Origin of the sequence: Paenibacillus hamazuiensis (assembly GCF_023276405.1) — a bacterium.
GTDB lineage: Bacteria > Bacillota > Bacilli > Paenibacillales > NBRC-103111 > Paenibacillus_AF > Paenibacillus_AF hamazuiensis.
This window is the reverse complement of the sequence record NZ_JALRMO010000001.1, coordinates 2,074,403-2,189,745: the sequence shown is the minus strand read 5'-3', so window position 1 is coordinate 2,189,745 and position 115,343 is coordinate 2,074,403. Positions and strand designations below refer to the sequence as shown.

The 115,343-nt window shown below is 53.8% G+C and carries 113 protein-coding genes, 2 pseudogenes and 1 CRISPR repeat array (1 of these 116 cut by a window edge); of the genes and pseudogenes, 20 read left to right on the top strand and 95 right to left on the bottom strand.

The window, feature by feature from the left end:
- From MYS68_RS09615 to MYS68_RS09595, 5 genes are all read right to left on the bottom strand, one after another.
- A protein-coding gene (locus tag MYS68_RS09615; protein ID WP_248925629.1) for a TIGR00266 family protein crosses the window boundary here: on the bottom strand, nt 1-102 show its beginning. The gene continues 687 nt to the left of window position 1, outside the view; 102 of the gene's 789 nt are visible here — the first part of the coding sequence; its start codon is at nt 100-102; its stop codon lies off the left edge, out of view.
- Nucleotides 103-126: 24 nt separating this feature from the next.
- Nucleotides 127-1,308 (bottom strand): formate-dependent phosphoribosylglycinamide formyltransferase, encoded by a 1,182-nt coding sequence (purT, locus tag MYS68_RS09610; RefSeq protein WP_248925628.1) that lies wholly within the window; start codon nt 1,306-1,308, stop codon nt 127-129.
- Between the two features lie 414 nt (nt 1,309-1,722).
- Entirely contained in the window at nt 1,723-2,424 is a 702-nt protein-coding gene (locus tag MYS68_RS09605; RefSeq protein ID WP_248925627.1) for a pirin family protein, read from the bottom strand.
- Between the two features lie 30 nt (nt 2,425-2,454).
- Nucleotides 2,455-2,841 (bottom strand): DoxX family protein, encoded by a 387-nt coding sequence (locus MYS68_RS09600; RefSeq protein ID WP_248930862.1) that lies wholly within the window; start codon nt 2,839-2,841, stop codon nt 2,455-2,457.
- A gap of 432 nt (nt 2,842-3,273) precedes the next feature.
- Complete coding sequence (locus tag MYS68_RS09595) at nt 3,274-3,447, bottom strand: aspartyl-phosphate phosphatase Spo0E family protein (protein ID WP_248925626.1); 174 nt, start codon at nt 3,445-3,447, stop codon at nt 3,274-3,276.
- 234 nt (nt 3,448-3,681) lie between these two features.
- On the opposite strand from MYS68_RS09595, the gene MYS68_RS09590 reads away from it, so the two are divergent.
- Nucleotides 3,682-4,371, top strand: a complete 690-nt coding sequence (locus MYS68_RS09590) for a response regulator transcription factor (protein ID WP_248925625.1) — start codon at nt 3,682-3,684, stop codon at nt 4,369-4,371.
- A 79-nt stretch (nt 4,372-4,450) separates the two neighbouring features.
- Here the strand turns inward: MYS68_RS09590 and MYS68_RS09585 are convergent, their stop codons facing one another.
- From MYS68_RS09585 to MYS68_RS09550, 8 genes are all read right to left on the bottom strand, one after another.
- Nucleotides 4,451-4,786: a hypothetical protein gene (locus tag MYS68_RS09585; protein ID WP_248925624.1), complete on the bottom strand. Its 336-nt coding sequence runs from the start codon at nt 4,784-4,786 to the stop codon at nt 4,451-4,453.
- Between the two features lie 83 nt (nt 4,787-4,869).
- Nucleotides 4,870-5,526, bottom strand: coding sequence for a YhcN/YlaJ family sporulation lipoprotein (locus MYS68_RS09580; protein ID WP_248930861.1), 657 nt, complete (start codon nt 5,524-5,526; stop codon nt 4,870-4,872).
- 307 nt (nt 5,527-5,833) lie between these two features.
- The gene (locus tag MYS68_RS09575; protein WP_248925623.1) at nt 5,834-6,310 is read right to left on the bottom strand and encodes a hypothetical protein; all 477 of its coding nucleotides are present in this window, start codon (nt 6,308-6,310) and stop codon (nt 5,834-5,836) included.
- Between the two features lie 55 nt (nt 6,311-6,365).
- Nucleotides 6,366-7,001, bottom strand: a complete 636-nt coding sequence (locus MYS68_RS09570; RefSeq protein WP_248925622.1) for a trimeric intracellular cation channel family protein — start codon at nt 6,999-7,001, stop codon at nt 6,366-6,368.
- Between the two features lie 4 nt (nt 7,002-7,005).
- Nucleotides 7,006-8,082, bottom strand: coding sequence for a Gfo/Idh/MocA family protein (locus MYS68_RS09565; protein WP_248925621.1), 1,077 nt, complete (start codon nt 8,080-8,082; stop codon nt 7,006-7,008).
- Between the two features lie 94 nt (nt 8,083-8,176).
- Nucleotides 8,177-8,830 (bottom strand): response regulator transcription factor, encoded by a 654-nt coding sequence (locus tag MYS68_RS09560; RefSeq protein ID WP_248925620.1) that lies wholly within the window; start codon nt 8,828-8,830, stop codon nt 8,177-8,179.
- 52 nt (nt 8,831-8,882) lie between these two features.
- Complete coding sequence (locus tag MYS68_RS09555; RefSeq protein ID WP_248925619.1) at nt 8,883-10,247, bottom strand: sensor histidine kinase; 1,365 nt, start codon at nt 10,245-10,247, stop codon at nt 8,883-8,885.
- A gap of 52 nt (nt 10,248-10,299) precedes the next feature.
- Nucleotides 10,300-11,196: a LysR family transcriptional regulator gene (locus MYS68_RS09550; protein ID WP_248925618.1), complete on the bottom strand. Its 897-nt coding sequence runs from the start codon at nt 11,194-11,196 to the stop codon at nt 10,300-10,302.
- 107 nt (nt 11,197-11,303) lie between these two features.
- On the opposite strand from MYS68_RS09550, the gene aroC reads away from it, so the two are divergent.
- Nucleotides 11,304-12,467, top strand: a complete 1,164-nt coding sequence (aroC, locus tag MYS68_RS09545) for a chorismate synthase (protein WP_248925617.1) — start codon at nt 11,304-11,306, stop codon at nt 12,465-12,467.
- A gap of 55 nt (nt 12,468-12,522) precedes the next feature.
- Here aroC and kapB read toward each other — a convergent pair whose 3' ends face one another.
- The 3 genes from kapB to MYS68_RS09530 are packed head-to-tail and all read right to left on the bottom strand — an operon-like array spanning nt 12,523 to nt 13,786.
- Nucleotides 12,523-12,906, bottom strand: a complete 384-nt coding sequence (kapB, locus tag MYS68_RS09540) for a kinase-associated lipoprotein KapB (RefSeq protein ID WP_248925616.1) — start codon at nt 12,904-12,906, stop codon at nt 12,523-12,525.
- Nucleotides 12,899-13,237: a thioredoxin family protein gene (locus MYS68_RS09535; RefSeq protein ID WP_248925615.1), complete on the bottom strand. Its 339-nt coding sequence runs from the start codon at nt 13,235-13,237 to the stop codon at nt 12,899-12,901. The genes kapB and MYS68_RS09535 overlap by 8 nt, the downstream gene beginning before the upstream one ends.
- Nucleotides 13,238-13,249: 12 nt before the next feature.
- Nucleotides 13,250-13,786: a hypothetical protein gene (locus MYS68_RS09530; RefSeq protein WP_248925614.1), complete on the bottom strand. Its 537-nt coding sequence runs from the start codon at nt 13,784-13,786 to the stop codon at nt 13,250-13,252.
- Between the two features lie 115 nt (nt 13,787-13,901).
- Here MYS68_RS09530 and MYS68_RS09525 point away from each other — a divergent pair, with 115 nt between their 5' ends.
- Nucleotides 13,902-14,111: a hypothetical protein gene (locus MYS68_RS09525; protein ID WP_248925613.1), complete on the top strand. Its 210-nt coding sequence runs from the start codon at nt 13,902-13,904 to the stop codon at nt 14,109-14,111.
- A gap of 208 nt (nt 14,112-14,319) precedes the next feature.
- On the opposite strand, the gene MYS68_RS09520 is transcribed toward MYS68_RS09525, so the two are convergent.
- The 3 genes from MYS68_RS09520 to MYS68_RS09510 all read right to left on the bottom strand — a co-directional run bounded on the left by MYS68_RS09520 (nt 14,320) and on the right by MYS68_RS09510 (nt 19,057).
- Nucleotides 14,320-15,933 (bottom strand): ABC-F family ATP-binding cassette domain-containing protein, encoded by a 1,614-nt coding sequence (locus MYS68_RS09520; protein ID WP_248925612.1) that lies wholly within the window; start codon nt 15,931-15,933, stop codon nt 14,320-14,322.
- 94 nt (nt 15,934-16,027) lie between these two features.
- Nucleotides 16,028-17,992 carry an ABC-F family ATP-binding cassette domain-containing protein gene (locus tag MYS68_RS09515; RefSeq protein WP_248925611.1) on the bottom strand — a complete coding sequence of 655 codons (1,965 nt, stop codon included), beginning with the start codon at nt 17,990-17,992 and terminating at the stop codon, nt 16,028-16,030.
- Nucleotides 17,993-18,016: 24 nt separating this feature from the next.
- Nucleotides 18,017-19,057 carry a M42 family metallopeptidase gene (locus tag MYS68_RS09510; protein WP_248925610.1) on the bottom strand — a complete coding sequence of 347 codons (1,041 nt, stop codon included), beginning with the start codon at nt 19,055-19,057 and terminating at the stop codon, nt 18,017-18,019.
- A gap of 114 nt (nt 19,058-19,171) precedes the next feature.
- Between MYS68_RS09510 and MYS68_RS09505 the strand changes: the two genes are divergently transcribed.
- Both MYS68_RS09505 and MYS68_RS09500 read left to right on the top strand, forming a co-directional pair.
- A complete protein-coding gene (locus MYS68_RS09505) occupies nt 19,172-19,501 on the top strand; it encodes an ASCH domain-containing protein (RefSeq protein WP_248925609.1) in 330 nt (109 codons plus the stop codon).
- 118 nt (nt 19,502-19,619) lie between these two features.
- The gene (locus MYS68_RS09500; protein WP_248930860.1) at nt 19,620-20,063 is read left to right on the top strand and encodes a DUF2269 family protein; all 444 of its coding nucleotides are present in this window, start codon (nt 19,620-19,622) and stop codon (nt 20,061-20,063) included.
- A 12-nt stretch (nt 20,064-20,075) separates the two neighbouring features.
- Here the strand turns inward: MYS68_RS09500 and MYS68_RS09495 are convergent, their stop codons facing one another.
- The 28 genes from MYS68_RS09495 to MYS68_RS09360 all read right to left on the bottom strand — a co-directional run bounded on the left by MYS68_RS09495 (nt 20,076) and on the right by MYS68_RS09360 (nt 48,236).
- Nucleotides 20,076-21,635, bottom strand: a complete 1,560-nt coding sequence (locus tag MYS68_RS09495; protein ID WP_248925608.1) for an ABC-F family ATP-binding cassette domain-containing protein — start codon at nt 21,633-21,635, stop codon at nt 20,076-20,078.
- Nucleotides 21,636-21,769: 134 nt separating this feature from the next.
- Complete coding sequence (locus tag MYS68_RS09490; RefSeq protein ID WP_248925607.1) at nt 21,770-22,687, bottom strand: PP2C family protein-serine/threonine phosphatase; 918 nt, start codon at nt 22,685-22,687, stop codon at nt 21,770-21,772.
- Between the two features lie 132 nt (nt 22,688-22,819).
- A complete protein-coding gene (locus tag MYS68_RS09485) occupies nt 22,820-24,520 on the bottom strand; it encodes a DUF6382 domain-containing protein (RefSeq protein ID WP_248925606.1) in 1,701 nt (566 codons plus the stop codon).
- An 18-nt stretch (nt 24,521-24,538) separates the two neighbouring features.
- Nucleotides 24,539-25,048: a prepilin peptidase gene (locus tag MYS68_RS09480; protein WP_248925605.1), complete on the bottom strand. Its 510-nt coding sequence runs from the start codon at nt 25,046-25,048 to the stop codon at nt 24,539-24,541.
- 25 nt (nt 25,049-25,073) lie between these two features.
- Nucleotides 25,074-25,736: a TadE/TadG family type IV pilus assembly protein gene (locus MYS68_RS09475; RefSeq protein WP_248925604.1), complete on the bottom strand. Its 663-nt coding sequence runs from the start codon at nt 25,734-25,736 to the stop codon at nt 25,074-25,076.
- A 22-nt stretch (nt 25,737-25,758) separates the two neighbouring features.
- On the bottom strand, nt 25,759-28,071 hold the full coding sequence (locus MYS68_RS09470) for a hypothetical protein (protein ID WP_248925603.1): 2,313 nt from the start codon (nt 28,069-28,071) through the stop codon (nt 25,759-25,761).
- A 32-nt stretch (nt 28,072-28,103) separates the two neighbouring features.
- Nucleotides 28,104-29,090 (bottom strand): TadE family protein, encoded by a 987-nt coding sequence (locus MYS68_RS09465; RefSeq protein ID WP_248925602.1) that lies wholly within the window; start codon nt 29,088-29,090, stop codon nt 28,104-28,106.
- Nucleotides 29,091-29,115: 25 nt separating this feature from the next.
- Nucleotides 29,116-29,346 (bottom strand): Flp1 family type IVb pilin, encoded by a 231-nt coding sequence (locus tag MYS68_RS09460; RefSeq protein WP_248925601.1) that lies wholly within the window; start codon nt 29,344-29,346, stop codon nt 29,116-29,118.
- Nucleotides 29,347-29,396: 50 nt separating this feature from the next.
- Nucleotides 29,397-30,260, bottom strand: a complete 864-nt coding sequence (locus MYS68_RS09455) for a type II secretion system F family protein (RefSeq protein WP_248925600.1) — start codon at nt 30,258-30,260, stop codon at nt 29,397-29,399.
- 6 nt (nt 30,261-30,266) lie between these two features.
- Complete coding sequence (locus MYS68_RS09450; RefSeq protein WP_248925599.1) at nt 30,267-31,010, bottom strand: type II secretion system F family protein; 744 nt, start codon at nt 31,008-31,010, stop codon at nt 30,267-30,269.
- On the bottom strand, nt 30,973-32,265 hold the full coding sequence (locus tag MYS68_RS09445; protein WP_248925598.1) for a TadA family conjugal transfer-associated ATPase: 1,293 nt from the start codon (nt 32,263-32,265) through the stop codon (nt 30,973-30,975). The genes MYS68_RS09450 and MYS68_RS09445 overlap by 38 nt, the downstream gene beginning before the upstream one ends.
- Complete coding sequence (locus tag MYS68_RS09440; RefSeq protein WP_248925597.1) at nt 32,252-33,373, bottom strand: P-loop NTPase family protein; 1,122 nt, start codon at nt 33,371-33,373, stop codon at nt 32,252-32,254. The genes MYS68_RS09445 and MYS68_RS09440 overlap by 14 nt, the downstream gene beginning before the upstream one ends.
- Before the next feature lie 336 nt (nt 33,374-33,709).
- A complete protein-coding gene (locus tag MYS68_RS09435; RefSeq protein ID WP_248925596.1) occupies nt 33,710-34,180 on the bottom strand; it encodes a DinB family protein in 471 nt (156 codons plus the stop codon).
- A gap of 16 nt (nt 34,181-34,196) precedes the next feature.
- Nucleotides 34,197-34,832, bottom strand: coding sequence for a class I SAM-dependent methyltransferase (locus tag MYS68_RS09430; protein ID WP_248925595.1), 636 nt, complete (start codon nt 34,830-34,832; stop codon nt 34,197-34,199).
- Between the two features lie 10 nt (nt 34,833-34,842).
- A complete protein-coding gene (locus MYS68_RS09425; protein ID WP_338043558.1) occupies nt 34,843-35,928 on the bottom strand; it encodes an SAM-dependent methyltransferase in 1,086 nt (361 codons plus the stop codon).
- Nucleotides 35,925-36,689: an ABC transporter ATP-binding protein gene (locus tag MYS68_RS09420; protein WP_248925594.1), complete on the bottom strand. Its 765-nt coding sequence runs from the start codon at nt 36,687-36,689 to the stop codon at nt 35,925-35,927. The genes MYS68_RS09425 and MYS68_RS09420 overlap by 4 nt, the downstream gene beginning before the upstream one ends.
- A 5-nt stretch (nt 36,690-36,694) precedes the next feature.
- Nucleotides 36,695-37,072: a cyclic-phosphate processing receiver domain-containing protein gene (locus tag MYS68_RS09415; RefSeq protein WP_248925593.1), complete on the bottom strand. Its 378-nt coding sequence runs from the start codon at nt 37,070-37,072 to the stop codon at nt 36,695-36,697.
- A 35-nt stretch (nt 37,073-37,107) separates the two neighbouring features.
- The gene (locus MYS68_RS09410) at nt 37,108-37,959 is read right to left on the bottom strand and encodes a deoxyribonuclease IV (RefSeq protein ID WP_248925592.1); all 852 of its coding nucleotides are present in this window, start codon (nt 37,957-37,959) and stop codon (nt 37,108-37,110) included.
- 10 nt (nt 37,960-37,969) lie between these two features.
- Nucleotides 37,970-38,779 (bottom strand): Fpg/Nei family DNA glycosylase, encoded by an 810-nt coding sequence (locus tag MYS68_RS09405; RefSeq protein WP_248925591.1) that lies wholly within the window; start codon nt 38,777-38,779, stop codon nt 37,970-37,972.
- A 75-nt stretch (nt 38,780-38,854) separates the two neighbouring features.
- On the bottom strand, nt 38,855-40,222 hold the full coding sequence (locus MYS68_RS09400; RefSeq protein WP_248925590.1) for a ribonuclease H-like domain-containing protein: 1,368 nt from the start codon (nt 40,220-40,222) through the stop codon (nt 38,855-38,857).
- Nucleotides 40,219-42,504 carry a DEAD/DEAH box helicase gene (locus MYS68_RS09395; RefSeq protein WP_275983453.1) on the bottom strand — a complete coding sequence of 762 codons (2,286 nt, stop codon included), beginning with the start codon at nt 42,502-42,504 and terminating at the stop codon, nt 40,219-40,221. The genes MYS68_RS09400 and MYS68_RS09395 overlap by 4 nt, the downstream gene beginning before the upstream one ends.
- Before the next feature lie 347 nt (nt 42,505-42,851).
- On the bottom strand, nt 42,852-43,070 hold the full coding sequence (locus MYS68_RS09390) for a hypothetical protein (RefSeq protein ID WP_248925589.1): 219 nt from the start codon (nt 43,068-43,070) through the stop codon (nt 42,852-42,854).
- A gap of 90 nt (nt 43,071-43,160) precedes the next feature.
- Entirely contained in the window at nt 43,161-44,123 is a 963-nt protein-coding gene (locus tag MYS68_RS09385) for a metal-dependent hydrolase (RefSeq protein WP_248925588.1), read from the bottom strand.
- A gap of 29 nt (nt 44,124-44,152) precedes the next feature.
- Nucleotides 44,153-45,091 carry a lysophospholipid acyltransferase family protein gene (locus MYS68_RS09380; protein WP_248925587.1) on the bottom strand — a complete coding sequence of 313 codons (939 nt, stop codon included), beginning with the start codon at nt 45,089-45,091 and terminating at the stop codon, nt 44,153-44,155.
- Nucleotides 45,092-45,101: 10 nt separating this feature from the next.
- Entirely contained in the window at nt 45,102-45,869 is a 768-nt protein-coding gene (locus tag MYS68_RS09375; RefSeq protein ID WP_248925586.1) for a GNAT family N-acetyltransferase, read from the bottom strand.
- A 182-nt stretch (nt 45,870-46,051) separates the two neighbouring features.
- The gene (locus MYS68_RS09370; protein WP_248925585.1) at nt 46,052-46,744 is read right to left on the bottom strand and encodes an LrgB family protein; all 693 of its coding nucleotides are present in this window, start codon (nt 46,742-46,744) and stop codon (nt 46,052-46,054) included.
- A complete protein-coding gene (locus tag MYS68_RS09365; RefSeq protein ID WP_248925584.1) occupies nt 46,741-47,160 on the bottom strand; it encodes a CidA/LrgA family protein in 420 nt (139 codons plus the stop codon). The genes MYS68_RS09370 and MYS68_RS09365 overlap by 4 nt, the downstream gene beginning before the upstream one ends.
- A gap of 182 nt (nt 47,161-47,342) precedes the next feature.
- Nucleotides 47,343-48,236, bottom strand: a complete 894-nt coding sequence (locus tag MYS68_RS09360) for a DNA-3-methyladenine glycosylase family protein (protein ID WP_248925583.1) — start codon at nt 48,234-48,236, stop codon at nt 47,343-47,345.
- A gap of 80 nt (nt 48,237-48,316) precedes the next feature.
- Between MYS68_RS09360 and tlp the strand changes: the two genes are divergently transcribed.
- A complete protein-coding gene (gene tlp, locus MYS68_RS09355) occupies nt 48,317-48,541 on the top strand; it encodes a small acid-soluble spore protein Tlp (RefSeq protein ID WP_248925582.1) in 225 nt (74 codons plus the stop codon).
- A 93-nt stretch (nt 48,542-48,634) separates the two neighbouring features.
- Here the strand turns inward: tlp and rnz are convergent, their stop codons facing one another.
- Together rnz and metH are read right to left on the bottom strand one after the other, a co-directional pair.
- A complete protein-coding gene (gene rnz / locus MYS68_RS09350) occupies nt 48,635-49,576 on the bottom strand; it encodes a ribonuclease Z (RefSeq protein ID WP_248925581.1) in 942 nt (313 codons plus the stop codon).
- A gap of 229 nt (nt 49,577-49,805) precedes the next feature.
- Complete coding sequence (metH, locus tag MYS68_RS09345) at nt 49,806-53,246, bottom strand: methionine synthase (protein WP_248925580.1); 3,441 nt, start codon at nt 53,244-53,246, stop codon at nt 49,806-49,808.
- 181 nt (nt 53,247-53,427) lie between these two features.
- On the opposite strand from metH, the gene MYS68_RS09340 reads away from it, so the two are divergent.
- Entirely contained in the window at nt 53,428-53,970 is a 543-nt protein-coding gene (locus MYS68_RS09340; protein ID WP_248925579.1) for a 1,2-dihydroxy-3-keto-5-methylthiopentene dioxygenase, read from the top strand.
- 84 nt (nt 53,971-54,054) lie between these two features.
- On the opposite strand, the gene MYS68_RS09335 is transcribed toward MYS68_RS09340, so the two are convergent.
- The 5 genes from MYS68_RS09335 to MYS68_RS09315 all read right to left on the bottom strand — a co-directional run bounded on the left by MYS68_RS09335 (nt 54,055) and on the right by MYS68_RS09315 (nt 56,511).
- Entirely contained in the window at nt 54,055-54,849 is a 795-nt protein-coding gene (locus MYS68_RS09335) for an HAD family hydrolase (protein WP_248925578.1), read from the bottom strand.
- 34 nt (nt 54,850-54,883) lie between these two features.
- Complete coding sequence (locus tag MYS68_RS09330) at nt 54,884-55,396, bottom strand: hypothetical protein (protein WP_248925577.1); 513 nt, start codon at nt 55,394-55,396, stop codon at nt 54,884-54,886.
- A gap of 26 nt (nt 55,397-55,422) precedes the next feature.
- On the bottom strand, nt 55,423-55,608 hold the full coding sequence (locus MYS68_RS09325) for a DUF896 domain-containing protein (RefSeq protein ID WP_248925576.1): 186 nt from the start codon (nt 55,606-55,608) through the stop codon (nt 55,423-55,425).
- A gap of 130 nt (nt 55,609-55,738) precedes the next feature.
- Entirely contained in the window at nt 55,739-56,101 is a 363-nt protein-coding gene (locus tag MYS68_RS09320) for a hypothetical protein (protein ID WP_248925575.1), read from the bottom strand.
- A 68-nt stretch (nt 56,102-56,169) separates the two neighbouring features.
- A complete protein-coding gene (locus tag MYS68_RS09315) occupies nt 56,170-56,511 on the bottom strand; it encodes a LysM peptidoglycan-binding domain-containing protein (RefSeq protein ID WP_248925574.1) in 342 nt (113 codons plus the stop codon).
- A gap of 144 nt (nt 56,512-56,655) precedes the next feature.
- Here MYS68_RS09315 and lexA point away from each other — a divergent pair, with 144 nt between their 5' ends.
- On the top strand, nt 56,656-57,279 hold the full coding sequence (gene lexA, locus MYS68_RS09310) for a transcriptional repressor LexA (protein WP_248925573.1): 624 nt from the start codon (nt 56,656-56,658) through the stop codon (nt 57,277-57,279).
- 85 nt (nt 57,280-57,364) lie between these two features.
- On the opposite strand, the gene glnA is transcribed toward lexA, so the two are convergent.
- The 5 genes from glnA to spoVK form a co-directional block, all read right to left on the bottom strand.
- The gene (gene glnA / locus MYS68_RS09305) at nt 57,365-58,702 is read right to left on the bottom strand and encodes a type I glutamate--ammonia ligase (protein WP_248925572.1); all 1,338 of its coding nucleotides are present in this window, start codon (nt 58,700-58,702) and stop codon (nt 57,365-57,367) included.
- Between the two features lie 88 nt (nt 58,703-58,790).
- On the bottom strand, nt 58,791-59,201 hold the full coding sequence (locus MYS68_RS09300) for a MerR family transcriptional regulator (protein ID WP_248925571.1): 411 nt from the start codon (nt 59,199-59,201) through the stop codon (nt 58,791-58,793).
- 178 nt (nt 59,202-59,379) lie between these two features.
- Complete coding sequence (locus MYS68_RS09295) at nt 59,380-60,645, bottom strand: methionine gamma-lyase family protein (RefSeq protein WP_248925570.1); 1,266 nt, start codon at nt 60,643-60,645, stop codon at nt 59,380-59,382.
- The gene (gene hflX, locus MYS68_RS09290) at nt 60,635-61,957 is read right to left on the bottom strand and encodes a GTPase HflX (protein WP_248925569.1); all 1,323 of its coding nucleotides are present in this window, start codon (nt 61,955-61,957) and stop codon (nt 60,635-60,637) included. Before hflX ends, MYS68_RS09295 begins: the two co-directional genes overlap by 11 nt.
- Before the next feature lie 18 nt (nt 61,958-61,975).
- Nucleotides 61,976-62,932 carry a stage V sporulation protein K gene (gene spoVK, locus MYS68_RS09285; RefSeq protein WP_248925568.1) on the bottom strand — a complete coding sequence of 319 codons (957 nt, stop codon included), beginning with the start codon at nt 62,930-62,932 and terminating at the stop codon, nt 61,976-61,978.
- Nucleotides 62,933-63,296: 364 nt separating this feature from the next.
- Between spoVK and MYS68_RS09280 the strand changes: the two genes are divergently transcribed.
- The 6 genes from MYS68_RS09280 (at nt 63,297) to MYS68_RS09255 (ending at nt 68,268) form a co-directional block, all read left to right on the top strand.
- Nucleotides 63,297-63,749 carry a MarR family winged helix-turn-helix transcriptional regulator gene (locus MYS68_RS09280; RefSeq protein WP_248925567.1) on the top strand — a complete coding sequence of 151 codons (453 nt, stop codon included), beginning with the start codon at nt 63,297-63,299 and terminating at the stop codon, nt 63,747-63,749.
- A gap of 75 nt (nt 63,750-63,824) precedes the next feature.
- Entirely contained in the window at nt 63,825-64,802 is a 978-nt protein-coding gene (locus MYS68_RS09275) for an ABC transporter ATP-binding protein (protein WP_420852103.1), read from the top strand.
- Nucleotides 64,799-65,920 (top strand): ABC transporter permease, encoded by a 1,122-nt coding sequence (locus MYS68_RS09270; RefSeq protein WP_248925566.1) that lies wholly within the window; start codon nt 64,799-64,801, stop codon nt 65,918-65,920. The genes MYS68_RS09275 and MYS68_RS09270 overlap by 4 nt, the downstream gene beginning before the upstream one ends.
- Before the next feature lie 29 nt (nt 65,921-65,949).
- Nucleotides 65,950-66,387: a DUF6526 family protein gene (locus MYS68_RS09265; protein WP_248925565.1), complete on the top strand. Its 438-nt coding sequence runs from the start codon at nt 65,950-65,952 to the stop codon at nt 66,385-66,387.
- Between the two features lie 170 nt (nt 66,388-66,557).
- Nucleotides 66,558-67,340 (top strand): GNAT family N-acetyltransferase, encoded by a 783-nt coding sequence (locus MYS68_RS09260; protein WP_248925564.1) that lies wholly within the window; start codon nt 66,558-66,560, stop codon nt 67,338-67,340.
- Nucleotides 67,341-67,398: 58 nt separating this feature from the next.
- Complete coding sequence (locus tag MYS68_RS09255; protein ID WP_248925563.1) at nt 67,399-68,268, top strand: SDR family oxidoreductase; 870 nt, start codon at nt 67,399-67,401, stop codon at nt 68,266-68,268.
- Between the two features lie 102 nt (nt 68,269-68,370).
- Here MYS68_RS09255 and MYS68_RS09250 read toward each other — a convergent pair whose 3' ends face one another.
- The 18 genes from MYS68_RS09250 to MYS68_RS09165 all read right to left on the bottom strand — a co-directional run bounded on the left by MYS68_RS09250 (nt 68,371) and on the right by MYS68_RS09165 (nt 90,155).
- Nucleotides 68,371-68,955, bottom strand: coding sequence for a YdcF family protein (locus tag MYS68_RS09250; protein ID WP_248925562.1), 585 nt, complete (start codon nt 68,953-68,955; stop codon nt 68,371-68,373).
- 47 nt (nt 68,956-69,002) lie between these two features.
- A complete protein-coding gene (locus MYS68_RS09245; protein WP_248925561.1) occupies nt 69,003-69,410 on the bottom strand; it encodes a VOC family protein in 408 nt (135 codons plus the stop codon).
- Nucleotides 69,407-70,084, bottom strand: coding sequence for an alpha/beta hydrolase (locus tag MYS68_RS09240; protein WP_248925560.1), 678 nt, complete (start codon nt 70,082-70,084; stop codon nt 69,407-69,409). Before MYS68_RS09240 ends, MYS68_RS09245 begins: the two co-directional genes overlap by 4 nt.
- Nucleotides 70,084-71,025 (bottom strand): ADP-ribosylglycohydrolase family protein, encoded by a 942-nt coding sequence (locus MYS68_RS09235; protein WP_248925559.1) that lies wholly within the window; start codon nt 71,023-71,025, stop codon nt 70,084-70,086. Before MYS68_RS09235 ends, MYS68_RS09240 begins: the two co-directional genes overlap by 1 nt.
- Before the next feature lie 110 nt (nt 71,026-71,135).
- Entirely contained in the window at nt 71,136-71,870 is a 735-nt protein-coding gene (locus MYS68_RS09230; protein ID WP_248925558.1) for a peptidylprolyl isomerase, read from the bottom strand.
- 71 nt (nt 71,871-71,941) lie between these two features.
- On the bottom strand, nt 71,942-74,746 hold the full coding sequence (locus tag MYS68_RS09225) for a transglycosylase domain-containing protein (protein ID WP_248925557.1): 2,805 nt from the start codon (nt 74,744-74,746) through the stop codon (nt 71,942-71,944).
- Between the two features lie 141 nt (nt 74,747-74,887).
- Nucleotides 74,888-75,127 (bottom strand): RNA chaperone Hfq, encoded by a 240-nt coding sequence (gene hfq, locus MYS68_RS09220; RefSeq protein ID WP_248925556.1) that lies wholly within the window; start codon nt 75,125-75,127, stop codon nt 74,888-74,890.
- On the bottom strand, nt 75,124-76,086 hold the full coding sequence (gene miaA / locus MYS68_RS09215) for a tRNA (adenosine(37)-N6)-dimethylallyltransferase MiaA (RefSeq protein WP_420852211.1): 963 nt from the start codon (nt 76,084-76,086) through the stop codon (nt 75,124-75,126). The genes hfq and miaA overlap by 4 nt, the downstream gene beginning before the upstream one ends.
- A 20-nt stretch (nt 76,087-76,106) precedes the next feature.
- Nucleotides 76,107-76,880: a class I SAM-dependent methyltransferase gene (locus tag MYS68_RS09210; RefSeq protein WP_248925554.1), complete on the bottom strand. Its 774-nt coding sequence runs from the start codon at nt 76,878-76,880 to the stop codon at nt 76,107-76,109.
- Between the two features lie 4 nt (nt 76,881-76,884).
- A complete protein-coding gene (gene mutL / locus MYS68_RS09205; RefSeq protein WP_248925553.1) occupies nt 76,885-78,960 on the bottom strand; it encodes a DNA mismatch repair endonuclease MutL in 2,076 nt (691 codons plus the stop codon).
- A gap of 54 nt (nt 78,961-79,014) precedes the next feature.
- Nucleotides 79,015-80,463 (bottom strand): S41 family peptidase, encoded by a 1,449-nt coding sequence (locus MYS68_RS09200; RefSeq protein WP_248925552.1) that lies wholly within the window; start codon nt 80,461-80,463, stop codon nt 79,015-79,017.
- Nucleotides 80,464-80,521: 58 nt separating this feature from the next.
- Nucleotides 80,522-83,185, bottom strand: a complete 2,664-nt coding sequence (gene mutS / locus MYS68_RS09195; RefSeq protein WP_248925551.1) for a DNA mismatch repair protein MutS — start codon at nt 83,183-83,185, stop codon at nt 80,522-80,524.
- An 88-nt stretch (nt 83,186-83,273) separates the two neighbouring features.
- Nucleotides 83,274-84,731, bottom strand: coding sequence for a putative amidoligase domain-containing protein (locus MYS68_RS09190; protein WP_248925550.1), 1,458 nt, complete (start codon nt 84,729-84,731; stop codon nt 83,274-83,276).
- 233 nt (nt 84,732-84,964) lie between these two features.
- Nucleotides 84,965-85,534 (bottom strand): outer spore coat protein CotE, encoded by a 570-nt coding sequence (locus MYS68_RS09185; RefSeq protein WP_248925549.1) that lies wholly within the window; start codon nt 85,532-85,534, stop codon nt 84,965-84,967.
- 272 nt (nt 85,535-85,806) lie between these two features.
- Complete coding sequence (locus tag MYS68_RS09180; protein ID WP_248925548.1) at nt 85,807-86,628, bottom strand: ABC transporter permease; 822 nt, start codon at nt 86,626-86,628, stop codon at nt 85,807-85,809.
- Entirely contained in the window at nt 86,625-87,413 is a 789-nt protein-coding gene (locus tag MYS68_RS09175; RefSeq protein WP_248925547.1) for an ABC transporter ATP-binding protein, read from the bottom strand. The genes MYS68_RS09180 and MYS68_RS09175 overlap by 4 nt, the downstream gene beginning before the upstream one ends.
- A 39-nt stretch (nt 87,414-87,452) precedes the next feature.
- Nucleotides 87,453-88,460 (bottom strand): ABC transporter substrate-binding protein, encoded by a 1,008-nt coding sequence (locus MYS68_RS09170; protein WP_248925546.1) that lies wholly within the window; start codon nt 88,458-88,460, stop codon nt 87,453-87,455.
- Between the two features lie 180 nt (nt 88,461-88,640).
- The gene (locus MYS68_RS09165; RefSeq protein ID WP_248925545.1) at nt 88,641-90,155 is read right to left on the bottom strand and encodes a carboxypeptidase M32; all 1,515 of its coding nucleotides are present in this window, start codon (nt 90,153-90,155) and stop codon (nt 88,641-88,643) included.
- A gap of 111 nt (nt 90,156-90,266) precedes the next feature.
- Between MYS68_RS09165 and MYS68_RS09160 the strand changes: the two genes are divergently transcribed.
- Together MYS68_RS09160 and MYS68_RS09155 are read left to right on the top strand one after the other, a co-directional pair.
- Nucleotides 90,267-90,596: an iron-sulfur cluster biosynthesis family protein gene (locus tag MYS68_RS09160; protein WP_248925544.1), complete on the top strand. Its 330-nt coding sequence runs from the start codon at nt 90,267-90,269 to the stop codon at nt 90,594-90,596.
- Nucleotides 90,597-90,626: 30 nt separating this feature from the next.
- Complete coding sequence (locus MYS68_RS09155) at nt 90,627-91,193, top strand: beta-class carbonic anhydrase (RefSeq protein ID WP_248925543.1); 567 nt, start codon at nt 90,627-90,629, stop codon at nt 91,191-91,193.
- A 388-nt stretch (nt 91,194-91,581) separates the two neighbouring features.
- Here MYS68_RS09155 and MYS68_RS09150 read toward each other — a convergent pair whose 3' ends face one another.
- The 4 genes from MYS68_RS09150 to MYS68_RS09135 form a co-directional block, all read right to left on the bottom strand.
- On the bottom strand, nt 91,582-92,145 hold the full coding sequence (locus MYS68_RS09150) for a hypothetical protein (RefSeq protein ID WP_248925542.1): 564 nt from the start codon (nt 92,143-92,145) through the stop codon (nt 91,582-91,584).
- 142 nt (nt 92,146-92,287) lie between these two features.
- A complete protein-coding gene (locus MYS68_RS09145) occupies nt 92,288-93,721 on the bottom strand; it encodes a sensor histidine kinase (protein ID WP_248925541.1) in 1,434 nt (477 codons plus the stop codon).
- A complete protein-coding gene (locus MYS68_RS09140) occupies nt 93,714-94,448 on the bottom strand; it encodes a response regulator transcription factor (RefSeq protein WP_248925540.1) in 735 nt (244 codons plus the stop codon). Before MYS68_RS09140 ends, MYS68_RS09145 begins: the two co-directional genes overlap by 8 nt.
- Nucleotide 94,449: 1 nt before the next feature.
- Complete coding sequence (locus MYS68_RS09135; RefSeq protein WP_248925539.1) at nt 94,450-94,977, bottom strand: DUF309 domain-containing protein; 528 nt, start codon at nt 94,975-94,977, stop codon at nt 94,450-94,452.
- A gap of 140 nt (nt 94,978-95,117) precedes the next feature.
- Here MYS68_RS09135 and MYS68_RS09130 point away from each other — a divergent pair, with 140 nt between their 5' ends.
- The 3 genes from MYS68_RS09130 (at nt 95,118) to MYS68_RS09120 (ending at nt 97,965) form a co-directional block, all read left to right on the top strand.
- The gene (locus MYS68_RS09130; protein ID WP_248925538.1) at nt 95,118-95,558 is read left to right on the top strand and encodes a hypothetical protein; all 441 of its coding nucleotides are present in this window, start codon (nt 95,118-95,120) and stop codon (nt 95,556-95,558) included.
- A 32-nt stretch (nt 95,559-95,590) separates the two neighbouring features.
- The gene (locus tag MYS68_RS09125; RefSeq protein WP_248925537.1) at nt 95,591-95,866 is read left to right on the top strand and encodes a YxcD family protein; all 276 of its coding nucleotides are present in this window, start codon (nt 95,591-95,593) and stop codon (nt 95,864-95,866) included.
- A gap of 164 nt (nt 95,867-96,030) precedes the next feature.
- On the top strand, nt 96,031-97,965 hold the full coding sequence (locus MYS68_RS09120; protein WP_248925536.1) for a glycosyl hydrolase family 18 protein: 1,935 nt from the start codon (nt 96,031-96,033) through the stop codon (nt 97,963-97,965).
- A gap of 93 nt (nt 97,966-98,058) precedes the next feature.
- Here MYS68_RS09120 and MYS68_RS09115 read toward each other — a convergent pair.
- A pseudogene (locus MYS68_RS09115) lies at nt 98,059-100,140 on the bottom strand (thioredoxin domain-containing protein).
- A 223-nt stretch (nt 100,141-100,363) separates the two neighbouring features.
- On the opposite strand from MYS68_RS09115, the gene MYS68_RS09110 reads away from it, so the two are divergent.
- A complete protein-coding gene (locus MYS68_RS09110) occupies nt 100,364-101,035 on the top strand; it encodes a hypothetical protein (protein ID WP_248925535.1) in 672 nt (223 codons plus the stop codon).
- 654 nt (nt 101,036-101,689) lie between these two features.
- Here the strand turns inward: MYS68_RS09110 and MYS68_RS39060 are convergent.
- The 13 genes and pseudogenes from MYS68_RS39060 to MYS68_RS09055 all read right to left on the bottom strand — a co-directional run bounded on the left by MYS68_RS39060 (nt 101,690) and on the right by MYS68_RS09055 (nt 115,306).
- Nucleotides 101,690-101,926, bottom strand: coding sequence for a DUF5348 domain-containing protein (locus MYS68_RS39060; protein ID WP_420852210.1), 237 nt, complete (start codon nt 101,924-101,926; stop codon nt 101,690-101,692).
- 37 nt (nt 101,927-101,963) lie between these two features.
- A complete protein-coding gene (locus MYS68_RS09105) occupies nt 101,964-102,368 on the bottom strand; it encodes a hypothetical protein (RefSeq protein ID WP_248925534.1) in 405 nt (134 codons plus the stop codon).
- 16 nt (nt 102,369-102,384) lie between these two features.
- Nucleotides 102,385-102,876 (bottom strand): annotated as a pseudogene (locus MYS68_RS39055) (transposase family protein); the annotation flags it as partial.
- Nucleotides 102,877-102,997: 121 nt separating this feature from the next.
- Nucleotides 102,998-106,558: direct repeats of the CRISPR family, unit length 32 nt; unit sequence ATTTCAATCCACGCTCCTACACGAGGAGCGAC.
- Nucleotides 106,559-107,389: 831 nt separating this feature from the next.
- A complete protein-coding gene (locus MYS68_RS09100) occupies nt 107,390-107,665 on the bottom strand; it encodes a hypothetical protein (protein WP_248925533.1) in 276 nt (91 codons plus the stop codon).
- Between the two features lie 97 nt (nt 107,666-107,762).
- On the bottom strand, nt 107,763-108,311 hold the full coding sequence (locus tag MYS68_RS09095) for a DUF3231 family protein (protein ID WP_248925532.1): 549 nt from the start codon (nt 108,309-108,311) through the stop codon (nt 107,763-107,765).
- 91 nt (nt 108,312-108,402) lie between these two features.
- Nucleotides 108,403-108,708 (bottom strand): cyclic-phosphate processing receiver domain-containing protein, encoded by a 306-nt coding sequence (locus MYS68_RS09090; protein WP_248925531.1) that lies wholly within the window; start codon nt 108,706-108,708, stop codon nt 108,403-108,405.
- 133 nt (nt 108,709-108,841) lie between these two features.
- Complete coding sequence (locus MYS68_RS09085; protein ID WP_248925530.1) at nt 108,842-109,135, bottom strand: Dabb family protein; 294 nt, start codon at nt 109,133-109,135, stop codon at nt 108,842-108,844.
- A 188-nt stretch (nt 109,136-109,323) separates the two neighbouring features.
- On the bottom strand, nt 109,324-110,181 hold the full coding sequence (locus MYS68_RS09080) for an aminoglycoside 6-adenylyltransferase (protein WP_248925529.1): 858 nt from the start codon (nt 110,179-110,181) through the stop codon (nt 109,324-109,326).
- A 148-nt stretch (nt 110,182-110,329) separates the two neighbouring features.
- Nucleotides 110,330-110,893: a GNAT family N-acetyltransferase gene (locus tag MYS68_RS09075; protein WP_248925528.1), complete on the bottom strand. Its 564-nt coding sequence runs from the start codon at nt 110,891-110,893 to the stop codon at nt 110,330-110,332.
- 136 nt (nt 110,894-111,029) lie between these two features.
- Nucleotides 111,030-112,841: a hypothetical protein gene (locus MYS68_RS09070; RefSeq protein WP_248925527.1), complete on the bottom strand. Its 1,812-nt coding sequence runs from the start codon at nt 112,839-112,841 to the stop codon at nt 111,030-111,032.
- 81 nt (nt 112,842-112,922) lie between these two features.
- A complete protein-coding gene (locus MYS68_RS09065; protein WP_248925526.1) occupies nt 112,923-113,534 on the bottom strand; it encodes a DedA family protein in 612 nt (203 codons plus the stop codon).
- Nucleotides 113,535-113,711: 177 nt separating this feature from the next.
- On the bottom strand, nt 113,712-114,668 hold the full coding sequence (locus tag MYS68_RS09060) for an SDR family NAD(P)-dependent oxidoreductase (RefSeq protein WP_248925525.1): 957 nt from the start codon (nt 114,666-114,668) through the stop codon (nt 113,712-113,714).
- Between the two features lie 116 nt (nt 114,669-114,784).
- Complete coding sequence (locus MYS68_RS09055; RefSeq protein ID WP_248925524.1) at nt 114,785-115,306, bottom strand: TetR/AcrR family transcriptional regulator; 522 nt, start codon at nt 115,304-115,306, stop codon at nt 114,785-114,787.
- Nucleotides 115,307-115,343: the final 37 nt, after the last annotated feature.

Genomic DNA, 115,343 nt, shown 5'->3' with positions numbered 1-115,343 from the left:
GCTGCCCGCTTCCGCGACGACGCTTTCACCCGGATCGAGCTCGATTTCCACGTACTGCATCTCGGAACCCGAGATACGGTAACCAATTTCATGAGCATTCATCGTAAAACCCTCCCATGAGGCGAATTATCCGCCGTATTCGACGCGCAGCGCCTGAGCCGCCTGAGCCGCCCTCGCCCGCGCTTCCTCCACCGTGTCCGCCGTGTTCAGAGCGACCGCCATCCGTCGGCCTACTTTCGTTTCCGGTTTGCCGAAAATGCGCACCTGCGTATTCGGTATCGCGAGCGCTTCCTCCAGGCCGCCGATGCGGAAATCGCCGCTCTCCTCCCATGCCTTCAGCGTATGGCTGGCGCCCGGCGTAAGCAGTCTGATCGTCGGAATCGGAAAGCCGAGAATCGCGCGGACATGCAGGGCAAACTCCGACAAGTCCTGCGTCGCCATCGTCACCATCCCGGTATCGTGCGGCCGCGGCGATACTTCGCTGAAATACACCTTGTCCTTGGCGAGGAACAGTTCGACGCCGTATATACCGGCACCGCCAAGCGCTTCCGTGATGGTTCTGGCAATGTTCTCGGCTTCGACAATCTGCCCGGGCGACATCGCATGCGGCTGCCATGACTCGATGTAATCTCCATCCTTCTGCACATGGCCGATCGGCGCGCAAAAAGACGTGCCCGATACGGAACGGACCGTCAGCAATGTGATCTCCGATTCGAAGTGGATGAATTCCTCGACGATAACGCGGGATTTTTTGGCGCGGCCGCCTTCCATCGCGTAATTCCAGCACTTTTCCACGTCATCTGACGTTCGGCATACGCTTTGCCCTTTGCCGGAGGAGCTCATGATCGGCTTGATCACGCACGGGGTGCCGATGTTCGCCACCGCCACCTTCAGCTCTTCCAAGCTGTCCGCGAATTCATAACGCGCAGTCGGCAAACCGAGCGTCTCGGCCGCAAGACGGCGAATCCCTTCGCGGTCCATCGTCAACCGCGACGCCGTGGCCGTCGGGATGACGCGGAAGCCTTGCTGCTCAAGCTCAACCAGCACCGGCGTTGCTATCGCCTCGATTTCCGGCACGATAAGGTCGGGCTGCTCGGACTCGATCAGCTTGCGCAGCGCCTCTTCATCCAGCATGTTAATCACGTAGGAGCGATGCGCCACTTGCATGGCCGGCGCATTCGCGTAGCGGTCGACGGCAATCGTCTCGACACCGAGCCTCTGCGCTTCGATAATCACTTCCTTACCCAGCTCGCCGGAGCCGAGCAGCATCATCTTGCGGGATGTTGCCGATAAAGGAGATCCGTACATCAAAATATGATTCCTCACTTTTCAAAAAAATGGGCCGATAAATGGTGCGGTTAACCAATCCATATTTTATCTTTTATTCTCGGGGAGAGCAAGGTAATCCCCCGACCACCCCCTAAATCCCCCTTCAAGGGGGACCCCAGGCGCTCAGGCGCCCTGGACCCGCCCGCTAATAGGAATTGCTCGCTTCTAGTTCGCGTTTGTCCGGCATGGATTTTTTGCTTCCGCTAAAAAATCTTATGCCGGACACGCTGTACTTTTAGTCCGATGCCTAGAAAGCCACTGCGAGCCTCGTCCTCGCGTATGGCTGCCACAGGTTATGCTTATCGCAAAACCTGTGGCAGCCACGCTTAACTTTTATCGCGAAAAGGCACCAACTAGAAAGAGCCCCCTTTGCGGAGGCTCCATTTTTAAAAATTACGCCATATCGATCAGCATAAACTCCGTCGGCTCGTTCGCCGTTAAGATCAGCTCGGTTACATTTTGAATGCGGGCTGTATCGCCGTTGTCCAACCGTTCCCCGCCGCCGAGAGTCAACGAACCTTTGATGACGAATACGTACATTCTGCGCTGCTCGGCTTGCTTATGGGCGACCGATTGCCCGTTTTCGAGGCTGGAGAGATACACACTCAAGTCTTGATGAATCGATAGCGCCTCGCCCTGGGGTTCGCCGGAGATGACCGGAAGCAGTTTGCCTGCTTGCTGCTCCTTGGAAAACCTTTTCTGTTCCCAGGATGGCTCCAAATCTTTATGTTTCGGCAAAAACCAAAGCTGCAGCAAACGCAGCGGTTCCGTCTTCGAATGGTTGTACTCCGAATGATAAATACCTGTGCCGGCCGTCATGCGCTGCACTTCTCCCGCTTCGATGACCCCTGTGTTGCCGAGGCTATCCTTGTGCTCCAAGGTGCCGTCGATCACGTAGGTCATAATTTCCATATCGGCGTGGGGATGCATGCCGAATCCGGTACCCGGCTGAATCACGTCGTCGTTAAATACGCGAAGAGCGCCGAAGTTGCGGTTGGACGGATCGTAATAATCGGCAAACGAAAAGCTGAATTTCGACAAAAGCCAGCCGTGGTCGTTGGTGTGACGTTCGGTGGAACGAATAATCTGCATCATAGTAGTGTCCCCTTTTCACGATGATTGTAATTAAAACAGCACGTAAGCTCCGGGTCCGATCAATGCTACGCCAAGCGCGACGGCGATCAGAATCAAGTTGTACTCGAAGCCGTTTTGCGTAACCCAGTAGCCGTTTGCTCCATGCACCTTAATGATAGCGACCAGCATCGTGACGATGATCGCCGCGGCGCCGATCCAAGTGAACACGCCTGCCGCAAAAAACAGTCCGCCGACCAGTTCGGCAAGGCCTGCAAGCAGCGCCATCGTCACCCCGGGCTTCATGCCGATCGATTCCAACCAGCCGCCCGTTCCTTTGAGGCCGTAGCCTCCAAACCAGCCGAACAGCTTTTGCGCTCCGTGTCCGGCAAACGTAAGGCCTACCACTAACCGAATAATAAGCAAACCAAGATCGATCATTGCCATCTTCCTTTCCCTCACTCAAGTTATTTACTTACTTTATGTAAGTATATTACAACGGATAGCTTACTTTTGTCAAGTAACTATCTCGATTTATTTTACTCTCGCTTTTACTATATGAGGGAATAGGCAAAGCAGAACAAAAAACCGGTCCCTACTCGAAGCAGACCGGTTCCGAAATATAAGTAACGGGGTAAAAGAACAATTCGTGCCCGCAGTGGGGACAACTTTTTTTATGATCCAGCCCGTTCAAAAACATCGCAAAAGAAAACGAGGATTCGTGATTAATCGTCTGAACTATATCCTCGTGGACGACATAATCGCAAGTGGGCGTGCTGCAGCACGCCTTGACTTTGTAACAGCTGCGCATCGACGGAACAATCCTTTCCTGGTAGTCTTCGCTTATTTTTCCCGGAAACAGCTGTTTTAAGACTAACCCGCACGCTGGGCGCGATATTCCTTCATGGCCGATAATATAAGCTCGTCCAGCTCCATGCTTTTTTGCACGACCTTCGGGTGGGTCAAACGCAACCCGCATTCGCAGACGAGACGGCTCAATTCTTCGATTCTGGACGCGATTTCCGTTTGCCGCTGCTCCTTGTTCATGTTAACCTTCCTCCTCATGCATTCGTCATCATCGCCGACATGCCATTAGAGCTTGTTCTCCCGTTTGTTTTCAGGTAAATTAAATATAGATACCGGAAAAATATACTAGCTTAGTCCAATTATTTCCGATTTATTTTAAAAAAGATCAAGTTTGCCGGTTAAAAATCAATTAATTTTTTTCACACTTTCTTAACAGTCGCGGTATTTCCAGTTTTCAGAGAAAGGGGTGAAGAAATGAACAAGCTGCTGCTGATCGAGGACGACCAAAGCATCTCCGATATGATAGCGATATATTTATCCGAGGAAAATTATGAAGTGTGCCGAGCCTATGACGGCGCGCAGGGTCTGGAACTGTTCGCATCGTGCGAACCGGACTGCATCATTCTCGATATTATGCTGCCTGATACGAACGGCATTCAGCTGTGCAAAGAAATTCGCTCCGTCTCGAACGTGCCCATTATGATCATTTCCGCTAAAAACGAAGTGTCCGAACGCGTAAACGCTTTAACGATCGGCGCGGACGACTATTTGTGCAAGCCGTTCAGCATGCGCGAGCTCGCTGCCCGAACAGGAGCGCTGCTCAGAAGATCGGCGCTTACCATGAAACATCCGACGCCTACGGATTCGCCCGAAGTGAAACCGATTCACCTGGATATGGACAAGCGATGTATCTACTTGAATAACCATCCTGTGGACACAACTTACTCCGAATTTGAAATGATGCGAAACTTCTGGTTATATCCGGGCAAGGTGTTCTCCCGCGAGGAGCTGCTCAATAAAATCCGCGGCATCGATTCGTTCGTGACCGAACGTTCCGTGGATGTACATATCACCAACTTGCGTAAAAAAATCGAGGAAGATCCGAAGGAACCGAAGTTTATCAAAACCGTCTGGGGTGTCGGGTATAAATTCGAAATGCCCTGAAATGCCGCTTTCCCTTTAAAAAAAGCAAATAAACCCCTTATGCTGTGCTGCATAAGGGGTTTTTGCCGGAGGTAACCGATTAGTGCTGCTGATATTGACCGTACTGATTGTAGCCTTGCCCTGCTTGCTGAGCGTTAGCGGCTAGCGTATTCACCGTTTGCTCCAGCTGGCGGCATACCCCAGCGATATGCTGCAGCTGCTGCATAGCTACCTGGTGGCCTTGCAGAGCGGTTTGGATGATTTGCACCGCCTGACGCTCTCTTTGCGCCAACTGCTCAAGCATTTGCGAATTTTGTTGTTCCTGCTGCAGCATCATTTGGTACTGTTGGCTTGATTGCTGCGTTTGCTGCATCAATTGATTGACGGCTTGCGTGCATTGATTGATTTGCTGGGAAATTTGCTGATTCATGAACATGTTCGGTTATTCCTCCTGAATTTTGGGTAGATGCGGCTATCGCCGAACATTATTATGGCCTGGCTTACCCGGTTTCATGTACATTATTTTCGGCTGTTGGCGTCCTCAGGAAATACATGCTGGACGAGCGTGTTGAATTCATTCCGGTAAGCGAGCCAGCTCCCGTTCCGCTTTTCCTGCTCGCCGTAAAATTGCACCCGTCCGAGGAAATTCGGATTCGCGGTTACAAACGCCCTCTGGATTTGCGGCGGCGACAAATCGAGCGCCCTCTTCGCGATCGTCTGGTTCATGCTTTGCGGCAGGCCGCCGGTGTCCGACCAATTGATCTGCAGTCCGGCATCGCTTCCGAACAATCCGCGGCCTCCCTTATCGGTAATCGCGTAGTCGTAAACGGCGGGTGTCGCCGTGCCGTTGCTTCCTTTCAGCTTAACCGCGACGTAAGCGTTCGTGTCGGTAAGCACGACTTGCGCCGCTTCGACGCCTTCCATTTTGGACAGTTCCTGGGAGATAGCCGGTGCGAACCGAACCGATTCGTTGTAATGCCGGTTCGTTTGATCGATTTGATCCAGCCCTACTTCTTCGCTGTACAGCTTCATTTTGTCGGCATCCGGCCGGTTTTTGACGCCCAGCGACGCATCTTCGTTGTTGCGGCTGTCGCGGTCGAACTGCGCCCGGTCGCTGTTTGCGCTCATCCCGGCGCCCGTCCCCTCCCCTGCGCAGCCGGTCAAAACCGATGCCATTATTGCCAAAACAAACCCCCATCTTGCGAGTAATCGCAGCATACATTCATCCCTTTCCAATTTTAAAAAGATATACAACTTTACATAGTTAGGATGAATGTTCTGCATGAAAAAAATGCGTCCGGCGACGAACAAATCCCCAAACGTGAAGTGAACCTTTGCAGCCGATTCCGAGTACTTTTGGGGGAGCCCCCGGTTATCCACAAAAATGAGCCATGCCTAATTTCCTAAGCAAAAAAAAGCATGTGCTGCGGGAAAGAACGTCACTCCCGGGCACATGCCTTTTTTTCATATATGGGTACACATCTTACTCCGGGTCGCGCAGCCGATCCGCATCCTCCAGCAGCTTGCGCACCGCGTTCTCGTCCACGGCACCTTGCGTCTTGAATTTAAGAAGCATTTCCTTCAGCTGTTTCCCGACCTCGGCGCTTTCCCGCTCATCGTCCAAATATCCGGGATCGAACCAAACATAATCCCCTTCCGGGCCGTTCCGCAAAAAAGCGCGTTTCCAATGGTCCGGATACGTATAAGGCTGATCTGAAAACATGATACCGAGCACATCGTCGTTTTCCAGCGGAAGCAGTTGGTGAAATACTTCCTCCTGGCCTCCGGCCGCTATATCCCGGTGCAAGTAAGAATAATGCAAATAGTGATCGCCTGTATCGCGGTCCTTCGCGATTTCGTAAAGCTCCAATTCTCCGTCAGACAGCGTTTTGACCGTTTCCAGCCTTTCCTGCAGCTGATTTGAAGACACCTTTTTCATATGATGAAAAGATAAGTTCATGAGGATACCCGCTTTCTGCACGCACGTTACTGGATAATTGCCGACCGATTGGCCGTTACGGCATCCGTTCCAACGAGGAACGCAAGGACCGGCGGGGAAGCCGCCATTTGAAATACACCGACATCATGCGCAGTGCGACGACGCCGATGAAAAGGACGAGCAGCGGAATCGCGCCCTGAAGCCAGCCGAGGCCTATGGCGAGACCCGCTCCCATCGCCCAAACGGCATAAATTTCATCGCGCAGCACGAGCGGCTTGCGCCCGGCGAGCACATCGCGGATGATGCCGCCGCCGATGCCGGTCATGACCGCGGCAACGATGACGGCACTGACGGGATGATGCATATTGACCGCATACAGCGCGCCTTGAATGGAAAAGGCCGACAGCCCGACAGCATCGAACAGCGACTCCCACGTCTTCCAGCGGTTGATCCAGCTGACCGGCAAAAAAAACACTAGAGCGGTGGCGATCACCGCCGTTTTCAAATAAAGACCTTGCGACCACAGCGTTGTCACCGGTACGCCGATCAGCAGATTGCGCACGACACCGCCTCCGAACGCCGTCACCAGGCCAAGCACGAATACGCCCAATATATCGTATTCTTCTTCCATCGCAACGACCGCCCCGCTCACGGCAAAAGCGACCGTGCCGATGATGCTGAACAAATTCAGATTTAGCTGCAGCAGATCCATTGCGTTACAAGCTCCAATCCAGCTTCACTTCGCCGCCGGTTCGGGAAGACTCATAGATCGCTTCGAGAATAAGGCTGTTCGTATACCCGGAAAGCGCCGAAGTGAGCGGCTCTTTCCCTTCCTGCACGCATTCGATGAAATGACGCGCCATGCGGACTCGCGGCCCTTCGTCGCCCTCCGGCGTCACTAACTCGACGTCGGCGGTGCGATCGAACAGCTCGGTATGCAGCTTGCCCTTCGCTCCGCGCATCGAGGCGCCGCCTTCCGAGCCCATCAAATAAAGGAACGGGCTGGAGTCGAGCATTTCCGTGTGCGCCGCCCAGCTCACGTCAAGCGACAAGGTAGCGCCGTTATCGAGCTTGATCAGTGCCGTCGCCAAGTCTTCGACATCGTAGATGCCGTTCCAGTTCGGGAAACCCCAGGTGCCGATCCCTTTCTTTTTCGGGCCGAACTCGGCATATGTGGAGCCGAAGACCGATACCGGCTTCGCGTCGCCGATCAGATGCAGCGACAAATCGATCATATGCACGCCGATGTCGATCAGCGGCCCGCCGCCGGACTGCGCCATCTGCGTAAACCAGCTGCCCCAGCCGGGAATGCCTTTGCGGCGCAGCCAACCGGTTTTCACATTGTAGATGCGGCCGAGCGCTCCTTTGTCGATCTGCTGCTTCACCTGCAGGCTGAGCCATTCCCAGCGCATCTGGTGCGCGAGCATGAGCGTGTGGTTCGACTGGCGATGAACCTGCACGATCTCTTTGGCCGCCTGCGCATTTATAGCCATCGGCTTCTCCAGCAGCACATGCTTGCCGGCCTGAAGCGCCGCAATCGCGATCGGCGAGTGGAACTGGTTCGGTACTGCGATGATGACGGCATCGACGTTCGGGTCCTCCAAAAGCCGCTCGTACGAATTGTGAACGGCGGGAATGCCGTATTGCTGGGCCCGCTGCTCGGCCATCGGCAAATAAGTATCCGTGATCGCGGTGATGGCCGCCTCCGGGATTTGGTTTAACGTCTGAATATGCACGTTGGCAATGTTTCCGGCTCCGATCAGGCCGAAGCGGAGTTGTGCGCTGCTGCTCATTCTGTTTTCAAACCTCCGTGAACGTGTATAGTAAATTGCTTCGATCCTACTATATCATATCCGCAGCACCGTAACACCATTTCGCCGCCGCAGGCTACAATATGCCCATATCCTTCGCCTTTTGCGCCGCTTCCTTGCTGCTTTTGCCCCCCAGCTTGCGCAAAATGTTGCCGACATGCACCTTGACCGTTCGGATCGAAATGAAAAATTTGTCGGCGATCTGCGTCTGCGTATGCCCTTGTTCGATCATGCCGAGCACCTGAAGTTCGGTCGGCGTCAACAAATTTTTCAATTCCTTGATCCGCACCTCGTGTTCAAGCGTTTTCAGGCGGCGGAATTCCTGGCGCATTTTTTCCGCGACACTCGGATGAATGGCCGTCCGGTTCCGGTATGCATTGCGCACCGCTTCGGGAATTTCTTCGAAATTCGATTTCACCATGTAATCGACGGCGCCGACCTTAAACGCTTCGAAAATCAGTTCCTGCTCCTCCATCGACGAAAGCATGATCACCTTGGCCCCGGTGCACTGCACGATTTCCGCCGTCGCCCAGATACCTTCCGGGCTGTTCGACATCATCATGTCCATCAGAACGACATCCGCTTCGGTCCGTTCCATCAGCTCAACGGCGCCTTGCCCGGAATCGGCCGTGCCGACAATTTGAATATCCGGCTGTGCCGCCAGATACGAAGACAATCCTTTCAGCCAATCGGGATCGTCTTCGACGATCACTACCCTTATATTATCCATCGATTCCCCTCCGAAAATATGGTCGCCGTCTTCCGCCGCCTTCTGTGATCCATCAGATCAGCTTGCGTTTTTTGGAAAACTGAATGGACACAGTCGTACCTAGCCCAGGCTTACTGGCGATTTCCATGCTCCCCTTGTGCTTTTGAATCACATTATAGCAGTATGACAGGCCGAGGCCAAAGTTCAGCTTTTTCCCGGACTTCGTCGTATAAAACGGATCGAAGATGCGCTTCAGCTGCTTTTTGTCCATCCCGTGGCCCGTATCCTTGATTTCGAGCGCAATGCTGCGTTTTGTTTCGTACAAACGGACATGAAGCTTGCCGCCTTGAGGCATCGCTTCGGCCGCGTTTGTGAGCAGATTCGTCATCACCTCGCCGAGCTGTGCGCGATCTCCGACGAACGGCTTGTCGTAATTCAGCTCGGTCGTCACCTTGATGCCCGCCAGCTCCTGCCCGGTCGTTCGCAGCGTTTCCTCGATCAAAGCGTCGAGGCGCAGCTCTTCGAGCTGCAGACTGACCTCCTGGGTCTGATCTTGTATCCGGTAAATCATATCATATATGTGCTGCGACGCCGCCATGATCACATCGATGTCGGCGCTGAGCGAAGCATTGCCGGAAGCGGCCGCTTCGGCTTTAATTTTTTGCGTGAACAGCTTGATTTTGCCAACATCGTTTTTGATCGCGTGATTCAAAATCGCCGTTCCCGAAGTGATCGCCCGCAGCGTATAATCGAGCTTCTGGTTGCGGATCGAAATTTGCAGCCCCATAAAGCCGTATCTGAGGCTGGAGACCAGGATGACGGCAAGCGTGAACGCGATGACCCACGCGTTGTATCGCCAATACTCGTACACGCCGAAATACGCCGGCAAAATGTACAGCGTAAACATCGCGAACAGCAGGGTCGGCGCGGCCGCGAGCATCGTCAGCATGCGCGTTTTGCGCAGAAACGAATTGCGTTCGCGGAAAGCGGCGACGGCCAGCAGCGCCACTCCGGCCAAAATGTACGGTGTCGTCCAAAACGTAACGTAATCGTATGGGATCGGTTCCGTCCCTCGCGGCTGAAACGCGAAAGAAGCAGCCAGCGGCACGAGCAGCAGGACCGGTATGGCGCGCCGGAGTGTGCGGGACGGATTCCACGGGGAATAGACGATAGCAAACATCAAAAACGTATAAGGAAGTCCGTAGTAGCAAATGCGCGAGCAGGTCAGCTCGAGAATCCATAACGCCTGAGCGGCTTGATCGGTATACCACCCTCTCTGAACGAAATCAGGAACTATAGTCTCGGCAATGACCGCCGACAATCCTCCGGAGCCGCCGGTAAACGCAATGCTGCTGATCCAGCGGGTTGTCGGCCGCTTCGGGTCCGTGACGAGCAGCAGCAGGCCGACGGTCCACAAGCCGATCCAAACGAATAACATGGGTTTCCTCACCCCTATTTTTTCCGTGTGAGCATTCTTTTTGTATTTGACGTTACCGCGCGATTTCCTGCCCGCCGGACATAAGCCGGGCGAACTTTTGCGCCGCTTGCGAAAGCGGTGCGTTTCTCAGCGTCGCGATACCGACCTGCCGCGGAGGGATCGGCTCGATCAGCGGAATGTGCGCAATCGTCCCTGCCGCAAGTTCCGCTGCGACGAACGATTGCGGCACGAAGGCGATGCCGAAGCCGAGCTTCGCAAACTCGGCAAGCAGCTCGATATTGCCGAGTTCGATGGCCGGCTTGATCTCGGCGCCATAAGCGGCCGCTATGCGGCTCAGAAAGGTGCGCTGGCTGCTTGCGGCCGACAACAGCACAAGCGGCTGATCGAGCAGATCGTTGAGTGAAATCGGCTGCTCGGCAAAGTGGCGGTATGCACCTCCGGCGACAAAGATGTCTTGTATCGTCAAGGTCGGGAACGTCTCAAGCCGCTCGTCGTCCACCGGAAGATGAACGATCCCGATATCGATGTTCCCTTCATGCAGCATATTCGCGATATCCGCCGTTTTGCCATGGACAAGTCTCAGCCGGATTTGCGGATATTCGCGGTAGTATGCCTCCAGATAAGGCAGCAAATAGTGCTTGACGAGCGATCCGCTGACGCCGATTTTCAGCTCGCCGGCTTCCAGCTTTTTCAGATCGGCCATCTTTTTCTCGGCCGCGGCCAGCAAATGGTACGCCTGATGTACATACGCGTAAAGCTGCTCCCCTTCGCTCGTTAAGCTGACCCCCTTGGCACCGCGGTGAAGCAGCTGCATCCCGAGCTTTTGCTCCAGCTGCTTCACCGCATGGCTTACGCTCGGCTGCGTGATGAAAAGCTCCTGCGCCGCGCCGGAAATGCTTCCGGACCGCACGACATGATAAAACACGCGGTACAAATCTAGATTTTGCACAGAATATAGCCCCTGTCTATGGAGGATATAGAAAGTATATATTTTATTTATATCATGCGCCTGGCTTATAATCAATTCATCCAAAACGGAGAGGAAGATGAGTTTTGATGAGAATGTTAACCGCCGGAGAATCGCACGGACCGCAGCTGACGGCTATTATCGAGGGGATGCCGAGCCATATTGAACTGCTCGCGGAGCACATCGACCATGAGCTGCGCCGCAGGCAGACGGGCTACGGGCGCGGGCGCCGCATGCAGATCGAGCAGGACCGCGTGCAGCTTGCCGGCGGCGTCCGCCACGGCAGGACGACAGGCGCGCCGATCGCCCTCGTCGTCGAAAACAAAGACTGGGCGCATTGGCAGGGCGTTATGAGCGCAGAGCCTGTAGCGGATGCGGACGCCGGCAAACGCGCGCTTACCCGGCCGCGGCCGGGCCACGCCGATTTAAACGGCGGGCTGAAATATGATCAGCGCGATTTACGCAATATCCTCGAGCGCTCCAGCGCGCGTGAAACGACGCTGCGCGTCGCCTGCGGCGCCGTCGGCAAGCGGCTGCTCGCCGCGTTCGGCATCCGCGTTGCGGGCCATGTGCTGCGGATCGGCGAAGTCGCGGCGCGGCCGTGGGACGGCGGGCTGGACGAGCTCGTCCGTCTGGCGGAAGCTTCCCCCGTCCGCATGGCGGACCCGGAGACGTCGGAGCGCGCGATGCGCCACATCGACGAGGTGAAGGCGGCGGGAGATTCGGTCGGCGGGCTGATCGAAGTGATCGCCGAGGGGCTGCCTGCGGGTCTCGGCTCCCACGTGCAGTGGGACCGCAAATTGGACGGCCGAATTGCTCAGGCCGTCCAGTCGATTCAGGCGTTCAAAGCCGTCGAGTTCGGCGTCGGATTTGCAGCGGCGGCCCTCCGCGGCTCGCAGGTTCATGACGAAATCATGTACGACGGGGCGAGAGGGTTTTACCGCGCCAGCAACCGGGCCGGCGGCTTCGAGGGCGGCATGACGACCGGCGAGCCGGTCGTGGTGCGCGCCGTCATGAAGCCGATTCCGACGCTGTACAAACCGCTGGCGAGCGTCGATATCGCGACGAAACAGCCGTTCGCCGCACAAATTGAGCGCTCGGACAGCTGCGCGGTTCCGGCCGCAGCCGTCGTCATGGAAAATGCCGTTGCCTGGGAGCTCGCGTGCGCGTTCCTGGACAAATTCGGCGGCGATTCGTTCGTGGAAATCGAACGCAATTACCGGGGGTATTTGGAGCAAACGAAGCGGTTTTAAAACGGGGGCATGTCAAAGCCCGGCGGCAAACGGAATCGCGCCGCGCCCACCGCTTCTACAGCTTATATTCCTTCTGCAGCTGCTCCAGCTCCTGCAGGCAGCGGTTCGCCCACTCCGCGGTGCGTGCGAGCGTCTGCATCTCTCTCGCCAGCGCTGCGCGTAGCGAGTCGATATAGTCGGGCACTTCGCCGCGGTACGGGCGGATCGTCTGCAGAGGCATCAGCGCGATCTCCTTATAGGCCAGCGCCCGCCGCTGATGGAAAAACGGCACATCCGGGTCCATCGGATTGTGCAAATCCCCCTGCGTCGGATGTTTAACGACGGCCAGTATTTGTACGGCCGCTTTGGCCGGTGTCGGCGGTTCGACGATCTCTCCGATGTATTCGCCGGTTTTGTACGAAGCAAGCACCATACTTCCAACCTGCAGATGATCATTCATTCGGTAAAACTCCTTTCGAATCGGAATCGTTTAAGGTTAGCCAGGCAAGCAAGCCGTCCACCGACTGCATTCGGTATATGCGGCGGATCGGCTCGCCGCGCTCCACGCGTACGATGCAGGGAACGCTGGCTATTTTCCAGCGCAAAGCGAGCTCCGGAGCCAGATTGATGTTGCATTTTCGAATAGCGAGCTCCGGTTTCATTTGCAAAATGATGTCCAGCATCCGCTCCGTCACCTTGCATGTGCCGCAAAACGGCGTGTGCACGAACAGGAAGAAGCTGCCGGCCGACTGCAGTGAGTCGGACAGCTCCTTCGGACTGCATTCTTTCATAAAGGCCTCACCTCATCCCTGCTCCAGCTTCAGCCGCCCGTCCAACGTTTGCAGCGTAAGCACGACATGATCGACCAGGCTTTGGATATCTTCGGCTTGGCCTTCATCCAGCTTACGTCCGAAATGCATCGACGTCAGGAGCATGAAATCCGGATCCGCTTCATCCGGGCTGTAGCTTACCGTCATCTTCAGCTGAGGGCGGCCTCCCCATGTTTCGCGGATCAAATCCGCAATTTCCGGCGCCTCTCTCTGCGGTTCATTCACAGGCGTCCGGAACGTGATAAAGCAGTAGCAGCCGGGTTTGCCGCCTTCCTCCGGCCGCTCCAAAATTTCCGCCGCAAGATCCGCAAGTTCGGCCTGCAGCGTAATTCCCGCCGAAGCGGCGCCGTCCTCGCGCAAGCTGCATTCCATATGAAACGACCGGGACATCGTCGCCAGATCAAGCCGGTCGGACCGGCCGGTTACTGCGATTTGCCCGGCCAGGTCAAGATCGTACAGCGCCCCCTCCAGAACGACTTTCAGGTTGTCGTAGATGGTCGGATCGAACAAGGCATCAGCCCCTTTTTTCATATAATTGAACTTGGACGTTGCTTGTCATGCCGGTTGCTTGTACAATATAGCGTGTGTACAAGCAAGATTAACGTCCCAAGGAAGGTGTTTGTCAATGTCGGACGAACAAAATCAGCAACCCGCAGCGGCGGAACCGCGGAAAATCAGCCTCGCCGAGGCAATGAAGATGAAACTCGAGCAAAAGAAGCAGGCGCAGGCCAGCGACCCGTCCGGGAACAAGCTCAGAGGCGGCAACAGCGCCGTCATGAAAAGCCAAAACAACAAAAAGCCGAACAACCAACGGCGCAGAACCGGTGGCAGCTGAACTTCGCTGCCAGCAGCCGCCGGGCCAAGCGGCCATGCGGACAGTCAACCGATGCGACACCGCCCGGTTTGCTTCTGCAGCTTGCCGTCTCTGACTTTTCTCCAGCGGAGAAAGTTCGGTCACGGCCCCTATTTCAAAACAAGGATGAGCCTTGCGATGTGCAGGCTCATCCTTTTTATTTTTCCGGTAACCGCTGCCGGCTCGGTCCTTAAGCGTACAGCTGCTCCCGCTGTTTTTGAATATCGGCATTTTCCAGGTATTCGTCGTAGGTGATCACTTTATCGATGATGCCGTTTGGCGTAATTTCGATAATGCGGTTCGCAATCGTTTGAATAAACTGGTGGTCATGAGAAACGAACAGCATCGTGCCATCGAAATCGACAAGACCGTTGTTCAGCGCCGTAATCGACTCGAGATCGAGATGGTTCGTCGGCTCGTCGAGAATAAGCACGTTGGCTCCGCTCATCATCATTTTCGACAGCATGCAGCGCACCTTCTCGCCTCCGGACAAAACGCTCGCTTTCTTCAGCGCCTCCTCGCCGGAGAACAGCATGCGGCCGAGGAAGCCGCGCAGGTACGATTCGTCCTGCTCCTTCGAATATTGGCGCAGCCAGTCGACCAAATTAAGATCGGACTGGAAATACTCCGAGTTGTCCTTCGGGAAATACGCCTGCGTCGTCGTTACGCCCCAGCTGTATTCGCCGCTGTCCGGTTCGATTTCGCCCATCAGGATGCGGAACAGCGTCGTTTTGGCAAGTCCGTTCGGGCCGACAAGCGCGATTTTGTCGTCTTTATTCACGACAAAGCTGACGTTGTTCAGCACCAGTTCTCCATCGATGCTCTTGCTGATGCCGTTTACGGTAAGCAGCTGTTTGCCCGCTTCGCGTTCCGGCGTAAACTTGATGAACGGATACTTGCGGTTGGACGGCTTAATGTCTTCGAGAGTAAGCTTCTCCAGCGTCTTCTTCCGGGAGGTTGCCTGCTTCGACTTCGACGCATTCGCGCTAAAGCGGGCGATAAACGCCTCGAGCTCTTTCCTCTTCTCCTCCACTTTCTTGTTCTGCTCCCGCGCCAGCTTCAACGCCAGTTGGCTCGATTCGTACCAGAAATCGTAGTTGCCGACATACAGCTGGATTTTTCCGAAATCGATATCCGCAATATGCGTACATACCTGGTTCAGGAAGTGGCGGTCATGGGATACGACGATGACGGTGCCGTCGAACTTCGCGAGGAAGTTGATCAGCCAGTTGATCGATTCGATGTCCAGATGGTTGGTCGGCTCGTCAAGAAGCAAAATGTTCGGCGAGCCGAACAGAGCTTGCGCAAGCAGCACCCGAACCTTCTCGTTGCCGCCGAGCTCCTTCATTTTGACTTCGTGAAGCGAAGTCGGAATACCCAAACCGATCAGCAGCTCTGCCGCATCGGATTCCGCCTGCCAGCCGTCCAGCTCCTGGAATTCTCCTTCCAGCTCGGCCGCGCGCATGCCGTCTTCCTCGGAGAAATCGGGCTTGGCATACAGCGCGTTTTTTTCCTCCATGATCTGGAACAGCTTTTGGTGGCCCATAATGACGGTTTTCAGCACTTCCACTTCATCGTATTCGAAATGGTTCTGCTTCAGCACCGCCAGGCGCTCGCCCGGAGTGATGCTCACTTCGCCTTTGTTCGGCTCCATCTCGCCGGATAAAATTTTCAAAAACGTCGATTTCCCGGCCCCGTTCGCTCCGATCAAACCGTAGCAGTTGCCGGGGGTAAACTTGATGTTCACATCTTCGAACAATGCGCGTTTGCCATATCGTAAGGATACATTAGTCACAGTGATCATATTGGATAAACGACCTACTTTCTGCAAATTTCCTACACAAACCGATATTATATCATAAAATCAGGAAGTTTGCCCGAGCACCGCACATTCGCCGCTATTTGTTTTGTGCGATCTGCTCGACAAGCTCGGAAAGTTCCGCCCAGCGGTCCATCGCCAGCTCAAGCTGCTCGTTCAGCTTCTGCTCCTCGGCATACAGCTCCTGCACTTTGCCGTAGTCGCTGCCGGACCGTTCAATGTCGCTGCGAACCTGTGCCAGTCGCGCCTCAAGCGCAGCGATTTTGCCTTCGATTTCGTCCCAGTCTTTCTGGTCTTTAAAAGACAGCTTGCGCAGCGGCCGGTCGCTCTTACCCGCCGCAGCAGCCGGAGCGTCGCCGGCACCGCCTATGCCGGGTGCGCCTTCCTTGCCCCCCTTCCTGCCTGCGTCGCCGCTTCCGTGTTTTCCCTCGCCCTCTTCCGCCTGCTGCTCCAGCTGGCGGCGCTCCAAATATTCCGTATAGCTTCCTTCGTATTTCCGTATGCCCCCATCCTCAAATGCAAACAGCCTCTCCGCCGTCTTGTCGAGAAAATACCTGTCGTGCGATACGGTAATGACGGCGCCCGGAAACGTTTCGAGGTAATCCTCCAAAACGGTCAGCGTCTGAATGTCAAGATCGTTCGTCGGCTCGTCGAGCAGCAGCACGTTAGGTTCGCCCATCAACGTGCGCAGCAGGTAAAGTCTGCGGCGTTCGCCGCCGGAAAGCCGGGAAATCGGCGTCCACTGCTGATTCGGCGGGAACAAAAACCGTTCCAGCATTTGCGCCGCGGTAATTTTCTCGCCGTTTGCCGTGTGCACCACTTCCGCCGCTTCCTTGATGTATTCGATGACGCGCAGCGACTCGTTCATCTCCGCGTTTTCCTGCGTATAGTAGGCGATTTTGACCGTCTGCCCGACTTCGATTTTGCCGGAGTCGGGCGCAAGTCGCCCGGCCAGCACGTTCAGCAGCGTCGATTTGCCGCTGCCGTTCGGACCGATGATGCCGATGCGGTCGTCCGGCATGACGATATAGCTGAAATCGCGGATTAGCTCGCGCTCGCCGAACTGCTTGGATACATCTTCCAGCTCGATTACTTTTTTGCCGAGCCTGCTGGCGCCAAGCGCCATATCGAGCTTTTCCGCAGCTCGGTCCGGCGCCTGCTCCATCAGCTCGTGCGCGCGCTCCACGCGGGCTTTCTGTTTCGTCGTGCGCGCCTTCGCGCCGCGGCGAAGCCAGGCGAGCTCGCGGCGCAGCAGGTTTTGCCGCTTGTCCTCCATCGCGGCCTCCCGCTCCAGACGGTCCGCTTTCTTTTCCAGATACGCGGCGTAATTACCCTCATAGCTGTACAGCTTGCCGCGGTCGAGCTCGATGATCCGATTCGTCACCCGGTCAAGGAAGTAGCGGTCGTGAGTAACGAGCAGCAGCGCCCCTTTCCACTTGGCCAAAAACTGCTCGAGCCACTCCACGGTCTCATTGTCGATATGGTTCGTCGGCTCGTCGAGGACCAGCAGGTCCGCCGGCTGAATCAGCACCCGCGCCATCGCCACCCGCTTGCGCTGGCCGCCGGAGAGCAGGCCGACCGGCTTGTCGAACTCGCGGATGCCGAGCTTCGTCAATACCGTCTTCGCCGTCGTGTTTGCCTCCCATGCGCCTGCCGCATCCATCTGCTGCTGCGCCTGAAACAGGCGCCTTTGCCTGCGCTCGTCGGCGGGGTCCGCCTCCAGCTCCAGCAGCGCCGCTTCATATTCGCGCAGCGTCCGCATCAGCGGGCTATCGCCGTAAAACACCTGTTCGAGCACGGTTGACCCAGGCTCGAACTCGGGATTTTGCGGCAAATATTCGACGCGGAAATGATTGGCGTGAACCAGCTTGCCGGAGTCCAATGGCTCCAGCCCGGCCATAATTTTAAGTAGTGTCGATTTCCCGGTGCCGTTGACGCCGATGAGCCCTATGCGCTCTCTTTCATTGATGCCGAACGAGATGTTGTCGAATAAAACCTTTTCGCCGTAGCTTTTATTTAGCTGATCTACCGATAAAATTTGCATGTCGTACCGTCCTTTGCGAAAAAGTTACTCCTCCTGCATATAAGCCGCCAGCAATGCCGCCGTGTGCGTAATGGCCTGCACGTGGGTGCGCTCCATGCCGTGTGAAGCATGCACGCCGGGGCCGACGAGCGCCGCGCGAATGTTGCGCCCTCCGCGAAGAGCGGCCGAAGCGTCGGACCCGTATTGCGGGTAAATGTCGACCGCGAAGCTGAGCCCTTCCCTGCGGGCCAGCTCGATCAGCTTCGACGTCATCTGGTAATCGTACGGACCGGATGAGTCCTTGGCGCATATCGATACGTCCACTTCGGTGCAGCTGAGGTCGTCTCCGATGGCGCCCATATCGACCGCGATCAGCTCTGTAATATCGTCAGGCAAATAAGCGGCCCCGTGGCCGACCTCCTCAAAGGTCGTAATGAACAGTTTCACCGTGTACGCCGGAACGAGCGTCTCCCGGCGAATCAGCTCAAGCAGCCCGAATAAGGCGGCTACGCTCGCTTTATCGTCCAGATGCCGCGACTTGACGTAGCCGCTCGGCTTGATTTGCGTGCGAGGGTCGAACGAGATGAAATCGCCGACGCCGATGCCTAGCGCCAGCACATCTTCCTTCGTACGGACCGTCTCGTCCAGACGCACCTCCATCGCCGCTTCGTCCCGCTTCAGCTCGCGGGCGTCCGGAAACACGTGCACAGACGGCTTCGTCGTCAAAATCGTACCGTCGTAAAAACGTCCGTCGCGTGTATGCACGCGGCAGTATTCGTTTTCAACCGATCCCATCATGTAGCCGCCCACCGGTGTAAAACGAAGCCGCCCGTTGTCCTTGATCGACCGCACCATCGCGCCGAGTGTATCGACGTGGGCGGACATGCCGATCACTTTGTCGCTGCGTCTGCCGGGGATCGTAATGACGCCGCAGCCCTTGTTCGTATACGTCATCGCGTAGCCAAGTCGGGCTGCCTCTTGCTCCACCTTGCCCATAATCTCATGGCAAAAACCGCTGGGACTCGGCGTAAGCAGGAGCATTTCCAATATATCCAGCATATAGCGTTCGCTTAGTTTGCCGATCATGCGAAAACCCTCGCTTTTCGTTTGATTTTCACGGAAAAATACGGTAGTCTACACAAGGAACCATACATAACGCGAAGCTTTCGCTTCGCCCAGAATCAAGGAGGATTTACCGTCATGACAGAAGCTTTGCCGCCAAAAACATGTACGATCGACCGTCTCGTCACCAAAGAAGACGATATCGCCAAGGTGCTCAGCGGCGCCAAAACCGCTACCCGCCGCAACGGCCGCTACGCCGATCCCGGCGAAATTATGGAGCTGCAGGGCCGCAAATTCGAAGTGATTTCCGTTTATCCGCAGTCGCTTGGCGAGCTGACGGACGAAAATGTGAAATCCGAAGGCTTCGACAATCTGGACGCGTACAAAAACTACATTTTGTCCATGCATGCCGGCATGCCCTGGCTTCCGCACATGAAAGTGTGGGTTCACGAGTTTAAAGAGATTTAAGCTCTCTTCTACATTGTAGCATTTACGCCATAACCGTAAACAGTGTAGTCCCGACTAAGCGGGCTACACTGTTTTTGACCGTCTTCGCTCATATTATGGCAGACAAGGGGGAGCTTATCTGCTGCATTCGCTGCTTTTATATTTGCACATTTTAAGCGCCGTCGGCGCTATCGGGCCTTTTTTCATCCTGATTCCGCTGCTTGGAAAAATGAAATCCGCAGACGATACGGTTCTCCAGCTTCATCTCGATACGTTCAGATCGGCCGTCAGGCTGTCCAAGCATACCGGCCACGTGCTCGTCACCACCGGCGTACTGCTTGTGTGGATCGGCGGCTATTCGTGGAAAGCGCCGTGGATCGTCGCCACCCTCATCATCCTGGTCAGCTCGCTGTATTTCATCGCCAGAGCGTTTTCCCCGACGATTCGCGAGCTCAGGCAAACCGGAAACGTTCCGGAAACCCGCGCCCCCCTACTGCGGAGGCTCGCCCGGGCGCTGTATCTTTATCTGATCCTGCTGTTTATCATGATGTGGTTTATGGTCGCAAAGCCTACCTTCGGGTAGGCTTTTGCCCTTTTATGCGCGAACCTTCTTTTGCGACCACTCTTCCACGTTCCACACCTTGGTTACCCAGTCCTCGTAAAAATCAGGCTCGTGACAAACGAGCACGATCGTTCCTTTATACTCCTTCAGCGCCCGCTTCAGCTCATCCTTCGCCACAACGTCCAGATGGTTGGTCGGCTCGTCGAAGGCGATCCAGTTGCTTTCCCGCATAAGCAGCTTGCACAGGCGTACCTTTGCCTGCTCTCCCCCGCTCAGCATGCTGATCGGACGCGTAATGTGCTCGTTTTTGAGCCCGCAGCGCGCAAGCGCCGCACGAACCTCGTGCTGGTTCATGCTGGAAAATTCGTTCCAGACGTCGTCGATCGGCGTCATGTTCGGCGCTTTGACCTCCTGCTCGAAGTAAGCCGGGAACAGGAAGTCCCCTTGATACGTTTTGCCGCTGTACGGCTGAATTTTGCCGAGCATCGTCTTAAGCAGCGTCGATTTGCCGACGCCGTTGCAGCCGACGATGGCGATTTTGTCGCCGCGTTCGATCGTGATGTTCATCTTCGGCAGCAAAGGCGAATTGTACCCGATCTCCAGATCCTGCCCTTCAAACACGACCTTGCCGCTCGCGCGGGCTTCCTTGAAAATAAAGGTCGGTTTCGGCGCCGTTTCCGGACGGTCGATCCGCTCGATTTTTTCCAGCTGCTTCTGACGGCTCTTGGCACGACCCGCAGTGGAGTATCTCGCTTTGTTCCGCTGGATGAAATCTTCCGTTTTCTTGATATATTCCTGCTGCTTCTCGTAAGCATCGATATGCTGCTGTTTGTTGATGTCCGCCATCGTCAAAAACTTCTCGTAGTTGGCCGTATAACGGGTCAGCTTGGAGAACTCCAGATGGTAAATCACATTCACCACTTTATTCATAAATTCCGTATCGTGGGAAATCAGGATGAACGCATACGGATATTCCTGCAAATAGCCCGTCAGCCATTCGATGTGCTCGACATCCAAATAGTTCGTCGGCTCGTCCAGCAGCAGAACGGTCGGCTGCTCCAGCAGCAGCTTGGCCAGCAGCACCTTGGTCCGCTGTCCGCCGCTGAGCGCCGAAACGTCCCGATCAAGACCGATCGCATCCAGCCCGAGCCCGTTGGCCATTTCCTCGACTTTTACATCGAGCATGTAGAACCCGCTGTTCTCAAGCTGGTCCTGAATTTCTCCCATCTGCTCGAGCAGCAGCTCCAGCTCGTCCGGATCGGCCTCTCCCATTTTCTCCGTAATTTGCATCATTTCCTGCTCTAATTGGAATAATGGAAGAAAAGCGTCCTTCAGCACGTCGCGGATCGTTTTACCCGGCGTCAGCTTGGAATGCTGGTCCAAATAGCCGTAACGCACCCTCGGCGTCCATTCGACTTTCCCCGAATCTTTCAGCAATTGTCCGGTCAATATGTTCATCAACGTCGATTTGCCGACGCCATTGGCGCCGACCAAACCGACATGTTCTCCCGCCAGCAAACGAAATGAAACGTTTTTGAATAAAACGCGGTCGCCAAACGTGTGGCTTAAATCTTCAACCGTGAGTAAGCTCATGGCACTCCCGAATCTCCTGTTCGTCTATGTTTTCATCGCAAACTTGCGACAATACATTATAGCATTTTACGGAGAGATTGGGGAATAGCCTGCGACCTTTATAACCGAAAAATCCGCTTATTGTGAAAAGGGGCTCATTTTCGCAAGTTATTCAGCCAGCTCTTCATCTGCTCCATAGCTTTGCGGCCGGTATCCGGCAGCGTTTGCCGGTAAAACTGCTCGCGCGCGCGTTTTCTGCGCTCCTTTTCGGTGCTGCAGGCGGTAACCGGCCGAATGAGCATGAGCGTCAAGTTGTCGTCGGCTCCGCGGTCGAGCGCCTTTTCCACCAAAGCGGCGCTCATGTCCTGCAGCTCGATGTTTTTGCCGTCCATCAGCGTCAAAAAGCGGCGCAGCTCCTCTTCCTTATACCGGCGGTACAGTCCGTCGCTGCACAGCAAAAACAGCGAATAAGGATCGTAGAACCCCCTTTTGCTGTAAATATGCAGCGTTTCCTGCACTCCAAGGCACTGCAGCAGTACATGGCGGTTCGGATGTTTGGCCGCCTGCGCAGCGCTCAGTCTGCCTTGGCGGACTTGTTCGGCCGCCCAGGACTGGTCCTCGGTCAGCTGTTTGAGAGGCCCGCCCTGCTTCAAATAATAAACCCGGCAATCGCCGATATGATGAATCAGAAACGTCTCTTTGTGCAGCACAAGCACGGTTAGCGTCGTGCCCATTTTCGAGTCGCGCGCCGCTCCGTCCTGCTGCAGACGGGCATTGATATGCGCAAAAAGCTGCGTCAATCGAAGTTCCAGCTCATCCAGCGGCCGCTCCTGCGAAAATAACCCTGACAGTTCATCGTCCATCCATTCCTTCACGATCGTCAGCGCCGTTTCGCTTGCCTCGGCCCCGCTGCCGAGACCGCCCATCCCGTCGGCGATGATGGCGACCGCGTAAGGATCCCCTAGTTCGGAAGTTCCGATGCGCAGCAGCGACCTGTCTTCATTTTCTCCGCGATACCAGCCCGAATGTGTAGACGTTCCGTACTGCCAATGTACGGCAACCGTTATTTTCATGGTTACGACCCCATTTTTAACGTAAATTCCGCTGCTTTACCCGCAGATATGGAAAATTCGACATAAATCTTCGCGTTCCTGTTTGTCGGCTGCAACTATTTTTTTGATTTAAAAAAACAAAAGGAGCCGCTTCTACGACCCCATTTTAAAAATAAATTCCGCGGCGATTATTTTGACCGTATCGCCTTCTTTTAACGAATAAACTTTGTAGGGCACCATTTGTTCGCCGTTTAAGAAACTGCCGTTTTTCGAACCGAGATCTTTGACCATATAATGGCCGTCCGTTTGCATAAATTCCACATGCGCTCTGGAAACGCCCGGCGCGTCTTCAATATAATGCACTCCGTTCCCGCCGCGTCCTATGACGAAGCTCGGTTCGGCGATGGGGATGCGTTCCGTTTGGCCGTCGCCGATTTTCTCGAGAAACGGCCCCTGCTGCGAAGCTTGCATATCTCCCAGCCACACTGTGGCGTCGGAAGCGGTTAAATAGGTTGTCGCCTCGCTGAGCGAAGGGGGATTATTTACTGCGGCAGGGTATTCTCCACCGGCAGACGTCCGGTTGTTGCGTGCTGCGGCATGATCCGTACCGAGTCCTGCGGAACGGGGGCCGGCACCCGCGGGAAAGCCGCGGCCCAGTGAGTCGGCAGGCGCTTGAAAATCCGCCTTATGCCCCTGAAACCGGAAGTCCGACTTGGCCGAGACATCTGCATTTGCGAAAAGACCGCGTTCAGACAAACGAGCTGGAGCAAGGTCGACAAACCCCGGTTCCGCCAAGCTCCCGGCCCCCTTTCCGCCACTCTTCCACCCGGCTCGCGTCGTTTGCGGCCGCCAAATGCGCAGCACATAAAAAGCTGCACCGGCGATGAGTACCGTGAGCCCGGCAGCGATGTAAACACCCGGCTCCGACGGATGCTCCGCATACCATTTCCAGCACAAAGCGCAGCTTAATGCAGCGACGGCCAGCACGGGAACGGTCAGCTTGACCGGCTGTTTCCCTCCGCCGGACTCCTCCTCGGTTAGCGCTTCGTGCCATTGTGCAGACGCCCCCGAATCGTGCAAACTCTCCGGTGTTGAGGCAAATTCCCGCACCGGGGAAGGATCCAAATTTTCACGATGCCTTTCCGGAAAACCCGAATGCGACCGCAAGTTGATCTCCTGCTGGATATTTTGTACCGGAAACGGTTCACTGCGCTCCTGCGGCTCCGCCGAGTGCTGCATAACATGCGGCGGAGCCTTGGTTTGCCGGCGCGGCGAGGCGTCCATCAGCTGCTCCAGCAATATTTTTTTAAACCCGGCAATATGAAATCCGTCCAAATGCAAATATGTCATGATCTCCTGCAAGCGTTCGCCTTGAAGCGAGTCGACGCTTGCCAGGAGTTGAGAGGAGAGCTGCTGCAGCTCTCCCGGAACGGACTTTTTTTGCACCATCAATCGCTCCAGCGGGACGTAAGTCAAATAAATATCGGAGACGTCCGTCCCGCAAAACATATATTCGGTCTGCAGCACGTATTGAGCTTCGAGCAGCATATACGTCCTGCAGTCGTCCAGCGCAGTGACGACGGAAAGCATGGTGCGGACGTAGTCGGGGAAGGATAGTCTGGTTTGCTTCAGCATGTGCGACAGCATCTTTTTTCCCGATATGTTGTAGTAAAGCCTGACGTTTCCGTCCATTTCCTCCACCGTGACCGGCAGCAAATGCGGAATGTCGTTCGATTTGAGCATGCTGGCCTGAAGCGGCGACAGCTGCCCTTCCGTCAAACCTTCAGGGCTGCTCAGCACCATAAAATGTCCGTGGCGGTGTATAAATTCGACGTTAAGCCCTTCCAGCTCCATCACTTCGCCTCCTCTTTTTCAGCCTAAATACGCCGCGGCAATCGCCCCGGGAACGACAGCCAGCATAAACGGGAAACGAATATGGTCCTTCGCTCCGGCAAATTCATACCAGCTCGCCAAATCGCGCAGCATGAGAAGGTTTGCGGCCAGTACGGCCAACCTTTGTGCCAGCCGATGCGCCTTCCTTTGAAGCAGCCATATGATGAGCGCGGCGCCCCCGGCAAAAACAACGGAATACATGAGGCAGCTCAGCGCAAACCCGGCTCCCCCAATGGCCCCGATCGCAGCGAAAAGCTTCACATCGCCGGCCCCCAGCGCTTTCATCCAATACAGTAAAAGCAGGCAGCCGAAGCCGGCAGCCGCTCCCGCAAAGGCATAAAGCAATCCGTTCCAGCCGTCCGCGAATGAATGCACAAGCAGCCCGAGGCCGACCCCGGATACGGTCAAAACATTAGGAATTTTCATCGTCTTCAAATCCGTAAAAAAGGCGGTGCCGAGCAAAGCGGTCAATGCCAATGCAGCGATCACAACATTTCTCCTTTCCTCACTTGGCCTAGTTCGCTCCGACCCAGGCCCGTTCAACAGCCGATTTGCGAAGCACCAGCGTTTTGCGGTAAAACGGTACGAGCAGCTTAAGCTCGTATTCCGCTTCGATGCCGATGAACGCTTCCTCTTTGTTTTCCAAATTCGGCAGCTTGACGTCCGTCACTCGTAGATGCTCCGGCTTCAAAACGGAACCGCTCGCGTATTGACTCACAATCGCGGTAAACGCCTTGTTGACGAGCGGCTTGTACACGGCTTCGACATAAGCGGTAAATTCGTCCTGCGCCATCGTTTCCATCTTTTCCCTTTTCACTTTTTCCCACCGCACCAGATCGACGATGGGATCCGGAATGAAGCCGGCAAAATTTTCAACGAACGATTCGGAATTTTGCACGGCGGAGCGAGCGGCGGCGATTTTGTCGGCTACGGAGCTGTAAATAGCGTATGGCTTGCTTTGCCCCCATTTGCTGCGCGCTTCCTTGTACATGACATCGACCGGGTACATGTGAGCCGCCATCAGCTTCGTTGTTTCGGATACCGCCGATTGCAGCGCCATTTCAGCCACGGAGATTTGAATGAGCGAAATGATCGCGATAACAAACGATAAAAAAAGCGGCAGCGTCAAAGCCGCTTCCAATACGATGCTTCCTTCGTTTCGCGCGAAACGGCCCACTGAATCCCTCCTGATTGTTAAGCTAATACGCCAAATAAGCGGTTTTTACGAATTCGCAGCGGTTCCCGGCAGGGATGCAGCCGTGAACTCCGAGCGGACCGATCGCTCTCATAAGCCCCGGCATGAACCAAAGCTTCACGGACATCGTCGCCGAGCCCTGCACGTACGTCGCTTTCGCTCGAAGGTCGAAGCCGGTATTCAGCTGCAGCAGTGCCTGCATGCGGGATAACATCACTTTATCGCGGCCGTGCAGCAGCAAAAACAGCCTCAAATAATCTTTGTAATACAGCGTGAACCCTTTGCCAATCTTCGCGGACAACGGCACGGCCTCTCCATCCAGCAGCCTGATCATGTCCGCTTGCGCTTTAACGGCTCCTTCGGCGACAGCGGCAAGAAACACAAGCAGCGGCGATCCGACATTGAGCAGTTCGTTTTGCGGTTCCATCAGCGATTCGATCGTGCCGATGGCGAGTCGGATCGCAAACAGCTCGGCATACGCTTTGCCATAGTTTCCAGCACATGAGTTCGAGCCATAAATGATGTATTCGACTTCCTGATTCGAGAGCGGATGGGTTTCCGGAGCGCTGAGAACAAGCGTGTTTTTCACATTTCCGGAGCTGTCCTTCTCGATTCCGTATGTCCGGTAGCTGAATTTGCCGAGCGCAAATTCGTTCATGTACATATCATCCCTTGCCGCCGTAAGCAAATCGGCCAGTCCGTCAATCAGCTTCATCGCGGTTTTCCCCGCCTTGTCGGCATTGTCGAGATCGGTCTCCTCCATAAGCGGCACTGCAGCCTGCTGCCCATTAATCAACATATAACGTTGAAAAAATCCGTCATCGCCCCCTTGCAGACGGGCATACATCGATGAAAAAGGGTCTCCGGAAATGACTCCGCAGCCGCCCATCGCCTTTAACGCCTGATCCAGGTACTTCTGAGCTTTGCTGCGCTGTTCCTTTTGGCCGGCGCTTGCCTGCGTCTTATTGCGGTTTCGCGCCGATTCCTTCGGGTTTTGCTCCGCATACAGCTCGTTTACTTTGGCCAAATACTGCCGGTTGGCTTCGGAGGTGCCGGCGTAATCATCGGCTGTGAAAAAAACGACAGACTGCAGCTGCGATTTCAAGCCGCCGAACAATGCAACGACGGCCGCCGCCTTGCTGGCATAATCGTCGAAATCTTGTGCGCCCATCCCGTAAATATGCGCAAACACCTCATCCGCTGCGAGATTTCCCGAGGCCCCTTCCTCGCGCCCTTTCCTCAGTTCGGCGTTTAACTCCTCGTTGGCTTTTTTCGCTTTGGCAAGCTCTTCATTAAACTGGGCCAGCAGCCCGGACAGCTGCTCATAATCATTCGCCGATTTCAGCTTTAAGGCGGCCAGCAGCTTAGCATATTCAAGCACATCCTTCAGGAGCTGCTCCCAATCAGCGATTTTTTGCTGCAGGTCGTCGATATCGGCTTGCAGATCCGCCTTCTCTTTGCGCAGCTCGCGAATCTCCTCTATCGCGCCTTCCCCCGCATCGGCAAGAGAGCGGATCGAATGGTTAATCGAGCGAAGCCGGTCATTCCATTTTTGCAGCCGGGCTTTTCCGTCGTTAATCATCTGCGTGACTTCGTCCACCGTGTGAATCCCGACTCTACCGCTCAGCTCGTTAAGCTGAGACAAGCCCGTATCGTAAAACGGATAATCCGTCCCGGCCTTCGTCCGAATTTTTACGAACGCGTCCCACGCTTCGTCCAAAGCTTTGTCCCGCTTCTCAAGCAGCTTCTCCGCTTTTTCCGCTTGAGCCGCAAAACGTGCCGCCGATTTCATCTGTGAGGTGACGCCGGTGGAGGTAAATTTGTCCGTTATTTCAAGACCGAACTGAACCGGTGCGCGGTATTTCATCTCCTCCAAAATTTGCTGCTTCATCACCTGATGATTGGCAAGCGTGTACATGGCAAGCAGCTGCTCGCTTCCGGGCGTCATCGCCGTATCGATGTAACGGAACGTATTTGGGTCCGCCCTTTCCGACAAATTACCCCGAACCACCTTTCCGAACAGCTGTTTCGACTGATCGGGATCGGCCTCAAGCGCAAACAGACCGTAGGGCTGAAGGGCGGGGCTATATGCGGACAAAGTGGAGCGCAGCCCGGTTTTGACCGCGTTTTCCGCCTGGTTTTCGGCTGCTTTGATTCTGGCAAAATCGATAAATACCGAACAAAACAAAAAGATCGGCACCACGATCAAAATGAGGTATAGCGAAACCGCCCCCTGTTCGTTGAAGCAAAAGTTTTTAACCGAAGCCTTTCGGCGAAAATACATCCGTGTTTTAACAAAAACTAAAAAACGCTTCAAGCGGTTCCCCGCCCTTTCCGGTTTTACGTTGGTCATTCATGAATGACGGCGATGACGCCTTTTTTTCGCAGCTCCTCTTGAAAGGAAGCGGACAGAGTCACCTTCTCTTTCTTGCTCTGTTTGAAAAAATGCCATACGACGCCTTTAATTTCGCTTCCCCGCTTCAGCAGCTCCAAATCCTTGGGCAGCTGTTCATTTCGCAGCTGGGATTCGCTGAACGTATAAAACGCCTGGTGAGCGATTCCGGTCGCATCGAGCGCGTCCACACGCCTTATGCGCCTTGGCTCGGCAGAAACCTCGAATTCCTTTTCTATGCCGCTGACCAGCTTCCGCAAATAATCGGCCGCTTGCGCGTGGCTTGTAATTTTCACATCTACGGGCGGAACTCGGGAAGGCTCCTGAAACAACGCCGAGGCTCGTCCCGGCGAAATCCGGTCTTTCACCTCCTGCACGAATGTGCGAATCAGGTCGACTGTACGCATAAATTCGGCCGGCTCCACCACGTATGAAGCGGCGTCCGCATGGACCGAGTCGCGTTTCAGCCATTTCCATACGTATAGCGGGGTAACGAAGATTTGCTTAAGCTTAGCTTCCACCTTACGCAGAAACAAATAATTCGTGTATGTCAGGTCGCCGGTGACCGCTGTGGAAAGCGTCCCAGCCGACCGGTTCAGCTTTTTTTCCGCCCCCTGCAGTCCTTCGCCGCTGCGGCCGGAAGGAAGGGAAACCCCCGAAACGGTCCTGCCCGTCATCCAGTGAAAAATATCGAGCGCATGATCCTGAAATGTCCGCCAGTACAAGCCGTCAGTTTGTCCGATCGCAAACAAACCGGTTTCCAGCTCTTTGGCGCTGTTATCCCATACGAAGGCCGCTCGTTCCGCCGTTTGCTCAGCGGCAAACTGCAGCGCCACCCTTTGGTAGAAAAACAAGCAGGCGAACACGATCGCAAACGTGGCCAACATCACCAGCGGAAACGTCAGCGACGCTTCGACCGTGAAGCTGCCATCGCCGCTACGCATGAACCGACGATTTCGCCTCATTGGACTAGCAGTTCGGATACGTCTTCGTCGGATCGGTGCATGTGTTGAGCGAACCCGTATTGGTCAGCTGACCGTTGGATTCGCCGAACACTTTTTCAATCCAAGCGAATATCCACTTTCTGAACGCAATTGCAATGATGACGAGCACAGCCACGATAAGCAGCACCTCCAGCGTGCCGAGACCGTCCTCGTCCTTCCACAGCTTTTTCCCTGCTGGAACCATCCATTTCAACATCGTTATTCCTCCCGTTCCATATTTGCTCCGGCGATAACCGTTTCGTCCTGCTAATTGTTCATCATAAAAAGCGCCGGCGCAGCGGTAATGACCATGACTACCACAAAAATAATCACCATCGGAAATACCATTTTCGAGGAAGCCTCCTCGCCCATCGTTCTTGCGACCGCCTTACGTTTCTCCCATAGCGCGGTCGACAATTCCTTAAGGGCTAGCACGAGATCGTCGCCGCCTCTCTTATAATTCAGCAGCAGCGTCGTCGTAAACATCGACACCTCCTGCAAAGCGCAGCGCTTGCTGAAATCCTCCATCGTTTTCGCAAAAGGAGCATTCACGTTCAGCTCGTGAACGGATTGAGCCAGCTCCTTCATCAGCGGACTGCTTTCCGCGTCTTTGCCGGTCTCCACACAGCGAAGCAAGGCGCGATGCACGGTTTCGCCGGCATTGATCAGCAATGTGAGCTGATTGAGCATTTCCGGAAGCTCGATCAGCATGCTGCGCTTTTTTTGCTCCAGCTGCCCGGCCAGCTGTTTATAGAGCAGGAAAGGTAGAAACCCGGCAATCACCGCTCCGTATCCCAGAAAAGATGGGTCGCCCCCCGCCGCCCCTCCGAGTAGGGTCATCCCCAGCAGCGCTGCAATTATTAAGCTCACCGTATCCGCCAAAAACAGCTTCGTTCGGGTGGGGGCGTATTTCCGCCCGTACAAGCCGCTCATCGTCAATTGGATTTTGACGACCGCTTCGTTTAAACGGTTTATCAACCCGAACCGATCGATGATGTACAAGGAGACGGGCGCCAAGGCCGGCAGCTTCAGAAACGTCTTATGCTGCCGGACATACGCCCCATATCCTCGCCATGCCGTTATGTATAACAATCCAAGCACCAAACATTCCGCAAAAAGTACGATCCACATAGCTGTTCACACCTTAATATCCATAATTCGCTCGGTCATCTTGTAGCAGCCGAACAGAACAAGCAGGCAAACCGACATGACGACATAACCTATGCCGTTGTAAAGCGGCGCCATGTAATCGGGGGACGAATACGCCAGCAAACCGACGACGACGAGCGGAGCGAAGGTCAGCAGGCGCGATTCGAACTTTTTTTGCGACATCATAACGGCTATCTCCTGTTCGATTTCCAGCTTCTCATGAATTATCGATGCCGTCCTGCGGATGACATGAATGAGATTTCCGCCGGTTCTTTTACAGGTTACAAAAACGTCCGTAAAGTTACGTATATCGTCCGAGCCGGATCGAGCGCTGAAATCAAGCAAAGCGGCCTCAATCGTTCCGCCGATTTCGATTTTCCGGTTGATCAGCTCAAGCTCGCGGATGATGAACGTATTCGGATCCGGGTAAAGCAGCTTCAAATCATCCACCGCTTCAAGAAAAGCCGTCTCCACCGATTTTCCGGCGCCGATCGCCGAGGAAATACCCGACAGCGCCTGCTTGAACTGCATATTCAGCAGCTGTCTGCGCTTCGCCGCAAGCTGCTTCGCCCGCATGGCCGGATACAGGATGCCGAGCAGCGCGATCAGAAGCGCCATCACGGCGCTTTTGTAAAACACCGTGCCGATGCACGCCAGCAGCGCCCCCGCCAGCAGCATGGAGACAACCTTCTCTTTAGCGGTCATTTTGTAAACGCGGTAGTCTGTTATCAACGGTGGACTCCTTTCCCTGCATGTCCGACCCGGGAACCCGGAGGCCGGCCAGTGCCAGCTTATGCGTTCGCCGCAGATGGCTTCCTGTAGGTGCCAGCTGCCCAGTCACGACACCCGCCTCATTTTCTCCGGTCTCGACAAACCGGTACAGCGGGTTCAGCTCAATATCGCCGTCCGTCATGCCGACGATTTCGCTGATTTCCATAACCCGGCGCGAATGATCCCTGAGCCTCGACAAGTGAATCAATATATCGAGCGCCGAAGCAATTTGCTTGCGGATCACCTCGACTTCCAGAGTGACGCCGCTCAGCACCATCGTTTCCAACCTGCCAAGCATGTCCGCCGTCGTATTCGCATGTCCCGTCGATAAGGAACCGTCATGCCCGGTGTTCATCGCCTGCAGCATATCAAGCGCCTCCGCCCCACGCACCTCGCCGACGATAATCCGGCTTGGCCGCATTCGGAGCGACGACTTGATGAGCTCGCGCATCGTAATTTCGCCGCGCCCTTCGGTGTTCGCATTCCGCGTTTCCATACGGACGATATTAGGTACCGTGCGAATTTGCAGCTCCGCGGAGTCCTCAATCGTAATGATGCGCTCATCCTCCGGAATGAACTGCGATAATACGTTCAAAAACGTCGTTTTCCCCGAACCTGTACCTCCGCTGATAAATATGTTGTATTTGGCCTGCACGAGCGTTTTCAAAAAAAGTGCCGCTTCCTCCGTCAGCGCGCCTTTGCGGATCAAATCGCCCATCGTCAGCGGTTTCTCGGGGAATTTGCGGATCGTCATCGCCGGGCCGTCCAACGCTACGGGAGGAAGCACGACATTGACGCGTGAGCCGTCCTTCAGCCTTGCGTCGACGATCGGGCTCGCTTCGTTGACGACTCGATTTACTTTGGCGACGATTGACTGGATCACGTCCTCCAGCTTCTCCCTGCTTTCGAATTGAACCGGGCTTAATGTCACTTTGCCTTCTTGTTCGACGAAAATACGTTCGTGGCTGTTTACCATAATTTCAGTAACTGCCGGATCGTCAATAAGCGGCTGAAGCACGTCGAATCCACGAAACGAATGAAAGAGCCGCTGAACGAGAGCGTGCTTTTGCCGGGCAGTCATGTAGCTGCGATCCGACTCTTCGAAGACCGCTTGCTCGGCGAGCTCGTAAAGCTGCTCGTCCGTCGTTTCCCGATGCAGATCAAGCCGTTCGGTAATTTGCGCCTTGAGCCTTAAAAATCGGTCATGCTCCTGCAACCCGCTTCACCTCAACCATTCCGCTTCCTTCCTGCATCAATCGTAACACTTGCTCCTGAAACGGCGGACAATGAAGCAGCTGCTCCACCTCGCCGTACGACTTCCACTGCGGAATATATGGAAGTTCTCCGGCTATCCTAAGTCCCAGCTTCTCCAGCCGGTTCGACAGCTTTCCCGTATGTTTGTTGACAATCAGCTCCGCTTTGCCGATCCATTCTCCGCCTCCCGGCACGGCTCCGTCCCGCAGCATTTTCAATACATGCAGCGTCTTTTGCAGCTGCTGAGCTTCGTCAAGCACCATCCACATCAATCTGTCGCAGCGGGAAATTGCGCCGATAATACGCGGGTGCAGACTGGACTCCAAATCGATCACAATCGTGCGGTATTCGCCCGTAGCGGCGATCGCGTCGATCAACGCGATGACTTCGGATTCTCCCATTTCAAGCAGTTCCTCGGCATAAGAAGAAGTTTCCAAATAGCTGAACTTGTAAAGCGGATGGTACGAAACAAGCGAGCCGAGCCTAGCGGCTAGCTGCTTCGGATTTGTTTTGGCGTAATAAACCGCCTGAGCAAACAGGTCTTTGCCTGAAGCCGCAAGCAATGGGTGTAACCCACTGTGAAGCTCCAGATTCAGGTAAAAAACGCTCCGGTCCAGCAGTGCCGACTGCATGGCCCAGTGCAGCGACAATGCCGTTTTGCCGGTTCCTCCTGTCGCGGAATAAACGGCGACGACCTCCGTCGTTTGCTTGCCGCGGATCGGCGCAGACGACGTATACTCGTTGTAATGGGCTGCAACTTGCGCCATCAGTTGATTCAGCGGCTGGTATTTGAACAGCATCGGGTATTCCAACACATCGGAGGCGGACGGTGAGTTGCTCAAAAACAACGTACAGCCTAGAGGCTGCTCAAACACCCGGTCCGGCAGCGGAAAAAACGATTCGTGAATAAGCAAAATGCATTTTTCCCGGGCCGTTTCCAAAAATGATAATCCTTGCTCTCTGGAGCTGAACGACTTCACGGTAAATCGTTCGGCCAGCTCCGTCGTTCGAACATAAGCGGAGACCATGTCCAAAAACAACGTGTCGGCATCCAGCAATACGAGCAGCATGTCGGTTCCTCCCTACAGGATCGAATTCAGCTTCAGCAATCCAACGGCGACGTGCGCGAGCGAAAGGATGGCGGCGGCGATAACCAGCTTGATCTGCAATTGTTCGTCCAGTGACAACCCCCTCCTTTTTACGGCAACAAAAAAAGCACGCGCTAACGAACCTTTCGTTCGTCAGCGGTGCTTCCGCTTGTGCTCATTTGAAATTACCCACATTATACCAACAATTCCGGAAGAAAACAACTGTATGTTCGGTATTTGTTGTTTCTGCAAATCATCGATTTGACGAATGCAAGAATCGCCCTTTATCGGGAAAATGCTTCATATATTCCGGAGCGCTTATTGTGAGCGTCTGGAAAAAGCCTCCTTATTGCGTTCGATCTGCTTAATGTGTCTGTCGACGTGACCGACGAATGTTTGCACAATGTCGCGCAGCGTCTGTTTCCCTGCGACGTTATGAACACCCGTACGTTCCCAATTCTCCGGCTTCAGCGCCAAAAGAATTTGCGTCATCATTGCCCGCTGCGATCGGAACATCTGCAAATAAGGCTCATGATCGAGCGCCAAATAATGGAGCCGCCCGGCCCAGGCGTCGGGATCGAATTTGAACAGAAGCGGATTTTCTTCCGCAATGACCTTCTTCATCCGGTAAATCGCCACCATCTCGGCGTCGCTTACATGGATGACGATCTCTTTGATGCTCCATTTGTCCGGAGCCGGCTTGAAGTTCAGAAGTTCCTGCGAAACTCCGACCAACGCCTCACTTAACATGTCATACCCTTTGGAATAATTTGCAATCAGCTGTTCCAATTTCATCCACTCCCGTTCACGCTTTATGCAGTGCGGCCTCCCACAGCACCTTTTTCCTGCCATACCGGTGCATGTCCGCTTCCTGCAAATATTCGACATTCCAATGCTTAAACAGTTCGAGCAAATCTTCCCGTTCGAAAAAACGCTTAAAATGTCCCTCTTCCGTCTCGTAATAGTTCGGCTCCGCCATCCGGCCTTGTCCGGCCCCGAACAGCTCGTCCCGAATCGAATTTACCCTGCACAGCAAATACCCTCCCGGCTGCAAAACCCGGCGAATTTCACCGGCAATGCGAACCGTATCCGCCCAGCGGAAGTAGTGCAGGCTTAAATCGGCGATAATCAGCGCGGCCGAACCGTCCGCAAACGGCAATCCGTCCAGCAAATTGAGCGGCACCGTCTCCGCCTCCGGAATATAACGCCGAATCTGCTTCAACGCCTCCTCCGAAATGTCGCAGGAAATGACCCGGTAACCCCGCTCCGCCAAATACAATGTATCGCATCCGTAACCGCAGCCCAGATCGATCACCGGCAAGTCCGCCGACAACCGCAAAATGTGCTCGTGCTTGTCAAGCCAATCGTCGTACACCGGCTTGCCTCTATCCGTATCCGCAAAAATGCGGTCCCATCTTGATACCGGATTATTTTCGCCCATCCCTGCACCCCTAGCTTCGCGCTTTGATGAAAAACATCGTCAGTTCCTCGCGGTTGTGAAACAGCTGCTTTGCTTTCTGCAGTTCAAGCTGCGGCGACAAATCCCCGACCACCTCGCGCATCGTCTGAAATGCTTTCTTGTGCATCAGCTTCACGGTAATGATGCATGTTCCGCCAGGCTGAACCGCGTACAGCAGATCCCCTACGAGCGTCGTCATCTGGCGCGGGCTCCAGCTCATATCGCAAACGAGCAGGTCGAAGGCGCCATCGCGGAAACGAACGTCCCCGGCGTTTTTTTGCAAAAACGTCAGCTTCGGATGCTGCAAAAGCCCGGGATCGAGCCGGGCAGGATCGACGGCGGTGACGTGGCAGCCGCGCTCCAGCAGCAGCGACGTCCAGCCGCCCGGTGCGGCGCCGATGTCCAAAGCGTTCCGATAGCTGCGAAAATCAAGCCCGAAGCGCATCTCCGCTTCCAGCAGCTTGAATTTGGCACGCGAGATTTGCCCCTCCTCCCGCTGAAACCGGACCGCGCCGCCTGACCAATCGGACAAATTGTCCGCAGGCGCGGACAACCCGATAAGCGCAAGCTCCGCCGTCAAAAAAACGGAAATGATGAGGTCGGCGCCTTTCACGACCGGCTCCGCCCGAAAGTTCCGTACGATCGCTTCGTCGATCGCCTCTTTGCAGGCAAACGGCGTGTAGGCATACTCCACACCGTCGAGCTTGCGGGTTTGCACCGCAACTTTGGCCCCTTCCGGCAGGTTAAAAGACGATTTCACCGTTTCCTGAAGACGGTGCAAATCGGACTCCGTCCGGTCGATAGCCACCTGAACATCCACCGGCTGAACGTGCCTTACAAAGACAGGCTCCCTCTCGGTCAGCAGCAACGTCGCTTCCCGCTTGGAAATTCCTTCTGCATCGAAGCGAAAAATTTCCGCCGGCACGATGGCCGTCAGCTTCACTTGTTCAAAAAGCCGGCGAATTTCCTCCATCGCCTGCGCGCCGAAGCCATGATTGGAGGTGGCGATAAAACCGGCTGCCTTGTCATTATTCGTCATGCTGTCCATGCGATCTCCTTCGATATGTACGTCCTTCACAGCACTTTAATCCACGGCCTGTCGCGAAACCAATCGATCTGCAGCGGCACCCGGTACGCTTTATACAGGTTATCCGCATTCAGCACATCGTTTTTCGCCCCGGATGCGATGATTTTCCCCTGCTCTATAAGCAGGACGTGCGTAAACACCGGCATAATTTCCTCGATATGATGAGTTACATAGATGATCGTCAGCTGCTGCGAATGAAGGCTGTTGATGTCATCCAGCAGCTTTTCCCGTTCGTATAAGTCCAGTCCGGCGCAAGGCTCGTCCATAATCAAAATGCTCGGGTTTTGCATCAGCGACCTGGCCAACATCACTTTTTTGCGCTCGCCTTGCGACAGCGTACCGAGCGGCTGGTCCTGCAAATGGACAAGATTCACTCTCTCCAGCATCCCGATCGCCTTCGCTTTCACTTCCTCGGGAATTTCCTGATAGAAACGAAGGAAGCTGTACTCCCCGGTAGCCACGACTTCCCATACGGGATCGCGCGGCGTCAGCTTTTCAAACAGCGATTGGCTGATGTAGCCGATATGCTTGCGCACCTCGCGCACGTCACATTGCCCGTATACGTTGCCAAGCACCTCCACCTTGCCGCTGGACGGGAACATATAACCGATCATCATCTCCAGCAGCGTCGTTTTGCCGGAGCCGTTGCGCCCCAAAATGACCCAATGCTCTCCCTCTTTTACCGTCAAATTGACATCGGATAAAATGTGCCGATCTTCGCGAATAAAATGAATGCCGCTCAAGCTAATCAATCGTTTCAACTCCCGTCTGTATCTTTGTTGCCGTTTTCCGACTCCCGTTTCCGCTGCAAAATCCACTCTGCCGCCTTCTCCGGCGGAATCGGGTGATTGTACAAAACCGTTCCTTCCGGCTTATGCGCATACAGCAAATTAAACATGCTGACACGCCCGGAGGCGCTCGACGTATGCAGGTAAATTTCGCGGGGAAACAGCCGCTTCCGCACCATGTGCATGACAACCTCAAGGCCGGTAGGCTGTCCCGGCCCCAAATCGTAATCGAGCGAGAGCACTTCCACCTCGCATTGTTCCAACAGCAAAATACACTCCGCAGCGTCTTTAGCCAAAACAAATCCTTCCGGACACCGGCGCATGTCGTCCAAGAATACGCGAATCATGATGTGGTGCACCTCCCCGTTAAAACAGACGCGGATCAAACTTTCCCGGCCGTGTAACCCCCCAGCTGCATCGCAAAACGAATTTCTCCCTCATGGGACCCGCCCCGGGGAACGGGAGTTTCGAGCACAACGGGAATGCCGCGGGCGAAAAAAGGCGACCGCAAAAACGTCTCCATTCCGCGAGTCCCGATGAAGCCGGAGCCGATGTTTGCGTGGCGGTCCTTGCCCGATCCCGATTCATATCGCGAGTCGTTCAAATGAATCGCCTTCAGATGGTCGAAGTATCCGAGAGCCGCCCCTCTGGCGGCCGCCTCCGGCCAGTCATCACCTTTCCATAAACCGCTGGCAAACGCATGGCAGGTATCGAAGCAGAAGGCGACCTTGTGCGGCCGGCTCACCAAACTTCTGATTTTCACGAGCTCCTCGAAAGTGGTTCCCATCGCGGAACCTTCGCCCGCCTGGTTCTCGATCAGCAGCAGCGCGTTTCCTTGCCAGGAAGCGGTAATGTCATTGATTAATTGTATAATATTTTTGTAGCCTTGTAACGGGTCCGACCCCTTATATTTTCCAAAATGGACGACAAGGCCGACGGATCCGCAAGCTTCGGCGATCTCCAAGTCGTTCAATACGGATGCAAGCGTCGCTTGCCGGAGCCCCGGATCGTCCACAGCAAGATTCGTCGGATACGGTGCGTGCGCGATGGAAGCGATGCCGTGTTCCCTGCAAAACGCAGCGCAGCCTTCCGCATCGGCGCGTGCAAACGACTTGACGGACAGGCTTCGCGGATTTTTCGGAAAATATTGAAACGCTCCGGCTCCGATGCGAAGAGCGGTTTTGGCAGCTTCCAGATAGCCGTGGCGAATGCTGATATGACAACCGAATCTCATGGCTCGTCTCCTAATGCTGACAGTTCGGACAGCTGAACGATTTTTTCGATGAAATTTCGTGGCGTTCGATCGAAGTGCCGCAGACGACGCACGGCTCTCCCTCGCGGTCGTACACCCTGCACCGGCAGTCGAAGGAACCGGTCAGCTCGTCGCCGGCGTACAATGGCGATTCCATATAGCCGCCGTAGCGGATCGCCTCCAGCAGCACCTCGCGCATCGAGCGGTACAGCGTTCCGAGCTCCTCGGCGTTCAAACCATTCACGCTCCTGGCGGGGAGCAGGCCGGCATGAAAGCATATCTCGTCGGAATAACAATTGCCGATGCCCGACAAGATGCTTTGATCCACCAAAGTAACCTTAAGGTTTCCGCGTCGGGGTTTCATCGTCTGAACAAACCGTTCGAATGTAAAGATCGGCTCCAGCGGCTCGGGACCCAGCTTTTGCAGCAGCAAATCGACTTCATGCGGATCGTGCAGGTGTAAATATCCGAGGCGCAGCCCGATAAAATACAGATGGAGGTCGCCGAAGCTCAGCGTCACCTGGCATGTTCGGTCAGGCTTCTCCTCGCGCCTCCCGAAAAACATCCAGCCCCCGAGCATCAGATGCAGCAGCAGAACTTTGGCGTTCGACAAATGAAACAGCAGATGTTTGGCCCTCCGCTCGACGCGGGTAATCGATTGGCCCTGCACTTCACGTATAAATAAAGGGGCAGGAACGTTCAGTGATTTTTCCCTCTGAATGTCCACCCCTGTGATGACTTTCCCCGCGACTCTCGGACCAAGCAGTTGCTTATAATTTTCCATTTCCGGCAATTCCGGCATCGGCTATCTTCCCTTACCGCTTTTTTACCTCTTTATTCCCATAAAGCACTGAAAATATTCCCGAGGCGCTGCGGCTTACATCGACAACAGGCCGTCCATCGCGTATTCCGGCCTCCTTGCAGCTGGCTTCTTGCCTGCGGTGGCCGCTTTCTTTTTCAACCGGTCGATCCGTTTCTGGATGTCTTCCATCTGCTTGTCCTGCCGATCCTGCTCTTCCCGCGTGCCGGCCCTTTTCAGCGTCTTCCGCTTCCATGCTTTGTTAAGGCCTTCCTCGGCAAAATAAAGCGCCTTCCGGTAATCTTTCTCCGCGTGTTCATAGTGCATCGCCAGCTCGATAAACGGCTCGATGGAAGCCGTCGCCCGATTTCCCCGCTCATCGATATAGCGCTCCCACAAATCGATGCTGCGGCTGCCCAGTCCGCGCTTTTTGTACATTTGGGCGAGCGGCAGCCAATATTCCGCCGTATCTCCGGCGCCATACTGCAGCAAAAAGTCGATCACAACATCCGCCTGCCGGCAGTGACCGAGCTTATCGAGCCAGACGCCCATCCGGAAAAGCTCCTCCGGCGTCAGCGTCTCCGGATCGATTTTGCCCTGTAGTGCCAGCGAAAAATGGACGGCAAGAGCGGCAAGCGACAAAATGTCGAGCTCGTTATGAACGAATACGCCTTGGACGAGCGACGGGTCCCTCTCCGCCAAATACTGAAAATATAACGTCGGGGCAAGCGATCCGGGAACATCGTTATGGCGAATGACGCCTAGCCGCTCCTCCTCCACCGCTCCCAGTCTGCACGAAGGCATCGTATGTTTCCACAGCCCGCGCGACGGGTAAAGAAAGTCGAGGTGAGCGGCCGGCTCCGTCTGCAGCTTCATGCGGTTCAATATGTACCGGTTTTTCAAAATCGGCCAATCGAACGATTTGCCGTTGTATGATACTAGATGCGTATGCTTCTCCAGCTTGTCTTTCAAGTAACCGAGCATGGCGATCTCTTCGCCCGGATTGCGGATGAACATCTGCTCCACGACAAACCGATCGCCTTCGTAATACCCGATGCCGATCATAAACGGCACGTTGCCCGCTCCGATGCCGAGCCCCGTCGTTTCCGTATCGAAAAAAAGCAGCTGCTCATGGTGTTTTAACGGGACTGCATTCGGTCCGGCCCCTGCGCTGCGGGGCGTTTTCTTTCTTCGCGCAGCGCTCCCGGCCGGCTCCTGAAAAATTTGCAGCGCCCCTGCCTGCCCGAACAATTCGGAAAGCCCGTAATGGCCGTGTCTGTAGTTCGCCTCATAAACGCGTCTTCTTAACACAAACGAACCCCAGTCGCCATGCTCCATCCGGGCACCGACCGCATCCCATTCGCCGCCCGGCGCCATCTCCTGCTTCGGTTCGGGTGCCGCTTCGCTTTTTTTGAGCCGCTGCAGCCGCTCCTTCAGTCCACTCATCGCACTCCCTCCACTTGCGACAGCAGCCGCATCGCCAGCTGTTTGCCGGTGAGGCCGACCTCTTCGATCGGTCCGACGCAGGCGGGACAGCCGCTCAGACAGGAGCAATCGGAGATAAGCTGCTTGGCCTGCTCGATCAGCCTGCCATGCACTTCATACAGCCGCTCGCTAAGCCCGACTCCGCCAGGATAACGATCGTAAAAAAAGACCGTCGGCATCTTGTTATGAACCGCCCTTACCTGCGGCACAACGCGAATGTCGAGCGGGTCGCACATCAAATAAAGCGGGGCGATATGCACAAGCACGTTGGCGATGCCAAGCAAAGCGAACTGCATATCGTTGTTTGTCATCGAAGCGGTCAATTCGTCCGAAAACGTAAACCAGTACGAGCTCGTATGCAGCTCCTCCTCCGGCAAATGGATCGGCCCGGAGCCGATATTCTCGTGCGTGCGCAGCCGGATTTTTTTGAATATCGTCGCCTTCGCATTGACCGTCACCTCGCCGTATTGGCGCTGCAGCCCGCCGTCTTCGCTCTCCCGCTGCACATGCAGCACTTTCAGCTGCACCGCCATGTTCGCATCGGTGTAATAATCTACGTTCACCTCGCGAACGTAGGCTTTTTTCTCCTCGTAATCGAGCTTCTCCACCTGGTATTGGACGCCCTCATGGATGTATATCGCCTCCTCATGAATGAGCGTCGGCGCGCTGAACCGGTCGACTTCGCCGAGCACCCGGCTGCCGCTTGTCATATCGATGATGATGAAGTTTTCCTGCGCCGCCGAACGCAGCGAAATGTCATGGGCCGGAAACGACTGCTCCATCCAGTACCAGCGGTCTTTAACGTGGTGAAGAATCCGCTCCTCCGTCAAAAATTCGAGAATGTCCTTCAGCGATTCGTCGCCGAACTTCTCGTCCGCTTCGAAAGGGAGCTCATACGCCGCGCATTTCACATGATCGACCAAAATGATCAGGTTGTCGGGATGAATCAGAGCCCGTTCCGGCGGACGTTCGAAAAAGTACCTGGGGTTCTGGATCAAATATTGATCAAGCGGATTGCTGCTTGCGACCAGGAACGTAATCGAGCTTTCCTGGCGCCGGCCGGCGCGGCCCGACTGCTGCCACGTGCTGGCGATCGTGCCGGGATAGCCGTTCAGCACGCACGCCTGCAGCTGACCGATGTCGATGCCGAGCTCCAGCGCGTTCGTGCTGACGACGCCGCGTATTTCTCCGCTGCGCAGCCCCCGCTCGATCTCACGGCGAAGCTTCGGCAAATAGCCGCCCCGGTAGCCGCGAATCGACTTCGTACCGAGCTCGTGCTTCACGAGATCCTGCAAATATGTGAGCAACAGCTCGACGCGCACGCGGCTGCGGGCGAAAACGATCGTCTGGATGCCGTTCTTAAGCAGCAAGCCGGCCAGCTTTCTCGTTTCCAGCACGCTGCTTTTGCGAATGCCGAGCTGCTGGTTGACGACCGGCGGGTTGTAAAACACGAAATGCTTCTCTCCGGCCGGAGCGCCGTTATTGTCGACCAACGCCACCTTCTCGCCGATCAGCCGTTCCGCATGCTCCTTCGGATTGTCGATCGTCGCCGAAGCGCAAATAAACTGCGGCGACGACCCGTAAAATTTGCAAATCCGCTTCAACCGGCGGATCACATTGGCGACATGGCTGCCGAACACGCCGCGGTAAGAGTGCACCTCGTCGATGACGATGTATTTGATATTTTCAAACAGCTTCACCCACTTCGTGTGATGGGGCAAAATCGCCGAATGCAGCATGTCCGGGTTCGTTACGACAATATGTCCCGCATTGCGGATTGCCTGTCGGACGGCAGGCGGCGTATCGCCGTCGTATGTATGCGTTTTGATATCCATGCCCATCAGATCGACAAACTGCTGCAGCTCCGCGACCTGGTCCTGAGCCAAAGCTTTGGTCGGAAACAGGTAAAGCGCCCGCGCCGCGTCATTTTCCACAATCGCCTGAAGCACAGGCAGGTTATAACATAACGTCTTCCCGGAGGCGGTCGGGGTAACGGTTACGACGTGGCTGCCGCCGAGTGCCTCGTCGAACGATTTCGCCTGATGCGTATAAAGCTTGTGAATGCCCCTGCTGCTCAGCGCGGATCGTATGGCCGGATTCATTCGTTCCGGCACATCGCTGTAAGAGGCTTCCCGAGGCGGAATCGTATGCCAGTAATTGACCTGGCTCATCACCTCGGGGGTGGAACGGATCAACTCGATGCATTCATCTATGGAAGCGACTTTTCCCGTTAACCGATTCATTAAAAACGACTCCTTACGTTGTACAGATGCTTCTTCCATTATATAGAATGTATGTTCGCATATCAACGATTATTTTAAAAACGCCGCAAAATCAGCATTTTTTATTAGTGATGTTTAATATTTATCTCATTAAATATAAAAGCGCAAATCGAAACAACGCAAAAACCCTGCTGCGGGCAATGTCATTGCCTGCATACAGGGTTATTTCTCCGATACTCGTGTCGTTATTCGGTTAAACGGTGGCGATTGTTAGCGAAACTCGGTCGAACATTGTTGAACACAGGCGCAAAAGTGTCTGAAAAATCAGTTATTTTATGTCGTATCCTGCGCTTTCCCGGGAAAAGTTTTTAGAGCAGATCGGACGAATCGTCGTAATCGAAGCGCACGCCGTCATCCGAAACGATTCGTTTGTTTCCCAATGCCAGAGCTTCCGCCGATTTGTTTTGAAGCTTGGTCAGCACTTCACGGTATTCGCTTTGCTTTACCCCATTGCCGCCTGCTTCCGCCTTGATGGCAAACCGAAGCGCATGTTCAATGACGGCAATGTCGTGGCTCGTAAAATCCATGGGCTTTCCTCCTGGAGGGATTTCAGTGTCATTATTGCAGTTTAACCATTTAGGCCCTGGAATATTCGATTTTTTTCCATCCCATAAAAATTATACATACGGGGGGTCCCATGCTTTCTTGCTCCACCCCAGCGATGTGCCCGTCACCTTCAGGTTACGGTCCAGCGTCACATCGACGCCGAAGGGAAGCCGGTGATTATGCCAGAAGCGCACATCACGCCACTCCACGACATAGCCGTCCTGTTTTTCCGTAAAGCATACGTGCACTCTTTGGGCAAATTGCAAAAAAGCGCGGACGCCGTCCGTCCCCATAGTCGCCTGAACGACAGCGGAAGGCTGATCTTTCGCATATACGTCCTCCACGGCAATATGCCCGAAACGAATGTTGCCGGTATAAAAGTAGCGGTCCGTCTCCAGCACGAACTGCCAGCGGAACCAATGGAGGCCGGGCACGACATGGCAGGCGCCGGATTGCGCAAGCTGCTTATGCACCTTGCGGACAAGACGCCCGTGCTGAACGAAGCGTATGGCGACATAAAGCGCAGACACCGCATAAATGATCGAGAACATCGACGATGGAACGGCCGCCCCCATCCCCCATAGCAAAAGTCCTGCAGCGTGAATCGCGAACAAAAACGGATCGAACAGCGATAAGACGTCCAGGTGATGCCATCGTTTGGAAAAAGGCCGGAATATTTGCACGCCGTAAGCGTTCAGCCAATCGAGCACAACATGAAGTACGACGGCGATCCACGTCCATAGGTATATTGTCAGCCAATGCTCATGAAGTCCAAAAGCAATGGCGATCGGCGGAGTCAGCACGGCGGGCCATAAAAACAGCGCCGGAATCGAATGGGTCAGCCCGCGGTGAACGCGAATGTACGTGCTGTAGCCTCTGAGGCGGACCAATGTATCGAAATCCGGCGCGTGCGAGCCGAGCAAAGTCCCGGCCATGATCGCTTGCAGCAATACGGGATTTTGAGCCACCTCCGGCTGAATCATCGAAAGTCCTGCCAGCGTCGCGCCAAACAACAGGTGACTTGCCGTATCCACCTTCTCAGTCCTCCTTGAAAAATTATGCGTTAACCGGTTTGCGCAGGAGACGCATCATCGTTCCATCCGGCCGTTTCCCGCTCCCAGCGCTCCTCAGCGTTAAACCAATAAAACCATTGCTCGGGATGCAAGCGGATGACCTTTTCCATGAAACGGTTCAGCAAACGGGTCGCTTCGCCCCGCTGTTTGCGGGTAAACCGCTCATAAAGCGGCAAAGGGCTTTCGAATACGAGCTCGTGAGTGAAACCGTGAACCCTGCGTCCGTAAAAGGGGATCACCGCCGCTTTTTGCTCGATCGACAGCAATGCCGCACCTTCGGGCGAACGGGTCGTCCTGCCGAACATTTCGGAAAGCGGAAACGCCGGCCGCCAAAAATCGCCGAGCAAAAAGACGATTCCGCCCGCCTCCAAATGTTTTTTCAGCCTGCGCAGTAGTTCCAGCGGCGGCACGCTGTCGTAGTCCAGACCGGGACAGCCCATCGCTTGAAACTTCTCATACAGCGGCCTCAGCTCGGGGCTTCCCCCGGTGGCGACTGTCAAGCAATTGTAAGATTTTGTTAAATACCAGTAATAATAAAAGAAATTTCCAGTATGAGGCGTAAAAACGATCGCCCCGCGCCCTTCCCGGAGCACATCCCGCAAATATTGTTCCCCGCGGACTATGAAGCGCCCCGCTCCCGTTTCAGACAACCGCTGCGAATCGATCAGTATTTCATATAACGAAATGACCACATTCGCCAAATATTGCCGCGTATACCGCCGTATGCCGGCTTCTCGCCTTTGCGGCAGCAGATCTTTCATATTGGCTGCGATTCGCCCGATTATCCGGCTTCCCGCCAGCATATATAGCAGCAGCGCTGCGAAATGAAGCAAAGCAAGTGTGACAGGACGCGGCAACCATCCGCACACCGCCGCGAGCCGGCGGACGGCCGGACTGTTTCCGGTCAGTTTGGATATCCACTCGTACATGAAACAACTCCTAACCGTTCAAAAAATGCCGTTTATACCGCCGGGTGACGCGATCTTTTTCCAGCACGATAAAAAAGTCGACCGTATTAAAAATGCGGTCATACGCCGGGTCCCCGCCAATTTCAGCCCCGAGCCACTGGTATCCTTTCATGAGCGGCGGCAGCTTGCGGAATACGTCTTTTTCGCTCAAAGGCTCGTTTGTCCGGGCAAGCCCCTCGATTCTGTGCGTTTCCAGCGGATTCACGCCGAACCGGCTGGTGATGACCTTTTTGTCCAGCAGCAGCGTATAAATTTGGTTCAGATCGTCAAGCGTCTGAAGATGAAGGCTTGCGCAGCCGATCAAATACGAATATCGATATTCCGTAATATAAGCGGCGATGCCTTCCCACAGCAGCTGAATCGCTCTGCCTCCGCGGTATTCGGGAGCGATGCAGCTGCGTCCGAGCTCCAGCGCCAGAGGCTTCAGCTCCGCAAAGGAAGAAAGATCGAACTCCGTTTCCGAATAAAACCCGATATTGCGAACCGCCCTTTCCCCCGGCAGCAGCCGATAGGTCCCGACGATTTGGTCCGAGTCCAAATCCTTGACGATCAAATGATCGCAAAACGCATCGTAAGCGTCAAACTCCAGACCGTTTTCGTTCAGCATTTGCAAGTTCTTCTCTTCCTCCACAAACACACGGTAGCGAAGCCTCATCGCCTGTTCGATTTCATCCGAACCTGCCGCAATCGAGACGGCCAGATTGGATTGCGGATTCGCCGTTGTTGCCGGTTGCATCATAGAAATCACTCGCCTTTCCCCTTGGTCAATAGCCGATTACATCTTCAAGGTAACAGACGAATATTATGATTGCGTTTTCTTGTTATTAAGGTTTTGTGGAGATTGGTTATGGGGCCCCGGTCCATCTCACGAAAAAAGCAGAGCCGCCGCAAGGGACGCTCTGCTTATGAGAGTGGGAAATGTTAACGAAATATCCAGTAAAGCGGAATAAATAACACGGACGTAATAATACCGGCAAGCCCCATCGAAAAACCGCTGATGCTTCCGCAAAGCTCCGATTCCCGGATCAGCCGGGCCGTTCCAATGCCGTGGGCCGAGGTGCCTACCGCCGTCCCGACGGCAATATCGCCGCGGACGCCGAACAAGCGGAGCACCTCCGGTCCGATCATGCTGCCGAGCAGCCCCGTAAGCACGGTCAAAACGGCACCCAGCTCGGGAATGCCGCCGGCCGAACGGACGATCTCGATGGCGATCGGCGTCGTGACCGATTTGGGCATCATCGTGATCATCATGTCTCTCGTGCCGCCGAGCGCCCAGACGAGCGCCGCGCTGCTGGCGATGCCGACGACCGAGCCGACGGAAATGCCCGTTACGATCGAAACGAGGCTGTTTTTGATTTTTTGCGCGTTTTTATAAAGCGGGACTCCAAGCGCAACGGTAGCCGGACCAAGCATAAACTCGATTAGACCGCCGCCGATTTTGTAATCCGCGTATGGAATTCCGCCGCACACGAGCAGCGCGATGACGAGCCCCGAGCATACGAATAACGGATGCAGCCAGCTCCATTTTCGATGCAGCATCAGTGCTATGACATAAGCGGCAACGGTGACGGTAACCCCGAACATCGGATGCTGGTAAAATTGGACAAGCGTCATCGACCGTTGACTCCTTCGGAAAAAGTAACGCGCGGCTCTAGGGAGGTTTCCTTGCTGCGGGCGGTGGTCCTTCTATCCGCATCTCCGCTTCGTCCCAGCAGCTTCGCCGTCCACCCCGATGCCAGCGTTACAGCCAGCCAGCTTCCGAAGAAAGCACCCAGGATCGGCACCGCATTTTCCCGGATAAACGGAACAAAAACGATCGAGCCGACGACAATCGGGCAAAAAAACAGCAGCATGTGCTTGTTCAAAAAAACGGCCGTTTCCTCCACCCATTCCAGCTTGACCAGCTTCAGAAACAAGGAAAACGTAAACAGAGTGAGACCGATGACACCTGCCGGCAGCGGCACATGTAACCCATATTGGAGCAGCATGCCGATCATATGAAAACCGATAAGAATAGCAAAGCCAAGCATGATAAATCCCCTTCACGAATGGGATGAAAATATTTCTTTAAGCATGACGAACACTAACCCCGATATGAATACGGAAATCAGCAGCTCCGCAGCGATCACATAAGCTCCCCCTTAGACCGATGTCTAGTGGAACCTTATGCGGCAGCCCGTTTATATAGACTTCCGTATCGAAGCCATTCGTTTTACGGTTGGTTTAAATACTCCCATAAATAATAAGTCACATAGCTGGACCAAGGCGACCAATCCGCTCCGATCCGCCGCACTTCTTCTTCCGTAGGCTGCGCGCCCATTGCGTGAAGCTTGCGGATCCCGTTGCGCAGACCGATGTCCGCGGCCGGGAGCAAGTCCGTCCTGCCCATGCCGAACAGCAGGAAGCATTCGGCCGTCCAGCGCCCGATCCCTCTCAGCTTGACGAGTTTTTCGATAACTGCGTCGTCGTCCAGCTTTACCAGCTCTCCCAGATCCAGCCTGCCATCCGCCACCAACCTCGCGAAATCGATCAAATATTCCGCTTTCCGCTGGCTGAACTGCTCCGCACGAAGCTGCTCGTAGGACAGGGAAGCGACTTCTTCGGCCGATGGAAACACCGGAACAAGCTGCCCTTGATATGCAAAAGGCGCCGACGAGATGCGGATGAGCCGCCTGGTCAGCTCCGCGGCAAATGCCAAATTGAGCTGCTGGCCGATGATCGTTTTGGCCATACATTCGAACGGATCGCTCTCCAACATGATCCGGAGGCCGCGGAATTTTACCCCAAGCTGCGCGAGAAGCGGATCCTGCTCCAAATACTTGTAAAACGGCGTCAAATCGAGATCGGCCGACAGCATGCGGGATAGATGATGCTTCAGAGCTTCTATTTCGTTCGGGTCGGATGGCTCGGGAGCGGTCATGATATGCAGCTCGGGCCGGTCCACCGTACCTGCGGAGCTGATTTCCACAAAATAGACGCGCCCGTTCACGCGGATCGTGCGAAACATCCGTTCCCCTTCGAAACGGTAAAGCTCGTGGCCGACTCCTTGCTGGCGCCGCCGGATTTTATCAAAATCGAACGGCGGCTGCGGATGCAATTTCAGCATGTATATTCCCTCCTGCTTGGTGGGATTTTATAGGTGGTATTCTTCCGAATACCTATAACGAACTTAAGGAGAGACCGAACATGGCCAAACCGGACAATCGTTCTGACAACGTGGAACATTTGCAGCAGCACATCAACCATACGATCGAAAATCTCGAAGAAGCGGAAGAATATTTGGATGAGCATGCGGACGAAATCAGTCCCGAGGAAAAAAGCAGCATCCTCGAGAAAAACGAGCACCGCCGCGAAAGCCTGCAAGCATTCCGCGAAGAAATCCGCGACGAAGCGACTGACGGCAACGCCTGATAAGAAGGCAGCAGCAAAGGCAGAGCACCTGATCTTTTGGGATCGGGCGCTCTGCTTTTATTTACCGCGAAAGGCAGCGGTTTCATTAAAATTTTATTGCTGGCTCTGCGGATTAGGCTTAGGTACAAAATAACTCCAAAAATCGTGCGCAACATAGCTGTGGGCATGCAGCCGCTTCGCTTCCTCAAGCAGCGCCTCCACCTCATCGCCCTGGTAACGCGAGCTCAGATGCGTCAAAATCAGCGCGTCCGCACGCGCCTCCTGCGCCGCCCTGGCGGCATCCATCGCCGTCGAGTGGTCGTATTTCATGGCAAGCTCTTTTTTATCCTCGGCAAACGTTGCCTCATGCACCAGTACGTCCGCATTCCGCGCTAACGGAACGACGTTCGGGCATGGCTTCGTATCGCCTAAAATCGTTATGATTCTGCCTTTGCACGAAGGACCGAGAAAATCCGCACCGTTCAGCATACGGCCGTCCGGCAGCGTCACGGTATGCCCTTTTTTCAGCTTGCCGAAAATCGGCCCGGATTCGATTCCCATTGCCTTCAGCTTGTCGACGAGCAGCTTGCCCGGTTGGTCTTTCTCCGTTACGCGGAATCCGTAGCTCGTCACCCGGTGATCCAATTCCGCCGTCTCCACCTTAAAAAGCTCGTCCTCGAAAATCGTGCCCTCCACATGTTCATGGATCGTCAGCTCGTATCCGAGATGAGCCTGGCTTGTCTCCAGAAGCAGCTCGACCAGCCGTTTGACCCCTTTCGGGCCGTAGATCGCAAAAGGAGTTTCCCCGCCTTGATACGACCGGCTTGTGAGCAGTCCCGGAATGCCATAAATATGATCCCCGTGCAGATGGGAGATGAACAGCTTTTCGATTTTCCCGATGCGGACCGGCGATTTCAAAATTTGATGCTGGGTGCCTTCCCCGCAGTCGAACAGCCAGTAGGTTCCCCGCTCCACGAGCAGATTCAGGACAAGGGCGGTCACATTGCGCTCACGCGACGGCATGCCGGCTCCCGTCCCCAAAAAATATAATTCCAAACGGATCGACTCCTATCCTCCGCAATAATCCATAACCGTTAGCTTTTCCAAAAATCGGCCGGACATAAGCGATGGCATGGAAGAACAAATCCCCCAAAAATGAAATGAACCTTTGCAGCCTATTCCGCGTACTTTTTTTTGGGGGGCTCCCGGTTATCCACAAAAATTGGCCATGCCTAATTTCCCAAGCAAAAACAAAGTGCGGCGCTCTAAAGGCCGCACCTTGCTGTTATGCCTTTTCGACGTTGAAGTACCTCGCTTCGGGATGCGCAAATACGATCGCTGAAACGGAAGCCTCCGGTTCCATCATGCTGCCTTCGGTCAGTTGAACGCCGATTTCCTCCGGCTTCATCAGTGCGAACAGCTGCTGCTGATCGTCGAGATTCGGACATGCCGGGTAGCCGAACGAGAAGCGTTGGCCGCGGTATTTGGCCCCGAATCGCTCCTGCATCGTCATCGTGACCGGGTCCGGGAACCCCCACGTATCGCGCATCATTTGGTGCACGCGTTCCGCGAACGCCTCCGCCGTCTCCAGAGCTGTCGCCTGCAGAGCATGCGAGCGCAAATAGTCGCCCTTGGCGCGCCATTCCGCCGCTTTCTCGCTGATGCCGTGGCCTGCGGTGACGACAAGGAAGCCGACGTAGTCCATTTCTCCGCTGTCGACCGATTTGAGGTAGTCGGCCAAGCAATAATACGGCTCGCTTTCCTGCCGCGGGAACGTGAAGGTTTGCAGCACCTTCGTATGGTCGTCCGGATCGTATACAAAGATGGTGTTGTCCTTCGACTGCGCCGGGAAAAACCGGTACATGCCGTGAGCGCGGATCAACCCGTCTTTTTGCGCATCGGCCAAAATGCCGTCCACCGTATCTTTCAGCTGCAAAGCTTTCGGATCTTTATCCGCAAGCAGCTGCTCGACTTTACCCTTCAGGCCAAGATGGTGGCCGAGCAGCATCTGCATATTGATATACGGCACGATGTGGCTGATCGGGTAGTCTCTGAGCACATGGCGCTCGCAATCCGGCGGCACCTGCACGGGAACCGTGCGATCGATCGACGAGGTGTTCACGCGCGTCAGCTTGGGCAGCTCTTCTTTTTTGCCCGATTCCATCACATCGGATTCCTTCATTTCACGCAGCTCGCGGATCAAAACTTGCCGCTGCTCCGGATCGCTCAGCTTGTTGGCGATATCGAGACCGTCCATCGCGTCCTTCGCGTACAAAACCAAACCGTCGTATTCCGGCGAAATCCGCGTTTTCGTAAATTTCCGGGTGAGCGCGGCGCCGCCGACCAAAATCGGCACGTCGATGCCGGCATTTTTCAAATCCTGGGCGGTGATAACCATTTGCTGTGCCGACTTGACGAGCAAACCGGACAAACCGATCGCATCCGGCTTTTCCTTGCGGTAAGCTTCGATAAGCTGCTCCGGCGGCACCTTGATGCCGAGATTGACAATCTCATAACCGTTGTTCGACAAAATAATCTCGACCAGGTTTTTGCCGATGTCATGTACGTCGCCTTTGACCGTCGCGAGCAATATTTTACCTTTCACCGCCGTCTCGGATTTCTCCATAAACGGTTCCAGATGGGCCACGGACGCCTTCATGACTTCGGCGCTTTGCAGCACCTCGGCTACGATCAGCTCGTTGTTGTTAAACAACCGGCCGACTTCCTCCATCCCTTTCATCAGCGGTCCGTTGATGATTTCGAGTGGCGCATATTTCGTCAACGCCTCGTTAAGATCGGGAATCAAACCTTCCTTCGTGCCCTCGACAATGTAGGAAGCAAGTCTCTCCTCGAGGGTCAGATTCGAGACCTTCTCTTTCTTCTCCACTTTCTTCTCGCGGAAAGCGGCGACGAACGCAGCCAACGTTTCATCGTTCGTATTGTAAATCAGCTCTTCGGCTAACTTGCGTTCCTCTTCCGGAATGGATGCGTAACGTTCCAGCGTCTCCGTGTTGACGATCGCGTAATCGAGGCCCGCTTTCGTACAGTGGTACAAATATACAGCGTTTAGCACCTCACGGCCTGCCGGCGGCAAGCCGAACGAGACGTTGCTGAGGCCGAGAATCGTTTGCGTATCCGGCATCGCTTCCTTAATCAAGCGAATGCCTTCAATTGTTTCCTTCGCTGAACCGATATACTGCTGATCGCCGGTGCCTACCGGGAAGACGAGCGGGTCGAAAATGATATCCGACGGCTTCATCCCGTATTTGTTCACGAGCAGATCGTACGATCTTTTGGCGACCGCAAGCTTATCCTCTCTGGTGATCGCCTGGCCTCTTTCATCGATCGTTCCGACGACGGCCGCTGCCCCGTATTTGTGAATGAGCGGAACGATCTTTTCGAATTTTTCTTCGCCGTCCTCGAGGTTAATCGAGTTGATAATCGCTTTACCTTGCGAATACTTGAGTCCCAGTTCGATGACGCGGTGATCGGTGGAATCCAGCATAAGCGGAACTTTGACCTTTTTCACCACAAGTTCGAGGAACTGCTTCATGTCGCTGATCTCGTCGCGGTCCGGATCCTGCAAACAGACGTCGATGACGGCGGCGCCGCCTTTTACCTGAGCTCTCGCGATTTCGGAAGCTTCCTCGTATTTCCCTTCGGCAATGAGCCGTTTAAATTTGCGCGAACCGAGAACGTTTGTTCTTTCCCCCACCATATACGGGCGATTGGCGTCCTCGATGTATACCGTCTCGATGCCGGACACAGCCGGCGGATGGTCGCCGTATTGCGAGCGCGGCTTGTAGTTCTTGAGCGTCTCCGCCATCGCCTGAATATGCGCGGGCGTCGTGCCGCAGCAGCCGCCGGCAATGTTAAGCCAGCCCTGCTCGGCGAAGCCGGCCAGCTTTTTGGCCAGCGAATCCGGCGATTCGTGGTAGTTACCGTTTTCGTCGGGGAGGCCTGCGTTCGGGTAACAGCTCACCGCCGTTCTGGATACTTCGGAGAGCGTACGGATATGGTCGCGCATAAATTCCGGACCCGTCGCGCAGTTCAGACCGATGGAGATCGGCTCCAGATGCTCGAGCGAAATATAAAACGACTCGATATTTTGCCCGGCAAGCGTTGTTCCCATCGGTTCGATCGTGCCGGAAATCATCAGCGGCAGCTTTCTGCCGAGCGTTTCAAACGCTTTGCGGATACCGATGCTGCCTGCCTTTACGTTCAACGTATCCTGCGACGTTTCCAGCAGCAGTGCGTCCACCCCTGCCTCCATGAGCGCAAGCGTTTGTTCATAATAACTTTCCACGAGCTCGTCAAAAGTCACGCCGCCGGTGACGGACAACGTTTTCGTCGTCGGCCCCATGGCGCCCGCTACATAGCGAGGCCACTCGGGGGTGCTGAATTTGTTTGCCGCATCCACCGCCAGCTTGGCCGCAATCAGGTTAAGCTCTCTCGCCCTATCCTGCAAACCGTACTCCGCCAATACAACGCTCGTCGCACCGAACGTATTCGTTTCAATAATATCGGAACCCGCGGCAAAATAAGCTTCGTGAATTTTTGAGATAACGTCCGGACGGGTAACGACCAAATACTCGTTGCATCCTTCCAGATCTTCTCCGCCGAAGTCGTCCGCGGTCAAGTTCTCCTGTTGAATCATCGTCCCCATCGCGCCGTCGAGGATCAATATTTTATCTTTCAACCTATCCTGTAATGATTGCTTCTGCATGACATCGCATCCTTTCAAAGCCGTTACGGAGCCTTGTTCACCGTTTCGTTATCAGTTTATTATAGCGATTTTACACGAATAATGTAAATAAGAATGAGTTGATTTTCTCATCGACATCATTCGGGCAATCCACTATAATATTAGATTGACGACAACTTTTATATGAAAAGAGGGATATCCCATGGCTGAAATTCGTATCCGCAATACGAACGAACGCATTTCCGGAGAAGCGAATGTAAAAGCTTTTTTGGATAAACAAGAAGTACTGTACGAACATTGGAACGCAAACAAACTTCCTGCTGATCTTCAGGAAAAGTTCGTTCTTTCCGACGATGAAAAAAACCAAATCTTATCCGCGTTCGACAGCGAAATTCGCGACCTTGCCGGACGCCGCGGTTATAAGACTTGGGATGTCATCGCTTTGTCCGACGCCACGCCGAATCTCGATGAGCTGCTCAAAAAATTCGAGCAAGTGCATACGCATACCGAAGACGAAGTCCGTGCGATCACAGCCGGCAAAGGCATTTTCATCATCAAGGGCACCGACGACGTCGGTTATTTCGACGTGGAGCTTGAAGCCGGCGACGTTATTTCCGTACCGGAAAACAAGCCTCATTTCTTTACATTGATGGAAAATCGGCAAATTGTTGCAGTCCGCCTGTTCATCGAACCAGCCGGATGGGTTGCCCAGCCGTATGACGATCCGTCTTTCCAAAAAGCGTAACACGCTCCTGCGTGAATGGCATGTCGCTGAACGGAAAAAGCCCGCCTACTCTTAACGAAAGAGCGGCGGGCTTAATCTTTTATATTAAGATATCGAATCGATAATACCTTGGATTTGGCGCAAGTTTTGAATTTCGTAAGCAGGTATAATTTCGTCGGAGCGCTGCACTCCGTGGCGGTTGATCCACATGTTTTTCATGCCGACACTATTGGAACCGAGAATATCGGTCGTCAGCTTGTCGCCGATCATGACGCCTTCGCCCGCTTCGATACCGAGCAGTTCCATCGCATGTTTGAAAATCGAAACGGCAGGTTTTCCTTCGCCAAAATCACCCGAGATGACGATATGATCAAAGTACGGAGTGAGTTCCGGCACGCCGGCCAGCTTTTCCTTCTGCAAATCCGGCGATCCGTTCGTCAGCAGCAGCAGCTTGTAGCGGCCTTTTAATTGATCCAGCACTTCGAACGTTTCTTCGTAAACAATCGGCCGGGCGCGCCGTTCGGCGCCGAACATTTCTCCGAGCTTAAAGCCAAGTTCCGGATCGTCTACGCCTAAAGCCTTCAAACCGCGAGTCCACGATTCGCGGCGATATCCGGGTGCCAGCTGCTGCAGCTTGCGAAACTGCTCCTGTTTCCCTTCCGTGAAGTGGGCCCACAATCCCTCGAACGGGTTGATGCCGATCATTTTGGTGAAAGGAAACGTTTCATACAATTCGTACAAAGCTCTGGCTTCCTTGCGAACTTCTTCCTCCAACCGAACCGGGTCCACTCCGGTTTGTTTTCCCGCTTCCTCACAGGTCGCGCGGAAAGCTTCTTTAACGCTGCGTTCGTCCCACAGCAGCGTATCGTCCAAATCGAATAATACTGCCTTAATGGCCATAAAATCTATTGCTCCCCTCTGTTGTTAGCTTCGATTACACTTCGTCTTTTAAAGGAACCGCGTGAGTTTTGGCAAATTCCCTAAGCTGAGCCGCCGCTTGACCCATGTCCATTAAATGATAAAATTGCGAAAAAATCCACCGCGCATTTTTCTGTTTACCTTCGATGATAAACGCGTTTTTCATCAGCGTGATCTGCTTAATATCGGCAGCTTCCAGCGTGCGCACTCCGGAAAACCGGCGGGTGGACAGCTCCTTTTTTCCGATTTTCAAATAAGGCCGGCGAACGAGATATGTAAATATACCGAGCAAAATATAACAGCCGCCCGTTATCCAATACATATTGTCCTGCTGGGCAAGGCCCCGGAACGAAATAAAGCAGAAAATACCGACCGCGATCAATATGACGGGAAAAAACCAGCTTCTCCCGCGAATCGTCACCCCTTCGTCGGATGAAGCGCCGGAGAGCGGTTTTTTCCCAACTTTCACCCGCTGCTTATTCAGATGCTTCGTATTTTTTTGAACCATGCGTTCCCATTTTCGCGACATTCCGATCCCCCTAATAACTTAATCTTCTACTCTTCTTTATCGACAAATTTGATATTGTCCAATTGGACACGCAGCGAAGTTTTAAATGCTTCTATATACCTTTTTCTCAATTCGTTGCGTTCGTCGATTTCCGCGTCCGTAAGCCCCTCGGCTTTCGCTTTCCTGGCCAACTGATTAATTCGCTCAATATAGTCCGGATTGTTTTCGCTCATGAGTGTCCTCCCGATGTTCGCCTTCATAGTCCATTTTTCCAAAATACAAAATATACTTTGACATTGTCTGTACATATTGTCAAGCCAGCTTCACAGACAAAGTAAAAAGGCCCTCGATAGGGCCTGATCATTAATTATGTACAAGTAAATGAAGCTGTTCCTCAGCTTTGGCGATTCTGCTTAATTGGTAATCCAATCTGTCATGGGTCAACCTGACTTTTTCAAGAATAACATTGTCGGCATTGATATTTTCCGCATGATATTCTTGAAGAGTCTTCTCCAGCCTGTCCACCCGCTGATTCAGCTCCCGAACTTCCGCCCTTACTTCCTGCATATTGTTTTCCAGCTTGGTCATCCGGTCTTCCAAACCGGACATGCGGTTCTCCAAGCCGATCATCCGATCTTCGAGGCCGATGAAGCGATTTTCAAGGCCGATCATTCGATTTTCTAGGCCGGTGAAGCGGTCCAACAATTCCCTTAGCAATTGTTCCAACGTTCTACCCCACCCTCTCTATGAAAATGGTAAACTTAGTATAACACGGTGGCAGAACGTACGAAAGGTCAAGGTAAAAATAACAGCTGGCCTTCCTTCAAAACGCTGCTCTTCAACTTGTTCGCTTCCTTGATTTTATCGATGTATGTACGTATGTCCTGATCTCGCGTTTTGTTGGCGGAAGCGATTGACCACAGCGTGTCTCCTGGCATAACGACAACTGATCTGGTCTCCGCGGTTCCGGAAGTTTTGACCGAGGCCGATTCTCCGCTCGCATACACCGTTACTAAAGCAGAAAAAGTAAATATGATTGAAACGACAAACAATACGAACAAAAAGCGAACAAGCTTTTTATGTTTAATCACCGATGTGTCTGCTTTGTTATTTACTAACGCTGAATTTGTATACATTGAAATGACCTCCAAACATTTGTTCTGGTCTCATAATAACACGAACATTCGTTTGGGTCAATATGTTTTCTCGAACTTATGTTTGTACGAACTCCGGTTCTGTGCTATACTTTGGATAACGAATACAAATATGGAGTGATGACCGTGGGGAAAATTTCCAACCGCCAGCAAGCGATACTGGAATTTATTAAAAATGAGGTCAAAGACAAAGGTTACCCGCCGTCCGTCAGAGAGATCGGCGAAGCGGTGGGACTAGCCTCCAGTTCCACAGTTCATGGACATTTGGAAAGACTGGAGAAGAAAGGTTTAATTCGCCGGGACGCCACCAAGCCTAGAGCCATCGAAATTTTGGACGGCAGCGGCGAAGGATCGGGCGCTTTCGCTCTTTCCGTCGTGCGGGTGCCGCTCATCGGGCGGGTAACCGCCGGCGTACCTATTACGGCCACTGAAAACATCGAAGATTATTTCCCGCTTCCGAGCCATTATGTGAACGACGACAACGTGTTCATGCTCAGCGTCATCGGCGACAGCATGATCGATGCCGGCATCCACGACGGCGACTACGTCATCGTCCGCCAGCAGCCGACCGCCAACAACGGCGACATCGTCGTCGCCATGACGGAAGATGATGAAGCAACGGTGAAGCGCTTCTACAAGGAACGCGATCATTTCCGCCTGCAGCCCGAGAATCCCACTCTTCAACCGATTATTTTGAAAAACGTAACCATCCTGGGCAAAGTGATCGGACTGTTCAGAGACATTCATTAATCGACGATCGCCATCCCTCATGCAAATGCAATAAAGCCCCTCTCGCCGGCCGAAGCCGAGGCAAGAGGGGCTTTTTTTCTTAGTATTAGTACAACGACATGTACTGGTCTCTTTCCCAAGCGTGCACCTGGGTCCGATAGATGTCCCATTCGATTTCTTTCAATTCCACGAAATGCGCCAGAGCATGATCGCCGAGCGCGTCGCAGATCACATCGTCGCGCAAAAGCTCGTCAATTGCCGTTTTCAGATTCACCGGCAGACTCGGGATCCCTTGCTCTTCGCGCTCTTCGTCGCTCATGACGTAAATGTTGCGGTCGGTTGGCGGCGGCAGCTGCGTTTTGTGCTTGATGCCGTCAAGACCGGCCTTCAGCATGACAGCCAGAGCCAAATAAGGATTTGCCGCCGGATCCGGATTGCGCACTTCGATCCGGGTGCTGAGGCCGCGGGAAGCCGGGATACGGATCATCGGGCTGCGGTTGCTGGCTGACCATGCTACGTAACAAGGAGCTTCATAACCCGGTACCAGACGCTTGTACGAGTTGACGGTCGGGTTTGTGATCGCAGCGAACGCACGGGCATGCTTCAAAATGCCTGCCATATAATATCTGGCGGTTGTACTGAGGCCGAGCTTGTCGCTTTCATCGTAAAACGCATTTTCGTTGCCGCGGAACAGCGACTGATGGCAGTGCATACCCGACCCGTTCACGCCGAACAGAGGTTTCGGCATAAATGTGGCGTGCAAGCCGTGCTTGCGGGCGATCGTTTTAACGACGAGCTTGAACGTTTGGATCTGGTCGGCCGCTTTGAGCGCATCGGCATATTTAAAGTCGATTTCGTGCTGTCCGGGTGCTACCTCATGGTGGGAGGCTTCGATCTCAAAGCCCATTTCCTCCAGCGTGATGACGATTTCGCGGCGGCAGTTTTCCCCAAGATCCGTCGGTGCAAGATCGAAATAACCGCCCTGGTCGTTCAGCTCCTGGGTCGGATTGCCCTTCTCGTCCGTCTTGAACAGGAAAAACTCCGGTTCCGGACCGACATTCATCGCCGTAAAGCCCATCTCCTCGGCTTCCTTCAGGGCGTTTTTCAAAATGCAGCGCGGGTCCCCCGGGAACGGACGGCCGTCCGGCAAATAAATGTCGCAAATCAAACGGGCTACTTTATCTTCGGTCACCCATGGAAAAACAACCCAGGTGCTTAAATCCGGATATAAATACATGTCGGATTCCTCAATCCGCACGTAACCTTCGATGGAGGATCCGTCAAACATCATTTTGTTGTTGAGCGCTTTTTCCAGCTGGCTTACGGGAATTTCCACATTCTTGATCGTACCGAGCAGGTCGGTAAACTGAAGGCGGATGAAGCGAACATTTTCTTCTTTCGCGATGCGCAAAATGTCTTCTTTCGTATAAGTTTTGTCAGCCACTGTAAAAATCTCCTCCTTAGGATATGTACAAAATGAAGAGTATGCCCGAAACCCGATTTAAGTTTTGAACATACTCTTTGCAAACGCTTTAGTGGAAAAACCGGGAAAGCTCCCCTTGTATAAGCGATACTTGGCCCGGGCGTTTGCCGCCGCCAAGCAGCTGCTGCTTGAGCATTCTATGCAGCTGGGTATCGGTCAATTCCTTGCGTTTAACTTCGGTTTGCTCGGTGATGACGGTGGCTTCCTCGGAATCCTTGGATACGGGCAGAAGCACCTGCTTGATCCCGGCGATGTTGACACCCTTCTCGATCAAATCCTTGATCTCGAGAAGCCGCTCGACATCGTTGAAGGAGTAAAGACGCTGGTTCCCGGAAGTCCGGGCCGGTATGACCAGTTCATGCTGCTCGTAATATCTGATTTGCCGCGCTGTGAGGTCCGTCAGCTTCATGACGATGCCGATCGGAAAGAGCGCCATATTTCTGCGAATTTCATCACTCATGACCTATCACTCCTGTACAGTGTGAACGTAACTTTATTGTAACGTTCTAACAAAAACGTGTCAAGTTGTGTTAGGTTTTTGGGTCAGTAGGCGGCCGCAAGCTTTCCGAGGCAAATCCATTCCCTTTGTACAAACTGCTGAATAAATTCAAGATTCTTTCGTGAAACAGACTCCCGAATTATGTAATGTTAAGTAACAATAATCCGCGGTCGGCCATGTTCTGAAGAGCCGTCAGTACGCCGAGCTTACAGTGGGAGTAGGTCAGCCCTCCCTGCATGTACGCAATGTACGGCTCGCGGATCGGGGCATCGGCGGACAGCTCCAGGCTGCCGCCCTGAATGAAAGTTCCCGCGGCCATGATAACCGGGTTTTCATAGCCGGGCATATCCCACGGTTCGGGAACGACATGCGAATCGACGGCCGCGGCCTGCTGGATGCCTTGAACGAACGCAATCAAATGTTCCGCGCTTGTGAAGCGGATCGCCTGGATCAAATCGGTGCGCGGATCAGACCAGCGCGGATGGCTTTCGAAACCGAGCTGCTCAAACAATGCCGCGGCGAAAACAGAGCCTTTCACGGCCTGTCCCACCAAATGAGGAGCGAGGAAAAGCCCTTGAAACATCGCCCGTGTCGTCCCCAGCATCGCCCCTACCTCGCCTCCGATGCCCGGCGCCGTCAAACGGTAAGCGGCAAGCTCGACATATTCGCTTTTCCCGGCGATATATCCTCCGGTCGGGGCGATGCCGCCTCCCGGATTTTTGATCAGCGAGCCGGCCATCAGATCGACTCCAACCTCGGTCGGCTCCTTGAGCTCGGTAAACTCCCCGTAGCAGTTGTCCACAAACACGAGGACATCCGGTTTGATTTCCTTGACGAACCGCACCATCTCCCCGATCTGCTCAACAGTAAACGACGGCCGCCACGAGTAGCCGCGCGACCGCTGGATCGCGACAAGCTTTGTCGACGCGGTAATGGAGCGTTCGATCGCCGGATAGTCGGGTGAACCGTCCGGCAGCAGCGGCACCTCGTCGTATTCGATGCCGAAATCCTGCAGCGAGCCTTTTCCGTCGCCGGGTTTTCCGATCACCTTGTGCAGCGTGTCATACGGTTTGCCCGTGATCGAAACCATCCGGTCGCCGGGCCGCAAAACGCCGAACAGCGCCGTACCGATCGTGTGCGTGCCAGACACAAAATGCGGGCGCACCAGCGCCGCTTCGGCGCCAAACGCGTCCGCATAAACAAGGTCGAGCACCTCCCGTCCCCGGTCGTTATAACCGTAGCCCGTGGACCCGGCAAAATGATAATCGCTGACCTTATGCTTTTGGAAAGCCCGGATCACTTTCCATTGATTGAGATCGATAAGCCGGTCGATTTCGCGCATCCGGCCGTCGATCATCCGTTCGGCCCGCTCCTGCAGCGAGCCGATAGTTTCGTTAAAATTCATGCTGTGAAGCCTCTCCCTTATTTTGCATTTGTGACAGGTCGTAATTCGCCAGCAAATAGCCGACCTTTTCAAATTCCTTGTTGTTGATACGAACCTGGAACAGCATATCGCCGCCGTCCACTTCGTTCTCCAGCACTTCCCCTACACGGTAAACGAGCGAAATCAAATCCCCTTTCTCTGCCGGAATACGGAACGTCTTCTTGTCCCCCATCAGCTTTTCCTGCAAGGTCCATTTGATTTTATCCAAATCGGATTCGTTTAAAGCCGATACTTTCAAAAACTCGCCGTCGGTCGAAAGCATCTCACATTCACGCGGCTCGCACATATCGATTTTGTTAAACAGCGTGATCTGCTCCTGATGGGCCCCGAGCTCGCTCAGCACCTCGGCAACGACGCGCATCTGCACCTCGCGCATCGGTGACGAGCTGTCGACGACGTGCAAAATCAGATCGGCCTCACATGCTTCCTCCAACGTAGCCCGGAAAGCGGCGATCAAATCGTGGGGCAGGTTTTGGATAAAACCGACCGTATCGGTCAGCACGATGTCTTTGCCGCTCGGCAGCGTAAGCGTACGCGATGTCGGATCAAGCGTCGCGAACAGCTGATTTTCGGCATAAACGTCGGCATTCGTCAGCTTGTTAAGCAGCGTCGATTTGCCGGCGTTCGTATAACCGACCAAAGCGACTTGAAAAATGCCGGTTTTCTTCCGGCGCTCTCTATGTAGGGTACGGTGCCGGGTCACTTCCTCCAGCTGCCGCTTCAGTTCGCCGATGCGGTCGCGGATATGGCGGCGATCCGTCTCGAGCTTCGTCTCGCCGGGACCGCGGGTACCGATGCCGCCGCCGAGCCGCGACAAGTTTTTGCCGTGGCCGGACAGTCTCGGCAGCAAATAACTGAGCTGCGCCAGTTCGACTTGGATAATGCCTTCGCGCGTACGCGCCCGCTGCGCGAAGATATCGAGAATAAGCTGCGTGCGGTCGATGATTTTGACGTTGAGAAACTCCTCAAGGTTGCGCACCTGCGCACCGGACAACTCCTGGTCGAAAATCGCCGTCGTCGCGTCCGTTTTTTCGAGCAGGTCGCGCAGCTCTTCCGCCTTGCCTTTGCCGATAAACCATTTCGTATCCGGCGATTCCTTATGCTGCGTCATCGTGGCAAGCACCTGCACGCCGGCGGTTTCCGCCAGATTGACGAGCTCCTGCAGCGAATATTCCGCTTCCTCGTCCGATTGCCTGGAATTTTTCAGAACGAGGCTGACCAGCACGGCCCGGTCCTGGATGTGTTCGTTGATTTCATGGCTTGTTTTTTTCATATACGGGACATAATCTCCTTATTTTTTGTCAAAACGGATGTCCTCCGGCCGGATCATCATCAGCTCCTGCTTGGAAGGCTGCTGCGTGTTTGAATTAAGCAGCCGCACCGCATGGTGACGCATCGCCTTTTCGATCAAATTGCGCACGTAACGCGCGTTGCTGAAGGACATTTCGTTATTTTGCTTCTCCTGCATCAAATGCTGGCGAAGCTTCAGCTCGGTTTGCGGAAGCAGCACATATTCGCGCTCCTTGACCATTAGCTCGGCAATTTGCATCAGCTGATCGACGGTATAGTCGGGAAATTCGACCTGAATCGGAAAACGCGAAGGAAGGCCCGGATTCATCCGCAGGAAATAATCCATCTCTTCGGAATAACCGGCCAATATGAGAATAAACTGGTTTTTATGGTCCTCCATCGACTTGACCAGGCAATCGATCGCTTCCTTGCCGAAATCTTTCTCACCGCCGCGGGCCAAGCTGTAAGCCTCGTCGATGAACAAAATGCCGCCAAGCGCCTTTTTCACCATGTCCCTCGTCTTCTGCGCGGTGTGACCGATATATTCGCCGACGAGATCGGCGCGTTCCACTTCGATCAGATGGCCCTTGGACAGCACACCCATCGTTTGAAACAGCTTGGCAATCATGCGGGCGACGGTCGTTTTGCCAGTGCCCGGGTTTCCTTTGAACACCATGTGATAAACCTGCGAGCCGCTGGTTAGCCCCGCTTCCGCCCGGTAATTGCCGATTTGGAGCAGAGCGTATATTTCAAACACGAGCTCTTTCACGTTATCGAGGCCAATCATCCGGTCGAGCTCTTTCATGATCTCGCCGAATTGCCCTTGCTGGGAAAGCGGTTTTGCATGAAAAGGCTGCGATTCCGCTTCGACCGCGGCTGTTGTCACAACCGGTTCGGGACTCCGCAGTACGACATTAATTTGGCGGGCATTCCTTGTGATGTTGATATGGTCGGCCATCCCAGGTCCACTCCCTCTCCACTTGGTGTTAGCATTATACGCGGGAGCCCAGAATTTTGTGAGTGGTTCGCCCATTTTGTAAAAAGAAATTATTATTTTTCTTAGAATTAGAATTTATAAGCCGGAGGCGTTAAACATCTGATTCGCAAGAAAAGCTTCCAGCAAAACACGAATGCACTTCATCGAGTAGGCTTCGATCGGAAGCTTTTCTTATTATACCCTGCCGGCAGAGGAAAGATTAAGAAAAATTTGTGTACAACGATTTTATCCGCAGCGGCGTTTGACAAATGGTTCCAACCCCATATACAATGAACATTATTACCATTTTGAAAATATTTTATTTTGAAAAGAAAGGATACTTGCGTTGGAACGACCTTCAGACACCAGGCAGACGGAATCGGTCCGCGACTTCATTATGTTTATCGGCGGACGTATAAAAGGGTACGCCCAGCATTTTGAAAGCAGCTGCGACCTGAACCAGCATGAATGCAGCATTCTGTTTATCCTTATGCAAAACGGCTCGCAAGCAGTCAAGGAAATCGCCCGGAGGATGCCTAACGTCAGCCATAGCACGCTCACCCGCCTTCTGGACAGCCTGGAGCAAAAGACGTATATCGAACGGAAGCTTGATCCGCACGACCGGCGCAGCTTCGTCATCTCGATGACGGACAAAGCGTCCGGCCTCATGCAGCGATTTCCGGATTTGCTCAATGCGCTGGCACAGCAGATGCTGGAACCTCTCACCCCCGCGGAACGGCTCATGCTGCTCGAGCTGTTTCGGAAAATCCGCTCGAACATGGAACAGCGTAACGATTAATGCCGCAATTTATTACCAAAATGAAATCAATGTTCAGTATGAACGACTCCAACAACCTTACCAAAGGAGGGCCCTATGATTTCGGATATGAAAAACGTGGCGGATGCAAAGCCGGATAACACAAAGCCGGTCATCGAGGTTGACGGCCTCGTCAAGCGATACGGCGATTTCACCGCCGTGAATGGCATCCGTTTTCAGGTGATGCAGGGAGAGATTTTCGGGCTGCTCGGCCCGAACGGTGCCGGAAAAACGACGACAATGGAGATGATCGAAGGTTTGCGCAAGCCGGATGCGGGGATCGCCAAAGTCGCCGGCTATGACACCCACACCTCCCTGAACAAGGTCAAGGAAGTGATCGGCGTCCAGCTGCAGTCAACTTCGCTATTCGAGCTGCTCACCGTTAAAGAGATCATGCGCATGTATGCCAGCTTTTACAAAAAATCGCTTCCGGTCGAACCTTTGCTGGAGCAGATGATTTTGACCGACAAGGCCGGCGGCCGGGTGAAAAACTTGTCCGGCGGACAAAAGCAGCGGCTGGCTATCGCCCTCGCCCTGCTGAACGACCCGCTCGTCGTATTCCTCGACGAACCGACGACAGGTCTTGATCCGCAGGCGCGCCGGACGCTGTGGGACATCATTTTGCGCATGAAGGAGCAGGGCAAAACGATCGTGCTTTCCACCCATTACATGGACGAAGCGCATGTGCTGTGCGACCGCATCTGCCTCATGGACAAAGGCGAAATCATCGCGCTCGACACGCCGCGCAATCTGGTGCGCAGCCTGCAGTCAGACAGCGCGATCGAATTCAGGCTGTCCGGCGGTCAGGCGAACGGCGATTTGCTCGAGAAGCTCGGCCGGCTGAACGAAGTGAAGCAGGCGGATCGGCGGGAAGACGTCATTACGCTGTACACCGATAACTTGCAGGCGTCGCTGCTCGATTTTATCCAATTCACAAGCCGCACCGGCCTTGTCTTCTCAGACCTGCAAACGCGGACGGCCACACTTGAGGACGTCTTTTTACATATGACGGGAAGGAGCCTCAGAGAAGCATGAACGCGTACATACAGCTGACTTTGGCGCAGCTGCGCATTTTCTCGCGCAACCGCGGCGTCATCTTTTTCTCGATTCTATTCCCGATTTTGCTGATGGTCTCTTTGGGTTCGTTTCTCGGAGGAGGGAACGGCATTTCGCTTAATGCGGCGCTCGTGGACGAAGATCGTTCTGCGGCATCGCAGCAATATATCGACACGCTGAGCTCGCTGAAGATCGTCACGTTTGACGTGCTCAGCGAACAGCCGCAGGCGCTGGAACAGCTGAAAAAAGGTGACCGGCAGCTTGTCATCGTCATTCCGAAAAACTATGGAAGTGCGGTGGAAACGCTGAAAAATGCTCCGGCAGGAGGCAGCGGAAACGCGGCGAATGCGAAAATTACCGTCTATTACGACGAAACGAACATGACGGTATCCCAGATGGGCCTCACCGTTGTCGATCAAGTGGCCGACTCGATCAGCAAACAGCTGGTCCAATACAAGCAGCTCATCACTGTCGACGCGAAAGGCATTCAAGCAGTCAAGCTCAAATATATCGACTTCCTTGTACCCGGCATGGTCGCGATGATGATCATGTCAACGAACTTGAACGGCGTGGCCGGACAAATCGCCGCCTGGCGGGAGCGCGGCATTTTGCGGAGGATGCAGAGCACGACGCTGAAGGCGTCGACGTTTATTTCCGCGCAAATTACGGCGCGGCTCGTCTTAAACGGCATTCAGGCGCTGATCGTGCTGTTGGTCGGTTATTTGTTTTTCGGCACGCAGGTGAACGGCTCGTGGCTGCTGCTGATTTTATTCGTTATCCTGGGGACGCTCACGTTCATGTCGATCGGCTTCATAATCGCGGGACTTGCCAAAACGCCGGAAAGCGCCGGCCCGATCGCCGGATTCATTTCCTTCCCGCTGATGTTCCTCGGAGGCGTGTTTTTCCCGATCAAAAACATGCCGGAGCTGCTGCAGCCGATCGTCAAGCTGCTGCCGATCACCCACCTCTCCACCGCTCTGCGGCAAATTATGAATGTCGGATCGGGATTGGGCACGTTATGGCCGGAAGCGGCCCTGCTCGGCGGATGGATGCTGGTCGCTTTTATCGTCGCCAGCTTTTCATTTAAATGGGAGTAAAGAAATCTATGGATAAGGGGAATCCGGAAATGAGTCAACCGTCTCAAAATTACGCCAATCATAGGCAGTTGGTGCCGATCTACCATTTTGTGCTTATCCCGCTCAGCCTCATCGCCGCCATCCTTTCAATCGTCTATGCGGTGTCCGGCTTTGCCGCTAACGGCGCGCTGGTAAGCATTCTCGTTCTGCTGCTCGGGGTTGTATGTTTGGTCGGGACGTTTATGGGGCGAGTGTACGCGATCAAAGTGCAGGATCGGCTGATTCGCACCGAAGAAGACATTCGCCACTTCAAGCTGACCGGACGGTGGATCGACCCCCGTCTGACGATCAAGCAGCTGATCGCCCTGCGGTTCGCCGGTGACGCGGAATTCCCTGCCCTTTGCGAAAAGGCGCTCAAGGAGAACATGTCGCCGGATGCGATCAAAAAAGCGGTCAAAGATTGGAGAGGCGACTATTACCGGGTATAGGCCGTTTGCTCGACGGTTAAGGTGAAGCTTTTTTAGTAAAAAACATGAGGGCAAGCGAAAATTCCTGCGATGGGATTTTCGCTTTTTTGCATATTTTCAACGAAACCATTGCATATTTATGCATTATTATGTATTATTTTTCACATCATGGAGAGGAGATGAGGTAAAACTTGGCTACCGGGGTCAACATCGGATTGCTGGAGCAGCTTGCTTTCAACACGTGGCCTGCTGCCGTTCAGTGGAGCTATGGAGATTGGATTGCCCGTTATTCGGGAGGCGTTACGCGGAGGGCTAACAGCGTATATACGTCAGGCAGCATGCCGGGAAACGACGATTGGTTGAAGGACATCGAGGCGTTTTATGCGAGGAACAGGCTGCCGGCCCGTTTCCATATCAGCCCGGCGTCGCCGGACGGCTTGGATGAGAGATTGGAAAAGGAAGGTTACGTCAAAAATACGGTCACCACGATGATGATTGGCGACTGCCGGGAGGTGGTTCAGCGGACAAGTCCGCCGGACGTCTCACCCGAAAAATCTGACGGGCCGGCATTTGAAGCGGTGCTGCTGAACAATGCGGACGACGACTGGATCGACGGCTTTTTGCAAGCGGAGCAGTTTCCCGAATTGCGGCGTCCTTTTTACGAAGGGCTTTGTGGGCGTATTGCCCCCGAATGCGCTTTTTTATCGATTCGGATGAACGGAAAAATCGCGGGAGTCGGAACGGCCGTAACCGAACGCGGATGGGCCGGCTTTACGAACATAGCGGCTCATCCCGACTTTCGCCGCCGCGGCGTCGGGACATTCATTCTGCATCATCTGGCCTCATGGGCGTTAAAACGCGGTGCTGAGCGGCTCTATCTGCAAGTGATGGCGGACAATGCTCCTGCCGTTTCGCTTTACGAAAAGTCAGGATACCGCCGATTATATGACTATCATTACCGGGACAAAGAATAATTGGGAACGTGTGGAACATGATAAAAGGGAAACCATTTCTGCAAAGGAGATTGCTTACGTGCCTACCACAACCCAAGAGAAGCAAACGTTCCCTCCCCAGCACCAAAATCAGCAGCCCGGGATCGAATCGCAGATGAACCCCCTCCCCGCTTTCGAGGATAACCGGTATAAACCGGCCGGCAAGCTGACCGGCAAAGTGGCCGTCATCACGGGCGGAGACAGCGGCATCGGCCGCGCGGTTGCGGTCTTTTACGCCAAGGAAGGCGCCGATGTGGCGATCGTCTATTTAAACGAGCACGGCGATGCCGAGGAGACGAAACGCCAGGTCGAGCAGGAAGGCCGCAAATGCCTGACAATCGCCGGGGATATCGGCGACGAAGCGTTTTGCAAGCAAGCGATCGAGCAAACGGTCAATACGTTAGGCCGCCTCGATATTTTAGTCAACAACGCCGCCGAGCAGCACCCGCAAAAAAGCATAGCGGACATCAGCGCCCAGCAGCTTGAAAAAACGTTCCGAACGAACATTTTTTCGATGTTTTATTTGACGAAAGCGGCGCTGCCGCATTTGCAGCAAGGGTCGGCCATTATCAACACCGCGTCGATTACGGCCTACGAAGGCAACGAACAGCTTGTCGATTACTCCGCGACCAAAGGAGCCATCGTCACATTCACCCGCTCATTGTCGCAGCAGCTGATCGGGCGCGGCATTCGCGTCAACGGAGTCGCTCCGGGGCCGATCTGGACGCCGCTCATTCCGTCGACCTTTAACGAGCAGCAGGTGGCAAAGTTCGGCTCCACGACGCCGATGAAACGCGCCGGCCAGCCGGAAGAGCTGGCTCCGAGCTATGTGTTTCTCGCCTGCGGCGATTCCTCCTATATGTCCGGGCAAATTCTGCATGTGAACGGCGGAACGATCGTAAACGGATAATTAGCATTCACGAATCACGGTAATGGCGCAAAACGAACAGCACCTCCCCGACGCAGGGACGACATGCCAATAGCCGTCCGTCTCGCCGGGTGAGGTGCTGTTTTAATTTTGAACGGAATCGCCCCGGAGGACCGGGATCTGAAGCATCAGCTTGTCCCACTGCCATTTCGTATAAGCGAGCGTTTCCCGTCCCAAATGCCACCACATGATAAGCGCCTTCGAGTCCATCACCGCCAGCCCCGGATCTTCCATACCGACGCTCTTCGCCATTTCAAGCGCGCGCAGCCCGTGATACCGGTGGGTGATAACGATCGCTTTGCGCCATCCGGAGCGGTCCATCAGCTGTTTGCTGAACAGTACGTTTTCATAGGTGCTCGTCGCTTTGTTTTCCAAAACGATCTGCTTGGCCGGGACCCCCAGATTGACCAAATAATCGCGCATCCCTTCCGCTTCGGTCAGCTTGGCGTTTGGCACATCGTATCCGCCGGAAACGATAAGCCGCGGAAACATATGCTGCTTGTACAGCTCGGCGGCGCGGTCGAGCCGTTCCTTCAGAGCAGGGCTTGGCTCGTCGCCCCACAGTGCCGCCCCCAGCACGATGCCCACGTCTGCCGGCTGCTGCGGCAGCGTATCGGCGAGCGAATACAATCGCCACTGTACCCATCCGGCCCAAAGCAAGATGACCAACAGAACTGCCGCAAAGAGCTTGCCAACCCGTCTTGTGGCTCTAAGGATTACTTCCAGTGCTCCATTCGCCCTGCGAGGTTTCCGGTATTGAGCTCGAGCTGTATTCCGTCCGGATCGAGAAAGTTGACGCATCGTCCGCCTCCCCTCTCCACCGGCCCTCTCACGATGTTCACTTGGTGCCTTTTCAGCTTATGTACCGCGGCATCGAAGTCCTCTTCCCCTATGGAAAAAGCGACATGGTCCATTCCACAGCAGGATGACGGGAAACTCGTGTGCGGCTTCTCATCCGGGACGGGCCGTTCCACAAGGCAAATCCAGGCGCCGCCCCATTCGAGATAAACGTCCGTACGTCCCCGGTGAACGAGCTTCATCCCGAGAACATCTTCGTAAAAAGCCAGCGACAAGACGAGATCGGATACTTTCAGAGTAATGTGATTAAATCCCGTTACGTTCATATCCGGTCCTCTGATCTGAAAAATTGATGAACGAGTTCGAACAGCCTCTCCGCTTCCGGTTCGAGACAGATCATATGTTTGGATTCCGGAAACGTCACCAGCTTTTTTTCCCCGGCAAGCCGGTTAAATATATACTGAGCGCTGCGAGGGTGCACGATCGGGTCAAGCCCTCCTTGAACGACCAATGTTGGTACGGTTACGAGGGAAAATTCGGGCCGCAGCTCGCGGGCGAGACGCAGAAACTGTCCTGTCGCCTTGAGCGGCGTTCGTTTCGCCTTGCTCCAGTCGCTCCATTTCCAGGTTCGCGTCCGCTCCGCCAGCTCCCTCACAAATCGACCGGGACTGACGTAGATCGCCGCCGCATTCAGCAGCACCAGCCGCCTCACTGCAAACCGGTTGGCCAAATATGCGGCGATCAGGCCCCCCATCGAGAAGCCGACCAGATCGAACGTTCCGTACTGCCGCTCCAGATATTCCGCTTCTCCGGAAGCGGCCTGAATCCATTCATGCCAGCGCGCGTCCTTCAGTCCCTTCAGCTCGGGATCGTGACCGGGAAGCGTCGGCGTCCGGCACGCGCATCCGAAACTTTCCAGATACCGGGCCATCGGCTCGACCTCGAAAGGTCCTCCGGTAAATCCGTGAAGCAACAAGCACGGTACTTGCTCTGAAGTCATTATCCGTTCACCTCTTCGGATTGGCTGCACAATTTGCGTGCCAACTCATCGATGTATTCCTTCTTCGCAAGTTTGCCCAGCCATTCGTCCGGGATCGTCTGCACCCCGTAGTAGGCGCCGGCCAGCTGTCCGTATACGGCAGCGGTCGTATCGGCGTCGTCGCCGAGATTGACGGCGAGAAGCGCGCCTTCGGCGAAGCTGCAGCTCCGGTAAAAAGCCCATAACGCCGCTTCCAGCGATTTGGCGACATACCCGCTCCCCTGAATGTCGGGAGGCTCCATCGACCGATAGGAGCCAAGCGCGACACGATCGATGTCGGGAACAAGCGGATAGCGATCCCAAAAACCGGGCGCCGGCGTATACCGCCCGGAAAGCAGCGTTTCCTTGCTTTCCCCGGAGAGTGCGCCGACCAGCAGCCCGCCGAAATATCGGCAGGCATCGACAGCCTGAACGGATGCATGCGTCGTCATCGAGCTGTCGCCGCATTTCATCAGCGCCGTCAGCGGCTGTCTGGCATAAAACATGGCGACCGGCGCGAGTCTCATGATCGAACCGTTTCCTGCCGTCATGGGGTTCAGCGAGCCGGAAAACGGATCTCCGGTCGCTTCGAAACGCTCCAGCGCCGCGCGCGTCGTCTCGCCGATGCCGATACAGGTTCCTGTGCTGCTGAGGTATCCTTCACGATACCACTTCACATAGCGGGCCATCTGATCGGGCGGATGAAATCCGCCTCTCTCCGTCAAGCTTTCCGCAAGGCAAAGCGCCATCGCCGTATCGTCCGTCCATTGTCCGGCTGCGAGGCCCGCCGTACCGCCTCCCGTCATCTCTGTCACCGGATCGAAGGTGCCCGGCGAATTTCCTTCCACCGGGGCCCCCAACGCATCTCCAACCGCCAATCCGAGCAGGCTGCCGCGGTATCTGTCCAGCCGTTCCAGCGCCATCTATCCCCATCCCCTTTTCCCGAATTTCTCTGAAAAAGAAACAGCGCATCTCTGCGCTGTGTTGGTGCCGCTTCAAGTGTTGCAAGTTCGACTAAATCTGCAATTTCGCGTTATTTTTCGGTGATTTCGATCGATTGGATCGTCACTTTTTCCTTCGGGCTGCTCATTTCTCCCGTGGCGCTTGCCTGAACCGGCGTAGCGGCAATCGCCTGCACGATGTCCATGCCTTCAATCACCTTGCCGAAAATCGTATAGTTAGGCATTTTGTTTAAGTTTTTGCTGTCTTCGCCGGTGCAGATGAAAAACTGGCTGCCGTTCGTATTCGGGCCCGCATTCGCCATCGCGACGATGCCCGGCTCGTATTTATAAGGCGATTTCAGCTCGTCTTCGAATTGGTAGCCCGGGCCGCCGCGCCCTGTTCCTGTCGGGTCGCCGGTTTGCACCATAAACGTCTTCATGATGCGGTGGAAAACGACGTCGTTATAGAAACCTTCTTTGGATAAAAATACGAAATTGTTGACCGTTTTGGGCGCGTCTTTGGCAAACAGCTCCACCTTGAAAGTACCCTTTGAGGTTTTCACTGTTGCCTGATACGACTTATTCGGGTCAATTTTCATTTCAGGCGGTTTGGACCAGCTTTTCTGTTGACCTTGCTGATTGCCCGTTTGTCCTTGCGCCGAACCGGCGGCGGCGCCTCCCGTCTGCCCGCTCGGCTGGCTGCCCTGCGTTTGCCCGCCTTGCTGTCCTGCCGTCTGATTCGGCGCCGGCTTCGTGCCGCATGCGGCGAGGAACAGGACAATGACGGATATTACGGCGATCCATTTCCATGTGCGAACTGCTTTCATTGGTTCCACTGTCACTCCATTCTGCGATTTTTCCAATGTCCATTATACATCACACCGGAAAAAATCAAAAATCACCGCGCCGGCTGCGTCACGACCGGCGTGCCGGGATTCGCCGCGCCGGGGCCGATCGCCCCGGTGCCGCCGCTGCCGGGCGCCGGGCTGCCGGCCGGCGCCGGAGTGTTCCCGGCGGGCGTTCCCGCCGCCGGGGCTGTTGCGCCGCCGCCCGTGCCTCCGGGCGCGGGAGTGGCGCTGCCGCCGGCTCCGCCCGGTGCCGGCGTCGCACCGCCCGCCGGCTTCGGCGTAGCGCCGGCGCCTGTGCCGCCCGGCGTGCCCGTGCCGGGGCCGCCGCCGTTTTGCGCGCCGGAGCCGGTTCCACCGGCACCCGGCGCCGTCTGCCCCGTGCCCGTGCCTCCGGGCACGGGTGACGTTCCCGGGGCGGTTCCACCCGCCGCCCCGCCGGTTCCCGGCGCGTTGCCGGCACCGGTTCCCGGGCCATTCGTCTTCGCGCCGCCGTTTGTCGTCCCGGGCGTCTGACCGCCCGGGGTCGTTCCCGGCACGCCGCCCGGATTCGTTGTGCCGGGCGGCGTGGCGCCGGGTCCGATCGCACCGCCCGGCTGCTGCGGATGAAGCGGATCCGCCGCGCCATGTTGCGGCACGTCGATTTTTTCTACATTGGACTTGTCGCTGTCCGTATTATTTTCCGGATTAAATGCAACGACATAATATTCGTACGAGCTGCCCGCAGCAACCGTCAGGTCGCGCATATCGGTTGTCGTAACCGTTTGGAGGAGCTGGAAGTCCTTATCCTTCGCTTCTTTCCGGTATACCTTGTAGCTCAGCTTGTCGCCCATCGGCGACCATGTCAGCCCGACTGCCGGATTTGTCCCCTCCAGAAGCTCCGCTTTCAGGTCGCCGACCGCTTTCGGCGGCGCGGTAAGATCCGGCACGTTGTTCGGACGGACGAACTGCGTCGCCGGCTTCTTGGCCAGCGCCTTCGACATCACTTCCTTGAAGATCGCCGCCGGCATGGAACCGCTGGACGGCAGCACGTAATGCTTCGTATCCGTTTTGTCGAAGCCCATCCATACCGCAGCGCTCCATTCCGGCGTAAAGCCGGCAAACCAGACGTCGCGGTTGTTTTTCTCCAGACCTTTCAGATCGAGCTGGGTCGTGCCGGTTTTGCCGGCGGCCGGACGATCGAGCTTCGCCGCCGTCCCGGTGCCTCCCGGCTCCAGAACACCCTGCAGCAGCTGGATCATGTACCAGGCCGTTTTCGCGCTCATGACCGGTTCTGTCCGCTTCGGCTTGTAGGCCGCCAGTTCGGTGCCGTCGTCATCGATGATTTTAATGATCGCATGGCTCTGGTTCAGGTAACCCTGGTTCGGAAAAGCCGAATACGCCGTCGCCATTTGCAGCGGAGTGACGCCTTTCGTTAAGCCCCCAAGGGCAATGGCAAGGTTGGCATCCTGTTTATCCAATGTGATACCCAGCTTATTCACGAAACCCGTTGCGTACTTAATGCCAATCTCATTCAAGAGCCAAACGGCCGGGGCGTTGATCGAACGTTTCACCGCTTCGAACATATCGACTTGGCCGCGATACACGCCGTCGTAGTTGCGCGGCGTATAGCCGTTGTACGTGGTCTCTTCGTCCTGCAGCTTGCTGTAAGGCGAATATCCTTTCTCCAAGGCAGGGGCGTATACGATCAGCGGCTTGAACGACGAGCCCGGCTGACGCGCGCCGCGAGGGTCGGCTGCGCGGTTCAGCCCTTTGCGGACGTAATCGCGTCCGCCGACCATCGCCACGATGCCGCCATCCTTGTTGTTCACGATCGCCATGGCGCTTTGAATTTTTTGCTCCGGGCCGTCCTTTTGAAAAAACTTCGGATTCTCGTACGTCTGCTCCATGATCTTTTGCGCACTCGCATCCATCGCGGTATAAATCTTATACCCGTTTCGCAGCAGATCGTCCTCGGAAATGCCGTACACGTCCGAAGCTTCCTTTATGACATAGTCGAGATAAGCCATGTAATCTTTTTTGTTGCTCGTATCCTTCGGCGGAACGTACTCCTGAGCCGAAGCTTTCGCGCGTTCGTCCTCAGTGATATAACCTTGGTCGGCCATCAGCTTCAGCACGACGTCGCGCCGTTCCTTCGATTTTTCCGGATTGTCGATCGGGTTGTAATTCGACGGCGATTTCGGAATGGCCGCCAGCGTCGCCATCTGCCACAATTCCAGCTTGTTCAGGTCGGAGATGCCGAAATATTTTTTCGCCGCCGCCTTCACCCCGTAAGCCCCGTTCCCGAAAAAGATCCGGTTCAAATATCTTTCCAGAATTTCATCCTTTGAAAATTTGGTTTCCAGCGCCACTGCGATCGACATTTCCGTCGCTTTGCGGAAAAACGTTTTGTTCGAATTCAAAAACAGATTTTTCGCCAGCTGCTGCGTGATCGTGCTGCCGCCTTCGACCGCGCTGCGCGCCACAATATCTTTGACGATCGCCCGGCCTATGGCGACAAAATCGACGCCGGAATGCTGGTTGAACCTGCGGTCCTCCGTGGCGATGAACGCTTCCCCCAGCTTTTTTGGAATTTCGCTGCTCGTTACGCTTTCGCGGTTTTCCCGGTACAGCACCGTCACTTCGTTGTTGTTCACATCGAACACATGCGAAGCTTCGGGCATATCCAGCTTATCCCAGTTTTCCGCCAAAATTTTGTTCCCGTTGAAAATAATCGTCGCATATAACCCGAGCGCTCCGATCACGCCGAGAGCTCCCGCCACAAGAGTCCACGCCAGCACCCGGCCGGCCGTAACCTTTTTCCCCTTTTTCTTTTTGGCGCTCGGCTTCTTAACGGCCGTCTGTTTTTTTTCTGCCATACCCAGCTGCTCCCCTCCCTCTCCCAATCCCCAGAAGCAAAAGAACAACCCTAAAAACTTAAGGTTGCTCTTACATTCTATTCTTTATGACGTGCTGCACATGTCAAAAGTTGCGCTGATAACGGTAACGTCAGAATGATATCAGTTTTCCGCGTTATCCTGCTGCTGCAAGTTTACCGAACGAGACGGTGTAAACGTGGAGATCGCATGCTTATACACCATCTGCTGGCGGCCTTCGCTGTCAATGATGATTGTGAAGTTGTCAAATGCGCGAATCAGGCCCCGAATCTGGAAACCGTTCGTCAAATAGACGGTTACCGGGATGTTTTCTTTACGGAGTTGGTTCAAAAACGTGTCTTGAATATTGATGGATTTGTTCATGAAAAGGGGCCCCCTTCAAAATGGTCGTTCAGCTTCAGCTTTGCTGTTATTATAGCATGTATCTTCTGGAAATGGGCATGAAAATTTGCGGTATCCGTCACGTCCACCCACTCGATATCCTTCATGTGGCGGAACCAGGACAGCTGCCTTTTGGCGAAACGCCGCGTGTTTTTTTTCAGAAGCTCCACCGCTTCCCCGAGAGTCAGATTGCCTTGTAAGTAAGCGGCGATTTCCTTGTATCCGAGCCCCTGCATCGACACCAGATCGGTCGTGTATCCCTGGTCCAGCAGCCGCCGCACCTCCTGCACGAGTCCTTGCTCCATCATCTCGTCGATGCGGTCTTCAATACGTTTATATAGTAAACCGCGCTCCATTGTCAACCCGACGATACATAGTTCGTAAGGAGATTGCTTTTTTTGGGCGGCGAGCTGTTCGGACATCGGAATCCCGGTCATATGGTAAATTTCCAGCGCCCGAATGATCCTCCTCTGATCGTTCGGATGCAGCCGGTCCGCCGAGATCGGGTCGACTTCGCGAAGCTTGGCATGAAGCGCCTCTTCCCCATGAGCCAGCGCGTACTTGCGCTGCTCTTCGCGGAATTCCTCGTCCCCGCCTCCTTCGCTGAATTCATAGGCGTAGCAGACGGATTCCACATACAGTCCGGTTCCCCCCACGATAAAAGGCAGCCGGTTTCGCCCGGCGATCTCCGCGATCAGCTCGCGCGCCTTTGCCTGAAATTCAGCGACGGAAAAAGGATGGTCCGGATCGTGAATATCGATCATATGATGCGGCACCCTGCGGCGTTCTTCCTCCGTCGCTTTGGCGGTGCCGACATCCATGCCCCGGTACACCTGCATCGAATCGCCCGATATGACTTCGGCATTCAGCGCCTCCGCCAGCTCCAGGCTTAGCTTCGTTTTGCCGACCGCCGTCGGGCCGACGAGCACGAGCAGCTTCATCCGCTTTTCGGGTCCGTCGCTCAAAGTCGAATCACTCCATATGCCAGCTTCGGAGATACGGCGACGATATCCGTAAAACCGAGCCTTTCAAATTCTCCGCTGCGTTTCGATTCCTTGAGAACGATACAACGGCGGGCCACTCTTCGCGCCTCGCGGATCGTCTCTTCCCGAATTTCCATGTCGTTGGCCAAACCGCGAATCGAGCTGATCGCGCTCGACTCGTGAATCGGCCGCCGGAACATCGGGTCCAGGTAAACGATGTCCACACTGTCCGTTTCGGCGCCGCGCAAATAATCGGCATGATCGGCATGCAGCAGCTCCACCCGGCGCATTGCCCGGTTGATCGGCTCGACCACCGATTCGTAGCGTCCCAGACCGTCCTTTACGATGTACTGGACGACCTTTTCGCTCTCGAGCGCAACCACCGATCCGCTTTCGCCCACCGCATGGGAAAAAACGATCGCATCCGAAGCCAGCCCTGCCGTGCAGTCGAGCACGCGGTCGCCGGGCCGAACGCCGGCCGCCTCCATCAGCGTGTCCTGTTCGCCCTTCAGCATCCGCTGGATGCGTACATGGGCCATGCTCGGGTGAAAGTAAAAAAGTGGATATCCCTCTTGATGATACTCGATTCGTTCCTTCGTTACAAGAACGACGGACGGATCGCCGTATTGCTCCTTCATCCGCTCCAAGGCGAGCCGTCCTCTGCGGATAAGCCGCGCTCCCAGCTTCTTCGCTGCATCGCGGGCTTGTGCCAGCTGCTCTTCGGTCGGATCGTACGATGTCGTTACGAGCATGCCTCTACATCACCCGCTTGAACATTTTTTCCAGCTCGTAAGTGGAGAAGCTGATCACAATCGGCCGGCCGTGCGGACACGTGTACGGATTTTTGCAGGCGGCGAGCTTGTCGAACAGCGCCTCCATCTCAAGGATGGTGAGCGACTGATTCGCCTTGATCGACGCTTTGCACGAGCACATGATGGCGGCTTTTTCCCGCAGCTTGGCGACATCGAGCGATTTTTTCTCGGACAGCGCCCATTCGGCCATTTCTTCGATCAGCTCTTTCACTTCGTCCTGGGGCATCCAATGCGGATGCGCTCTTACTATAAAGGTATTCCCACCGAACGCCTCCAAATAAACGCCGACCTGTTCAAAAAGCGGCAGCTTTTCTTTCAGCCGCTCCGCCTCGACGGACGTAAACTCCAGCGTAATCGGAACGAGCAGCTCCTGGCTTGCCTCCTGCGGCTTGCCGAACAGCTCGTAATACCGTTCGTAATTAATCCGCTCGTGGGCGGCGTGCTGATCCATCAAAAACAAACCTTCCTCGTTTTGCGCGACGATGTACGTGCCGTGAAGCTGTCCGATCGGCGTCAGCTTCGGAAATTCCGGCAGCGCGGGAGGCGCTTCCTCGGGTTCCGGCAGCACGGCGCTCATAAACGCTTCGCTCAGCTTGGCTGCATCCGCAGGCCGCGCTGCATCGGCAGATGTGCGCGGAGCGGCGGCGGCGCCTCCCGGCCGTGGGGTCGGTGAAGCGGCACTGTTCCTGCTTGGGCCGGCCGGCAAAGATCCGCCCCGATAGTCGGGCGAGCCGCTGCCGCCCCCGGACAAATCCGCGCCGGGCTTTGCGGGCCGGAACGCTGCTGCGCCGCGTTCGTCCCATGGGAGCGGCCCATCCGATTTCGGCGCATGAAACGAACCGTATGCAGAATCCGCCGGTTGCCCCCCGCCTTCTCCAGGCGAGCCCGCCGGCTCCCGCGACGACGTTCCCGTCCGATCCGCCGGCTGCTTATCCGGCGCTCCTTCCGACGCTTGCGGGCGATACAGCGCCATCTGTTCCTGGACGACCGCAGGTTTTGTTTTTCCCGATGATCCTCCGGACGGAATCAGCACCTGCTTTTGCAAAACGGCCTTGACCTGCTGTTCGATAAAATAAATGAGCTCCTGCTCCTTGCTGAAGCGAACCTCCAGCTTGGACGGATGCACGTTGACGTCGACAAGCGAAGGAGTCATATGGATATGCAGCGCCGCAAGCGGAAATCGACCTATCGGCAGCAGCGTATGATAGCCTGACAGCAGAGCATGAATGAGCACGTAATTTCGTATGTATCTGCCGTTGATGACGGTCGAAATGCCGTTTCGGTTCGCACGCGTCATGTCCGGCTTGGAGATGTAACCCTGCACCATATAGTCGAGATTTTCTCCGCGAAGCGGGATCATGCTTTTGGCGATAGCCGTTCCGTAGATCGCAGCGATCACCTGCAGGAGGTCGCCGTTTCCGAGCGTCTGCAGCAGCGTGTTTCCATTGTGCCGAAGCGTAAACGCGATGCCGGGATGCGCCAGCGCCAGCCGGTACATGTAGTCCGATACGTGGCTGAGCTCGGTCTGTATCGTCTTCATGTATTTCAGCCGCGCCGGCGTATTGAAAAACAACTCCCGCACGGCGATATCCGTGCCTCTCGGCGCCGCCGTTTCCTCAAGCGACTTGATCGCTCCGCCCTCGATGACGATTTTGCGGCCGAGGCCGGTTGCCGCCGCCGATGTCGTGCATTCGACCTTGGCCACGGCGGCGATGCTGGGCAGCGCCTCCCCACGGAAGCCGAGCGTGCGGATGGAGAACAAATCTTTGCCGCTGGATATTTTGCTCGTCGCATGGCGAAAGAAGGCGACCTCGCAATCGTCGCTTTCCATGCCGGAGCCATTGTCCGTCACGCGGATGAGCGACAGCCCGCCCTCTTCGATCGTTACGTCGATGCGCGTGCTGCCGGCGTCGATGGAGTTTTCGACAAGCTCCTTCACGACGGAGGAAGGGCGCTCGACCACTTCACCCGCCGCGATCTGGTTAGCGATATGCTCGTCTAATATTTGTATTTTGCCCATAGCCGTTGTATTCCCTTTCCCGGTAATTGCGATGAATCACACCGCTTGGTTCGATTAGCCGACGGAAAGCGAAATCTGCCCGCCGCTTTGCGACCATTTCAGCTGGCTGAACGTTTCCGCAAAGCGGCTTACGTCCACATACGTCGTGCCGTTTTGGAAAATCATGTCTTCCGTGTTCGAACCCACCGCATAAGATATGGAACCTGCCGAGGAGGCGATCTCCACCGACTGAGCCGCATCGTTCCACGTAACCGCCGCATTTACGAGCGCGGCGAGCACGCGGGCAGGCACGTATAGGCGGTCGTTTTGCTGCACAACGTTAAAGCTGTCGGTCAAATCGAACCCGTTGAGCGAAATATTGCGCCGGTCGATGTCCAGCTTAAACCCGGAGAGGCCCGCCGTGCGCAGCGCCGTGACGAGCTGAGGCACATCGCCTTCGGCAGGAATATCCGGCGTCAGCCCGACCTGGTTGACCGGACGTTTTTTCGGAGTCAAATATTCTTCAATCGTCACTTTCAGCGCTCCGCCGTTCGACAATGGGAACACGTTTTGCACGCTGCCTTTGCCGAACGTTTTCGTGCCGACGACATGCACCTGCAGGTAGTCCTGCAAAGCGCCGGTCAGCACCTCGGAGGCGCTGGCGCTGTTCTCGTTGACGAGCATCGTCACCGGGAACGGCTGCGTCGTGCCGTTTGTGATCGGCACCGGATCATCGGCATTGTCGCGGTCTTTCGTATGAATGAGCGTTCCTTCTTTTACGAATAGCTTGGCGATGCCGCGCGCCGTGTCGAGCAAACCGCCCGGATTGTCGCGCAGGTCGATGACGAGCGATTTCATGCCGTTTTTCTTGAGCGTCTCCATATGGCTGGCAAACTGCTCGTCCGCCTCGCTGGAGAAGCTGGTGACCTGGATGTAGCCTACTCCGCCGTCAAACAGATGGCTGGTTACGACCGGGATTTGCACCTGCTTGCGGGTCGGCTTCACGTCAAAGGAGCTGTCTCCCCGCTTCACGGTCAGACCGACCTGCGTGCCTTCCTCACCGAGAATTTTCTTGATCACGTCGTCCAGCTTTTCTCCGGCGATCGGCTTGCCTTCCACCGCAGTGATGATGTCGCCGCGCTGAAGCCCGACGGCAGCGGCCGGCGTATCCGCAAACACTTCCACGACGAGGATGCCTTCCTTGTCTTCGCCGACGCGGACGCCGATGCCGACATAGTTTTGCTCCAGGCTGTTCGTGAACTGCTTCCATTCGTCCTTCGTAAAATAAACCGTATACGGATCCTTGAGCGATTCGACCATGCCTTTGATCGCGGAGGCCGACAAGCTGTCGTGCGTCGGTGCGCTGACGTGGTTTTTCTCCAGCAGATTGAGCACTTCCTTGACGGGATCGGCGGGAGCGGCAGCGTTTTTATCGGCGGCCAGCGCCGGCATCGGGGCAAGCATTAACAGCAGCAGTGCGGCGGACATTGTTTTTTTGATTTTGGCCATTTGGAGCAGTTTCATAGCGCTCACCCTTTGTTCTAAGTTTGATAGTAACTGCGCTTGACTTATTGAGCAAGCTTTACAACATCTTTTTTAGTTCGTATAAAAAGTTCATCGCCTCAAGCGGCGTCATATTGATCAAATCAGCCTGCCTGAGCCGCTGCGCCGCCTCTGCCGCCTTGGGATCTGCGGCCGCTTCAAGCTTCGCGTCGTGCTTGCGGCGCGGCTTGTCCGCCGGGCTCTCGCCGCCAAACAAGCTCAGCTGCACGATAGCTTCAGCCTGCGGCGGCGCCTCGGGCGCGGCAGCCTGCGGCGTCCCTGCGGCAGCGGCCTGCTGCGAAGCGGCAGCCAGCTCAGCCCGCGCTTCGAAAGCGCTCAGCAGGTCATACGAGCGCCGGATGATCGAATCCGGCAGACCGGCGATCTGCGCGCAGTAAATGCCGTAGCTCGTGCTGGCCGCCCCGCGGATCAGCTTGCGCAAAAACGTCACCTGCCGGCCGCTTTCCTTGACCGCCATGCAATAGTTGCGCAGATTCGCGAGGCTCTCTTCGAGGTGTGCGAGCTCGTGAAAGTGCGTCGACACGAGCGTTTTGCAGCCGACCTCGTCGTGCAAATACTCGATCACCGCCTGCGCGATCGCCATCCCTTCGCCCGTCGAGGTGCCTCGGCCGAGCTCATCGATGATGACGAGGCTCCGTCCGGTCGCTTTCTCGCACATTACCTGGATGTCCATCATCTCAACCATAAAGGTGCTCTGCCCGCCGATCAGATCGTCGGCCGCTCCGATCCGCGTGAAGATGCGGTCGAGAATCGGAATGCGCGCCTTCATCGCCGGGACGAAGCTGCCGATCTGCGCCATGATGCAGATGATGGCGACCTGGCGCATGTACGTGCTTTTACCGGCCATGTTCGGTCCGGTAATGAGCAGCATCGTGCCGTCCTCCGCGGTCAGCTTCGTCTCGTTGGCGATAAACAGGCCGCTTGTCATCACCGCCTCGACGACCGGATGGCGGCCTTCTTCAATGACCAAATCGCCCGATTCGGCGATTTCCGGCTTGCGGAACTGGTTTGCCGCACTGACCGTAGCGAGCGACTGCAGCACGTCGATCGTAGCGACGATTTCCGCTAGAGCCTGAAGCCTCGTCACCTGAGAGGCCAGCCTGTCCCGGAGCTGGGTGAACAGCTCGTATTCGAGATCGACCATCTTGTCTTCCGCTTCGAGAATGAGCGCTTCCTTCGCCTTCAGCTCCGGCGTAACGAAACGTTCGGCGTTCGCCAGCGTCTGCTTGCGCTCGTAGCGGCCTTCCGGCAGCGAGCCGAGATTGGCCCGCGTCACTTCGATGTAATACCCGAACACTTTGTTGTAGCCGATTTTGAGCGACTTCACCCCCGTCGCTTCGCGCTCCTGGCGCTCCAGCTCGGCGATCCATTGCTTGCCGCTCTTGTTCGCTTCCTTGAGCTGGTCGAGATAAGCGTGGTAGCCTTCCTTCAGCATGCCACCGTCGCGCACGGATACGGGAGGATCGTCCACGATCGCTGCTTCGATCCAACCGGCGATGTCTTCGCACAAATCCATTTGCGCCGTCAGGCGGGACAGCGTCCCGGAACCGGCGGACTCGCAAATTTCCTTAAGCAGCGGCATTTGCTGCAGCGACAGCTTCAGCGCAAGCAGGTCCCGCGCGTTGGCGTTCCCGTAAGAAATCCGCGCGGTCAGCCGCTCCAGGTCGTACACCTGCTTGAGATGCTGGCGCAGCTCCTCGCGCACGATGAGCTGGTCGTACAGCTTGTCCACCGCTTCGAGGCGTTCGCCGATTTTCGCCGCGTTCATGAGCGGCTTCTCTATCCAGCGGCGCAGCGTGCGGCCGCCCATCGCCGTAACCGTTTTATCGAGCAGCCACAGCAAGGTTCCTTTTTTCACCCGGTCGCGCACCGTTTCCACAAGCTCCAGATTTCGGCGGGTGAACGGGTCCATGATCATATATTGGTTTTGTTCATAGCTGCGAATATGCTTGATATGCGTCAGCGACCGCTTCTGCGTTTCCTGCAGGTAGCTCATCAGCGCCTGCACCGCGCGCAGCGTGCCTGGGTGGACGGACTTCCATTCCTCTTCGGCAAAATGGCCCTTCAGGTCAAAATCCCCGCGAGTCCAAGGGGTCAGCGTTATCGATCTCGTCCACAGCGCCGTATGCTCGCGCACCGAATCCAGCAGCTCTTCCGGGCCCATAAGCTCGGAAGGGCTGTAGACGTTGATTTCGTCGAGCAATAGCTGCAGCGAACCGTCCAGCAGCGTCACATGCAGCTCGCCGGTGGAAATATCGCAGGCGGCTAGGCCGTAACCTTCGCTGCCGGAGACGATCGATACGATGTAGTTGTTCGACGTTTCCCCGAGCGAGCGGGAATCCATCACCGTTCCCGGCGTGACGATGCGGACGACTTCGCGGCGCACGACGCCCTTCGCTTCCGCGGGATCCTCCACCTGCTCGCAAATCGCGACTTTGTAGCCTTTTTCCACAAGTCTTGCAATATAGCTTTCCGCCGAATGATAGGGCACGCCGCACATCGGCACCCGTTCTTCCGCCCCCGCCTCGCGTCCGGTCAGCGTAATTTCCAATTCGCGGGCGGCATTTACGGCGTCTTCGAAAAACATTTCATAGAAATCGCCTAACCGAAAAAATAAAAAAGCATCCGGCACCTCGGCTTTGATCGCGAGGTACTGCTCCATCATGGGCGTATATTTGGCCATCCGACTTGATCCTCCAGCTTATACACAAAAAAATGACTCCGACGCCGCTTCCTCGCCAATCCTGACTCCCGAAGCGCGTCGGAATCTATTATACCATGATTTGATAGCTTGCACCTCTATCTTCGGACGCGGTCCGAATTTTCCACCTTTTCCGGAAATCCTCCTGCTCCTTCCAAGGCTCCATGCGCAGCAGCAGCTCTTTAAAGGGCTGCAAATATTTCTCGTATTGCGGATAGGATGACGTTTCGCGGATATCCTTCAAGAGCAGGGTGACCGTACTGCGCAGCTGTTTTTTGTCTCCCGTATAATAGAAGGTTTGAATGTCCACGTTTTGCAGCGGCTGGCGGCTGAGCTCCAAATAATGCGTGGCGACCAGCTTGGCGAGCGCGAGCACGCCTTTTGTCACCGTAGGCGATAAAATCCAGCTCGGCAGCGTCCGGTATTCGAACCCGCCGTATGATTTGCGGCGCACGTCGCCGAGACAGCCGTACTGCGGCCTGCGCCCGCGCGTCGACACGTCCTCAAGCAGCACCAGCGGCAGCGCCACGTAGTTGTCCAGCGCCCGCACAAGATGCACGTTCATCCAGACGGAGCTGAAGTGGATGTGGCCTCCCAGCGGAAAACCGGGCACCGGCATCCCCCCGGCAAGCCACTCCAGATGCGGGTCGGTAATTTTTCCGGCGGCCAGCCGCATCGTTTTTTGCAGGTTGATCACGAGCTGCCGGACGTCCTCGCTCGGGCTCGGGCGAAGTTCCGCCAGCGGGAAAATTTTGCGCAAATCCGGCAGGATAAGCGAGTCGCAGCCGACCCGGCCGTCTTTGTCCATAAATCGGTCGGCGAATACGATTTCTCCGGAAGCGTCCCGCAGTACGAACTCCGGATCCATGCCGAGCTTGACCGGCGTTCCTTGCAGATATGCTTCTTTTTCCAAACCTTGCTCATACCGGACAATGGCCGCGGCAAACAGCTCGGCAAGCCGCTCGTCGAGGTCCGGCACCGCCTCCACCTGCAGCACCCGGACCGGCGATTTGGCGTCTTCGATGCCCACCGTAACGATGCCGTAATCGAGCCCGAGCGCGTAAATCGCCTTCACCGCCTCCCGTTTCGCCCGGTTCACGTGGTATCCGGAAGCATCCGGGCCGAGCTCGGCGAACGCTCCGCCTTTTTGCGAATGAACGGATGGCCGTGGGGCGAGCAGGACGTCCGATTTTTTCAAATAAACGGTGAGCGCCTCCAAATGGAATACCGGCACCCTGTACATGTAGCGGTAATTATCGTTTCGCTGCCCGGAATCGAGCTCGCATGCGATGCCGTGAAGCGCCAGAAGTTCCTCCGTCCTTTTGCGATCCTGTGCGCGCAGCACGCTCTGGACCGGCTGCAGCAGCCGCTGCCCGGACCGCTCCTGAAGAAAAGCTCCCCATTGAACGATGACGTCATATTCCCCGGGATCCGGCATTCGGCTCGTCTGGGCAACCTCCAGGCGGCTGAGCAAATGACGCAGCTGCGGTTCGTTGGTATGGACAAAACAGACGCTAATCTTACTCACCCCCGAAGACTAAAAGTCTGGTGAAACAAGCGAAATGGAACGGAATCGCGCCGGAGAAACAAGAAAACCTCTAACGAGGCCATTGATGGAAAACGACCGCGGACTTAGAGGTTGGTTTTCTTGCAAATGTTCGGCATGTGCGAATCCGCAAAAATCGGATACTTGCAAAAAAGGGGCTGATGCCCCCTGCCGAAACGGAATTTTCGGCATATAATGCGGTAGATGGTAAGCGGTTAGTTCAACTCTTCATCAAGCAGATCCGGGTCCAGATCCTCGTAGTCGATGTCCTCGCCGCTATCCTCGAAATCGATCGTCTTGTCGTCAAGATCTTCGCCGCCGTTCGGGTTCACGTAAACGTAAACCTTGGTCTCCGCGATCATCTCGACCTTAAACTCGCGCTCCACGCGGAGTACGACGCTGCTGCCGCTCGAAGAGATGTTTGCCTCCACGCAATTCGGCTCTTGAGTGGCAGTGGCGGACACTTCCGCAGTGGAAGGCCTATGTTTTTTGTCGAGATACGAGAGCGGAACGACTTCTACATAGGAGACCGTTTCTTTCGCAACATCCGTTTTGGTATTCCGATCGTAGGAGTACCAAATGTTGATGTCGTAAGTACCTACCACTTCCACGCTATCCCCGGATTTCACCGCATCGTATTGATTGTTGATGATCCACGCGCCGAGGATGCTGGTCGGAGCATGAGGCGGAGTAACCGTATGGCTCACCTGGGAAAAACGACGCCCCCTGCCGCATACTGCCTTCGTATAGATCTCTCTGACCTGCACATCTTTATCTAATGACATCCTTTCAACCTCCTCCATACAATCATTCATTACATTTGTATGCAGGACATTCGTCTAGGGTGACAAAAACTTTTTAAGATTCTCGATTTCTGGCTATTTTTTTCTTGTCCGTTCGAAAGAAGGACAAGCCCGAATGCTGCATGATGCGGAGAAAAAAGGCAACAAAACCGCCGTTTTGCCGGGTGCGTATAGTATTCTACTTATACCGCGGCGCTCAATTCTTCGAAAACCTCCCGCCGTGCGAGGCTTAGAATGCCGGACGGCCCGGCGGGTTATTTGCGGCGGAACATGCGGCGTTCGATATAAGCGACCCCTTCATACATGAGCGTGGCAAAAACGGCGATGATGAACAAGCTGCCGAGCACCAGCGTAAAGTTGAATACTTGAAAGCCGTAGATGATCAAGTAACCGAGACCGTACTTGGAAACGAGAAACTCGCCGACGATCACCCCGACCCACGACAAGCCGACGTTCACTTTCAAAGTCGAAACGATCGTCGGATACGATGCGGGCAAAATGACTTTGCGGAACGTGTCCGCCTTCGTACCGCCGAAAACGCGGATGACCTTGACGAAGTTCGGATCCACCTCTTTAAAGCTGTTGTACACGACCAAGGTGGTGATGACGACCGTGAGCGACAGCGTCGTCGCGATGATCGAGATTACGCCGGGCCCGAGCGCAACGATAAAGAGCGGCCCGAGCGCCACCTTGGGCAAGCTGTTGAGCACGACGATAAACGGATCGAGCACCTTGGACAAAAACGGTGACCACCAGATGATCGTTGCGATCAACGTGCCGAGCAGCGTACCGAATACAAAACCGACGATCGTTTCCCACAGCGTCACTTGGCTGTGCACGAGCAGGGAGCCGTCCAGCAGTTTATCCTTCAGGAGCGCGGCAATTTTGCTCGGGTAGCTGAAGAGCAGCACGTCAATCCAGTTCAGCCTGCCGGCGATCTCCCATAAAGCGAGAAATAGCGCAACGATCACAGATTGCGTCGTTCTCACCTTCCAAATCTCCCGGCGCTGCGCTCTCATGTAATCGGTAAGCACTTTAGCCGTCAGCTGCGTCGTCCAGCGGGAATGTTCGGTCATGGGCCATCAACTCCCTTATGTTCCATCTGCTCGAACTCGCCCCACAGCACATGGAACAAATCGTGAAATCCGGCAAGCTCCCGTGCGGTAAACGGGGTTGCTGCGCGTATCGGCCCCGGCACCGACACGGTTTTGCGGATTTTGCCGGGGCTCGGCTGCAGAACGATCACCCGGTCGCTCATCGCGATCGCTTCCGAAATGTCGTGCGTCACGAGCACGGCCGTCTTCTGATGCGCCTTCAGCGTTTCCGATACCAGATCCTCAAGCTGCAGCTTCGTTTGGTAATCGAGCGCGGAAAAAGGCTCGTCGAGCAGCATGATTTCCGGTTCGGTCGCCAGCGTCCTCACAAGCGCTACACGCTGCCGCATACCTCCGGACAGCTGATGCGGGTATTTATTTTCCGCTCCGGTAAGCCCCATCTCGGCCAGCAGCGACATGACGTATTCCCGTTTCTGCTGCGAGACGCTTCCTACCAGCTCCAATCCAACCACACAGTTTTCATAAATCGTCCGCCATGGAAATAAGCAATCCTGCTGCAGCATATAACCGATCTTTCGCGAAGGTCGGACAATCGGCTCCCCGTCAATGCGAATCGTCCCGGCCGTCGGTGCGAACAAACCCGCGACCAGCGACAGGATCGTCGTCTTGCCGCAGCCGCTCGGTCCGATCAGACTGACGAATTCTCCGGGCTCGACGGATAAATTGATATTTTCCACAGCAAGCGACGCGCCTCCTCCCCCCACGTACACGTGGGTGACGTCCTCCAGCTGTACCGCGTTTTTCATGTTCATCCCCCCTTGCCCGTGTTCGGAAGCGTAAACCCGTCATTTCACCGATTGCTTCGCTTTTTCGGCAAACCGGTTGTTCACGAGCGCTTTATGGTCGGCCCTTTGCTTCAGCTCGCCGGCAGACTGCATGACATCCTGAAGGTTGTTCCATTCCTGCTCGTCAATGATGCCGTCGGTCGCAAAGGAGCCTTGGTCTTTGTAACGTTTGACGACTCCCTTGATTATTTCCTTATCCGTGTCCTGGAAGAAAGGAATAATCGCTTCGGTAATATCGTCCACACTTTTCGCCTGCACCCAGTTTTGCGCCTTCTGTACGGCGTTTGCGAACTTTTGCACCGTGTCCGCGTTTTTGTCGATCGTGCTTTTTTTGGTCATAAATACCGTATACGGCAAATGTCCGCTTTCCACGCCGAAGGACGCTATCACATAGCCTTTTCCCTGCTTTTCGATCACGGTCGCCTGCGGCTCGAACATTTGTACGTAATCGCCGGTTCCCGACAGGAAAGCAGCCGGTATGTTCGCGAATTCGATGTTTTGGATCAGGTTCAAATCCTTCTGCGGGTCGATGCCTTTTTTCTTCAGCGTAAACTCTCCCGCCATTTGCGGCATGCCGCCTTTTCTTTGACCGAGAAACGCGCTTCCCTTGAGCGTTTTCCAGTCGAAATTCGCAATCGGCTTGCGCGAAACTAGGAACGTTCCGTCCGTCTGCGTCAGCTGCATGAAGTTGATGATAGGATCCTGCGAACCTTGCTGGTGCACGAAGATGGATGTCTCCGAGCCGACGAGCGCGACGTCGATGTTGTTTGTGAGCAGCGCCGTCATCGTTTTATCCCCGCCGGGAATCGTCTGCAGTTCCACCTCCAGCCCCTCATCTTTAAAAAATCCTTGCGATATCGCCACATACTCCGGTGCGTAGAAAATCGAACGCGTCACCTCCCCGATCCGTACTTTTTTAAGGCCGCCCGCCTGCTGTCCGCAGCTGCTTAGAACAATCGCGGCAGCCAGCAAAGCAGCCAGCCATGCCGCCCACTTTCCTTTTTTCATAGGCCAGTCCCTCCTGAGTCATTTGTTTCGAGATATGATAACCTATGCACGAGCCCAGAAAGGGGTGAACGCCCCGCCGAATGTAAGGGATTTCTTTAATTGTGGGTGAACAAAAATAAACCGCCGGGCCAATGAACCCAACGGTTTATTCGTTTCATGCGATTTGCAGTTGCCCGTCCGTTACAGGCGGTATATGTCCGTATACTTCTCCTCCAAATAGCGGACCAGGTAATCCGGATTCAGCTCTTCTCCCGTCACCTGCATGATGATTTCACCCGGATTCAGCGATTTGCCGTATTGATAAATTTTTTCCGCCAGCCAATCTTTGATCGGGTGAAGCTGACCGGCCTCGATCAAGCCATCCAGATTCGGCAGCTCGCGTCTCATCGTGTTCATCATTTGCGCCGCATACATATTTCCGAGCGCATAGGACGGGAAATATCCGAAGGCGCCTCCGGACCAATGCACATCCTGCAGCACACCGTCGCCGTTGTTCGTCGGCTCCACGCCGAGATACTCCTTGTATTTGGAGTTCCACACTTCCGGCAGATCGGCCACCTTGACGGTGCCGCTGAACAGCGCCTTTTCGATCTCGTAGCGGACCATGATGTGCAGGTTGTACGTCAGTTCGTCGGCTTCGATGCGGATGAGCGACGGCTCGACAAGGTTGGTCGCACGGTAGAACTGCTCGACCGTCACGTTGTCAAACTGCCCCGGGTAGTTTTTTTGCAGATCGCCATAATACCGCGTCCAGAACGGCCGGCTGCGCCCGATCATGTTTTCCCAGAAGCGGGACTGCGACTCGTGGATTCCCATCGACGTGCCAGTCGACAGCGGGGTTCCGTTCAGCTCCTGCGAAATGTTTTGCTCGTAGAGCGCATGTCCGCCTTCATGAATCGTGCCGAACAAGGCGCTGTTCACATCGTCCGGCAAATAACGCGTCGTAATCCGCACATCCCCCGGATTCAGCCCCGTCGCAAACGGATGCACGGTCTCGTCAAGCCGCCCGGCCTCGAAGTCGTAACCCATTTGCTCCAAAATAAACAGGCTGAATTTGCGCTGCTTTTCCTTATCGAACTGCTGGTGCAGAAAGCTCGTATCCGGCCGGTTCGGTGACGCCTGGATGCGTCCGAGCAGCGGCACCGCTTTGTCCCGCAGCGCTCCGAACACTTGATCAAGCTTCTCCACCGTCATGCCGGGCTCGTACATGTCGAGCAGCGTGTTGTATTTGTGGCCTTCGTAGCCCCACAGCTCGATAAACTCCAGATTGGTCGCTACAATCTTCTCCAAATACGGCTGGAACATCGCCCAATCGCCGCTATGCTTCGCCTCTTCCCAAACCGATTCGGCTTGCGACGTCAGCACGACGTAAGCTTCGTATTTGTCGGGCGGGATTTTTTTGCTGCGCTCGTAATCCTTTTTGCATTCGGTGACGATGCGTTTTCCGATACGGTCCAGCTGCTCGAACCGGGACGCTTCCGAGAAATAATCGATATATTCCCCCATTTGCTCGGATGTCGACAACCGGAACGATTCGCCGGACAGCACGCCGATCACCTCGGATCTGGTCGCCACCCCTTTTTTCGGGGCGCCGGTGCGCAAATCCCAATATAAGACGCCAAGCGCTTCCTCGTAGCTCTTGATTTTTTTCAAATAGTCGCGGAATTCCTTCCATTTGGTCTGAACGTCGCTCATTGCTTCGGCTCCTTCCTTTATTTGCTATCCTGATCATACTCTGACCGTAAGTCAGAAGCAAATATCACCCTGTTTATGTTATAATCGTTCTAAAGAAAGGAGTGAAGCCGGATGCATATTACATTTACGCCCGCCGCCGCGGAACAGCTGGAACCTAAGCTTGCCGAACCAAGCTCCAGGCTGAAGCTCGTTTATGACAACGAAGGGTGCGGCTGCGCGGTAAACGGGGTACCCGCCCTCTGGATCGTAGATAACGGAAATCCGGAGGACCGCAGCGCGAAAGGCGAGCCGTTCGACGTGCTGTTTCAGGCGAAAGACGAAATTTATTTCGAAGATGCGATGCTCATTGATTACAACCCGGAGCGTCGAAGCTTTATATTGAAAAGCAATCAGCAAATTTACACGACGCATCTTCGCCTGAGCGACCGCAGAAATCAATAACACATTAATCTTTACAAGGAGAGATACCACATGACTTTGTTATCCGAACTTATCGAATTTAATCAGCAATTCGTAGAAAATAAGCAGTACGAGCAGTTCCGTACGACGAAATTCCCCGACAAGAAAATGGTCATTATCACCTGCATGGACGCACGGCTGACGGAGCTGCTGCCCAAAGCGCTGAACCTTCGCAACGGCGACGCCAAAATCATCAAAAACGCCGGCGCCGTCGTCTCCCACCCGTTCGGCAGTATTATGCGCAGCATCATCGTTGCGGTGTATCAGCTGGCCGCGAAGGAAATTTTCGTCATCGGCCACTATGAATGCGGCATGACCGGCCTCAACCCGGAGGAGGTCGTGTCCAAAGCCAAGAGCCGCGGCGTATCCATCGATACGATCGATACGCTGCAGCATGCCGGCATCGACCTGAACCGCTGGCTGACCGGTTTCGACTATGTGCACGACAGCGTATTGGGCAGCGTCAACATTATCCGCAACCATCCGCTACTGCCGAAAAATTTGCCGGTTCACGGTTTGGTCATCAATCCGGAGACGGGGAAACTCGATGTTGTTGTCGAGGGGTACACGGGGGTATAACCCTATATCTCCCCTTTCCCCCAATTGGGTAGGATTACCCCCTAAATCCCCCTTAAAGGGGGACCCCAGGCGCTCGGGCGCCCTGGTCCCGCCCGACGGGAGCGGCAGCTCGCTGCTAGTTCGCGTTTGTCCGGCATGGAATTATTGCTGTCAGGCAATAATTCCAATGCCGGACACGCTCTACTTTTGGCGCGATGCAGCGGTCGGTACTATGTGCCTCGGACCCGCGAACTGTCCGGCACGTTTCGGCTGACGCCGAAATGGTGCCGGACTCGCTTTACTTTCGGCGCGATGCAGCGGGAGAATACAACAACATATCAACCACGCAAACCTTAACCAACCGCTAAGCACAAAAGAGCGCCGAAGAGGCTTACCGCCTCCGGCGCTCTTATTGCTTCGCTTTTGCTTCGAGCAGCTCGATCAGCTGCTGCTCGACGTTTTTTCCGCTCGGCGGCTCGTCGCCCGCTTTGTGCGAAGGCGGAGGATGGAGCGGCTGGCCGTCCTCTCCTTTTCTCCGTTCCTTGAATTCCTTGATCAGCTTTTCCCGTTCGCTTTCGCTTAACTCGTCCAGGTTGATTTTCTCTTTTTTGGCCGACTGCATCTTTTTTTTCACGCGTTCCTGATAGTCGTCGTAAAATTGTTTTTGATCCGGAGTCAGTATATCGACAATTTTTTTCTGGTCTGCATTTGTCAAAATTCCTTCGGAACTGTTTTTGCGGATAATCGGGAGCAGAACTGTCGCCTGGGACTTGCTGATCGCGAGACCTTCCCGCTTATCCATCTGCATCAGGATTTGAAAGAGCAGCACCAATTGCTTCTCGCTCAGGTTCTGCACCTCTTCCTCCGCCGGCGGAAGGACGGCCGGTTTGTCTTCTTGCGGCTTCGCGCTCACGCAACCGCTCACGATCAGACAAATCATGACGATCGGCAGAAACCACCTTTTGAATATCAATCGACCCCACCCTTCCTTCGAAAAATCCGGCGTTACTGCTATATGAAGAAAGAATACCTCGTATTCTTGATGAAACTATGGATAGATTGTAAAAAAAGTGTAAACGTTTGATAACCCCCTGGCCCTCCGCAGTCACTCATCTTTAAATCTCCGACAGCGGAAAACGCAATGTAAATTCGGTACCCTCCCCTACGGCGCTGCGAACCGAGACGTTCCCGCCCATGCCGCCGACCAGATGCTTTACGATCGTAAGACCAAGACCCGTCCCTTCGGAGCTCGGGGTACGGGATTGTTCCGCCTTGTAAAAGCGCTCCCAAATACGGGCCAAATCTTCCTCGCGCATGCCGATGCCGGTATCGCGGACGACAATGACTGCCCCATCCCCTTCTTCATATAAGAGTACATCAATGCGCTGGCCGGACGAAGTAAATTGAATGGCGTTGTACAGCAGATTCTGCATCACCTGCGCAAACCGGTCCGGATCCAGGTCGGCCGTCAAAGGCCCGAACTCTCCGTCAAGCAAACTGACGTGCAGATCAAGCTGTTTCTCTTCGATGCGGGTATGGATGACGTCGAGCACTTCCTGAATTTTTTCCTTGATGACGACCGGACGGGTACGGAAAACGTCGACGCCGTTCTGGATGCGCGCCAAATCGAGCAGATCGCTCACCAGCCGCTGCAGCCGCTGCACCTCGTACTCGCATATTTTCAAATAATGCGAATACTTGTCCTCCGGCACCACCTTGTCGTTCATCGCCACAATAAGGCCGCGCAGCGTCGTCAGCGGCGATCGCAGCTCATGGGAAACGTTGGCCAGAAACTCCTGGCGGTTATCCTCCCAGCTCTGGAGCTGGTCCACCATGAAGTTGAAGCTTTGCGCGAGCTGGCCGATTTCGTCCGTCGAATTCACCGGCACGCGAGTTGTAAAATCGCCGTTCGCGAGCTCAATCGCCGCCCGGTTCATCTGCTGAAGAGGACCCGCGAGCTTGCGCGAAAGGATGTAAAGGATAAGTCCGACCGCAAGCAGCGAAAACAAAATCGGCATCATAATATTAAGCCGGACGGCGGCGATCGCTTCGCTGATTTCAACGGCAGGCACGTGAAAAAACACGACGATCGGATGGCCGTTAAACCGCTCCGGAGCGTAATAGGTCAGTGTATCCTTCTGCGAATCGTCAAAGCGGTACCCGCTTACCGTAAAACCGGTGTGCCCCTTTAAACCGTCAATGAACAGCGGATCCATCTGCTTCGGGATCATCGTGCCTTCTTTCTCCGAGGAGCCGTTCATGATGTTGCCTTTCTCGTCGACAAGCCAAACATGCCCGTTGATGCTGCGTGCGACAATTCGGATGCCGAAGCGCAGCTCGCGGATCGAAATGGTTCCTTCCTGGTAATTCGGCAGCAGCTTGGACACCTCGGCCGACCGGGCCTGCAGCAAATCTTTTTTATCCTTATAAAATAAGTCCGTGAAGTAGTAATTCCAGAAAACAGCGAGCCCGATAAAAAACAGCACGCACGTCGCCAGAAACGACAAAAAAATCTTGATGTACAGGCTGCCGAACCAGCGCCTAAGCATGCGGATTCACCTCAAAGGAATAGCCGATGCCCCAAACCGTTTGGATCGTCCATTCCTCGCGGGGCCCCAGCTTTTTGCGCAAGTTTTTCACATGCGCGTCCACGGTCCGGGTCCCGCCGATAAAATCGAAATTCCACACATAGCCGAGCAGATCTTCCCGCGTGTACACCCTTCCCGGGTTGCTGGCGAGAAAGTAAAGCAGCTCCACTTCCTTCGGAGTGAGGTCCATCTTCATGCCGTCGACCGTTACTTTGTACTGCTCCTGGTCGATAACGAGCTTGCCGACCTGCAGCAGCTTTTTCTTTTCTGCCGCTGTCTTCACCGGTACGGCCGCAGCCGTTTGGAACTGGGTGCGTCTGAGCACCGCTTTGATGCGCGCCACCAGTTCGTTCGGGTCGAAAGGCTTGACGATATAATCGTCCACGCCCAGGTTGAAGCCGCGCAGCTTGTCGATCGATTCCCCTTTGGCCGTCAAAAAAATAATCGGCGTCGACGCGCGCGGCCCGTCCAATCCGCGTATCAGCTGGCACAGCTCGAAGCCGGACAAATCCGGCAGCATCACGTCAAGCAGCACGAGCTCCGGCTCGCTGCGCTGCAGCGTATCCATCACTTCGCCGCCGCGGTATACGATCACCGGCTCGAAGCCGGCATGCTCCAAATAAAGCCGGATCACTTCCACAATATTCGGCTCGTCGTCCACGACCATGATTTTGCCCAGTGCAGCCATATTAACCCCTCTTTTGCTGCATTTTCAATTGCTCCGCCCGCGCTTCGATCACTTCGGACCGGTCCCGCAGCGAATGCTTGTGGATCAAATAGCCATCTTCCATATTGCTCGGCGCCCCCCACTGCAGCTTATGCCGCTCGCAACGCTGGAGGCAAAGCCGCCGCAGCTGCTCGTCCCGCAGCGGAATGTCGATATCGGCATAAGCCGCATCCGGGGCCGTGCGGAGCTGATTGATCCTCTCCAGCAGCGCCTCCTTGAAGCTTGCCGCTTCGATCCCCAGCTCCTGCATATCTTCATCCGTGAGCAGCTTTACCGCGCTTTCCAGCATTTTAACTGCCCCCGTTATATTTCTGCGCCGATGATGGTACATCCCCACCGCTACCTGAATCAGTCCCACATAGGCACGGCTTAACGGATCTTCGCGGTGCTGCTTCCAATATTCTTCCATCACCTCATGGCATTCGAAAAAATCGCGCTCGGCGTGAAAATAAACCAGATAATCGATATAAGCTTCGGGATAAGTTGTCATTCGGATGACCTCATTTACGTTATGCTTTAGACTTGCAACGTATATTTTAACAAGAAGCGATCAAAACTGAAACCAATGCCTACATATTACGTATAGAAATGTGAATCACATAAATTCAGTATATACCGGAGGAATGAAACATGCTAAAAAAATTTGCAGCTCTCATGTTGGCAGCGACACTTGTTTTCACAGTAGCCGCACCGGCAGCGACCGTTGACGCCAAAAGCTATTCGTCGCCAAAGCGAAGCTACAGCCCGAGCACGCCTAGCAAATCCGAGGCGCCGACGAACAATGTGACGAAACCCGATGCTACGACATCCGCCAATAAAACGCCGGGCTCCACGACAAACGCGCCCACGCAAAACCGCGGATTTTTCAGCGGCGGTCTGATGAAGGGATTGCTGATCGGCGGTCTTGCCGGCATGCTGTTCGGCGGTTTGTTCGGAGGCATGGGCTTCCTCGGCAACCTGCTCGGCTTCATCGTCAACGTGCTGGCGATCGTGGTTGTCGTCGTTCTCATCCGCAAGCTGTTCGTGTACTTCCGCGACCGCAAAAAAATGAACGAAGCACGCCGATATTAATCCAAGCTTTCGCGAAAACGGGGTGCTGACATATGCGGCTTTATGAGCAGGACATCGTGAACGCCATCTGTTTGAACATGGCGCAGCGCAAACAGGTTCGGCCCGAGGAAGTCGAGGTCGAGCTGAAATACGACGACGATTACGGTTTTTCCGCCGAAGTGTTCGTTCAAGGACGAAGCCAGATTCTGGTTGCGGCCAATATGCTCGAAGCAATTGAGCGGTATCTTTTTACCGAGCAGGGACTTCGCATATTTCGCGATCAAATTCAGCTGAAGCTCGAAGACGAAATCGTCGCAGACATCGTTTAAGACAAAAAATCGCGTTAATCACGCAATTTAACCAATATTTGCTGGGTTTCCACCACTTTCCTAACGGAAGGTGGTTTTTTTGCCTCTTCTTTCTATAAGTCTATCGCAACTATTTCGCGGAAAACGCGTTTAATAGAATAGATTATAGGAAAGAGGCGTGATACATGATACATAAGAAAGCGATAGCAGGCTTGTCCCTTCTTGCACTCTTGATGTCGTCAGCTTCGGGAACGGCACTCGCTGCCGATAAAACAAGCAAATATCGCGTATTTCAGGACGATAAGATCCTGCTGGAAACTTCAGATTACAAGAAAGCGGAAAGTTATGCCAAATCGTTCCGCTCGAGTCACGTCGAGGAAATTGCCACGCGCAAATGGCTCTGGGATAATTACCCCCGATATAAGCTGTACCAGAACGACTACAGCAGCTCCGACTGGGAATTCGCCACCCTCGATCAGGCGATGCGGGAGGCCGCCAATTGGACGCGTGCCAGCATCCGCGATCTGCAATCCGGCGGCTGGGTATGGAATAATTACCCGAAATACCGGGTATATCAAGGAGATATTACGCTCGACAACTGGGAGTTCGCGACACTCGCGCAAGCGATGGCGGAAGCCCGCAAATGGGGTAGCTCCCACATCATCGACCTGAAGGATCACCGCTGGGTTTGGGACAATATCCCGGCAGACGCCAAACAAAGCGCGCGCTCCTCCGGCCTCAAAATCTATCAAGTGTACCAAGGTACATATACGAGCGAGGACTGGAAATTCGCCACTCTCGAGGATGCCGTGAACGAAAGCTTGAGCTGGGGAGACTCCACGGTCGTTAATTTGGAGAAAAACGGACAGGTCGTTTTTTCGAATGTGAAATCGTACAAGGTGTATCAGAATGATACTTTACTCGATTCATTTCTGAATCCGGACGATGCGATCAGCTACGCCAAACAATGGGCGCACGCCAAAGTCGTGGACTCGTCAAGATCGGCTGCTCCGGGCAGCTATGGCATTTGGAATAATTATCCTTATTATCAAGTGTATCAAAGCGACAATTTGATCAACGATTTCAATACGATTCCGGATGCGCTGTCTTACGCGATGGGTTACAGCAACGCTTCGATCCGACTGCTGGACGGCACGAAAATTTGGGACAATTACCGCAAGCTGCAGTTTTGGGGATGGAACGGCAATTCCACTGACGCGACGATCCGCGCGCATGTGAACAATACAACCGGCCTCGACGTCGACTCGCCTACTTACTTCGAACTTGCGGACAGCTCCGGCACGTTAACCGACAAGTCGAACAAGGATACGGTCGCGTGGTTGAAAAGCCAAGGCATCGCCGTTCACCCGCTCGTCAGCAACCAGTTCGATTCGGCGCTGACCTCGCAGTTCCTGGCCAATAAGGACGCGCAGAACAAGTTTATTCAGGCGCTTGTGAAACGGGCGTCCGAGCTTGGCGTGAACGGGCTGAACATCGATTTTGAAAACTTGAGCGGCAAAGACCGGAGCGCATTTACTGCGTTTATAAAAAGCTTGACCGACGCCGCCCATGGGCAAGGATTGGTCGTCTCGATCGACCTGCCGCGCGGCAGCGTGAAGTGGAACGCCCAAACCGCCTTCGACCACGAAAAGCTGGCTGAAATCGTCGATTACATCGTCACCATGACTTATGACCAACATTACTCGGGCAGCAAGGAACCGGGCTCGGTCGCCGGTCTGCAGTGGGTTGAAGAAGGGGTTCAGGAGTTTCTGTCTTACGGGATTCCGCGGGATAAGCTCATTATGGGGATTCCTTTCTACGTGCGCGTATGGAAAATCGACGCCAGCGGCAACCTGGACAGCAACCGCGCCGTACTTTTGAAAGACATTCCGAACCTGATCAGCAGCAAAAAGGCCACGCTGACCTGGGACAGCCGATTTAACCAATACCGCGTTGAATACAGCGAAGACGGTTATAAATTCGTGTTCTGGCAGGAAAACGAAGACACCGTCAATGCCCGCCTCGATATCGCCAAGAAATACGATTTGGCCGGCGTCGCCGCATGGCGCCTCGGCTACGATCCGGCGGAGCTGTGGAAGACGATGATCCAGAAGAAGTAAAACGTCAGTTGTACATGCAAACAAGCGCCGCAACCGGTTAAAGTTGCGGCGCTCTTTCTTTGGTCAAATGGCCCTACAAAATGTCTGATCGTTTTATTCCAAAGCTTCCAGCTCCTCCAGTTCGTCCGTCGGCGCGTGGCACGCGTAGTTTTCGCACACATACGCGGTTGCCCGCCCACCGAGCGCGACTTTGTCCTGAACGAGCGGAATGGTTTGTGTAACGCTATCGTCCGCCGGCTGGGAAGGATTCAAGATCGCAATGGCGTTCGGCAAAAATTTACGCTGCACGGTACGGATCATCGCCTGCGTATCCTCCCTGGCCGGATCTCCGGCGATTACGATTTCCTTCGTCGGCCCGTACGCGAAATCGAGCGCGATCAGGAACAACGCATGTCCCGCCGGGTAGCGCTCCACCGAACCGGCGAACGCCTGCAGCTGCTCATCCGCCTTCTGCGACAAGTCCGCCCGGTAGGCGTATTTCGCCAGCCGCAGCAAGTTGAGCGCCGCGGCGGAGTTGCCGGACGGCATCGCACCGTCGTAGATCTCCTTGGGCCGCGTAAACAGCTGCTCCGCATCTTCGCCGTAGAAGAAGAAACCGCCCTTCTCATCGTCCCAGAACAGCCGAATCATATCGTCGTTCAGTTCCAGCGCCAGTCTCAAATGGCCGATGTCGAACGTCGCCTCGTACAGCTCGATCAGCCCCCATACGAGAAACGCATAATCGTCGAGATAAGCCGGAAACGCCGCATCGCCGTCGCGGTAACGCGCAAGCAGACGTCCGTCCGGGCGCCTCAGCTTCGTCGTGATAAAGCTGACCGCCTTGGCCGCCGCTTCCGCATAACCCGGCTTCTGCAGCGCCTTCGCCGCCTTGGCGAGCGCCATGATCATCAGACCGTTCCATGACGTCAAAATTTTATCGTCCTTATGGGGATGAACCCGAGTTTCCCGATGCTCAAAGAGCTTGCGGCGAGCCTCCTCCAGCCGCAACTTCACGGCAGCCGGCTCCTGTCCCTTGCGCTGTGCAAACGAATCCAAGGAGGCGCCGATCAGGTTCGGGATGCTGTGCCCTTCGAAATTGCCGTGCTCGGTAATATCGAAAGCTTGGCAATACAGATCGCCGTCATCCTCGCCCAACACCTGTTTGACCTCATCCGGCGTCCAGACGTAGAACTTGCCCTCTTCCCCTTCGGAATCGGCATCCTCCGCCGAATAAAATCCGCCTTCCGGATCCGTCATATCCCGCAGCACATAGGTAAAAATTTGCTCCGCCACATCGGCGTACCGCCCTTTACCCGTCAACTGATAAGCCTCAATGTACGTCATCGCAAGCAGCGCATTGTCGTACAGCATTTTTTCAAAATGCGGAACAAGCCACTTCTCATCCGTCGAGTAGCGGGCGAACCCGAACCCGACATGGTCGTACATGCCGCCGCGGTACATCGCGTCCAACGTTTTTTCCGCCATCTGCAGCGCCTTTTCATTGCCGGTCCGCTTGTAGTAACGCAGCAAATACGACACATTATGTGAAGTCGGAAACTTGGGAGCATCGCCGAACCCTCCGTACTGGGCATCGAATATGCTCTCATACATCCGGTAGGCGCGATGCAGCGTCTCCTCGGAGATTTCTCCCTCCAAGTTGGACAACATTTGCTTCTGCGTCTCTTCAATCACCTGCGTGCCGATTTGGCTCACCCGCTCTTGATCCTCTTTCCATTTGTCCGCAAGCTGCGGCAAAATGTCCATCAGCCCGGGCCGCCGGTATTTCCTCCCTTTCGGGAAATAGGTACCCGCAAAAAACGGCTTCTTATCCGGCGTCATGACGATGGTCAGCGGCCATCCCCCCTGCCCCGTCATCGCCTGGCAAACGGTCATGTACAAATTATCTACGTCCGGCCGCTCCTCGCGATCCACCTTGATCGACACAAAGTCGCGGTTTAACAGCTCGGCTACTTCCACGTCCTCGAACGACTCGCGCTCCATGACGTGGCACCAATGGCAAGTCGGCTTAAGCCACTACGAATACCCAATAGATAAAAAGATGGGCTTGTTTTCGCGCTTGGCGAATTCAAAAGCCTCATCGGACCATGGGAACCAGTCCACCGGATTGTATGCGTGCTGCAGCAAGTACGGTGACTTTTCCTTGGCTAATCTATTGGGTTTGCTGTTCGTTGTCATGGGGCACCACCTCCTTGGTTTTTGGGATTTGGATTAAATAAAGCTTATGGTTATTATACCCAAACGGGCGGGGAAAGTCGCAAGAATAGAATATTGGCCCTCAGAATTCAAATATGTAATTCTCTTTCCAAATATTTGTTTATTCTCTATAATCAAATAAATACTCATATAGAGAGAGGTGAAAATTGTGTATTTTGAAAATCCTGATTATTATGAGGATCATATGAAACAAGATATTCACTTTTTCATTTTTCTTTTTAAACTTGAAACATATAAGGAGTACGTATTAAAGTTAGAAAAATTAATTGAAGAAGAAACTATCTCTATCGAACAAGGAATAGAAGAACTAATAGCCAATGCTCCAGAGACAAAAAAAGAGACCCTAAGAACCTCCCTTGATGATTCTGAAGTATTTCACCTTAAATATTCTTACCCACCAATTTTGAGAAAATCATTATTTATAAGCATTTATTCATACTTAGAAGTCGAGCTTAATAATCTCTGCAATAAAATTAAAGAAAATAAAAATCTTACTTTATCTGTAAAAGATATAAAGGGAGCAGGAATTGAACGAGCTGCTGTGTATTTAAGTAAAGTCGTTCATATTGAGTCACCATTTCAAACTTCATTATGGAGAGAAATAAAATCACTTAATGATATCCGCAATTTCTTTGTTCATGATAATGGAGATAGAATCTACTCTACTCAACATAAACAACTTATAATATCATTAAAATCTTTCTCCCCACATATCAGGCTGTATGAACCTGAAGCAGGTGAATACGGTATCGAAATAGAAAAAGAGTTTTGTAATCTTGTTATAGCAACGGTTGAAGCATTTTTAAGACAAGTAATCAGTGCAATACTAAATAAAGGCATAAAATTGGATATGTAAATTCAGCCACGTAATGATCGTCGATGTCTATGTATTAGAAAACTTGATTTCTCATCTCGTTTTGTCAGTTAAATCTTTCTTCTCATTGGCTAGTCATTGTGTGCGCTGTTCGTTGTCATGGGGCACCACCTCCTAGATTTCTGGATTTTTTTGATATATCAAGCTTAGCATAACCAAAAAAAAGAAAAACATACAGTTCAAAAATTCCTTCACCCCTTGACGAGTGAATGTTTGATGCAAACAAAAATAGGCTGGTCCTAGAGTTAAATAGATGCAGCCTATTATTCGTATGAATGTTGTTTACTAATCAATATACTAATTAATTAGCATATTTTATTTATGAACCCACCTACTTAATGATTTCTCGTTAAGCAGGTGGGCAACCTCTTTTATCTTATTTTCTCTTAAGTGAACGGGATTGATTCATTTTTCAACTGTGAATTCGCAAATTAATCCGGCACTACTTTTGCAAATTACAGCCGCAACAACAGGGGCCATTTTCTAGAGTTTTTCATAATAATTCAGCATGACCGGCGCTGGATTTGCACATAATCACGGCATTTCGGCAGCAGGTTTTTTCCATAAATAAGCAGCCAAGGTTCTTCTGGCTGCCGAGGGGACTTGTCCATCAGACAAGATCACGGTATACTCCATCTATCGCACCCGAATCCAGTAACTCACGCTCGGATGAAGGTGGAACCGGGTGTTATGAAAGTAAACCACCCATTCGGAATCCAGTTCGATTCGGCAGGGCAGAAAGTCGTCCCCTACCTTCATCTCAAAGGATTCTCCGCATTGCACGACTGCTGGACGGGGGTAGGCGTCCCAGATTTCCCAGTATTCGAATCGTGTATTGTACAGGATGCGACCGTCTCGACTCTTTGGCGTCATCGTCATCACATCCCGTACTCCGTAGCCGCGATGCGGATCAGATCGGCGTCAATCTGTTCCGCCTTGCGCTGGAAACCGTGCAAAGCGCACGAACGGCAAGTTTGTTCACCAGCCGGGGATATCCCTTAGTACTCACGGCGAGAGCCTCCATGGCGGCATCCATGAAAATCGGGTTTTTGGCACCCGCGAGGTTCATATGGTGGACGACGTACTCTTTCACTTCGTCCTTGGTCAGCGGCTCTACCTGGTGGGACAGCAGGAGTCGTTGTGCCAGCGGGCGGTTGTGGTTGAGCGTGAGCCGGTCCCTAAGGTAAGGCAGGCCACATAGAAGTAGAAGGAACAGGTTCGACAAATCCATGTAAAAATTAAACAGCAGATTCAAATCGCTGAGGAACACATCCTTGGCCATTTGCATTTCATCGAGAATAAATACCGGTGTCACCTTTCGCTCCTGAAATCTTACGGCCGCGCTTGTGCGAGTTTACGCCAACAGCCGCGCCTTCTTGATGGCCATAAACCGTCTCCACTATAGAATCCAAGTCTAAGATGATAGAGGTTGGAAGACAAGGCGATAAGATCTGGATGTTCAATTGCTTCATCTCATTCACCATCACGAACTTCGTCCATCCAAACCGAACCAATTCCTATTAAAGTAAATAATGGTGAGGACAACGCCCTCCAAGGAACCGGCGAATTAAGCTATACTTCTGTAGAGTCCGAAAGTGAAAAATCCGTTGGCAGCCCAGCATCCACCCGATGATCAGGTACAGAAGAATCCGGTGAATGGGAAACAGAGAGTTGGATTGTTCCAAAGCGGATAGCTGTGTAAGAGCCTGCGAAAGCTGGATGCGTTCCAGGTATTCTAGGAAAATCTTGCTCCCGGCAACATTCGTTGCATTTTGTAGCGAAAATTCACACTTGATTTTTGAAATTTCTCTGGTAGACTTCACCTTAAAGGTGCTCCTCTCTTTGGGTGATGTGTTTTCGACAAAGACCATTCTACCAAAGATTCGGAGCTCTTTTCACGTTTTCAAAGAGATATACTTTCAAAATTGAGGATTAAAATTCGAGTTTTCAATCCACGCTCCTACACGAGGAGCGACAAATGATCGTCAGCGGCGCACCAAACGCTCCAAATTTCAATCCACGCTCCTACACGAGGAGCGACTATATCCGTGTTGATTGATCCAATCCCATATCGGCTATTTCAATCCACGCTCCTACACGAGGAGCGACGGATTTCCGATTTTTGTATGTATTTGGCTGCTGACATTTCAATCCACGCTCCTACACGAGGAGCGACGTGACTCCGCCCTCATTTTGATCGCTAACATGCTATTTCAATCCACGCTCCTACACGAGGAGCGACACCATCGTTCCCGTTTGAGCTCCAGAACTATTCGTATTTCAATCCACGCTCCTACACGAGGAGCGACGCCGATCGATTTCCCTGAACAATCTTGATCTATCATTTCAATCCACGCTCCTACACGAGGAGCGACTGCATTTCCAGCCGGAGATTGACCCCGTCTTCACTCATTTCAATCCACGCTCCTACACGAGGAGCGACCAGCGTAATTTTCCGCAATATACTGGGTTAGTCACATTTCAATCCACGCTCCTACACGAGGAGCGACTGACAGCAACACCATCTATTTCCTGGATTCGGACATTTCAATCCACGCTCCTACACGAGGAGCGACCCTCGGGATGCGTCTCATCGATAACCATCGACGATTTCAATCCACGCTCCTACACGAGGAGCGACGGTTGCTGTCCTTCGCGTTCGCCGTACCCCATCTATTTCAATCCACGCTCCTACACGAGGAGCGACTCTGGAAACGATCCACCTACCACTTGGGTAGCCAATTTCAATCCACGCTCCTACACGAGGAGCGACACAGCAATTCGAGCACTTGCGACCATCCGGTCTTATTTCAATCCACGCTCCTACACGAGGAGCGACTATAAGCGTCGATATTCTCGACCTGGGGGCCGTTATTTCAATCCACGCTCCTACACGAGGAGCGACGGCCAAAATCAACGCCAGCGGCTTCGTAAAGGTACATTTCAATCCACGCTCCTACACGAGGAGCGACATTATTAAGCCGCCAGGCCGGGTATCCCAGCCTGATTTCAATCCACGCTCCTACACGAGGAGCGACAAAGGCCGGGAAATAATCGCTTTTTATGTTTATTAATTTCAATCCACGCTCCTACACGAGGAGCGACGACTTACCTACTTCCCAGGCTTTTTATTTTTGTCTATTTCAATCCACGCTCCTACACGAGGAGCGACCCAGGTTCAGCCATAGCGTACCGTCGTCACGAAATTTCAATCCACGCTCCTACACGAGGAGCGACCCGGGTCCGCTAATTTTAGAATAATTTCGCAGATATTTCAATCCACGCTCCTACACGAGGAGCGACCGCTTCACTACGCCATTTTATGCGTCAATATACATTTCAATCCACGCTCCTACACGAGGAGCGACGCGCGATGATTAAATTATTACTTGTCGGATGATATTTCAATCCACGCTCCTACACGAGGAGCGACGATCAACTCGAAGTATACAAGCAATAAAGGAGTGACATTTCAATCCACGCTCCTACACGAGGAGCGACGACGGACGCGGACGTTACGGTCGCAAGCGGTACGGCGAATTTCAATCCACGCTCCTACACGAGGAGCGACGCGTTAAAGTCTGGACAATTAGACCACGTTTACATGATTTCAATCCACGCTCCTACACGAGGAGCGACGCTTCGAGCGCGGCAAACATCGTCAAGAACAACACATTTCAATCCACGCTCCTACACGAGGAGCGACGGAGCAAATGGCCAAGGGGTCAGCGTTCAGTATGATTTCAATCCACGCTCCTACACGAGGAGCGACCACTACATCTTCCCACTGGTATAAATCATCTGCGGATTTCAATCCACGCTCCTACACGAGGAGCGACTAGCGCCGGATATCGTCTGCGTCCGCGATCGTTTATTTCAATCCACGCTCCTACACGAGGAGCGACCTCGGCAAGGAAAAGGGTCCGATGACTCGCGAGATTTCAATCCACGCTCCTACACGAGGAGCGACTCTCGAAGACACAGACCAAAGCAAAGTCGTTGGGATTTCAATCCACGCTCCTACACGAGGAGCGACTCAATCGCGAAATACCGAGATCAAAGCAAGAGCCGAATTTCAATCCACGCTCCTACACGAGGAGCGACTAAGGACGATGTTAATATCGCCTTGGCCGAGATATTATTTCAATCCACGCTCCTACACGAGGAGCGACAATAGCAAGGTTTCGCCTCCTTTCCTAGTCGAATGAATTTCAATCCACGCTCCTACACGAGGAGCGACCGGCCAATGGCTGGCGCGTACCGGACGGTATCGATCCATTTCAATCCACGCTCCTACACGAGGAGCGACGTTGTTCTTGACGATGTTTGCCGCGCTCGAAGCATTTCAATCCACGCTCCTACACGAGGAGCGACCCGAGCAGTTGGATTTGCATCACTGTCTGCGCGCATTTCAATCCACGCTCCTACACGAGGAGCGACATTACATTAATGTAACGCTAGCATTACATATTGATTTCAATCCACGCTCCTACACGAGGAGCGACTGATTCTGCCGTTGTTCCATTCGGATAAGCAGTTATTTCAATCCACGCTCCTACACGAGGAGCGACGGCATTAAGCAGTTCAATAACCCTCTGAATGCCGATTTCAATCCACGCTCCTACACGAGGAGCGACGCATAGTCCAACGCTTTTGCCACATCGTTCCCGACATTTCAATCCACGCTCCTACACGAGGAGCGACTAATGTTATGGTATACAAATGGGGTAACGCAGGATTTCAATCCACGCTCCTACACGAGGAGCGACCAGCAAAATGCTTAAAAAATAAAACAATAGGAGTGATTTCAATCCACGCTCCTACACGAGGAGCGACGTCTTTAAAAGCATCTTCGAGCTCTTTGGCGGCGAATTTCAATCCACGCTCCTACACGAGGAGCGACCGAAAGGAATGTGCTGGAGGTAGTGTCCGGGGGATTTCAATCCACGCTCCTACACGAGGAGCGACGATCTGGAACAATACTTAAAGATGCTACGCGCCAAAGATTTCAATCCACGCTCCTACACGAGGAGCGACTGCTTGTCGTATGGCGGTATACCTACGGATTCATTTCAATCCACGCTCCTACACGAGGAGCGACCGGCTTTTGCTCATCGACGGTACGCACGATCTGCTATTTCAATCCACGCTCCTACACGAGGAGCGACCGTCTCGCTCGTCGATACTGGAGACGACAGCTACGGCATTTCAATCCACGCTCCTACACGAGGAGCGACAGTACTTTTTGCGACAAATGCGGACGCTACAGTCATTTCAATCCACGCTCCTACACGAGGAGCGACTCTGGTTCAGGTATTTTTCAAAATTCGCCGGTCTATTTCAATCCACGCTCCTACACGAGGAGCGACGATCGGATTCTTTTATGACCTTCTCTATTTCGAGTTATTTCAATCCACGCTCCTACACGAGGAGCGACGACGGCTGAGCAATCCGTCTTAGGAGCCGTGCTGTTATTTCAATCCACGCTCCTACACGAGGAGCGACTGCGACACGTATCAAGCCTTGCAGGTCAAGGCTTGCAGAGCCTAAAAGTGCGAATCGGCTTCGCTATTCCGAAAATCTGTCAATTTATTCGCCTAAACATGCAAAAATCCTTGATCTGAGGCGCGGTGCGAATCCCTGTGGAATTCATGTGAGCTTCAGGTTCGCACCTCATGATTTTATCCCCTATCGCTTATCCCCATGTAGGCTGTTGAACATCTCCACATAGGCAAGATGAGGGAATTGTATTGGATTATTGATCAACATAAGCAATTGATTTAACTGAAAGGTTAATGTTAATATAGAGAATTTTTCCTTTGAATCTTTGCCTGTAACTCTGTACTTATCTAAAGTATAATTTTTAACCTCATTATGATCAAGGAAACCTTTTTTACTCGGATTACGGTTCCATATCCACATTTCCCGTACTTCCGTCCACAGCACGTTACCACCTACCGCGGATTGTTTATATTAACCTGAATTTCGAAGACAGCACTCTATGAAAATATGAATGTTGCTCCAAATCTTTATCTATTTCTTTGTTATAGGAAGCGTCCTTTGGTCTGTACACCACTTACCTCCATCAGGCGTTATTCTTTAGCACTGCACCATAACAAAACTATCATCTACCAACGTTAATTAAAGCAGGCGGAGAACAATCATCCGAGTGACTCACGATCTTCTTGAACAGTGTGGCTTGATTCAGGCGACCATGTGCCAAATTTAGGGAACCACATCTCAAAAATAGCGAGTACCCAAAGGGTTGTGTTCTTCGTTGACGATAACATGGTTACTGTTTCAAAAAAATAAGCCTAGCACTGTCACTGATTCAGGCTACGGCTTGCTTTTATTTGTTGAATTTAACTGCAAGTTTGATAAATCAATTATGAATTTCCCCGGAATCAACATATCTAAACCAATCAAGCCATGGATACTTGAGTATTCACCAATCCTGCCAAAATCGATATGAGTGTATTCAAGTTCCTTCAGGGCTTCTTGAGCATCTTGCATCGGTTTGATTACAGCCACTTCCTCTGCATGAAGTTTACTGTATGTCATCACCTTCTTTGGATGATTTTTGTTATTATACCAATCGCTAATTACCATCAAACAAGCTGATAGCCTCATAGCTACACAATAAAATAAACGTACCTCCGCAGTACGTTTATCGTGTAATGCTCTATTTTAATCTTATGGCGAAATCCCTTTATTGCCTCGGAACGCCCGGCGGATGGTAAGGCGGCGGAGATTTGAGCCACCCTCGTTCCCGCATTTTTTCCTTTAGAATGGCTCCAAACTTCGCTTGTTCGTATAGCAGGTTAGCCCACATCAAACCGATATCGGACCGAACCGCTTCCATCATACTCCGGCAGCATTCCTTAGAGACCAGGAGAAGCTTCGCGGCAAGAATGTTCGCAATTTCGTCGTCATTCATTTTCGCTCCCATTGGAACAGCCCCGGCTTCCGACCTCGGTTTATCCCCCGGCGATGCAGGAATCGGTATGCCTGCCACTTCCATGACCTTTTTTATTCGTTCCGATTGGGAACTGCAAATGGCAACGGCTTCATCGAGCAATTTAAGAAGATCCGCGTCCGTTGTTGTATTTCTTCCGATTTGTTCCAGAACGATAGCTTCCTCTATATAAGCTAAGTATTTCCATAAATCCATCACTTCGCCCACGTTTATGGGAGGCTCGGGTTGATTATCGACAAGTGTCTTAAATAAATGCGCAACTGATTCCAATATATTTGTCAATGGGTGCAATACCTCCCCCAAAAAAACTATTCCGGCGTATTATTCCACGGATTTAGGGAAATTATTACATCCACCCGGAGCGCACTTCGGATTAAATCCAGGGAAGCGGACTGACGGACACTTTAACCGATGCCGGCTTGTGCTTCAAAAGTAATCCCAGCATCTTCTGCCTTCCGAACGGATTGGCCGAATGGATGATGATTTGTTTCGGGTATATGTGATTTTCAACGATATATCTAACTACATCGTATCCTGTTACAGGCAATGTGCCCAGATCAAAATCGAGCGAAAGAACGCTCACCTTCCCGGTTTTCAAATATTGAATGGCCTCCGCAGCCGTTCTGGCCAATTTGAATCCGGGCGGATTCGGACGGGTGTCATCCAGAAAGACATTCATCGTGTATGTCTTTCCTTTCACTTAAAGATTCGGCTGCCCGGGTCGGAGAAATTTCCTGACAGGAATACATAAAGGAACCCCTTTCTTAATCGAATACTCCTTAGACTATGCTCCGATTAAGAAAGGGGTGCTATTAAATCTCAATATCCACGCCGATGCTGTCCAGTCTGCCCACCTCGCGAATGAAGGCGGCAACGGCCTGGTGCTGCTCGTTTACGGTGTATGCATCCAATGCGGCCTGATTTTCAAATCGTGCCATCAGGACGACTTGATATTCCTTGCTTCTTTCTGCGATGTTGAGACCCGCATGAATCTCCACGATTCCGGGTAACACGTCTTTTAATGCTTTATAGCGGCTAATGACTTCTTGGAGCTGCTCCTGCGTGGTCGTTTCTGCAAACTTGAGAAGTACGGTGCGTTGAATCATTTTTTTCACTCCAATATAAAATTTATTTGATTGCCGAACAGGCTTCTTCATTATGCGTTAACCGACTTCCGTTTGTCTACTCCCAAAGCTTCCGGCGGCAAAAAGGAAAAGCGGCTGTTTCCCCGCTTTACTCCCCAACGGAAAAACAACCGCTCTCTTTATATGCCGATCATCCCGGCTTATGCCGCCTAACCTTCCAAAGACTGCGCATCCAGAGGCAGCTTCCTTACCTTTTCGATATAAGCCGTGACGCGGCGGTCCTCTTCGTGCGGGTATTCGAACCCAAGACGGCCCGCAAGCGGTATGCCGATTTTACGAATAAACGTTCCGGCCTGAAAAAGCTTGTTCCACTGCTCTTCCGGGTCCGCGCCGACGTACAAAGAAATATACTCGTCGTAAATATCGGGCTCCAGAAACCGTTTGAACCATTTCCCGGTACTTCCCGTGTTCACATTCCAATCATGGTTAATGCCTATATGCCACTCCAAAAGATAGCGCAGCGATTCCATGAAATATTGATCGTAAAGGGTTTTCACCCTCGGTATTTCGTCCCGCCACAGCTCTTTCGCAATGTACACCTGCAGCCACCACAATTCGACGATGTGAAGATCCCAAAGCTCCTTGGAAGGCCGCTTGATCAGATAGGAGCGGTCGCTGGGCTCGGGCAAATTCAGGTTCAAGTTGTCTTTATCGAGCAGCACCTTGCATAACGAATCGTCATACACTTCCTGAATATTTCGGATATCTTTAAAACTGAGATCGATTCGGACGCTATCTTCGAACTGCATCATGTAAATGGAAGAACCGTCCTCGAAATATTCGTACTGCACGACCACCTGTTCGCCGAACCCGTCGATCCAGCTTCTATCTGCGTTATACGGATGGTTTTTCAAATCGGCCATGTAAAAATCCACATCATAATCCTGCATAAAATCTTTCGGGGCATTCGGATTCATTCGCGAGCCGTTGATGATAACACACCGGATATTCGCATCCTGCTCCGCAAACTGCACGAGCTGCGCCAGCACCTCTTGTTCGTTACGCATATTTTTTCCAACCTCCACATTCTATTTTGAATTAAGTTAAGAATGTGGCGTCAGGAGGTCCGCGAACCCGACAAGCATTACAGCAGCTGCGTTACAAATGATTCAACATTTTCTTCACTGCCGTCCCTCCATCCTTCCGAATCAGCGGTTAGTCAAACAACAAATACCAGTAAAGCGCAATTTCGTCGCTCTGCCTGTGAATGCCTTTGTAGAGGTAGGAATCAAAGCCGCCGATCACAAACCCGCAGCTTTCGTAAAATCGGCACGCCTTGACGTTATTGCTTTGCGTCTCCAGCATGATACCGGGCATTCCGTATCCCTGCGCCCAAAGCTTGGCCTGTTCGATGAGCCTGCGGCCAACTCCATGCCCTCTGAATTGTTTGTCTACCTTGATATCTTCTACGTAGGCATATTGGTTCCAGTTTCGTTTTAAAACGATTTGGCCTATTGCCCGATTGCTCGCAAACGCTGCATAAATCGCCCGATCCGGATGATCGATATATTCGGAACTGCCCATGTCCCCGGTTTCTTCCGAATCTTTGGCTGCGTAGCTTTTCTCGTAAGCCGGGATTTCTCTTAAGGTATATCCGATTTGATTATCCTTTAAAGATAGGACCATGGTCGAATTCACGGTAAAAGTATCGTCAATATCGATCGGCAGCGACCGATCTTCCGCAGTCAATTTTCTGATGGTGATGTCGAGTCCATCCATAGGCATCGCTCCTTTAATCCAGGAAAATAGGATGACCTACTTTATGGACGGCGGACCGCGGACTTAACGGAACACGGTTTGTTCTGACATTTTGGTCCGGTGCCTCCTCTCTTAAGTTTTCTCGCAAGCTCACTGCCTATTTGCCGATACGCATGAGGTTCATAATTTCATTTTGCAGCATAAGCCGCTCCATCATAAGCACCTGGTTGCCTTCATATCCGGGTTTTTCCAGGAGTGCTGTCAGCTCCTGCAGCTCTTTTATCTTTGTCTCGAGTTCCACCTTGTATTCCGGAGTCGTCTGGGCCAGCTTGTACAAAGATTCTATGTTGTCATCCCGCGTTTCCACGACGTGAAGCCGCTTGCCTTTCTGCTGCCAATAAGGGATTTGTACCTTTTCGGCAGGGGCTATGTAAGTATCCTGACGCGGTCCGATAAATGTGGGTTCGTGGCTCATGAACGGAATCGATTTCTCAGGACCGAGAAAGCTGGCCGGTTCCTCCTTCAGGATATCATGCTCGATTTGATGAGCGATAATTTCCAATGCTTCCATGATGCCGACTTTGGCCTGCCGCAAGTTATTTTGGATGTGCGCGTTCCCCTCCTGATCGAACCCTTCAAACCCTTTAATTCGTTCATATGATGGCAGGGATAATTGATCGATTTTGCTTCGGAAACCGGGGTCTCTAACGAGATTGTGCACATGCTTCCAATCCGCCGTTTGCAAAATACCAAGCCCGATATTCATCAGCGTATCTTTGATCCACACGCCGTTCGTATCCTTGACAGCACTGGATGCCGCGGCGCTGAAAATAAACGGCTTCCGGGACGGGCCTTTCCGACTTCCGATATTTTCCTGCTGTTTCTTTTTGCTTGCAAACAGTTCCTCCTGCTTGCTCTTGATGTACCCGATGGACGGAACGGCAAACTGGCCGCTTAAAGTTCGGGCCATAATCGGAATAAAGATGGATAAATTGCCCGTCTTGTCGCTTATGTGCTCGGAGATCAGCTGCATCAATTGCTTGTCCAACTCCGAGAATATTTGCTCGATCGCAGTTTTCTTAGGTTCGCCGGTATTGTTCTGCACTGCTGAATCGTTTTCGTCTTGTTTGTCCAAATTTTGCATTTTGACAAATGTTTCGGCATCCGTAGCAAAGTTGACCTGTGTGGTGATGCCCCCTCCCTTCGTCGACTTTTTGACTGTGATTTGTTTCAGCTTTTGGGCTTTTACCTTGTTGCTGTTCTTGTCATAAAGCCCTGCGCTGCGGTGGGATAAATGTTTCGGCTGCACCTCTGCATCCTGCAGAGCAAACGAAAGTCCGACGGACTTGAAATCGCCGGTCAATTTTTCCAGAGTGGGGTTACCGCTGATCAGTCCCGACAACGAATTCCGTATGATCGTATCAACCCGTTCAACGTCGCGCGGATCCGGAATCGGACTGTTGCTCCCCATTGTTCGCATGAGAAAAGGCGGACTGACCAGCTCCAATGCGTCGAAAGCATCGGTCTCCAGGATGAACGGCAAATCCGTATAGGGCATCTTCTCCGTGGAATGGGCAAGCTCCAGATGTGAAATTCCCGAAAGCGTCTCTTCTTCGGTCTGGGCAAATTCATGCTCGAAGCCGACCGTCGTGAACGGCTCTATGGATTCTGCTTTCACCTGCATGTTCGAAAGGTTCTGCTTATTTTTTTGTTCTTGAACATAACCGGCCAGATTGCCGGAATCAACTTCAAAATAACGTTGGACAACGGGACCGCCAGGTATGCTGTGGTTAGAGGCATCCTGCAAGTACTGCAGCGCCAGTCGGTTGCCGACGATGCTTTGCAGCTGTAAAATACCGGATGGCGTATTCAAGGAAGATGCAGTGACCGGACTCGCCGTCTGCCGGACGGGCTTCTTTATCTCTTGTGAAACATGGGGAGATTTGCCTGCACTTCGCGAAGAGTTCATCGCAACCGGTTCCTTTCCGTTAACGGCTTTACCATATTGTCCCTCAGCTGAGTTGATTTTGTCAACCGAATCCTGGTTTATCTATCTCTGCTTGACAAGGCGCATAACCCACTTTCTCAAAATCAAGCTTGCCACAAGGCACCCGAGTCCGATAAACAACAATTTCAAATAACGCTCCACCAATATAAAAACCTGCTGCCACTGCTCGCCGAACCCATAACCTAGCGCAAAAAAAGCGACGACCCACAGACAGCATCCCGCGTATGCATAAATGAGAACGGTCCGATAAGGAACGCGAATAATGCCGACGAAATACCCGATAAATTGTCGAACCCCTGGAATGAAAAAACCGGCGAGCAGCAGCTTGTCTCCGTATTTGTCATAATAACGGCGCGTCTTCTGCACCAACGATGGGGTTATGGACATCCAGCCGCCATAACGCTCAATCAAAGGCATGCCCAGCTTGTAGCCGATCCAGTACGTAATCGTAACGCCCAGCAAAGCCCCCGCCAAAGCGGCCAAAAAAGCCGGCAGCGGTTGAAGCACGCCTTTGTAAGCCAAGTACCCGGTGTAAGTGAGCGTACTGTTCCCCGGAGGAATCGGCAGCGCGATAAAATCCAAAGGTATTCCGAGAAGCAGCACGAAATATCCGTATTGCTGAAACAGTTGCTCCACCACGTAGATCAGATTCATTTTCGGCCCCTTGCCATATCAAAATTGTCGTTTCTTACCTACAGTATAACCCGACAAACTGGCGGAAACCAAAAGGAAATCTGAACGAAAGCATAAAAATTAATGAAAAATATCTTAACAATGGTTTTATAAGATGTATTTAGTGATTAATCAATTACATAAGTGCGCAATTCATCCTTACTTTCGATTCATTATTGAGCGAATCGTTTCGGTAATGCCTTCTTCAAAATCCGTCGCAACTATCGGACCGATCTGTCTCCGATATTTCTCGCCGCTGAGTGTCAAAGGTTCTTCGGTCAAGTACAGCATCTCGATAATCTCCTTCATGACGGGCACAAACATACCGAGCAATGACAACCCGACTCTGCCAAGAGGAATGACGGGTTTCGTATGACCGCTCGCTTTCCGGGCGAGGCGCACGATCTCCCGCCCCGAGATGATCCCGGCGCCGGGAATGTTCCAGTTCTGCCCATACGCATCTTCCCGGTATGCCAGCTCGACGATCATTTTTGCAGCGTCGGGCAAGTAGACATATTCGCGGGGGACATGCATATTGCCGATAAAAAACGCCAGCTTGCCGGCCGCAATCGCCTCGAGTGTCGATCCAAGGTAAGATGCTTCGTTAGCGGTAGGCCCGTAATAATCCGGCAGACGAACGATCATCGGCCGTACGTCGCGCCAACGATCGCTAAACAACATCCGTTCGAAGGCCAGCCGAGTTTTCCCTTTTTTCGTATGCGGCTGCTTGGGGTGCTCTTCCGTCACTTTGTCCATCTGCCTTCTGCCATAAGGATAAATGCCGTCAATCGCAACAACTTTCAAGTTTCGCCGCCGGGCCGCTTCCATGACCGCTTCCCCGAGAGGGAGCAGCTTGCTGACCATCTCATGATACGGCACGTTCGCGCAATGAAATAAAACGTCAGCCCCTTCGGCTGCAGCCTCGATGTCTTGAGATCGAAAAGCGTCACCGACGGCGAGCGACAAATGTTCGGGATTCCCGAGCTGAAGCGCCAGCTGCTCCAGTTTGGTGCGCGAGCGCCCAAACGCGATGGTTTCCACCCCCCGCTTAATCAATTCGGCCGTCACAGCCGCACCGGTTCCGCCTGTTGCGCCAACCACGATTGCTTTTTTCATTTTCGCCACTCCATTCATTAGTTAGTAATCAATCAATCATTTCATGATCAAATCATACCTGTTTGTTAGTGATTAGTCAATAACTATTTTCGAAAAAAATTTTTCGAGCCCTCCCGTTACTCTTCCATCAGCTCCGGCAAGCCCAGTGCCATCGAAATGTTGCACAGCATACCCCTGGCCAAAAATAACAAAGTACGCTCTTCCGGTTTCGCAATTCCGGCATGTCGAAATGCTTCGAGCACGATTTGGCGAACCTCCCGAAATCCGGCTTGCATCGCATCGCGAATGACATCCGCTTGAATAGTCTGAGCTTGCATTTGCAGTAAAATCTCGTTGTTATGCTCAGCCAAAATCCCCTCGTACGCTTCGATCAATCGTCCTTCCAACTGATCCGCAGGCGCGGACTCCACAACCCGCTTAAACGATTGGATGATCCTCTCCCAAGAAACCTCCAAAGCAGCCAGCAGTAAAGCTTCCTTGGTAGGAAAAAAACGAAAAATATACGGCTGCGATATTTTCGCCCGCTCCGCTACTTGCGCCGTAGTGGCCCGGTAGTAGCCGATTTCGGCAAATATTTCGATTGCCGCTGAAATGATCTCCGCTTTGCGGTTGACCGAAGCCGTCTCGTTTTTGGACATGTTATCCCGCCTTTATCTTCATTAGTGATCGATCAAT

Bases quoted from the DNA above. Each gene is read 5' to 3' on its own strand.
- MYS68_RS09560 (WP_248925620.1), bottom strand. From the start codon at position 8,830: ATGGATAATATAAGGGTAGTGATCGTCGAAGACGATCCCGATTGGCTG.
- MYS68_RS09590 (WP_248925625.1), top strand. From the start codon at position 3,682: ATGAACAAGCTGCTGCTGATCGAGGACGACCAAAGCATCTCCGATATG.
- MYS68_RS09390 (WP_248925589.1), bottom strand. From the start codon at position 43,070: ATGGATTTTACGAGCCACGACATTGCCGTCATTGAACATGCGCTTCGG.
- tlp (WP_248925582.1), top strand. From the start codon at position 48,317: ATGGCCAAACCGGACAATCGTTCTGACAACGTGGAACATTTGCAGCAG.
- MYS68_RS09145 (WP_248925541.1), bottom strand. From the start codon at position 93,721: ATGCTTAGGCGCTGGTTCGGCAGCCTGTACATCAAGATTTTTTTGTCG.
- MYS68_RS09515 (WP_248925611.1), bottom strand. From the start codon at position 17,992: ATGCAAATTTTATCGGTAGATCAGCTAAATAAAAGCTACGGCGAAAAG.
- MYS68_RS09485 (WP_248925606.1), bottom strand. From the start codon at position 24,520: ATGGAGCTGGAAGGGCTTAACGTCGAATTTATACACCGCCACGGACAT.
- MYS68_RS09070 (WP_248925527.1), bottom strand. From the start codon at position 112,841: ATGAACTCTTCGCGAAGTGCAGGCAAATCTCCCCATGTTTCACAAGAG.
- metH (WP_248925580.1), bottom strand. From the start codon at position 53,246: ATGCAGAAGCAATCATTACAGGATAGGTTGAAAGATAAAATATTGATC.
- MYS68_RS09400 (WP_248925590.1), bottom strand. From the start codon at position 40,222: ATGAGTGGACTGAAGGAGCGGCTGCAGCGGCTCAAAAAAAGCGAAGCG.
- MYS68_RS09085 (WP_248925530.1), bottom strand. From the start codon at position 109,135: ATGATTCAACGCACCGTACTTCTCAAGTTTGCAGAAACGACCACGCAG.
- MYS68_RS09565 (WP_248925621.1), bottom strand. From the start codon at position 8,082: ATGAGCAGCAGCGCACAACTCCGCTTCGGCCTGATCGGAGCCGGAAAC.
- MYS68_RS09575 (WP_248925623.1), bottom strand. From the start codon at position 6,310: ATGAACTTATCTTTTCATCATATGAAAAAGGTGTCTTCAAATCAGCTG.
- MYS68_RS09395 (WP_275983453.1), bottom strand. From the start codon at position 42,504: ATGAATCGGTTAACGGGAAAAGTCGCTTCCATAGATGAATGCATCGAG.
- spoVK (WP_248925568.1), bottom strand. From the start codon at position 62,932: ATGGCCGACCATATCAACATCACAAGGAATGCCCGCCAAATTAATGTC.
- MYS68_RS09200 (WP_248925552.1), bottom strand. From the start codon at position 80,463: ATGAAACTGCTCCAAATGGCCAAAATCAAAAAAACAATGTCCGCCGCA.
- kapB (WP_248925616.1), bottom strand. From the start codon at position 12,906: ATGAATGATCATCTGCAGGTTGGAAGTATGGTGCTTGCTTCGTACAAA.
- MYS68_RS09505 (WP_248925609.1), top strand. From the start codon at position 19,172: ATGACAGAAGCTTTGCCGCCAAAAACATGTACGATCGACCGTCTCGTC.
- MYS68_RS09375 (WP_248925586.1), bottom strand. From the start codon at position 45,869: ATGATGCAACCGGCAACAACGGCGAATCCGCAATCCAATCTGGCCGTC.
- MYS68_RS09490 (WP_248925607.1), bottom strand. From the start codon at position 22,687: ATGAAAATAACGGTTGCCGTACATTGGCAGTACGGAACGTCTACACAT.
- purT (WP_248925628.1), bottom strand. From the start codon at position 1,308: ATGTACGGATCTCCTTTATCGGCAACATCCCGCAAGATGATGCTGCTC.
- MYS68_RS09605 (WP_248925627.1), bottom strand. From the start codon at position 2,424: ATGATGCAGATTATTCGTTCCACCGAACGTCACACCAACGACCACGGC.
- MYS68_RS09570 (WP_248925622.1), bottom strand. From the start codon at position 7,001: ATGGATCTGCTGCAGCTAAATCTGAATTTGTTCAGCATCATCGGCACG.
- MYS68_RS09455 (WP_248925600.1), bottom strand. From the start codon at position 30,260: ATGTGGATCGTACTTTTTGCGGAATGTTTGGTGCTTGGATTGTTATAC.
- MYS68_RS09315 (WP_248925574.1), bottom strand. From the start codon at position 56,511: ATGTATACAAATTCAGCGTTAGTAAATAACAAAGCAGACACATCGGTG.
- MYS68_RS09415 (WP_248925593.1), bottom strand. From the start codon at position 37,072: ATGATTCGCGTATTCTTGGACGACATGCGCCGGTGTCCGGAAGGATTT.
- MYS68_RS09340 (WP_248925579.1), top strand. From the start codon at position 53,428: ATGGCTGAAATTCGTATCCGCAATACGAACGAACGCATTTCCGGAGAA.
- MYS68_RS09165 (WP_248925545.1), bottom strand. From the start codon at position 90,155: ATGAGCGACGTTCAGACCAAATGGAAGGAATTCCGCGACTATTTGAAA.
- MYS68_RS09180 (WP_248925548.1), bottom strand. From the start codon at position 86,628: ATGACCGAACATTCCCGCTGGACGACGCAGCTGACGGCTAAAGTGCTT.
- MYS68_RS09440 (WP_248925597.1), bottom strand. From the start codon at position 33,373: ATGCTGCTCGTATTGCTGGATGCCGACACGTTGTTTTTGGACATGGTC.
- MYS68_RS09135 (WP_248925539.1), bottom strand. From the start codon at position 94,977: ATGACAACTTATCCCGAAGCTTATATCGATTATCTGGTTTATTTTCAC.
- MYS68_RS09465 (WP_248925602.1), bottom strand. From the start codon at position 29,090: ATGCGTAGCGGCGATGGCAGCTTCACGGTCGAAGCGTCGCTGACGTTT.
- MYS68_RS09120 (WP_248925536.1), top strand. From the start codon at position 96,031: ATGATACATAAGAAAGCGATAGCAGGCTTGTCCCTTCTTGCACTCTTG.
- MYS68_RS09330 (WP_248925577.1), bottom strand. From the start codon at position 55,396: ATGTCGCGAAAATGGGAACGCATGGTTCAAAAAAATACGAAGCATCTG.
- MYS68_RS09130 (WP_248925538.1), top strand. From the start codon at position 95,118: ATGCTAAAAAAATTTGCAGCTCTCATGTTGGCAGCGACACTTGTTTTC.
- MYS68_RS09170 (WP_248925546.1), bottom strand. From the start codon at position 88,460: ATGAAAAAAGGAAAGTGGGCGGCATGGCTGGCTGCTTTGCTGGCTGCC.
- MYS68_RS09595 (WP_248925626.1), bottom strand. From the start codon at position 3,447: ATGAACAAGGAGCAGCGGCAAACGGAAATCGCGTCCAGAATCGAAGAA.
- mutL (WP_248925553.1), bottom strand. From the start codon at position 78,960: ATGGGCAAAATACAAATATTAGACGAGCATATCGCTAACCAGATCGCG.
- MYS68_RS09160 (WP_248925544.1), top strand. From the start codon at position 90,267: ATGCATATTACATTTACGCCCGCCGCCGCGGAACAGCTGGAACCTAAG.
- MYS68_RS09430 (WP_248925595.1), bottom strand. From the start codon at position 34,832: ATGGGCGAAAATAATCCGGTATCAAGATGGGACCGCATTTTTGCGGAT.
- MYS68_RS09245 (WP_248925561.1), bottom strand. From the start codon at position 69,410: ATGAACGTAACGGGATTTAATCACATTACTCTGAAAGTATCCGATCTC.
- MYS68_RS09460 (WP_248925601.1), bottom strand. From the start codon at position 29,346: ATGTTGAAATGGATGGTTCCAGCAGGGAAAAAGCTGTGGAAGGACGAG.
- MYS68_RS09140 (WP_248925540.1), bottom strand. From the start codon at position 94,448: ATGGCTGCACTGGGCAAAATCATGGTCGTGGACGACGAGCCGAATATT.
- MYS68_RS09405 (WP_248925591.1), bottom strand. From the start codon at position 38,779: ATGCCGGAATTGCCGGAAATGGAAAATTATAAGCAACTGCTTGGTCCG.
- MYS68_RS09585 (WP_248925624.1), bottom strand. From the start codon at position 4,786: ATGTTCATGAATCAGCAAATTTCCCAGCAAATCAATCAATGCACGCAA.
- MYS68_RS09175 (WP_248925547.1), bottom strand. From the start codon at position 87,413: ATGAAAAACGCGGTACAGCTGGAGGACGTCACCCACGTGTACGTGGGG.
- MYS68_RS09185 (WP_248925549.1), bottom strand. From the start codon at position 85,534: ATGTCATTAGATAAAGATGTGCAGGTCAGAGAGATCTATACGAAGGCA.
- MYS68_RS09295 (WP_248925570.1), bottom strand. From the start codon at position 60,645: ATGAATTTTAACGAAACTATCGGCTCGCTGCAGGAGCGGGCCGAACGG.
- MYS68_RS09365 (WP_248925584.1), bottom strand. From the start codon at position 47,160: ATGCTTGGCTTTGCTATTCTTATCGGTTTTCATATGATCGGCATGCTG.
- MYS68_RS09360 (WP_248925583.1), bottom strand. From the start codon at position 48,236: ATGCTGAAATTGCATCCGCAGCCGCCGTTCGATTTTGATAAAATCCGG.
- MYS68_RS09555 (WP_248925619.1), bottom strand. From the start codon at position 10,247: ATGTTATTCGTTTGGATCGGCTTGTGGACCGTCGGCCTGCTGCTGCTC.
- MYS68_RS09125 (WP_248925537.1), top strand. From the start codon at position 95,591: ATGCGGCTTTATGAGCAGGACATCGTGAACGCCATCTGTTTGAACATG.
- MYS68_RS09580 (WP_248930861.1), bottom strand. From the start codon at position 5,526: ATGGCATCGGTTTTGACCGGCTGCGCAGGGGAGGGGACGGGCGCCGGG.
- MYS68_RS09335 (WP_248925578.1), bottom strand. From the start codon at position 54,849: ATGGCCATTAAGGCAGTATTATTCGATTTGGACGATACGCTGCTGTGG.
- hfq (WP_248925556.1), bottom strand. From the start codon at position 75,127: ATGAACAAATCCATCAATATTCAAGACACGTTTTTGAACCAACTCCGT.
- MYS68_RS09240 (WP_248925560.1), bottom strand. From the start codon at position 70,084: ATGACTTCAGAGCAAGTACCGTGCTTGTTGCTTCACGGATTTACCGGA.
- MYS68_RS09270 (WP_248925566.1), top strand. From the start codon at position 64,799: ATGAACGCGTACATACAGCTGACTTTGGCGCAGCTGCGCATTTTCTCG.
- MYS68_RS09210 (WP_248925554.1), bottom strand. From the start codon at position 76,880: ATGCTCGTAACGACATCGTACGATCCGACCGAAGAGCAGCTGGCACAA.
- MYS68_RS09325 (WP_248925576.1), bottom strand. From the start codon at position 55,608: ATGAGCGAAAACAATCCGGACTATATTGAGCGAATTAATCAGTTGGCC.
- aroC (WP_248925617.1), top strand. From the start codon at position 11,304: ATGAGAATGTTAACCGCCGGAGAATCGCACGGACCGCAGCTGACGGCT.
- MYS68_RS09535 (WP_248925615.1), bottom strand. From the start codon at position 13,237: ATGAAAGAATGCAGTCCGAAGGAGCTGTCCGACTCACTGCAGTCGGCC.
- MYS68_RS09510 (WP_248925610.1), bottom strand. From the start codon at position 19,057: ATGATCGGCAAACTAAGCGAACGCTATATGCTGGATATATTGGAAATG.
- MYS68_RS09225 (WP_248925557.1), bottom strand. From the start codon at position 74,746: ATGGCAGAAAAAAAACAGACGGCCGTTAAGAAGCCGAGCGCCAAAAAG.
- MYS68_RS09600 (WP_248930862.1), bottom strand. From the start codon at position 2,841: ATGATCGATCTTGGTTTGCTTATTATTCGGTTAGTGGTAGGCCTTACG.
- MYS68_RS09235 (WP_248925559.1), bottom strand. From the start codon at position 71,025: ATGGCGCTGGAACGGCTGGACAGATACCGCGGCAGCCTGCTCGGATTG.
- MYS68_RS09155 (WP_248925543.1), top strand. From the start codon at position 90,627: ATGACTTTGTTATCCGAACTTATCGAATTTAATCAGCAATTCGTAGAA.
- MYS68_RS09525 (WP_248925613.1), top strand. From the start codon at position 13,902: ATGTCGGACGAACAAAATCAGCAACCCGCAGCGGCGGAACCGCGGAAA.
- MYS68_RS09495 (WP_248925608.1), bottom strand. From the start codon at position 21,635: ATGAGCTTACTCACGGTTGAAGATTTAAGCCACACGTTTGGCGACCGC.
- MYS68_RS09520 (WP_248925612.1), bottom strand. From the start codon at position 15,933: ATGATCACTGTGACTAATGTATCCTTACGATATGGCAAACGCGCATTG.
- miaA (WP_420852211.1), bottom strand. From the start codon at position 76,086: ATGAAGCTGCTCGTGCTCGTCGGCCCGACGGCGGTCGGCAAAACGAAG.
- MYS68_RS09370 (WP_248925585.1), bottom strand. From the start codon at position 46,744: ATGACGCTTGTCCAATTTTACCAGCATCCGATGTTCGGGGTTACCGTC.
- MYS68_RS39060 (WP_420852210.1), bottom strand. From the start codon at position 101,926: ATGACGCCAAAGAGTCGAGACGGTCGCATCCTGTACAATACACGATTC.
- MYS68_RS09300 (WP_248925571.1), bottom strand. From the start codon at position 59,201: ATGAGTGATGAAATTCGCAGAAATATGGCGCTCTTTCCGATCGGCATC.
- hflX (WP_248925569.1), bottom strand. From the start codon at position 61,957: ATGAAAAAAACAAGCCATGAAATCAACGAACACATCCAGGACCGGGCC.
- MYS68_RS09110 (WP_248925535.1), top strand. From the start codon at position 100,364: ATGAAACAAGATATTCACTTTTTCATTTTTCTTTTTAAACTTGAAACA.
- MYS68_RS09380 (WP_248925587.1), bottom strand. From the start codon at position 45,091: ATGTACGAGTGGATATCCAAACTGACCGGAAACAGTCCGGCCGTCCGC.
- MYS68_RS09075 (WP_248925528.1), bottom strand. From the start codon at position 110,893: ATGGATGGACTCGACATCACCATCAGAAAATTGACTGCGGAAGATCGG.
- MYS68_RS09090 (WP_248925531.1), bottom strand. From the start codon at position 108,708: ATGAATGTCTTTCTGGATGACACCCGTCCGAATCCGCCCGGATTCAAA.
- MYS68_RS09060 (WP_248925525.1), bottom strand. From the start codon at position 114,668: ATGAAAAAAGCAATCGTGGTTGGCGCAACAGGCGGAACCGGTGCGGCT.
- mutS (WP_248925551.1), bottom strand. From the start codon at position 83,185: ATGGCCAAATATACGCCCATGATGGAGCAGTACCTCGCGATCAAAGCC.
- MYS68_RS09080 (WP_248925529.1), bottom strand. From the start codon at position 110,181: ATGCGTAACGAACAAGAGGTGCTGGCGCAGCTCGTGCAGTTTGCGGAG.
- MYS68_RS09230 (WP_248925558.1), bottom strand. From the start codon at position 71,870: ATGAAAGCAGTTCGCACATGGAAATGGATCGCCGTAATATCCGTCATT.
- MYS68_RS09065 (WP_248925526.1), bottom strand. From the start codon at position 113,534: ATGAATCTGATCTACGTGGTGGAGCAACTGTTTCAGCAATACGGATAT.
- MYS68_RS09265 (WP_248925565.1), top strand. From the start codon at position 65,950: ATGAGTCAACCGTCTCAAAATTACGCCAATCATAGGCAGTTGGTGCCG.
- MYS68_RS09275 (WP_420852103.1), top strand. From the start codon at position 63,825: ATGATTTCGGATATGAAAAACGTGGCGGATGCAAAGCCGGATAACACA.
- MYS68_RS09055 (WP_248925524.1), bottom strand. From the start codon at position 115,306: ATGTCCAAAAACGAGACGGCTTCGGTCAACCGCAAAGCGGAGATCATT.
- MYS68_RS09410 (WP_248925592.1), bottom strand. From the start codon at position 37,959: ATGAGATTCGGTTGTCATATCAGCATTCGCCACGGCTATCTGGAAGCT.